Annotated in this window: 107 protein-coding genes and 3 pseudogenes (1 of these 110 cut by a window edge); 29 read left to right on the forward strand and 81 right to left on the reverse strand. The window is 66.7% G+C overall.

Annotation, left to right across the window (positions count from 1 at the left end; translation table 11 throughout):
* A partial coding sequence (locus F7O44_RS29690) for a hypothetical protein (protein ID WP_222851511.1) occupies positions 1-433 on the forward strand: 433 nt, incomplete at its 5' end.
* Between the two features lie 32 nt (positions 434-465).
* On the opposite strand, the gene F7O44_RS19440 is transcribed toward F7O44_RS29690, so the two are convergent.
* On the reverse strand, positions 466-1,368 hold the full coding sequence (locus F7O44_RS19440; protein WP_162451951.1) for a glycoside hydrolase family 16 protein: 903 nt from the start codon (positions 1,366-1,368) through the stop codon (positions 466-468).
* Between the two features lie 221 nt (positions 1,369-1,589).
* Here F7O44_RS19440 and F7O44_RS19445 point away from each other — a divergent pair, with 221 nt between their 5' ends.
* Positions 1,590-2,669 carry a LacI family DNA-binding transcriptional regulator gene (locus F7O44_RS19445; RefSeq protein WP_162451952.1) on the forward strand — a complete coding sequence of 360 codons (1,080 nt, stop codon included), beginning with the start codon at positions 1,590-1,592 and terminating at the stop codon, positions 2,667-2,669.
* A gap of 289 nt (positions 2,670-2,958) precedes the next feature.
* On the opposite strand, the gene F7O44_RS19450 is transcribed toward F7O44_RS19445, so the two are convergent.
* The 4 genes and pseudogenes from F7O44_RS19450 to pgsA all read right to left on the reverse strand — a co-directional run bounded on the left by F7O44_RS19450 (position 2,959) and on the right by pgsA (position 5,373).
* Positions 2,959-3,555: a flavin reductase family protein gene (locus F7O44_RS19450; RefSeq protein WP_162451953.1), complete on the reverse strand. Its 597-nt coding sequence runs from the start codon at positions 3,553-3,555 to the stop codon at positions 2,959-2,961.
* A 145-nt stretch (positions 3,556-3,700) separates the two neighbouring features.
* A pseudogene (locus F7O44_RS31245) lies at positions 3,701-3,970 on the reverse strand (helix-turn-helix domain-containing protein); the annotation flags it as partial.
* 280 nt (positions 3,971-4,250) lie between these two features.
* Positions 4,251-4,742 carry a CinA family protein gene (locus F7O44_RS19460; RefSeq protein ID WP_162451955.1) on the reverse strand — a complete coding sequence of 164 codons (492 nt, stop codon included), beginning with the start codon at positions 4,740-4,742 and terminating at the stop codon, positions 4,251-4,253.
* A gap of 46 nt (positions 4,743-4,788) precedes the next feature.
* Entirely contained in the window at positions 4,789-5,373 is a 585-nt protein-coding gene (pgsA, locus tag F7O44_RS19465; protein ID WP_162451956.1) for a CDP-diacylglycerol--glycerol-3-phosphate 3-phosphatidyltransferase, read from the reverse strand.
* A gap of 158 nt (positions 5,374-5,531) precedes the next feature.
* On the opposite strand from pgsA, the gene F7O44_RS19470 reads away from it, so the two are divergent.
* The 3 genes from F7O44_RS19470 to F7O44_RS19480 all read left to right on the forward strand — a co-directional run bounded on the left by F7O44_RS19470 (position 5,532) and on the right by F7O44_RS19480 (position 8,341).
* The gene (locus F7O44_RS19470) at positions 5,532-6,284 is read left to right on the forward strand and encodes an ATP-binding cassette domain-containing protein (protein ID WP_187361491.1); all 753 of its coding nucleotides are present in this window, start codon (positions 5,532-5,534) and stop codon (positions 6,282-6,284) included.
* Positions 6,260-7,942 carry a hypothetical protein gene (locus tag F7O44_RS19475; protein WP_162451958.1) on the forward strand — a complete coding sequence of 561 codons (1,683 nt, stop codon included), beginning with the start codon at positions 6,260-6,262 and terminating at the stop codon, positions 7,940-7,942. Before F7O44_RS19470 ends, F7O44_RS19475 begins: the two co-directional genes overlap by 25 nt.
* 198 nt (positions 7,943-8,140) lie before the next feature.
* Positions 8,141-8,341: a hypothetical protein gene (locus tag F7O44_RS19480; protein ID WP_162451887.1), complete on the forward strand. Its 201-nt coding sequence runs from the start codon at positions 8,141-8,143 to the stop codon at positions 8,339-8,341.
* Positions 8,342-8,492: 151 nt separating this feature from the next.
* Here the strand turns inward: F7O44_RS19480 and rimO are convergent, their stop codons facing one another.
* The 5 genes and pseudogenes from rimO to F7O44_RS19500 all read right to left on the reverse strand — a co-directional run bounded on the left by rimO (position 8,493) and on the right by F7O44_RS19500 (position 14,430).
* Entirely contained in the window at positions 8,493-9,929 is a 1,437-nt protein-coding gene (rimO, locus tag F7O44_RS19485) for a 30S ribosomal protein S12 methylthiotransferase RimO (RefSeq protein WP_162451959.1), read from the reverse strand.
* A gap of 115 nt (positions 9,930-10,044) precedes the next feature.
* Positions 10,045-10,887 (reverse strand): hypothetical protein, encoded by an 843-nt coding sequence (locus F7O44_RS19490; RefSeq protein WP_246221251.1) that lies wholly within the window; start codon positions 10,885-10,887, stop codon positions 10,045-10,047.
* 3 nt (positions 10,888-10,890) lie between these two features.
* A pseudogene (locus F7O44_RS32345) lies at positions 10,891-11,079 on the reverse strand (type IV toxin-antitoxin system AbiEi family antitoxin domain-containing protein); the annotation flags it as partial.
* A gap of 127 nt (positions 11,080-11,206) precedes the next feature.
* Positions 11,207-11,815, reverse strand: a complete 609-nt coding sequence (locus tag F7O44_RS19495) for a DUF7711 family protein (protein WP_162451961.1) — start codon at positions 11,813-11,815, stop codon at positions 11,207-11,209.
* Between the two features lie 89 nt (positions 11,816-11,904).
* Entirely contained in the window at positions 11,905-14,430 is a 2,526-nt protein-coding gene (locus F7O44_RS19500) for an FtsK/SpoIIIE family DNA translocase (protein ID WP_162451962.1), read from the reverse strand.
* 231 nt (positions 14,431-14,661) lie between these two features.
* Between F7O44_RS19500 and F7O44_RS19505 the strand changes: the two genes are divergently transcribed.
* Complete coding sequence (locus F7O44_RS19505; protein WP_162451963.1) at positions 14,662-15,528, forward strand: alpha/beta fold hydrolase; 867 nt, start codon at positions 14,662-14,664, stop codon at positions 15,526-15,528.
* Positions 15,529-15,578: 50 nt separating this feature from the next.
* On the opposite strand, the gene F7O44_RS19510 is transcribed toward F7O44_RS19505, so the two are convergent.
* Both F7O44_RS19510 and dapA read right to left on the reverse strand, forming a co-directional pair.
* A complete protein-coding gene (locus F7O44_RS19510) occupies positions 15,579-17,267 on the reverse strand; it encodes an RNase J family beta-CASP ribonuclease (RefSeq protein ID WP_162451964.1) in 1,689 nt (562 codons plus the stop codon).
* Entirely contained in the window at positions 17,264-18,196 is a 933-nt protein-coding gene (dapA, locus tag F7O44_RS19515; RefSeq protein WP_246221252.1) for a 4-hydroxy-tetrahydrodipicolinate synthase, read from the reverse strand. The genes F7O44_RS19510 and dapA overlap by 4 nt, the downstream gene beginning before the upstream one ends.
* A gap of 102 nt (positions 18,197-18,298) precedes the next feature.
* Between dapA and F7O44_RS19520 the strand changes: the two genes are divergently transcribed.
* Both F7O44_RS19520 and F7O44_RS19525 read left to right on the forward strand, forming a co-directional pair.
* Complete coding sequence (locus F7O44_RS19520) at positions 18,299-19,093, forward strand: thymidylate synthase (RefSeq protein ID WP_162451965.1); 795 nt, start codon at positions 18,299-18,301, stop codon at positions 19,091-19,093.
* Positions 19,090-19,590, forward strand: coding sequence for a dihydrofolate reductase (locus F7O44_RS19525; RefSeq protein ID WP_162451966.1), 501 nt, complete (start codon positions 19,090-19,092; stop codon positions 19,588-19,590). The genes F7O44_RS19520 and F7O44_RS19525 overlap by 4 nt, the downstream gene beginning before the upstream one ends.
* 62 nt (positions 19,591-19,652) lie before the next feature.
* On the opposite strand, the gene F7O44_RS19530 is transcribed toward F7O44_RS19525, so the two are convergent.
* From F7O44_RS19530 to F7O44_RS19555, 6 genes are all read right to left on the reverse strand, one after another.
* On the reverse strand, positions 19,653-20,660 hold the full coding sequence (locus tag F7O44_RS19530) for an ABC transporter ATP-binding protein (RefSeq protein WP_162451967.1): 1,008 nt from the start codon (positions 20,658-20,660) through the stop codon (positions 19,653-19,655).
* On the reverse strand, positions 20,660-21,679 hold the full coding sequence (locus tag F7O44_RS19535; protein ID WP_162451968.1) for an ABC transporter ATP-binding protein: 1,020 nt from the start codon (positions 21,677-21,679) through the stop codon (positions 20,660-20,662). Before F7O44_RS19535 ends, F7O44_RS19530 begins: the two co-directional genes overlap by 1 nt.
* Positions 21,680-21,692: 13 nt before the next feature.
* Positions 21,693-22,607: an ABC transporter permease gene (locus F7O44_RS19540; RefSeq protein WP_162451969.1), complete on the reverse strand. Its 915-nt coding sequence runs from the start codon at positions 22,605-22,607 to the stop codon at positions 21,693-21,695.
* Complete coding sequence (locus F7O44_RS19545) at positions 22,600-23,523, reverse strand: ABC transporter permease (protein ID WP_162451970.1); 924 nt, start codon at positions 23,521-23,523, stop codon at positions 22,600-22,602. The genes F7O44_RS19540 and F7O44_RS19545 overlap by 8 nt, the downstream gene beginning before the upstream one ends.
* A 70-nt stretch (positions 23,524-23,593) precedes the next feature.
* On the reverse strand, positions 23,594-25,201 hold the full coding sequence (locus F7O44_RS19550) for a peptide ABC transporter substrate-binding protein (RefSeq protein WP_162451971.1): 1,608 nt from the start codon (positions 25,199-25,201) through the stop codon (positions 23,594-23,596).
* Between the two features lie 177 nt (positions 25,202-25,378).
* On the reverse strand, positions 25,379-26,521 hold the full coding sequence (locus F7O44_RS19555) for a PrsW family intramembrane metalloprotease (RefSeq protein ID WP_222851513.1): 1,143 nt from the start codon (positions 26,519-26,521) through the stop codon (positions 25,379-25,381).
* Between the two features lie 310 nt (positions 26,522-26,831).
* Between F7O44_RS19555 and F7O44_RS19560 the strand changes: the two genes are divergently transcribed.
* Both F7O44_RS19560 and F7O44_RS19565 read left to right on the forward strand, forming a co-directional pair.
* Positions 26,832-28,058 (forward strand): nitric oxide synthase oxygenase, encoded by a 1,227-nt coding sequence (locus F7O44_RS19560; RefSeq protein WP_222851514.1) that lies wholly within the window; start codon positions 26,832-26,834, stop codon positions 28,056-28,058.
* Positions 28,059-28,106: 48 nt separating this feature from the next.
* A complete protein-coding gene (locus tag F7O44_RS19565; RefSeq protein WP_222851515.1) occupies positions 28,107-28,664 on the forward strand; it encodes a GNAT family N-acetyltransferase in 558 nt (185 codons plus the stop codon).
* Between the two features lie 53 nt (positions 28,665-28,717).
* Here F7O44_RS19565 and F7O44_RS19570 read toward each other — a convergent pair whose 3' ends face one another.
* The gene (locus F7O44_RS19570; RefSeq protein ID WP_162451973.1) at positions 28,718-29,314 is read right to left on the reverse strand and encodes an ASCH domain-containing protein; all 597 of its coding nucleotides are present in this window, start codon (positions 29,312-29,314) and stop codon (positions 28,718-28,720) included.
* 147 nt (positions 29,315-29,461) lie between these two features.
* Here F7O44_RS19570 and F7O44_RS19575 point away from each other — a divergent pair, with 147 nt between their 5' ends.
* Positions 29,462-29,788, forward strand: a complete 327-nt coding sequence (locus F7O44_RS19575; RefSeq protein WP_162451974.1) for an iron-sulfur cluster assembly accessory protein — start codon at positions 29,462-29,464, stop codon at positions 29,786-29,788.
* Between the two features lie 113 nt (positions 29,789-29,901).
* Here F7O44_RS19575 and F7O44_RS19580 read toward each other — a convergent pair whose 3' ends face one another.
* From F7O44_RS19580 to F7O44_RS19590, 3 genes are all read right to left on the reverse strand, one after another.
* Positions 29,902-30,378 (reverse strand): hypothetical protein, encoded by a 477-nt coding sequence (locus F7O44_RS19580; protein WP_222851516.1) that lies wholly within the window; start codon positions 30,376-30,378, stop codon positions 29,902-29,904.
* Positions 30,375-31,115: a 4-hydroxy-tetrahydrodipicolinate reductase gene (gene dapB, locus F7O44_RS19585; RefSeq protein ID WP_174255960.1), complete on the reverse strand. Its 741-nt coding sequence runs from the start codon at positions 31,113-31,115 to the stop codon at positions 30,375-30,377. The genes F7O44_RS19580 and dapB overlap by 4 nt, the downstream gene beginning before the upstream one ends.
* Before the next feature lie 216 nt (positions 31,116-31,331).
* Positions 31,332-32,339 carry a serine hydrolase domain-containing protein gene (locus F7O44_RS19590; RefSeq protein ID WP_162451975.1) on the reverse strand — a complete coding sequence of 336 codons (1,008 nt, stop codon included), beginning with the start codon at positions 32,337-32,339 and terminating at the stop codon, positions 31,332-31,334.
* A gap of 110 nt (positions 32,340-32,449) precedes the next feature.
* Between F7O44_RS19590 and F7O44_RS19595 the strand changes: the two genes are divergently transcribed.
* The 3 genes from F7O44_RS19595 to F7O44_RS19605 all read left to right on the forward strand — a co-directional run bounded on the left by F7O44_RS19595 (position 32,450) and on the right by F7O44_RS19605 (position 34,247).
* Positions 32,450-32,911: a TrmH family RNA methyltransferase gene (locus F7O44_RS19595; RefSeq protein ID WP_162451976.1), complete on the forward strand. Its 462-nt coding sequence runs from the start codon at positions 32,450-32,452 to the stop codon at positions 32,909-32,911.
* A 144-nt stretch (positions 32,912-33,055) separates the two neighbouring features.
* Positions 33,056-33,454, forward strand: a complete 399-nt coding sequence (locus F7O44_RS19600; protein ID WP_162451977.1) for a nitroreductase family deazaflavin-dependent oxidoreductase — start codon at positions 33,056-33,058, stop codon at positions 33,452-33,454.
* Positions 33,455-33,515: 61 nt separating this feature from the next.
* Complete coding sequence (locus F7O44_RS19605; RefSeq protein WP_162451978.1) at positions 33,516-34,247, forward strand: dienelactone hydrolase family protein; 732 nt, start codon at positions 33,516-33,518, stop codon at positions 34,245-34,247.
* 25 nt (positions 34,248-34,272) lie between these two features.
* Here F7O44_RS19605 and F7O44_RS19610 read toward each other — a convergent pair whose 3' ends face one another.
* The 13 genes from F7O44_RS19610 to rimP all read right to left on the reverse strand — a co-directional run bounded on the left by F7O44_RS19610 (position 34,273) and on the right by rimP (position 47,432).
* A complete protein-coding gene (locus tag F7O44_RS19610) occupies positions 34,273-35,592 on the reverse strand; it encodes an insulinase family protein (RefSeq protein WP_162451979.1) in 1,320 nt (439 codons plus the stop codon).
* A complete protein-coding gene (locus tag F7O44_RS19615) occupies positions 35,589-37,799 on the reverse strand; it encodes a polyribonucleotide nucleotidyltransferase (protein WP_343073898.1) in 2,211 nt (736 codons plus the stop codon). Before F7O44_RS19615 ends, F7O44_RS19610 begins: the two co-directional genes overlap by 4 nt.
* 248 nt (positions 37,800-38,047) lie before the next feature.
* The gene (rpsO, locus tag F7O44_RS19620; protein ID WP_162451980.1) at positions 38,048-38,317 is read right to left on the reverse strand and encodes a 30S ribosomal protein S15; all 270 of its coding nucleotides are present in this window, start codon (positions 38,315-38,317) and stop codon (positions 38,048-38,050) included.
* A 155-nt stretch (positions 38,318-38,472) separates the two neighbouring features.
* Entirely contained in the window at positions 38,473-39,408 is a 936-nt protein-coding gene (locus F7O44_RS19625) for a bifunctional riboflavin kinase/FAD synthetase (RefSeq protein WP_162451981.1), read from the reverse strand.
* Positions 39,409-39,545: 137 nt separating this feature from the next.
* Positions 39,546-39,764, reverse strand: a complete 219-nt coding sequence (locus F7O44_RS19630; protein WP_162451982.1) for a hypothetical protein — start codon at positions 39,762-39,764, stop codon at positions 39,546-39,548.
* Positions 39,765-39,819: 55 nt separating this feature from the next.
* Positions 39,820-40,302 carry a MarR family winged helix-turn-helix transcriptional regulator gene (locus F7O44_RS19635; protein WP_162451983.1) on the reverse strand — a complete coding sequence of 161 codons (483 nt, stop codon included), beginning with the start codon at positions 40,300-40,302 and terminating at the stop codon, positions 39,820-39,822.
* A gap of 13 nt (positions 40,303-40,315) precedes the next feature.
* Positions 40,316-41,194: a tRNA pseudouridine(55) synthase TruB gene (gene truB / locus F7O44_RS19640; protein ID WP_162451984.1), complete on the reverse strand. Its 879-nt coding sequence runs from the start codon at positions 41,192-41,194 to the stop codon at positions 40,316-40,318.
* 141 nt (positions 41,195-41,335) lie between these two features.
* Positions 41,336-41,788, reverse strand: a complete 453-nt coding sequence (gene rbfA / locus F7O44_RS19645; RefSeq protein ID WP_162451985.1) for a 30S ribosome-binding factor RbfA — start codon at positions 41,786-41,788, stop codon at positions 41,336-41,338.
* A gap of 117 nt (positions 41,789-41,905) precedes the next feature.
* Positions 41,906-42,220: a DUF503 family protein gene (locus tag F7O44_RS19650; protein WP_162451986.1), complete on the reverse strand. Its 315-nt coding sequence runs from the start codon at positions 42,218-42,220 to the stop codon at positions 41,906-41,908.
* 169 nt (positions 42,221-42,389) lie between these two features.
* Positions 42,390-45,407, reverse strand: coding sequence for a translation initiation factor IF-2 (gene infB / locus F7O44_RS19655; protein ID WP_162451987.1), 3,018 nt, complete (start codon positions 45,405-45,407; stop codon positions 42,390-42,392).
* An 89-nt stretch (positions 45,408-45,496) separates the two neighbouring features.
* Positions 45,497-45,862, reverse strand: a complete 366-nt coding sequence (locus tag F7O44_RS19660) for a YlxR family protein (protein ID WP_162451988.1) — start codon at positions 45,860-45,862, stop codon at positions 45,497-45,499.
* Positions 45,863-45,934: 72 nt separating this feature from the next.
* Positions 45,935-46,942, reverse strand: a complete 1,008-nt coding sequence (nusA, locus tag F7O44_RS19665; protein ID WP_162451989.1) for a transcription termination factor NusA — start codon at positions 46,940-46,942, stop codon at positions 45,935-45,937.
* Positions 46,943-46,949: 7 nt separating this feature from the next.
* Positions 46,950-47,432, reverse strand: coding sequence for a ribosome maturation factor RimP (gene rimP / locus F7O44_RS19670; protein WP_222851517.1), 483 nt, complete (start codon positions 47,430-47,432; stop codon positions 46,950-46,952).
* Between the two features lie 197 nt (positions 47,433-47,629).
* On the opposite strand from rimP, the gene F7O44_RS19675 reads away from it, so the two are divergent.
* Positions 47,630-48,199: a hypothetical protein gene (locus F7O44_RS19675; RefSeq protein WP_162451991.1), complete on the forward strand. Its 570-nt coding sequence runs from the start codon at positions 47,630-47,632 to the stop codon at positions 48,197-48,199.
* On the forward strand, positions 48,196-48,690 hold the full coding sequence (locus F7O44_RS19680; RefSeq protein ID WP_162451992.1) for a ferritin-like domain-containing protein: 495 nt from the start codon (positions 48,196-48,198) through the stop codon (positions 48,688-48,690). Before F7O44_RS19675 ends, F7O44_RS19680 begins: the two co-directional genes overlap by 4 nt.
* Here the strand turns inward: F7O44_RS19680 and F7O44_RS19685 are convergent.
* The 8 genes from F7O44_RS19685 to F7O44_RS19720 all read right to left on the reverse strand — a co-directional run bounded on the left by F7O44_RS19685 (position 48,681) and on the right by F7O44_RS19720 (position 59,697).
* Positions 48,681-49,649 (reverse strand): DMT family transporter, encoded by a 969-nt coding sequence (locus tag F7O44_RS19685; protein WP_162451993.1) that lies wholly within the window; start codon positions 49,647-49,649, stop codon positions 48,681-48,683. The genes F7O44_RS19680 and F7O44_RS19685 overlap by 10 nt on opposite strands.
* A gap of 319 nt (positions 49,650-49,968) precedes the next feature.
* Entirely contained in the window at positions 49,969-51,729 is a 1,761-nt protein-coding gene (locus tag F7O44_RS19690; protein ID WP_162451994.1) for a proline--tRNA ligase, read from the reverse strand.
* A gap of 105 nt (positions 51,730-51,834) precedes the next feature.
* Entirely contained in the window at positions 51,835-53,055 is a 1,221-nt protein-coding gene (locus F7O44_RS19695; protein WP_162451995.1) for a CapA family protein, read from the reverse strand.
* A gap of 50 nt (positions 53,056-53,105) precedes the next feature.
* Entirely contained in the window at positions 53,106-53,930 is an 825-nt protein-coding gene (locus F7O44_RS19700; protein WP_425501409.1) for a GNAT family N-acetyltransferase, read from the reverse strand.
* Positions 53,931-54,127: 197 nt separating this feature from the next.
* Entirely contained in the window at positions 54,128-55,282 is a 1,155-nt protein-coding gene (gene ispG, locus F7O44_RS19705) for a flavodoxin-dependent (E)-4-hydroxy-3-methylbut-2-enyl-diphosphate synthase (RefSeq protein WP_162451996.1), read from the reverse strand.
* Between the two features lie 327 nt (positions 55,283-55,609).
* On the reverse strand, positions 55,610-56,926 hold the full coding sequence (locus tag F7O44_RS19710) for a M50 family metallopeptidase (protein WP_222851520.1): 1,317 nt from the start codon (positions 56,924-56,926) through the stop codon (positions 55,610-55,612).
* Positions 56,927-56,985: 59 nt separating this feature from the next.
* The gene (dxr, locus tag F7O44_RS19715) at positions 56,986-58,179 is read right to left on the reverse strand and encodes a 1-deoxy-D-xylulose-5-phosphate reductoisomerase (protein WP_174255963.1); all 1,194 of its coding nucleotides are present in this window, start codon (positions 58,177-58,179) and stop codon (positions 56,986-56,988) included.
* Between the two features lie 171 nt (positions 58,180-58,350).
* The gene (locus F7O44_RS19720; RefSeq protein ID WP_187361472.1) at positions 58,351-59,697 is read right to left on the reverse strand and encodes a Bcr/CflA family multidrug efflux MFS transporter; all 1,347 of its coding nucleotides are present in this window, start codon (positions 59,695-59,697) and stop codon (positions 58,351-58,353) included.
* A 515-nt stretch (positions 59,698-60,212) separates the two neighbouring features.
* Between F7O44_RS19720 and F7O44_RS19725 the strand changes: the two genes are divergently transcribed.
* From F7O44_RS19725 to F7O44_RS19745, 5 genes are read left to right on the forward strand one after another with little or no spacing between them, the layout of a single operon-like run.
* On the forward strand, positions 60,213-62,102 hold the full coding sequence (locus F7O44_RS19725) for an ABC transporter substrate-binding protein (protein ID WP_162451998.1): 1,890 nt from the start codon (positions 60,213-60,215) through the stop codon (positions 62,100-62,102).
* A 33-nt stretch (positions 62,103-62,135) separates the two neighbouring features.
* On the forward strand, positions 62,136-63,224 hold the full coding sequence (locus F7O44_RS19730) for an ABC transporter permease (RefSeq protein ID WP_162451999.1): 1,089 nt from the start codon (positions 62,136-62,138) through the stop codon (positions 63,222-63,224).
* On the forward strand, positions 63,221-64,159 hold the full coding sequence (locus tag F7O44_RS19735) for an ABC transporter permease (RefSeq protein WP_162452000.1): 939 nt from the start codon (positions 63,221-63,223) through the stop codon (positions 64,157-64,159). Before F7O44_RS19730 ends, F7O44_RS19735 begins: the two co-directional genes overlap by 4 nt.
* 13 nt (positions 64,160-64,172) lie before the next feature.
* Complete coding sequence (locus F7O44_RS19740; protein WP_162452001.1) at positions 64,173-65,177, forward strand: ABC transporter ATP-binding protein; 1,005 nt, start codon at positions 64,173-64,175, stop codon at positions 65,175-65,177.
* The gene (locus F7O44_RS19745; RefSeq protein ID WP_162452002.1) at positions 65,174-66,196 is read left to right on the forward strand and encodes an ABC transporter ATP-binding protein; all 1,023 of its coding nucleotides are present in this window, start codon (positions 65,174-65,176) and stop codon (positions 66,194-66,196) included. Before F7O44_RS19740 ends, F7O44_RS19745 begins: the two co-directional genes overlap by 4 nt.
* 66 nt (positions 66,197-66,262) lie before the next feature.
* Here the strand turns inward: F7O44_RS19745 and F7O44_RS19750 are convergent, their stop codons facing one another.
* Entirely contained in the window at positions 66,263-67,885 is a 1,623-nt protein-coding gene (locus F7O44_RS19750; protein WP_162452003.1) for an FAD-dependent oxidoreductase, read from the reverse strand.
* A gap of 24 nt (positions 67,886-67,909) precedes the next feature.
* Between F7O44_RS19750 and F7O44_RS19755 the strand changes: the two genes are divergently transcribed.
* Complete coding sequence (locus tag F7O44_RS19755; protein WP_162452004.1) at positions 67,910-68,536, forward strand: helix-turn-helix domain-containing protein; 627 nt, start codon at positions 67,910-67,912, stop codon at positions 68,534-68,536.
* A gap of 98 nt (positions 68,537-68,634) precedes the next feature.
* Here the strand turns inward: F7O44_RS19755 and F7O44_RS19760 are convergent, their stop codons facing one another.
* The 4 genes from F7O44_RS19760 to F7O44_RS19775 all read right to left on the reverse strand — a co-directional run bounded on the left by F7O44_RS19760 (position 68,635) and on the right by F7O44_RS19775 (position 73,755).
* A complete protein-coding gene (locus tag F7O44_RS19760; protein ID WP_162452005.1) occupies positions 68,635-69,402 on the reverse strand; it encodes a metallophosphoesterase family protein in 768 nt (255 codons plus the stop codon).
* A 223-nt stretch (positions 69,403-69,625) separates the two neighbouring features.
* A complete protein-coding gene (locus F7O44_RS19765; protein ID WP_162452006.1) occupies positions 69,626-71,842 on the reverse strand; it encodes an MMPL family transporter in 2,217 nt (738 codons plus the stop codon).
* 80 nt (positions 71,843-71,922) lie between these two features.
* Positions 71,923-72,552: a TetR/AcrR family transcriptional regulator gene (locus tag F7O44_RS19770; protein WP_246221274.1), complete on the reverse strand. Its 630-nt coding sequence runs from the start codon at positions 72,550-72,552 to the stop codon at positions 71,923-71,925.
* A gap of 333 nt (positions 72,553-72,885) precedes the next feature.
* Positions 72,886-73,755 (reverse strand): N-acyl homoserine lactonase family protein, encoded by an 870-nt coding sequence (locus F7O44_RS19775; protein ID WP_162452008.1) that lies wholly within the window; start codon positions 73,753-73,755, stop codon positions 72,886-72,888.
* 69 nt (positions 73,756-73,824) lie between these two features.
* On the opposite strand from F7O44_RS19775, the gene F7O44_RS19780 reads away from it, so the two are divergent.
* The 3 genes from F7O44_RS19780 to sppA are packed head-to-tail and all read left to right on the forward strand — an operon-like array spanning position 73,825 to position 77,286.
* Positions 73,825-74,637 carry an alpha/beta fold hydrolase gene (locus F7O44_RS19780; RefSeq protein ID WP_222851522.1) on the forward strand — a complete coding sequence of 271 codons (813 nt, stop codon included), beginning with the start codon at positions 73,825-73,827 and terminating at the stop codon, positions 74,635-74,637.
* Entirely contained in the window at positions 74,634-75,575 is a 942-nt protein-coding gene (locus F7O44_RS19785; RefSeq protein ID WP_162452009.1) for an ornithine cyclodeaminase family protein, read from the forward strand. The genes F7O44_RS19780 and F7O44_RS19785 overlap by 4 nt, the downstream gene beginning before the upstream one ends.
* Before the next feature lie 28 nt (positions 75,576-75,603).
* Complete coding sequence (sppA, locus tag F7O44_RS19790; protein WP_162452010.1) at positions 75,604-77,286, forward strand: signal peptide peptidase SppA; 1,683 nt, start codon at positions 75,604-75,606, stop codon at positions 77,284-77,286.
* Positions 77,287-77,627: 341 nt separating this feature from the next.
* Here the strand turns inward: sppA and F7O44_RS19795 are convergent, their stop codons facing one another.
* From F7O44_RS19795 to F7O44_RS19875, 17 genes and pseudogenes are all read right to left on the reverse strand, one after another.
* Positions 77,628-78,026: a GNAT family N-acetyltransferase gene (locus F7O44_RS19795; protein WP_162452011.1), complete on the reverse strand. Its 399-nt coding sequence runs from the start codon at positions 78,024-78,026 to the stop codon at positions 77,628-77,630.
* Positions 78,027-78,107: 81 nt separating this feature from the next.
* A complete protein-coding gene (locus tag F7O44_RS19800; RefSeq protein WP_162452012.1) occupies positions 78,108-79,052 on the reverse strand; it encodes a S66 peptidase family protein in 945 nt (314 codons plus the stop codon).
* Positions 79,053-79,206: 154 nt separating this feature from the next.
* Positions 79,207-81,210: a S9 family peptidase gene (locus F7O44_RS19805; RefSeq protein WP_162452013.1), complete on the reverse strand. Its 2,004-nt coding sequence runs from the start codon at positions 81,208-81,210 to the stop codon at positions 79,207-79,209.
* Positions 81,211-81,281: 71 nt separating this feature from the next.
* Positions 81,282-82,586, reverse strand: coding sequence for a M20/M25/M40 family metallo-hydrolase (locus F7O44_RS19810; protein ID WP_162452014.1), 1,305 nt, complete (start codon positions 82,584-82,586; stop codon positions 81,282-81,284).
* Positions 82,579-83,412 carry a M55 family metallopeptidase gene (locus tag F7O44_RS19815; protein WP_162452015.1) on the reverse strand — a complete coding sequence of 278 codons (834 nt, stop codon included), beginning with the start codon at positions 83,410-83,412 and terminating at the stop codon, positions 82,579-82,581. The genes F7O44_RS19810 and F7O44_RS19815 overlap by 8 nt, the downstream gene beginning before the upstream one ends.
* Positions 83,413-83,485: 73 nt before the next feature.
* Positions 83,486-84,499 carry a DivIVA domain-containing protein gene (locus tag F7O44_RS19820; RefSeq protein WP_162452016.1) on the reverse strand — a complete coding sequence of 338 codons (1,014 nt, stop codon included), beginning with the start codon at positions 84,497-84,499 and terminating at the stop codon, positions 83,486-83,488.
* 168 nt (positions 84,500-84,667) lie between these two features.
* Positions 84,668-85,807, reverse strand: coding sequence for a dual-specificity RNA methyltransferase RlmN (gene rlmN, locus F7O44_RS19825; protein ID WP_162452017.1), 1,140 nt, complete (start codon positions 85,805-85,807; stop codon positions 84,668-84,670).
* Positions 85,808-85,909: 102 nt separating this feature from the next.
* Positions 85,910-86,779, reverse strand: a complete 870-nt coding sequence (locus F7O44_RS19830) for a phosphatidate cytidylyltransferase (RefSeq protein ID WP_162452018.1) — start codon at positions 86,777-86,779, stop codon at positions 85,910-85,912.
* An 18-nt stretch (positions 86,780-86,797) separates the two neighbouring features.
* Positions 86,798-87,355, reverse strand: coding sequence for a ribosome recycling factor (gene frr / locus F7O44_RS19835; protein ID WP_162452019.1), 558 nt, complete (start codon positions 87,353-87,355; stop codon positions 86,798-86,800).
* Between the two features lie 72 nt (positions 87,356-87,427).
* The gene (pyrH, locus tag F7O44_RS19840; RefSeq protein WP_162452221.1) at positions 87,428-88,219 is read right to left on the reverse strand and encodes a UMP kinase; all 792 of its coding nucleotides are present in this window, start codon (positions 88,217-88,219) and stop codon (positions 87,428-87,430) included.
* A 145-nt stretch (positions 88,220-88,364) separates the two neighbouring features.
* Complete coding sequence (tsf, locus tag F7O44_RS19845) at positions 88,365-89,183, reverse strand: translation elongation factor Ts (protein ID WP_162452020.1); 819 nt, start codon at positions 89,181-89,183, stop codon at positions 88,365-88,367.
* Positions 89,184-89,363: 180 nt separating this feature from the next.
* The gene (gene rpsB, locus F7O44_RS19850; protein ID WP_162452021.1) at positions 89,364-90,287 is read right to left on the reverse strand and encodes a 30S ribosomal protein S2; all 924 of its coding nucleotides are present in this window, start codon (positions 90,285-90,287) and stop codon (positions 89,364-89,366) included.
* A 670-nt stretch (positions 90,288-90,957) separates the two neighbouring features.
* Positions 90,958-91,905 (reverse strand): annotated as a pseudogene (locus F7O44_RS19855) (ABC transporter ATP-binding protein); the annotation flags it as partial.
* Between the two features lies 1 nt (position 91,906).
* Positions 91,907-92,908, reverse strand: a complete 1,002-nt coding sequence (locus tag F7O44_RS19860; RefSeq protein WP_162452023.1) for an ABC transporter ATP-binding protein — start codon at positions 92,906-92,908, stop codon at positions 91,907-91,909.
* The gene (locus F7O44_RS19865) at positions 92,905-93,825 is read right to left on the reverse strand and encodes an ABC transporter permease (RefSeq protein WP_162452024.1); all 921 of its coding nucleotides are present in this window, start codon (positions 93,823-93,825) and stop codon (positions 92,905-92,907) included. Before F7O44_RS19865 ends, F7O44_RS19860 begins: the two co-directional genes overlap by 4 nt.
* On the reverse strand, positions 93,822-94,778 hold the full coding sequence (locus F7O44_RS19870) for an ABC transporter permease subunit (protein ID WP_162452025.1): 957 nt from the start codon (positions 94,776-94,778) through the stop codon (positions 93,822-93,824). Before F7O44_RS19870 ends, F7O44_RS19865 begins: the two co-directional genes overlap by 4 nt.
* A gap of 118 nt (positions 94,779-94,896) precedes the next feature.
* Positions 94,897-96,465, reverse strand: a complete 1,569-nt coding sequence (locus tag F7O44_RS19875) for an ABC transporter substrate-binding protein (RefSeq protein WP_425501402.1) — start codon at positions 96,463-96,465, stop codon at positions 94,897-94,899.
* 327 nt (positions 96,466-96,792) lie between these two features.
* Here F7O44_RS19875 and F7O44_RS19880 point away from each other — a divergent pair, with 327 nt between their 5' ends.
* From F7O44_RS19880 to F7O44_RS19895, 4 genes are all read left to right on the forward strand, one after another.
* Entirely contained in the window at positions 96,793-97,755 is a 963-nt protein-coding gene (locus F7O44_RS19880; protein WP_162452027.1) for a peptidoglycan DD-metalloendopeptidase family protein, read from the forward strand.
* A 186-nt stretch (positions 97,756-97,941) separates the two neighbouring features.
* The gene (locus F7O44_RS19885) at positions 97,942-98,688 is read left to right on the forward strand and encodes an SDR family oxidoreductase (protein ID WP_162452028.1); all 747 of its coding nucleotides are present in this window, start codon (positions 97,942-97,944) and stop codon (positions 98,686-98,688) included.
* A gap of 52 nt (positions 98,689-98,740) precedes the next feature.
* Positions 98,741-99,238: a 2,4'-dihydroxyacetophenone dioxygenase family protein gene (locus tag F7O44_RS19890; protein WP_162452029.1), complete on the forward strand. Its 498-nt coding sequence runs from the start codon at positions 98,741-98,743 to the stop codon at positions 99,236-99,238.
* Between the two features lie 132 nt (positions 99,239-99,370).
* Complete coding sequence (locus F7O44_RS19895; RefSeq protein ID WP_162452030.1) at positions 99,371-100,306, forward strand: LysR substrate-binding domain-containing protein; 936 nt, start codon at positions 99,371-99,373, stop codon at positions 100,304-100,306.
* 75 nt (positions 100,307-100,381) lie between these two features.
* On the opposite strand, the gene F7O44_RS19900 is transcribed toward F7O44_RS19895, so the two are convergent.
* The 16 genes from F7O44_RS19900 to F7O44_RS19975 form a co-directional block, all read right to left on the reverse strand.
* Positions 100,382-101,281, reverse strand: coding sequence for a tyrosine recombinase XerC (locus F7O44_RS19900; protein WP_162452222.1), 900 nt, complete (start codon positions 101,279-101,281; stop codon positions 100,382-100,384).
* Between the two features lie 165 nt (positions 101,282-101,446).
* On the reverse strand, positions 101,447-104,332 hold the full coding sequence (locus tag F7O44_RS19905) for an FAD-binding and (Fe-S)-binding domain-containing protein (protein ID WP_162452031.1): 2,886 nt from the start codon (positions 104,330-104,332) through the stop codon (positions 101,447-101,449).
* Positions 104,329-104,715: an FmdB family zinc ribbon protein gene (locus F7O44_RS19910; protein ID WP_162452032.1), complete on the reverse strand. Its 387-nt coding sequence runs from the start codon at positions 104,713-104,715 to the stop codon at positions 104,329-104,331. The genes F7O44_RS19905 and F7O44_RS19910 overlap by 4 nt, the downstream gene beginning before the upstream one ends.
* A gap of 10 nt (positions 104,716-104,725) precedes the next feature.
* The gene (locus F7O44_RS19915; RefSeq protein ID WP_162452033.1) at positions 104,726-106,003 is read right to left on the reverse strand and encodes an iron-containing alcohol dehydrogenase; all 1,278 of its coding nucleotides are present in this window, start codon (positions 106,001-106,003) and stop codon (positions 104,726-104,728) included.
* A gap of 10 nt (positions 106,004-106,013) precedes the next feature.
* Entirely contained in the window at positions 106,014-106,820 is an 807-nt protein-coding gene (locus F7O44_RS19920; RefSeq protein ID WP_162452034.1) for an N-acyl homoserine lactonase family protein, read from the reverse strand.
* A gap of 341 nt (positions 106,821-107,161) precedes the next feature.
* On the reverse strand, positions 107,162-107,869 hold the full coding sequence (locus F7O44_RS19925; protein WP_162452035.1) for a GntR family transcriptional regulator: 708 nt from the start codon (positions 107,867-107,869) through the stop codon (positions 107,162-107,164).
* Between the two features lie 52 nt (positions 107,870-107,921).
* Positions 107,922-109,070 (reverse strand): DNA-processing protein DprA, encoded by a 1,149-nt coding sequence (dprA, locus tag F7O44_RS19930; RefSeq protein WP_222851524.1) that lies wholly within the window; start codon positions 109,068-109,070, stop codon positions 107,922-107,924.
* Positions 109,067-110,596: a YifB family Mg chelatase-like AAA ATPase gene (locus tag F7O44_RS19935; RefSeq protein WP_162452036.1), complete on the reverse strand. Its 1,530-nt coding sequence runs from the start codon at positions 110,594-110,596 to the stop codon at positions 109,067-109,069. Before F7O44_RS19935 ends, dprA begins: the two co-directional genes overlap by 4 nt.
* Positions 110,596-110,952: a YraN family protein gene (locus tag F7O44_RS19940; protein ID WP_162452037.1), complete on the reverse strand. Its 357-nt coding sequence runs from the start codon at positions 110,950-110,952 to the stop codon at positions 110,596-110,598. Before F7O44_RS19940 ends, F7O44_RS19935 begins: the two co-directional genes overlap by 1 nt.
* Positions 110,953-111,350: 398 nt before the next feature.
* A complete protein-coding gene (locus F7O44_RS19945) occupies positions 111,351-111,662 on the reverse strand; it encodes a DUF2469 domain-containing protein (protein WP_162452038.1) in 312 nt (103 codons plus the stop codon).
* Complete coding sequence (locus tag F7O44_RS19950) at positions 111,652-112,407, reverse strand: ribonuclease HII (protein ID WP_162452039.1); 756 nt, start codon at positions 112,405-112,407, stop codon at positions 111,652-111,654. Before F7O44_RS19950 ends, F7O44_RS19945 begins: the two co-directional genes overlap by 11 nt.
* Before the next feature lie 71 nt (positions 112,408-112,478).
* Complete coding sequence (gene lepB / locus F7O44_RS19955; protein ID WP_162452040.1) at positions 112,479-113,198, reverse strand: signal peptidase I; 720 nt, start codon at positions 113,196-113,198, stop codon at positions 112,479-112,481.
* Between the two features lie 21 nt (positions 113,199-113,219).
* The gene (gene rplS, locus F7O44_RS19960; RefSeq protein ID WP_162452224.1) at positions 113,220-113,570 is read right to left on the reverse strand and encodes a 50S ribosomal protein L19; all 351 of its coding nucleotides are present in this window, start codon (positions 113,568-113,570) and stop codon (positions 113,220-113,222) included.
* Positions 113,571-113,780: 210 nt separating this feature from the next.
* Positions 113,781-114,542, reverse strand: coding sequence for a tRNA (guanosine(37)-N1)-methyltransferase TrmD (trmD, locus tag F7O44_RS19965; RefSeq protein ID WP_162452041.1), 762 nt, complete (start codon positions 114,540-114,542; stop codon positions 113,781-113,783).
* The gene (rimM, locus tag F7O44_RS19970; protein ID WP_162452042.1) at positions 114,539-115,087 is read right to left on the reverse strand and encodes a ribosome maturation factor RimM; all 549 of its coding nucleotides are present in this window, start codon (positions 115,085-115,087) and stop codon (positions 114,539-114,541) included. The genes trmD and rimM overlap by 4 nt, the downstream gene beginning before the upstream one ends.
* 253 nt (positions 115,088-115,340) lie before the next feature.
* Positions 115,341-115,343 carry the end of an RNA-binding protein gene (locus F7O44_RS19975; protein WP_162452043.1) on the reverse strand. The gene runs 231 nt beyond the window's last position, so the window shows 3 of its 234 coding nt (coding positions 232-234); the start codon falls outside the window, past its right edge; the stop codon is at positions 115,341-115,343.

Raw genomic sequence — 115,343 nt, forward strand, 5'->3', positions numbered from 1 at the left:
CCGGCCCCGCAGGGACCCCCCGACCACGGCGGGGGCGGGGTCCCAGGACGACGGCGCCGTCGTCCTCGCCGCGACCGACCCCGCCAACCCTTATGGTGCGGCGCTACCCTGGCCCGATCGCGAAGCCCTCGGGCCCGCGACCGAGACCGGGCACCGTCCCGGCCGCAAGGCCGGTGCCATGGTGGTTCTCGTCGACGGCGAACTCACGCTGTACGTGGAGCGAGGTGGTCGCACCCTGCTGTCCTGGACCGAGGAGCCGCGGTCTCTGAAGCTCGCCGCCGAGGCGCTGGCCGGCACGGTCCAGCGCGGCGGCCTCGGCGGTCTGCGGGTGGAGCGCGCCGACGGCGAGAACATCACCTCCACCCCTCTCGGTGATGCCCTGACCAACGCCGGCTTCTATGCAACCCCACGTGGGCTCCGGCTGCGCGCCTGACCCGGCATCGCCCGTTTCCCGGCGAGAACACCTCATGGTTCGGGTAGAGCCCAGTAGCGTACATAGTCAATGAGGAAGTCGGCCGGCATAACCGAGTGAGGGTTCCCCGGCACCGGATCAGGTGTCCAGTACGGATCGCCCATTGCCAGGTTCAGCCGCATGTACCACGGGCTGTCGAAGGTCTCGCCCCACACCCATGGCAGCGCGGTCGTGCCATCGGCGCCGTCGGGCGTGGCATGCGCCACCAGCACGCCGTCGAAGAACGCTTTGAACTCAGCAGGCGTGTACTCGATGGTCCATGTGTGGAATCCGGAGGCGGTCGTGTAAGGCGCGGACAGCTCAGCGACGCCGTGCTCATACGTCCAGGCCGCACGCTCACCGTGCGGCGCGACGGTGCGCTCGTGCAGCGTCAAGGTGGACGTCTCGGTGAGGTCAGGGCTTCGGGGGCGCTGTGGCGGGTCTCCCCAGGACTCCAAGATGTCGATCTCGCCGAGCGCGGGCGCGTTCCGGAGCCAGAATGCCGGCCACACACCACTGCTGTCACCTGCGGTCGTGGGGATCTTCGCACGGATCTCCCAGCGACCCCAGCGCTCGTTGTGGGTGGCCTGGGTGTCCAACGCTCCGGTGCGCCACCCGCGCTCCCGCCCACCCGAGTAGACCGGCGTGTCCAACTGGCTCAACCGGATGCGCAACATCCCGTCCTGAACCGATACCGCCTGCTCAGATAGGTCGCCCCAGTCGAACGAGAAGTTGCCGTGGGTGGATCGATCCCACACGGTCCACTTCTCCGGGTCGACAGAGTCGCCCGAGAACTCGTCGCGCCAGGCCGGTAGGCCCCAGCCAGGAACGTCAGCGGGATCGTCATGAGGCGCCGACGCGGGCACCGTCAACAGGGCGAACAACATTGCCGCCACCGCTATCACGGCACTCTTCATGTGCCACGCCCCCGAGTCGTCGCTGCAACTGACCATATCCCAGCGTGGTACCGATCACGGAACACATCCGGACAACCCGATGATGAACCAGGTTCACGCCGGGCCGCGGAACTCTTGACGACAGCCGAAATCTGCCGTTAATGTGATGCGAACTTCATTTCATACGTATTAATACTCCGTTCTTCTTCTCGGCTCGCCCACCGATCGACGGGACCTCCAACATGACTCCTGCACGCCGGCGTCGCCCCACCCAGGTGGACATCGCACGCCGGGCCGGCGTCTCTCAGGCGACGGTCTCCCTGGTCATCAGCGGTGGCGCCGCCAGCGAGCACGTGGCCGAATCGACGCGGCAGGCGGTGCTCGGTGCCGCCGCCGAGCTCGGCTATTCGGCCAACGCGGCGGCACGCAGCCTCAAGGGCGGACGCAACCACCTGCTCGGCCTTTACACGTTCGAGCCGGTGTTTCCCGTGGACCAGCGCGACTTCTACTTTCCGTTCCTCCTCGGCGTCGAGGAGGAGACCGCGGCCCAGGGCTACGATCTGCTCCTCTTCAGCTCCGCCGGGTCCGGAGGCGACCGCCGGATCTATGCCCGCGGGGCCAACCGGTTGAAAGTGGCGGACGGATGTGTGCTTCTCGGCCGTCACCTGCATCGCGAAGATCTCGCGCACCTGGTGCAAGAAGACTTCCCATTCGTCTTCATCGGACGGCGTGAGGTGCCCGGCGCGGAACTGTCGTATGTGGCCGTGGACTACACCGCGGCGACCCGCGACATCGTGACGACTCTGATCGGCCTCGGACACCGCAAGATGCTCTATCTGCAGGTGACCGACGGCGAAGAACCCACCCGCGATCGCGCTGCCGGGTATCGTCAAGGTCTGGCCGAGGCCGGGATCCCGATAGACGAGTCACTCATCCACCTGGTTCACGATCCGGACGACATCACCCCCGCGATGCTTCAGCGGTGGGTTGCCAGCGGGATCACCGCTCTGCTGGTCGAGCCCACTGAGGACGACGCCACCATCACCGCGGTCGAAACAGCCGCCAGCCGGGCCGGCCTGCGGGTGCCGGGCGACTGCTCGGTAGCGCTGCTTGGTGATCCGGCCCTGGTGCACGCCTCCGGCCGCGACTGGACGCGGTTCACACTCCCCCGGACTCACATGGGCCGCCAAGCCGTACGGGTGCTGCTCGACCTCCTCGACGACCAGACCGGGCAACCCCGCCAGATCTCCCTGCCCGCCACGTTCGTCCCCGGCGACACCATCGCTCAACCACCGCCGGTCGGCTCCGGACGGTCGGCATGACACAGATGATCGCCCGGCGCCTTGCCCTCGGTGTGTTCGTGATGTGGGGCTGCGTCACGCTGATCTTCGTCATCGTCGGGCGCACGTGCCGGCATTCACATCGGGCAGCAGCCGGACGGGGCCGATCCGTTCAATGGCGCGGTCGACGAGATACTTCCCTAGCGAGCTGAGCACCGGATCAGACGGACAGCGCACGCTGGACGTCAGTGGTTCATCCTTGGCGAGGGGCCGGTGGCCTGGGCCGCACGTGGAGTGCAGGCTTGTAGGCTCCGGCCCCGTGGGAGCGGGGCTATGCCAGTGGGGTACCAGGCGCGAAGTAAGCGCGATCGCCATGGATCAGCGGTGTCTCACCGGTCATGTGCTCCGGAATGTGCACTACCCGGCCGATGGCAACGCTGTGGTCGCCGGCATCGACCATCTCGTGCGGCACACAGGTGACGGCGGCCATTCCACCGGTCAGGATCAGCTCACCCGAATCGGCTCTGCTGGTGCGCCACGGGCTGAAGTCGTCCCGGTCGCCCGGGTATCGGTGCCGGGCGAAGTAATGAGCCGCGTCGAGTTGGTCGGCGGCCAGGAATGTGATCGACCAGCCGTCGGCCACGAACAGCGCGTCGTGGATGAAGCCGTCCTTCTTCACGCAGACCAGCACCAGCGGCGGCTCGAGTGACACCGACGAAACCGCCGTGACTGTGAGCCCACATGCCCGCCCGATCGGATCCAGGGTGCTGAGCACGCCCACACCTGCGGCTAGGCGGGCCATGGCGTTGCGGAACTCGCGCTCGACATCCGGCCTGGGGTCGTTGCCGGGGTCGTCGCCGCGCATCGCTACGGCATGCAGCCTCGACCGCGCCGGGCGTTCATCGTCCGGAACCGGATGAGTACTCATACTGATGTAGCACCACTGGGGAACCACGCATTCCCTGAGCCAGGGCCGCGGGCATGTATCGGCACGCTAGTTGAACCGGGTAGTTCTGTCCCGCGCACCTCAATCAGCCGACGGCGACTACATCGCGCTTGCGGGCGTCGGTACGTGGGCGAAGCTCGGTGAGCGCTCCCACTGCCGCCGCCTCGACCCGCATCATCTCGTCACTGACCTCGCGGAGAATCTCCGACATCGGCAAGTCGAGTGCCTGGCATATCGCGGCAAGAAGCTCCGACGAAGCTTCTTTGCGGCCACGCTCCACTTCCGACAGATAACCGAGACTGACTCGTGCGGCTGCTGAGATCTCGCGCAGGGTACGGCCCTGAGCGACCCGACGGCGTCGGATAACGTCACCGATGAGGCGCCTGACGAGTACCATGGGCCACCCCTTTCAAGGTCGGTCTCGACACTTGCTTTGTACCACCGTACCTCCCGATCGTAAGAACGCATCCCGGAGGCATGTTCACGAGAACATAACGTGTCGCAGCTCTCCTGCATTCCCGCATTTGCCACCTCGCCGATCCGTCGAGGGGAAACGCCGATCGCTCCCCGTCACCCGGACTGCTAGCCCTCACCTAAATGATCATGTTTGGTGGGTTTTCCCGTGCGTCACCATGGCTACAGACCTGTCGACGCACGAGAAAACCCACCAAACATGATCATTTAGGTGAGGCACGAAGCGCGGCGGAAAGTAGCATCTCCAGCGCCACGGACACAGTGCGCTCCCGCACGGCCGCGCGATCACCACGCAAGCACTCGCCACCGGTGAACGACCGCACGTCCGTGCCATCAGGCGCCGCCGCGGCGACGTGCACGGTGCCAGGGGGATGCCCGTCCTGCTCCGTGGGACCAGCTACACCGGTGGTGGCCAGCGAAATCCCCGCCCCCAGCAGTTCCCGCACCCCTTGAGCCATGGCGGCGGCGGTCTCCGCCGCCACCGGCCCGTGCTCGGCCAGGACGGCATGATCGACACCGGCGATGCGCTCTTTGGCTTCGTTCGCGTAAGCCACGACCCCGCCGACGACCACCACTGATGCTCCGGGTACGGCGGTCAGCCGGGCGCACACGAGACCGCCGGTCAGCGACTCAGCCGTGGCCACCGTCAGCCCCCGCTCGCGCAGCGCCTCGACCACGCCTTCCGCGCTTGCCATGATCATGAACCTTTCCCCTGACTGTCACCCGGGCAGGTGTTCATGATCACGTGCGGTTCTTGCCGCGGAGCCGGATGGCCTGCAAGACGTAATCGGCCCCCGTGATCAGCGTCACAGCTACGGCCAAGGCCATCGCGGCCATTTGCAGCGGCTCGAACGCCGCGGCCAGCGGCAGCACGTACAACCCAAGAGCGACGGCCTGTAGAGCGGTCTTCACCTTGCCGCCCCGCCCCGCCGGCATCACGCCATAGCGGATCACGACGAAGCGCATGGCGGTAATCCCCCACTCCCGCAGGAGCACCAACCCCGTGACCCACCAGGGCAGCTCGCCAAGAATGGACAAGCCGACGAAGGCCATGCCGGTAAGCGCCTTGTCCGCGATCGGATCAGCGATCTTCCCGAAATCGGTGATGAGCCCACGCCGGCGGGCAAGCTCGCCGTCGGCTCGGTCCGTGGCCATCGCCAGCACGAACGTCACGAAGGCGGCGATCCGGGAGGCGTCGTCGGCGCCGCCCGCGCGGAGCAACAGCCAGCCGAAGAGCGGAACCAGCAGGAACCGAACAACCGTGACCGCGTTCGCCAGATTCCACACGCTGGGTGGCTGCGGCTTAGGACGGTGAAGTTCGGGCACGCCGCCAGCCTAGTGCCTCGTCGTCCCGGTTCCGGCGATCGGTGTTCGCGCCACGTTCGCGGCAGAATAGTGTGATCTGGGTGAACACCGATTCGGCTCCAGGCACACAGCACGCCAAACGCCCGGACGCATCTGCCGGGACAGCCGGCCCACCGGCACTGGCGCTACGCGGTCTGGTCAAGCGGTTCGACCAGACCGTCGCCGTGGCCGGCTTGGATCTCGATGTTCCCACCGGCTCGTTCTTCGGCCTGGTAGGTCCGAACGGTGCAGGCAAGACCACGACCCTGTCGATGGCCACCGGGTTGATGCGCCCGGACGCGGGCACCGCATTCGTTCTGGGGCACGACGTCTGGTCCGATCCAGTCGCAGCCAAGCGGCTGCTCGGCGTGCTGCCCGACGGCCTCGCCCTGTTCGACCGGCTCACCGGGGCTCAGCTGCTGGAGTACATCGGCAGGCTGCACAGTCTCGACCGGGAGCTGGCCCAGCAACGCGCCGCCGAACTGCTCGACGTCCTCGACCTGGCCGACGCGGGTGACACGCTCGTCGTCGACTACAGCGCCGGTATGACCAAGAAGATCGGGCTCGCCTGTGCGCTCATCCACGGGCCGCGCATCCTGACTCTGGACGAGCCGTTCGAGTCGGTGGACCCAGTCTCGGCCGCCACCATCCGCAGTATCCTGCGCTCGTTCGCCGCGAACGGCGGCACCGTCGTCGTGTCGAGTCACGTCATGGCGCTCGTCGAGCAACTGTGCGATCACGTCGCCATCATCGCCGGCGGTCAGGTTCTTTCCTCCGGCGCCCTGGACGACGTGCGCGGCACGGGGTCGCTCGAGGACAGATTCGTCAGCCTCGTCGGCGGACACCGAGAGCTCGGAGAAGGTCTGGCATGGCTGCGCCAATCGCCGGGCTGACAGCTGGCCGTCCCGCGCACAGCAGCGGCCCAGCCGGTACGGCCGCCGTCGTAGCACTATTCGTCGGACTCAAACTGCGCCTGATCGGCAACAGCCTCAAAGGCTCCAATGCCCGGCTCATCGCCGGCCTCATCGGCAGCGCGGCCGGCATCGGCATAACGGTCACCGGTGGTTACCTCGTCGCGCAGCTACGCAACGCCGCGGCAGCCGATGCTTATTTGGTACTCGTCTGTGGCGGCAGCATCGTCCTGATCGGCTGGGTGCTTCTGCCGGTGCTCATCTTCGGCATCGACGAATCGATCGACCCACTGCGCTTCACTCTGCTACCGCTGTCCCGGAAGAAGCTGCTGGCCGGCATGCTCGCGGCCGGCTTCATCGGCATCCCGGCCGCGGCTACCTTGCTCGTCTCTACCGCGACCGTCGTCACCTGGTCCCGGGGCGTGCTTCCCGTGCTCTACGCGGCTGCAGGCGCACTCCTGGCCACCGTCTTCTGCGTGGTCGTCAGCCGGGCGGTCACCACCGCGCTGTCGGGAGTGTTCCGGTCGCGGCGGGTACGCGATCTCGTGTCGATGGCAGGCATGCTTCTGGTCGGCTCTGTCGTGCTGCTCCAGTTCGGGCTCCCCTCCATGGCACAGCTGGCCACCCGCGAGGTCGTCGAGCAGATTGCCGGTGTGCTCGCGTGGACCCCGCTGGGAGCCGCCTGGGCAGCGCCGCACGACGCAGTCGAGGGCTCTGCCGGCCTTGGCTTCATCCGGCTGCTGATCATGGCGGCCGCGGTCGTCATCCTGCTGGTTGCGTGGAACGAAGCGATGCGTCGCTCGCTCGAAAGCGGTGGCGCCGCGGCCGGTTCAGGTACCCGGAGGCCGCATGGAAAGGAACCGGGCAGCAACCGGCTGACGCCGGCGTGGGCACGCTGGTTCTTGCCACCGACGGTCACCGGCGCCGTAGCGGAGCGCATCCTGCGTCTGTGGTGGCGAGACCCTCGCCAGCGAGTGAGCTTGCTGATCATCCCGGTGATCCTGGCCGGCGTCGTGGCCGGGCCGTCGATCGCCGGTTTCCGGGACGAGGTTCTGGTGATGGCCGGGCCCGGTGTCGGCACGCTCATCGGACTGATGATGCTCAATCACACCGCCTACGACGGCAGTGCCCTGTGGACCCATCTCGCCGTATCACTGCCCGGACAGGTGGACCGCGCGGGCCGGGCACTCGGCACGGCGGTGTGGGCGCTGCCGGTCGTCGGGCTTGCCGCAGGCGCCACCTGCATGGTGGTTCAGCGCCCTGACCTGTTCCCCGCGGCTTTCGGCGCGTCGGTGGCAACGGTTCTCGTCGGTCTTGCCTTTGCCTCCGTGACCAGCGTCGTCATCGCGTTTCCGGCCCCGCCGGCCAGCGCGAATCCGTTCATCACGCCAGGTGGCGGGAACGTCGTCGTGGTCATGCAGCAATTCGTCGGCGGACTGACCGTGGGACTGTTGTCCCTGCCGGTCTACTTGCTGTTGGGCTTCGCACTGTGGTGGCGCGCAGAGTTCGGTTGGGCGCTGTTGATCGCCGGCCCGGTGTACGGACTGTTGTTGCTCCGGCTCGGCTGCCGAATCGGCGGCAAGTACCTCGACGAGCACGGCCCAGAACTGCTGCGCCGGATCACACCGACACGAACCTGAGGCCGAACAGGTACGGACCACCCCGCCACGCAAGTCGGCCTTCAGCCTGCTTCGCGGAACGGGTGGCAACGGCGTGCGCACGTTTGACCAGGATGAATCACCGCGAAACGGACCCCGATGATCGGCCAGAAACTATTGGCCACTCACCCGATGCCGTTCGTAGTGCGCGCCCGGCGCGGCGACCCTAGTGTTGGCCCCGTGAACGCCCAACCCGCTCAATCGCTTCCGCCGGTGTCCTGCTCGAGCTGTGGCCGGATCATGAACGACGACTCCCCGTCCGAGGCCCTGGCGTGGGCCGCAGAGCTTCGGGCCGGGCGCCGGATTTGGCTCTGCCCCAGCTGCGCACGCGCTCATGTGCGCGACATCGAGAGCAAGCTGCCCGCCGAGCACTGGATGTAGCCCACACCACCCAGCCCACCGCGCTCCCTAGATGATCATGTTTGGTGGGTTTTCTCGGGCCCCAATAGGGCTCCAGGCATGGTGACGCACGGGATAACCTACCGAACATGATCATCTAGGCGGAGTGAGAAGTACAGCGCGCCCGCCCGCTTCATCCCGTGACGGGGGCGGCGGTCAAATCGGCGCCGCTGCTGCCCGTGACGACGGCCCGCACGATGTCACCCACCTGCGCGCTGATACCTGTCAGAGTTGTCGAGCCATCGACCTCTGGCCCCTGGTGCGCGGCTCGGCCCTCCACGATCTCCCCGTCGACCGACTCGACAAGGACGTCGACGGTGGTGCCGACCCGATCCTCGGCGCGCTGGGCCACAAGATCGTCGATCAGGGCGCTGACCCGTTCCACCCGGGCCGCGACCTCGTCCTCGTCGACCTTTCCGTCCAGCCCAGCCGCTTCCGTTCCGTCCTCGTCCGAGTAGCCGAACACCCCGACTACATCGAGCCGAGCCCGCGAGAGGAAGTCCTCCAGCTCGGCGACATCGTCCTCGGTCTCACCGGGGAAACCGACGATGACGTTCGAGCGGATTCCCGCTTCGGGAACTATCTGACGGATCGACTCGATCAGCTCGAGGAATGGCTCGGTGGATCCGAAACGTCGCATTCGGCGTAGCACCGAGGAGCTGGCGTGCTGGAAAGACAGATCGAAGTACGGCGCCACACCGACCGTCGTCGCCATGGCCTCGATGAGCGTCGGACGCATCTCGGCCGGTTGCAAGTAGGAAACCCGGACCAGTTCGATCCCGTCGACGGCAGCCAGCTCCGGCAGTAACGTCTCCAGCAACCGGATGTCGCCGAGGTCCTTGCCGTACGACGTCGAGTTCTCGCTGACGAGGAACAGTTCCTTGGCCCCCTGAGCAGCCAGCCAGCGAGCCTCGTCCAGCAGGTCGGTCGGGCGTCGTGACAAGAACGACCCGCGGAACATCGGGATGGCGCAGAAAGAGCAGACCCGGTCACAGCCACTGGCCAGTTTCAGCGGCGCCATCGGCCCGTCGCCCAGGCGCCGCCGCACCGCCCGTGGACCGGATGCGGGCGCGACGTCGTCCGGAAGGTCCGGGGCCGCCACCGCCGTGCCATGCCCCGGCACCGAGCCTGCCGCGTCTTGCCGCTCAACCGGGGCGACCGGCAGCAACTTGCGGCGGTCCCGGGGAGCATGGGGCACGTGCTGGTTGCCGTCGAGGATGCCGCGCAGGCGCTCCCCGATCTGTGTGTAGTCGTCGAATCCGAGAACGGCGTCGGCCTCGGGCAGCTCATCGGCGAGTTCCTTGCCGTAGCGCTCGGCCATGCAGCCAACGGCGACGACAGCCTTGGTAGCTGCTTCGCCCTTCAGATCGGCGGCCGCCAACAGAGAATCGACCGAGTCCTTCTTCGCCTGCTCCACGAAGCCGCAGGTGTTGACCAGCACGGTTTCGGCTTCGGCGGGATCGTCGACGAGGGTGAAACCACCGGCGTCGAGGCGACCAGCCAGCTCCTCGGAGTCGACCTCGTTACGAGTGCAGCCCAAAGTGACGATTGCGACAGAGTGTTCGCTCATTTGGCACCAAGGCTACCCGAGGGCTATTCACAGGGAGCATGGCACGCTGAATACACGTTGGAAAGCGCAATCCGGCCTGGAACAACGTGTTCTCAACGTGCCATCCCGCCCGGCTTCACGGCATTGAGATGCAAGGGACCCCGAACATCCGCGCCGCGATCGTGGACTGCCGCACGATGCGGTGGAGCACGGCACCGGGCTCGTTCACCGCTTCCGCCGGTGTCCATCGCACGACGACGAACCCCGCCTCCTCGATGCGCATCTGGCGCTTCTTCTCATCGAGCAACACTCGCTCCGGCGGGCCCCACAGCGGGTCGCGATACTTGAGATGTCCGTCCACTTCGCCAACGAGGCGGTGCCGTCGCCACAGAAAATCCGACCGCACGCCCCCGTGTCCCTCACCGACGACCCACGCGTTGCATTCCGGAAGCGGAAACTCGGCGATCACGAAGACGGCGTACGAGAAAGACTCGCCGGGCGACTCACGCGTGCGCGATGCGTGCTCTGCCACCAGCCTCATCTGACTGCTTTTGCGCCATCCCTTCATGCCCTCGACCATCTCGTCGAGCTCCCCCGGCCGGACAACGTCGTTGCGAAGCGCCGCGTCAGCGACGATGAGACCAGCGGGAAAGCCGTGGTTGCGGGTGATGTCCAATGAAGTACGGGCCGGCACCGTCATCGGAACGCCCCGAAGGACGAACACGTCCCCCTTCGCTACGGACGCGGTCCGCACTCGCATTCCGCGGTAGCCGCGCCGGCCGTGGAAGCGTTGTGGCAAGGAGATCTCGACGCCCTCAGGCTGGCCCTTGGGCACCGGAAGCCCGAGGAGCAAGGCCGCGGAGTAGCCGCTAGCCCACCCCCGCCTGCCCAGCGCCAGTATCGCCGCCCATACCTCGATCGCATGGCGGAGCGCTGACGACGACGCACTCGCCTCCCATGCCGCGCGCTCGCAGTACACACCGCGTCGAACCCTAACGATCCGCCCCGTGCGGCACGCGTGCTCAATGGCGCTTCTCGACATGCCGCGCGAATACAGGTCCGCGACCGTATGGACCCCTGGCACCCCCGTCATGCGAGCCGATCTTTCCCTGGAGGCTGTCGGCTGGCAAACCGCTGCCCACAGCTTTTCCACAAGCCAGCCGGCCGACATGGCACGCTGAATACACGTTGGAAAGCGCAATCCGGCCTAAAGCAACGTGTACTCGGCGTGCCATCCCCCAAGGCTGAGTACCCGGCGACGCACCCGTACCTCGCATCGGTGGGCCGCTCGTCGCCTGTCACTCAGCCCGCTGGCCACCGTCCACGGCATCGAGCAGATCGAAATAGCCATCCACGGCGTTCCACATATGGTGTTCCGGGTACGTGCCCCTGCCTTTGTGCTGGGAACGCCATTCCCTGCCCCAGTAGTGCTCTCGCACGTGACGAAGGTGAGCCCGGCTTGCCGCCAGTTCTTCGTGAAGCTGTTCGGCTTCGGCTTCCGGCGATGGCGCGGGGAGCCGATAGGCTTCGGCATCGCCGCCGGCGAGGGCGTCCAACGCCTCGGACTCGGCACCGTCGATCGACCATATACGCAATGGACGTTTGATGTAGTGGTTCCACACCGGCCACACCGAGGGCCGCCAGAACCATGCGACCGACGTCTTGTGCAGTTCGAGCATGTGCTCTAGCCAGCCATAGGACTGCGGCCTCGAGCACCAGGTCAGCTCTCCCGCGGGGGCGTCGAGCACGAACGCCATCCGGAGGAAATCCACATCCGACGACGTGTCCAGGAGTTCTCCGAAGACGTACGCACCGATCAACACCGGCTCGTCGTCCGGAAAGCGGTTGACGTTGTCACAATGCTCAGCGATGGTCCGTAGGCGACGAACCGCGGTCTTCCGATGCACGGCACCATCCTGCACCAACCGCTCCAGCGAGTATTCCGCCGGGCGCGTGAGCCCAAGGGGCCGAGGCCCCCAACGCGGGCGGAACGTATTTACTCGCCCCGGAGCGTGCCCAGCACCTCTTCGAGGTCGTCCGGCTTGATCAGCACGTCACGGGCCTTCGATCCTTCCGAGGGCCCGACGATGCCGCGGCTCTCCATCAGGTCCATCAGCCGGCCCGCCTTGGCAAATCCCACCCGCAGCTTGCGCTGCAACATCGAGGTCGAGCCGAATTGCGTGTTGATGACCAGTTCCGCCGCCTGGCACAGCAGATCGAGATCGTCACCGATGTCTTCGTCGATCTCCCGCTTGGCAGTGGCCGGTGCCGTCACGTCTTCGCGGTAGGTCGGCTGCAACTGCTCCTTGCAGTGGTTGACGACTGCCGCGACTTCGCTCTCGGTGACCCACGAGCCCTGGACCCGGATCGGCTTGCTCGCGCCCATCGGAAGGAACAGCCCATCGCCCTGTCCGACCAGCTTTTCCGCACCCGGCTGGTCGAGGATGACGCGCGAATCGGCGAGCGACGACGTCGCAAACGCCAGCCGCGACGGCACGTTAGCCTTGATCAACCCGGTCACCACGTCCACCGACGGGCGCTGGGTGGCCAGCACTAGATGGATTCCGGCCGCACGCGCCAGCTGGGTGATCCGCACCACGGAGTCTTCGACGTCACGCGGCGCCACCATCATCAAATCGGCCAACTCGTCAACGATCACCAGCAGGTACGGGTACGGCGTGAGCACCCGTTCGCTGCCCTCGGGCACCTTGACCTTGCCCGCCCGAACGGCCTTGTTGAAGTCGTCGACGTGCCGGAACCCGAACTCGGCGAGGTCGTCGTAGCGCATGTCCATCTCACGGACGACCCACTGCAGCGCCTCTGCCGCCTTCTTCGGGTTGGTGATGATCTGCGTGATCAGATGTGGAACGCCCTCATAAGCGGAGAGCTCCACCCGCTTGGGGTCTACCATGATCAACCGGACCTCGTCCGGGGTGGCGCGCATCAGCACCGACGTGATCATGGAGTTGATGAAGCTCGACTTACCGGACCCGGTCGCTCCGGCCACCAGCAGGTGAGGCATCTTCGCGAGGTTCGCCACGACGAACCCACCCTCGACGTCCTTGCCCAGGCCAGCCACCATCGGATGGTGATCTTTACGGGCGACCGCCGAGCGCAGGACATCGCCCAGGCTGACGATCTCTTTGTCGCTGTTCGGGATCTCGATGCCGATCGCCGACTTCCCCGGGATCGGCGACAGAATACGGACGTCAGCGCTGGCCACGGCGTAGGAGATGTTCTTCGACAGCGCGGTGACCTTCTCGACCTTGACCGCCGACCCGAGCTCCACTTCGTAGCGGGTGACGGTGGGGCCGCGCGTGTAGCCGGTGACCTCGGCATCGATGTTGAACTGCTCGAAGACCCCCATGAGTGAATCGACCACCGCGTCCGAGGCGGGTGTGCGCGCCTTGTGTGTACTGCCTTGCCGCAATACATCGCCGGAGGGCAGCGTGTAGGTGATGTCCCCGGACAGAGCGAGCTGTTCGACGCGCTGCGGAACCGGAGAGTGCGGGGGTGGTTCCTCGATCGCCGTTTCCGTCGTGGCTTCGGTGGTGGTCTCTTCGTCGGTCGTGGGCGGCGGCGGAACCGGCTGTGTCTCCGCGTCGTTGGCCTTCTTCAGCCCTTTCCTGGTCTTCGGCTTCTCACGGATCACCGGGGAGTCGTACGGCTCGTCGTCGGTGGGCTCTAGACCGGCTTCCTTACGACGACGCGGGCTGATCGGGCGGGCCTCGTCTTCGCCTTCGAGCCTGCGGAAGCCGAGTACGACCGAGACCCGGTCCCACACCGCCATGGCGTATCCGGGTACCTCGTACAGAGGAATTCCGGTGACGACGAGCACGCCGAACAAGGTCAGCAGAATGAGCAACGGAACGGCGACCCACACCGTCAGCAAGTCGGCCAGAACCGTGGAGGCGATATACCCGACCGCGCCACCAGATCTCTGCAGTGCCTCGGCGCCGTCCACCGGCCTGGGCATTCCGCCGGCGATATGCGCGAGCCCAAGTGCCCCCAAGGACAGGAACGTCCAGCCGACCACCTGCTGGCTGGTGGGGCGGTTCGCATCGGGTCGACGGAGCAGCCGCCAGGCTGCCATGACCAACAGCACGGGGACGACGTGGCCGGCCGTACCCACTGCCCCGGTGACCACGTCGTGAATGATCCCGACGATCATGCCGTCAACGGACCACCACATGACGGCGGCGATCACCACGGCCACACCGATCAGCGCCAGCCCGGCGCCGTCGCGGCGTTGTTCGGTCGGGATCTCGCGGGCGGTCGAGCCGACCTTCCTCGCGGATCCACCGATCAGGTGTGCGAGCCCCATCCAGATCGCGCCGATCGCCCGGCCGATGGCGCGGAACAAGCGGATTCCCGCGCCTGGGCGGGCCGGCTTGCGGGGCGGGCGGCGGGCAGGCTGACGCCGGGTGGAGCCGCGTGCTGCCGCGGGGCGCTTTTTCGGGGCGCCCGACGTGCTACGCGACCGCGACGAGGCAGCAGGAGCGTTGGTCGTGCGGGTCACCATGAAGATCAGGCTACACGCGACACACTCGCATCTTCAGTCACACACGCCCCGGCGTGCCCCTTTTTCCGCCGTCTCCGAATGATCATGTTTGGTAGGTCTTCTCGCGCGTCACCATGCCTACAGCCCTGTTGACGCGCGAGAAGACCTACCAAACATGATCATTCGGCAGGGGTGCGCAGCTGAGCGCGAACATCCGGAGCCTGCGCCGTGCGGAGAACCTAAAGTCTCAACATGGCGAGTATCGAGATCAACGGAAGCCACCTGGCCTACGACGAGGCCGGGGCCGGCTCTACGGTCATCTTCATTCATGCCGGCGTCGCCGACCGCCGGATGTGGGACCACCAGTTCACGGCGCTGTCGGCGACGCATCACGTCATCCGCTACGACTGGCGCGGCTACGGTGAATCCGGCGAGCCTCACGGAGAGGTCGCCCACCACGAGGACGTGCTGGCGCAGATGGACGCGCTCGGTATCGAGCAGGCCGCCCTGGTGGGCTCCTCCTACGGCGGGGCGTACGCCGTAGACACCGCGCTGGCCGCCCCCGACAGGATCACTGCCCTGACGCTGATCTGCGCGGGTTTGTCCGGCCACGTCTGGCCACAGGGAATGCTCGAACTGGCTCGCCAGCGCGTGCACAACGCGGTGCCCGCCGACCGGCTAGAACGCTACCAAGCCGGTACGGCAGCACATGTGGATCCGGCGGACGTCCAGGCGATGGCCGAAGCTCAGGTCGACTTCATGGTGGTGGGACCCGACCGAGACGTCCGCGACTTCCCGGCACGAACCCGCGAGAAGGCGATCGAGATGTGCCGTGGCGTCTTTCTGCGGACCTGGAGTCGCAGTGTTCCCCTCGCCCAGCGTTGGATTGACCCTCCGGCCATCACGCGACTGGCCGAGATCAGCGCACCCACGCTCGTGGTCAACGGCCTCGCCGACGTCAGCTACATCCAGGCAGTCTCGGACCTACTCGCCGACGGAATCACCGGCTCCACGCGCGTCGACCTGCCCGATACCGGCCATTTGCCGCCGCTCGAACGCCCGGCCGAGGTGACCCGCCTGCTCATCGAGCACCTTGAGCGACCACTTCGCCTCCCATGATCATGAACGATCGTTGACGAATATGGTCAAGAAGTGTTCATGATCATGGGTCAGGATTCGACGACCACCGGGATGATCATCGGGCGACGACGCAGCCTGCCGCCAACCCACCGGCCGATCGTGCGCCGGATGGTCTGCTGCAGCTGGTAAGTGTCGGCGTTGCCGCCCACGGCAGCCTGCTCCACGGCCTTGACGAGTTCCGGCCGGATCTCGTCGAAGACGCTGTCGTCTTCGGCGAACCCGCGCGCGTGGATCTCCGGGCCTCCGGTCACCTTGCCGGTCACCGAGTCGACGACCACAACAACCGAGATGAAGCCTTCTTCACCGAGAATCCGTCGATCCTTCAGCGACGCCTCGGCCACCCCGCCGACGTTGGATCCGTCGACGTACACGTAGCCGCACGGCACCGCGCCGACCACCCGGGCTTTGCCCTCGATGAGGTCGACGACGACGCCGTCCTCGGCCAGCGCTACCCGCTCTCGGGGTACCCCGGAGCGGATGGCGACCTCGGCGTTGGCGGTCAGGTGGCGTGCCTCCCCGTGAATCGGCATCACGTTGCGCGGCTTGACGATGTTGTACGCGTAGAGGAGCTCGCCCGCGGCAGCGTGCCCTGAGGTGTGCACCATGGCATTGCCCTTGTGGACCACGGTGGCTCCGGCGCGGGTCAGGCCGTTGATGACGCGGGACACCGCGTTCTCGTTGCCCGGGATCAGGGACGAGGCGAGGATGACGACGTCGTCCTGTGCGATGCGGATGGCAGGGTGGTCGCGATTGGCTATGCGCGACAGCGCGGCCATCGGCTCCCCCTGTGAACCGGTGGACATCAGGACGATCTCATTCGGCGGGATGTCGCCGATGCTCTTGAGATCGACGAGCGTGCCGCCGGGCACCGTCAGATAGCCAAGATCGCGGGCGATACCCATGTTGCGCACCATGGACCGTCCGACGAAAGCAACCTTCCGTCCGTGCTGGACCGCGACATCCAGCACCTGCTGCACCCGATGAACGTGGCTGGCGAACGATGCGACGATGATCCGGCCCGGCGACGCCGCGAAGGTGCGGTCGAGCACGGCGGCGATATCGCGCTCGTAGGGTGTGAATCCCGGCACCTCGGCGTTGGTGGAGTCGACAAGAAAGAGGTCGACCCCGGCATCACCCAGGCGGGCGAAGCCGTTGAGGTCGGTCAGCCGGCCGTCGAGAGGCAACTGATCCATCTTGAAGTCGCCGGTGTGCAGCACCACGCCGGCCGGAGTTCGGATCGCCATCGCCAGGCCGTCCGGAATGGAGTGGTTGACAGCGAGAAACTCGACATCGAACGGGCCGAACTGCTCCTGCTGCCCCTCCTTGACTTCGAGCTGGTAGGCGTTGATCCGGTGCTCCTTGAGCTTCGCCTCCACCAGGGCGAGCGTCAGACGGGAGCCGACCACCGGTATGTCGGCCTTCTCCCGCAGCAGGAATGGCACGGCACCGATGTGGTCCTCATGGCCGTGCGTGAGCAGGATGGCCTCGACGTCGTCGAGGCGGTCCCGGATGTAGTCGAAGTCCGGCAGGATGAGATCCACGCCCGGCTGGTGGTCTTCAGGGAACAGGACCCCGCAATCCACGATCAGCAACCGGCCGGCATGCTCGAACACCATCATGTTCCGGCCGACTTCGCCGAGGCCGCCCAACGGGACAAGCCTCAGCGCATTCGGTGCTAGAGGATGTGGTTCGGGTAGTTCGGGATGCGGATGGCTCACAGCACTCCCGCCTCGGAGAGGTCAGCACGCAACTGCTCGACCTGCTCGTCGGTGGCGGGGAGAAGGGGCGAGCGCATCTGGCGGCTCGGGATGACCCCGAGTGCCTGGACAGCCGCTTTGGCCATTATTGCTCCTTGTGTTCGGGTCATGATGGCGCGCACCGCCGGTATGAGCTGCCGATGCAGCCGGAGTGCCCGGGCGAGGTCACCGGAGTCGACGGCGCGGGTCATCTGTGCGTATTCGCGGGCGGCGACGTGGGCGACTACGCTCACCACACCCACCGCCCCGTGGGTGAGCAGTGCCAGATTGAGTGCGTCCTCGCCTGAGTAATACGCCAAGCCGGTCCGGGCCATGACCTCGGAGGAGGCGAAAATGTCACCCTTGGCGTCCTTGACGGCGACGATGCGGTCGTGTTCGGCCAGCCGGTAAAGAGTCTCGTTGGCGATCTCGACACCTGATCTGCCCGGGATGTCGTAGAGCATGACCGGCAGGCCGGTGGCGTCTGCTACGGCGCTGAAATGCCGCACCAAGCCCTCTTGCGGCGGCTTGTTGTAATAAGGCGTGACGACGAGCAGGCCGTCGGCCCCGGCTTTCTCGGCCGAGCGCGCCAGATCGACCGAGTGGTGGGTGTCGTAGGTGCCCACGCCGGCGACGACCTTGATCCGGCCCTTGGCGGTATCGACCACCGCGCGCAACAGCGCGTCCTTCTCCGCGTCGGAGGTGGTGGGACTCTCGCCAGTGGTACCGCTGAGCACCAGACCGTCGCAGCCGCGCTCGATCAGATGCTCGGTCAGTGCCGCGGCACCATCGAGGTCGAGACCGCCGTCGTCGTCGAACGGGGTGACCATCGCCGTCGTGACGCGACCGAACGGCGCCGACGCAGGCATGCCGGTGGTCGCCGCAGCGAGGGTGAAGAGCTCGTCGGCCATGCACCGAAGGTTACCGCGTCACCGGCCCGGACTTGCATTCCGGCATGCCAATTACGGCACGGCGGCCGCTGACGGTTGGCCGGGCGGTGCTAAATTGCCACGGTGCGGCAATACCTCGACCTTCTCGACCACGTGATGTCCCACGGCACCAGCAAGTCTGACCGCACGGGCACCGGCACCCTCAGCGTGTTCGGTCACCAGATGCGCTTCGACCTCAACGCCGGATTCCCGGCTGTCACGACGAAGAAGCTGCACATGAAGTCCGTGGTCCTGGAACTGCTCTGGTTCCTGCGCGGCTCCACCAGCGCATCCTGGTTGCAGGAGCGCGGCGTGACCATCTGGGACGAATGGGCGGGCCCCGACGGTGACCTCGGTCCCGTCTACGGCTACCAATGGCGTTCGTGGCCGGCGCCGGACGGCCGGCACATCGACCAGATCGCCCAGGTCATCGAGGCGATCCGGACCAATCCGGACTCCCGTCGGCACATCGTCAGCGCATGGAACGTCGCTGACATCGACGACATGGCGTTGCCGCCCTGCCACACCTTGTTTCAGTTCTACGTGGCCGACGGACGGCTGTCCTGCCAGCTGTACCAGCGCTCGGCCGACATCTTCCTCGGTGTCCCGTTCAACATCGCCTCGTACGCGCTCTTGACGCACATGATCGCCCAGGTGTGTGATCTCGAACCCGGCGACTTCGTCCACACTCTCGGAGACGCCCATATCTACCGCAATCACCTCGACCAAGCCCGCACGCAGCTCGAACGCGAGCCCCGCAGGTTGCCGACATTGCAGCTGAACCCGGCCCGGCGCTCGATCGACGAGTTCACTTACGACGACGTCGAGTTGGTCGGCTACGACCCGCATCCCTCGATCAAGGCGCCCATCGCGGTATGAACACATCGGTGCCGTCCGGCCGTGCCACAGTGACGCTGCTCGCGGCCGTCGCCCGCAACGGCGTCATTGGCGTCGACGGCGGTCTGCCGTGGCGGCTGCCCGGTGACCTGCCCAGGGTCAAGGCGCTCACGACCGGGCATGTGCTGGTCATGGGGCGCAAGACCTTCGACTCCATCGGCCGCGCGCTTCCGGGCCGCACAACCGTGGTGGTGACCCGACAAGCGGGATGGTCGGCCGCCGATGTTCAGGTAGCCTCGTCGGTCGCTGCGGCACTGGAGCTAGCCGCCGCCGTCGACGACCACATTTTCGTGTTCGGCGGCGCCGAAATCTACGCGCAAACTCTTGCGCGGGCCGATCGCCTGGAACTCACCGAAGTGCACGCCGAGCCGGCCGGTGACACCTACTTCCCCGCCGTTGACTGGTCCGAATGGGTGGAAGTAGCCCGGGAACGCAAGGACGGCTTCGACTTCGTCACCTACGAGCGCGCGGCTCGGTAAGCCCAGGGAGCGGGCCGGACGCGCCCGCAGATCCGGACGCGTCCTCAGATTCGCATGCGCCGTCAGATGGCGGCCTGGCGCACCTCTGCGTAGTGACACGCGGACGGGTGACCGTGGTTGAACCGGTCGAGCAGATCCGGGTCTTCCTCGGCACAACGCTCGTCGGCCTTCCAGCACCGAGTACGGAAGTTGCACCCTGACGGCGGATTGACCGGGCTCGGGACATCGCCCTCCAGGACGATGCGGTTGGCCTTCGACGCGGCGGACTCGTCCGGATCCGGGTTGGGCACCGCCGACAGCAACGCCTGGGTGTACGGGTGGGTGGCGTTTTCGTAGATGGAGTCCTCGTTGCCGAGCTCGACGATCCGGCCGAGATACATGACGCCCACCCGGTCGGAGATATGTCGGACCACGGACAGGTCGTGGGCGATGAAGATGTAGGAGAGCCCGAAATCGTCCTGGATCTCCTCGAGCAGGTTCATCACCTGTGCCTGGACGGAGACGTCGAGCGCGGAGACCGGCTCGTCGCAGATGATGATCTTCGGTTGGAGAGTCAGGGCCCGGGCGATGCCGACCCGCTGCCGCTGACCGCCGGAGAACTGGTGCGGATAGCGATTCACCATCCCCGGATCCAGGCCCACCCGTTCCAGCAGGTCCTGTGCGCGCTTCTTGCGCTCACGGCGGGTGACGACGTCGCGGTGGATCTCCCACGCCTCGGTGATGATGTCGCCGACCGTCATCCGCGGATTCAGTGAGCCGTAGGGATCCTGGAAGATGATCTGGACCTCACGGCGCAGCTTGCGCATCCGCTTGGCGGACATCGAGAAGATGTCCTCACCTTCGAACATGGCGGTGCCGGCGGTGGGTTCCTCGAGCCGGACGAGTGTCTTGGCCACCGTGGACTTGCCACATCCGGACTCACCGACGATACCGAGGGTCTCCCCACGCGCCAGGTCGAACGACACGCCGTCGACGGCTTTCACGGTGTCGATGGACCCTGCCCCCAGCAGTTTCCGGCCGATGGGGAACTGCTTCACCAAGCCCTCGACCTTGAGCAGCGGCTCGCTCATCACGAAAGCACCTCCTCGGCGAAGTGGCACGCACTCCGGCGGCCCGGAAGCACCGGCCGCAGCGGCGGCGGATCCACGTCGCAGGTACCGGGCCGCATGTACGGGCACCGCGGATGGAACGGACAACCAGCTGGAATGCGCGACAGGCTGGGCGGAGCGCCCTTGATGGGAATCAGCTGCTGGCCCTTCTGGGTCACCCGCGGCATCGACGTCATGAGGCCCTCGGTGTACGGGTGGGCCGGGTTCTTGAAGACGCTGGCGACGTCACCTTGTTCGATGACCCGCCCGGCGTACATGACCGCCACCCGATGCGCCACATCAGTGACCACGCCGAGGTCATGGGTGATCAGGATCAGGGCCATACCCAAATCCCGCTGCAGTTCCTCCAGCAGATCCATCACCTGCGCCTGGACCGTCACGTCCAGCGCGGTGGTGGGCTCGTCGGCGATGAGAATCTCCGGATCGAGCGCCAGTGCCATGGCGATCATCGCCCGCTGCCGCATCCCGCCCGAGAACTGGTGAGGGTAGTCGTCCACCCTGGCCGCCGAGTTGGGGATCTTGACCAGGTCCATCAGCTCGATAGCCCGGGCCCGGCTCTCACGGCGGGACATCTTCCGATGCACCCGAAGCTGTTCGGCGATCTGCCAGCCGACGGTGAACACCGGGTTCAGCGCCGAGAGCGCGTCCTGGAAGATCATCGTCATCGACTGGCCGCGTACCCGTTTCTGGAGTTGCTGGTCGGCCAGCAGATCGGCACCGTGAAACCGGATCTCGCCACCGGTCACGAACCCCGGTGGGCTGTCGATGATCCCCATCAGCGCCTGCGCGGTGACACTCTTGCCCGAGCCTGATTCACCCAGAATCGCCAGCGTCTCGCCGCGGCCGAGCGTGAAGCTCACCCCGTTGACGGCGTTGACGACTCCGTGGGTGGTCCTGAACTCCACGGAAAGGTCACGCACCTCGAGCAGCTCACTCTCCGGCGCGAGCACCACGTCAGGCTCCACCGCGGGTCCGGTCATAAAGGTTCGATCCTTACCGTAGCTTGGGGTCGAGTGCGTCGCGCAGCGCGTCGCCCATGAGGACGAACGCGAACACCGTCAGCGCGACGAAGACGCCTGGGAAGAACAACAGATGCGGGTCGGTCATGATCCTGGCCCGAGCTCCGGCCAGCTGGAGCCCCCAGGAGATGGACGGCAGCTGCAATCCTACGCCCAGGAACGTCAATGACGCCTCGGCGGCGATGATCAAGCCGACGAACACCGTGGAGTAGACCACCAACGGCGCCAGCGAGTTGGGCAGGATGTGTTTACGCATGATCCGGTAGTCACTGCCGCCGAGCACCTTTGCCGCCGAAACGTAGTCGGCGTTCTTCGCCGACATCACCGAGGAACGCATGATCCTGGTCATGATCGGCCAGCTGAACACAATCAGTACACCGGCCACCTGGGGAATCGCTCGACGCTCGATCACCGACAGGAAGACGATCGCACCCAGCAGGAACGGCAACGCGAACACCAGATCGGCGAAGCGCGAGATGATCGCGTCCTGGACCTTCCCGTAGTAACCGGCCACCAACCCGAGCACGACGGCGACGAAGGCTGACAGGAACATCACGGCCAGACCGATCGCGATCGACGCACGGGCACCGTAGATCACCCGGGCGTAGTAGTCACAGCCCTGCAGATCGAATCCGAACCAATGGTCGGCGCTCGGCCGCTCCAGCGACCGGGAAAGGTCGCATGAGCGTGGATCCGTACCGGTGAACAGCTGTGGGGCGATCGCCATCACGACGAACAGAACGACCAGCAAGGCCGAGATCACGAAGAACGGGTTGCGCCGCAACTGCTTCCAGGCGTCACCCCAGAGGCTGGCCGAGTCGATGTGGCCGCCACCGGTCTGCGCCGTTTCCTGCGAGGCGGCCCGGTCTTGGCTTTGCGCCTCAGTCATATCGAATCCGTGGGTCTAGATAGGCGTACAGGACGTCGACGATCAGGCTGAGCGTCACGAAGATCAGTACGAACAATGTCACGATTCCGACGACGACGGTGCCCTCCTGGGCGCCGATCGCCCGGAACACCTCGCCGCCCAATCCTGGCAAGTTGAAGATGCCCTCGATGATGACGGTGCCGCTCAACATCGCTCCAAGGTCGGCGCCGAGGAACGTCACCACCGGAATCATTGAGTTGCGCAGGGCATGCCGACCGACCACCCGTGATCGGCTCAGCCCCTTGGCTGTCGCAGTGCGCACGTAGTCGGCCCGCAGATTCTCCAGTAATGACGTCCGGAGCAGCCGCGCGATCAGCGCCATCGATGTGGAGGCAAGCATGGCGCCCGGCAAGACATAGCTGTACCAGCCTTGTCCTGTCCCGGCGATGGGAAACCAGCCGAGGTGTAAGCCGAACACCACTTGGCCGATCATGGCCAGGACCAGAGTCGGGATCGCGACCAGGACGGTGGTGGACACCTGCACCAGGGAGTCGAGGAAACCCTGCCGGCGCAATGCCGCCAGGATGCCCGCGATGCCGCCGATGACGGCCTGGATGACAAACGCCGTCAGCGCCAGCTGCGCCGTCACTGGCGCCCGTTGACCGATAATGTCGCTGACCGGCCGCCCGGTGAAGGTCATCCCGAAGTCCCCCTGAACCAGAGCCAGCATGTATTTGCCGTACTGGATCAGGAGCGGGTCGTCGAGGTTGTAGCGGTCGCGCAGAGTCGCCTGCACGGCCTCGCTCATCGGCCGATCCCCGGACAGGGCCCGGATCGGATCGCCTGGAATGGCGAAGACCAGAGCGAAGATGATGAACGTCGCCCCGATGACCACCGGGATGAACTGCAGCAACCGCCGAATCAGGTAACCCCTCATCGCGCGCTACCACCACTCTCGCGAAGGGCCGCCCAGACGTGCTGGGCGGCCCTTACTGGCGATATCTGGGTCACTCCGTGACCTGAACCTGCTCGACTCGGGGGAAGGTCCGCGGGTCGATCTCGACGTTGCTCACGCGGTCGCTGAACACGACAGTACGGGTCTCGTACCACATCGGGATCACCGGCATGTCCTCCAGCAGGATGTCTTCAGCCTGCTGATAAAGGGCATCGGCTTCCTCCGGCGACGGCGCGCCGTTGGCCTCCCGGATCAGGTTGTCGAACTCGTCGTTCGCATAACCCGTGTAGTTCGAGCTCTGTCCGGTCGTGTAGATCGGCTCCATCGCGTACTGCGGGCTCGGGTACGAGAGCACCCAGCCGAGCCGGAACGGGCCGGTGACCTCTTCGTTGTCGTGCAGGTCGAGGTACTGGGCGAACTCGAGGCTCTCGAACGTGACGTCGGTGACGCCCAGGTTCTGCTGCCATTGGTTGGCGACAGCCTCGGTCCAGTCTTCGTGCCCCGCACCAGAGTTGAAGTAGACCGTCAGCTCTTCAGGACCACCGGCTGCCTCGTACATGTCGGCGGCGGTGTCGGGGTCGTACTGGCAGTAGTTGCAGGCGTCTTCCCGGTGCTGGGCCAGCACCGGCGGGATGACGGCTGTGGCCGGGGTGCGCGCACCGCTGAAGATGGCGTCGATGATCGCCTGGCGGTCGATCGCCATCGACATCGCGTGCCGGATGTCCGGGTCCTGGAACTCGTCCTGGTACAGCGGCAGACCCATGTAGGTGAACGACGACGTGTCCGCCCGGAAGATGTTGTCACCGAAGTCGGATTCCACCGTCGTTTCCCGCTCCGGCGGGATGCTGTAGAGAACGTCCAGGTTTCCGGCCTGCACATCCAGGTACGCGGTGTTGATGTCGTCGTAGATGCGCCACACGATGCGGTCCGCGAGGCCCGGGTTGTCGGCCGGCCAGTCCTCGTACCGGTCCATGGCGATCTGGACGTCGTGCTCCCAGGAGCCGTCGATCTCGTACCGGCCGTTGCCGACGGGAGCCTGCTCGAAGGCTTCGATGTCCTCGTAGGCCTCGTCCGGCAGCGGGTAGAAGGCGGTGTAGCTCAGCATGATGGGCAGCGGGGAGAACGGCACCGTGAGCTCGATCTCGAGCGTGGTGTCGTCGATGACCCGGACGCCCTCCATCTCATCGGCGTTGCCTTCGACGACGTCCGCATAACCCACGAAGTTGTCGAAGAAGTTGGAGTTCTGCTGGGCGTTGTCCGGGTCGACGACCCAGTTCCAGGTGTCAGCGAACGTCTGCGCCGTCACCGGGTCACCATTGTGGAAGGTGAAGTCGTCACGCAGGTTGAACGTCCAGGTGACGTTGTCGTCGGTGTCCCAGTCGGTGGCGACGACGCCATAGGCCTCGCTCGTCTCATAGTTGACCGCGGTGAGCCCGCTGAACAGCTGCTCCAGCACCATACTTCCACACACCTCGGTGGAGTTGCCAGGTACCAGGAACTGGGGCTCACAGGTATAGGCGGTGAACTCGCCGCCAGCCTCTGCGGCTTCGTCCGGCGCGTCGGCGCCGGGTTCACCGTCGTCATCACTGCCACATGCGGCAGCCAAGAGCGCCACAGCCGCGGCGAGGGCTGCAACTCTCGTTGCGTGTTGCTTGATCATCACTGCGAATACTCCTCATAGGTGGAGCAGGGGTGCTGGAGGCTCCGAACATACCCACGAAAGGCCAACCAGATCAAAATGAGAGACGGGTAATGCGCAGGTGTTACATATCTGATATGTTCGCGCGCCGCACATCGGCACGACCTCACCGGCAGCAGGGAAGGATCACCCCCAGCTTCACGAGCGGACCGGCCGCGGCGCATTGGCGCTGAACGCACGCGAGCGCGCGTCGGCCAGTTCGTGCATCACCTCAGCATGCCAACGAGGCGCGTCGTGACCCACCAGGCCACGGACGATCCTGTCGGACAAGAACGCGAGTTCGGTGATCACCGTTTGATATTCGGCGACGGCACGCGCCGCCTTCGAACCACCCGAACGGGCCGCTGTGCGCCGCCACCGCCGTCGGGCCCGCATCGACGTCAGCCACGGGACTTCGTCCTTCCCGATCCAGCCGGCGGCGGCGAACCTGGGCAACTGCTCGGCGATGATGCGGCGTTCGCGCCTGCGTTGCCAGAGCGCGAGACCTGCCATCCCGGCGAAGAGTGGCACCATCACCATCAAGTAGACGGAGAAGAACGCGCTTCCGTCGTTCCACACGGCCGCACCGTTCCAGAGCGCATGTAGAGCGACAGCCACGACATAACCCAACGCGGGAAGCAGCAGCCGGGCGCCAACACGGCGCCGCCGGGCCGCCAGGCCCACCGCCACCCCGATGAAGACCGTGAACAGCGGATGGGCGAACGGCGTCACCACCCCGCGCAAGACGAAGGTCAGCCACCCTTCGGACATATCGATGTCGAAGGCCCGGCCCAAGTACAGGATGTTCTCGACGAAGGCGAAGCCGGCCGCCGTCATTCCCGCGTAGACCACGCCGTCGACGACACCGTCCAGTTGCCTCCGGTTGAAGAACAACATGCCTAGCAGAAACAGCCCCTTGAGGGCTTCTTCCACCACAGGCGCCGAGATCACGGCAGAGGCGTTGGGACCGTAGGTCACCCCGACTGCCGAGTTGATCAGCAGCGCGCCGAGAGTGGCCACACCCGCGCCCCAGAGAAAGGCGAACAGCAGATTGTGGCCGGGTTCAGGCTCCCATCGGTCAAGCCACAGGAAAGTGCTCACCAGCACCATCACCGGCAGCAGCGCGAGAACCGCAGCCACGATGACCGCCTCGCGAGACACCTCCGTCACCGCGATCCCGATGACAGCAACGCAGCAGACAGCGGCAAGAACAGCACCCAGAACCGGCCACAGCACCCAGCGCCGCTGTTGCACGACGAACGGCTGGTGATGCGGCTGAAGAACTACCCCCGAATCAACCACCCGCTGAGCGTATAGGAATCACCCGATCCTCGTGACCAGGGCTTCGGCATGATCCACGGGCCGGCACCGCATCCTGCCCACGCGCACCGGCCGCCCGGCTTGTCGCGTCGTGCCGGACACGCGACATGACGCCCGCAACGTATTTCAACCCACATTAGGTGCGGATTACTCATCCGTTTACCCGATGGGACTCCGGTTACGGATCTGGATAATTCGTGGCATAGTGATCATGGGCGGAGGGGAGAGTCGCTTCCGGGGGTTCTATTCAGACTCGACCTTCACTGTGCGCGCGCTGCGAAGGGAGAGCCCTGTGACAACAGACGGCCGACAACGCGGACTTCCCGTCCCACCTGATCAACCGGTCGATCTCGACGAAGCAGAAGCGTTCTTCCAGCTCAGGGCCGCTGAGGATCCCTCAGCTCCGGACCCATTCACCCGACTCGCCGCAGCCGTACGAGAACACAACGAACGTGGAGTATTCACCCACACAACCGCGGAACTCGAGTTCGGTGCCCGAGTCGCATGGAGAAATGCGAATCGATGCATTGGACGGTTGTACTGGCGGAGCCTGGTAGTCCGTGACCGCCGTCACGTGCGCTATCCCGATTCCATCGCCAATGAGTGCATCGAGCATCTCCGGCTGGCCACCAACGGCGGCCGGATTCGACCGGTCATCACCATTTTCGCGCCGGACGAGCCTGGGCGCGCGGCGCCCCGTATCCGCAACGAGCAGCTCGTGCGCTACGCCGGATATCGCAAGGGCGACGTGATCATGGGTGACCCACATTTCGAATCGTTCACCCGTTGGGTCGAAAGCCTCGGCTGGGCCGGGAAGGGCACCGCCTTCGATGTGCTGCCGCTGGTGATTGAGACCGCCAAAGAGGGCGTGACCTTGTTCGACATTCCCGAGGACGCCATCCTCGAAGTCGAGCTCAGCCATCCGGATCTACCCTGGTTCGCCGACCTCGGGCTGAAATGGCACGCGGTGCCCGCCATCTCGGCGATGCCACTTCGCGTTGGCGGGGTGACATATCCGACGGCCCCCTTCAACGGCTGGTACATGGGCACCGAGATCGGCTCTCGCAATCTCGTCGACCCCGACCGCTACGACATGCTCGAGACCGTCGGCCGTCGGCTGGGATTCGACGTCAGCGACACCCGTTCCCTGTGGAAGGACCGCGCACTGGTGGAGATCAACCGGGCGGTGATTTCTTCGTTCGACCAAGCCGGTGTGAAGCTCGCCGACCACCACGCCGAATCCGAACGTTTCATGGCGTTCGTGGCGAAGGAGCAGAAGGCCGGCCGCACACCCACCGCCGAATGGTCCTGGGTGGTACCGCCTATGTCCGGCGCGTCGTTGCCGATCTATCACCAGTACTACGACGAGTCGCTTCACCTCCCCGGATTCCTGCCTTCGGTCGAATGGTCGCCACCATCCACCGACTGGGGTGGTGGCTGCCCGCACAAGCCGGACCCGTCGAGCGCCGCCGGCACGGGTGGGCCGTCCGGCCCGGCGCAGCCCGCCGGCACCAGTTGACCGGGCCCGCCGTTCTCCGGTGCCGACGGCCTCTCTAGGGTTGGAGGCGTGGCTGACTCCGAGCATCCCGTCGCCGACAAGAGCGTGCGCATCGCCTGGGCGGCGGACGCCGAGGCGATCGGCCGCGTACAAGCCCGCGCGTGGATGCGTTCCTACGCCGAACTGCTTCCCCAGGCGGTGCTGAACCAGATCGACGCATCGACGTTCGGTGAATCCTGGCGGCACGCCGTCACTCGCCCCCCGTCGGCCCGGCACCGGGTGCTGGTCGCCCTCGACCATGGCGACGTTTCCGGATTCGCCGCCACCGCGCCGTCGGAGGATCCGGACGCCGCGCCTGACGACGGCGAGATCGTCGCCTTTCACGTCGATCCTGACGCGCAGCGCTCGGGCCACGGGTCACGGTTGATCGCCGCGGCTGCCGACACCTTGCGGGCCGATGGGTTCCACCGGGCTCACATGTGGCTCGTGGTGGGCGACGACGGCCTGCGCACCTTCCTGGAGTCGGCCGGCTGGGCACCCGACTCCGCACACCGCACACTCGATCTCACCGGCGACGGCAGCGCCACACTCCGCCAGATTCGGCTGCACACCGATCTGGGAACCTGACCGCTCGTCGTGAGTGGTTGAGGGATAGGTGTAGCTGGGGCGACACCTATCCCTCAACCATTCTCGCCGCTGCCAGCCCTGGCGAGATACGCCATCCCACGCGGTGAAAGGCGGTAGCCCACGGACAAGCTCTCCGTCAGCCCGAGATTCTTCAGCTTGCGTACGTCTAGCTTGAAGTCCGCCCGCTCGCGGTTCATCATCTCCGCCAGGTCACCCGCGCGTCGTTCCGGATGCTGGGCGATCAGCCGCATGGTCGGGCGAGTCCACGCCCCATGTTTGGACGCTCGATCCAGCCGGTCGAGCCGGCGATCGATCTCGGCGACATCTGATTCGTCGAGTTCGGCGTCGGCAGCGAGCTCGGCCCGGGGATCTGGTCGCTCGGCCAGCCGGAACCGGATCCGGTACACCGGCTGGCCGGCTTCGCCCCTGAGATCGGCGACGAGGGCCGCGGCATCCGGGTAACCCGCGGCGACGGCGTCGTCGTCACTGATCGAGGTGGTGTCGACGACATCAACGGCGACGACGTCGAGCATCCCAGCCGCGGACCGGTATGACCGCCCCGCCAACACCTGCGCCCGCTTCCAGCGGCGGAACGTCACGGTGACAGATCCGTCGGCTATTCCGGCCCAGAACCGTTTCTCGAACAGCATGCCCTGAGCGTAGTGGCCAGCCGCGGGCCCCGGCCCCTCACGCAAATTGACCGTGGGCGAATCCGTGTCGGTGTTGCAACATCCGGCTATGGCCGACACGGTGGATGTAGTGGTGACACTCACCGTGAGATCGAGCGTCCCACAGACATGGATAGCAAGACGACGCCCTGGGGGCAACGTATGTTGGCACTGACCGAGCAAGCCGCAACCGCGATCCGGAACCTGAGCACACAAGCCGGCGACACCGAGGAAATGGGGCTGCGGATCGCGGCGACCACCACCGACGACGGCAGCCGGACGTTCGCGTTGTCGATGACTGACCAGCCGGAGGCTCAGGATCAGGTCATCGAGGCAGGCGGCGCCCGGGTCATCATGGACGCTGGAGCGGCGCAGGAACTGAACGACAAAGCGCTGGACGCCGAGATCGGCCAGCAAGGCGAGGTGCAGTTCGTCCTCGCCGAACAAAGCGCCTGATCTATCTTGCCGTGAAGGACTGTCGGTCCTGGCCAGCCAGTACAGACAGTCCTTCACCGGTAGGACACCGAGCGGGTAGTGGTTGAGTCTGGCTGAGGGCCAGACCCGATGCCTCACTGGCGCCGGTAGAGCGTTATGGCAGTGCGCGCCGCGTCGCGCGCACGTGATCGGTCGCCGGCGTCGTCGTAGGCCAGCGAGAGCCGGAACCACGTCCGCCAGTCGTCCGGTTCCGCTTCTGTCTCCGCGCGACGCTCAGCGAACATGGCGTCCGCAGCGTCGCGCTCAGCTCGTCCGCTGGGCCGTCGCGGGAGCTCGTCCACCGGCAGGCCACCCTCGGATTCGAGCTGGCGAGCCAGTCGCTGGGTCCACCAGCCGAACATCAGGGAGCGCCACAGCACCCAGGCGCCGATCAGCACAAGAACCATGACGGCCAGCCCGATCCCCACCCCAGCGGCTGTTCCGGTCTGGATCAGCAGGACTCCCCGCCACAACACCAGCACCAAGAACGCGGCGACCAGCGCGGACATGGTGATGGCCCATACCCTGTCCCGGCCCGGCGTTGGGCGGTGGCGCGGGGTTTCGTCGCTCACAGGTCCAGGAAATGCTCGAGACCGACAGTGAGCCCGGGGTGCCCGACCACGTTGCGCACTCCGATCAGCACCCCCGGCATGAACGACACCCGGTCGAAGGAGTCGTGCCGGATGGTGAGTGTCTCGCCCACTGAGCCGAGCAGCACTTCCTCATGCGCGACCAAACCGCGCAACCGGACCGCATGCACCGGCACGCCTTCCACGTCGGCGCCACGTGCACCTGGGAGTGAACTCGTGGTCGCGTCCGGCGCCTCGGGTAGGCCGGCCGCACGCCGCGCCTCGGCCATCAGCTGGGCGGTGCGCACCGCCGTGCCGCTGGGGGCATCGACCTTGTCGGGGTGGTGCAGCTCGACGACCTCGGCGGACTCGTAGAACCGAGCGGCCTCGGCGGCGAACTTCATGGTCAGGACGGCTCCAAGGGCGAAGTTGGGCGCGATCAGCACTCCGGTGGCCGGGGAGCCGCCGAGCGCGTCGCCGACCGCTGCCAGCCGCTCGTCGCTCCAGCCGGTGGTGCCGACGACGGCGTGCACGCCTCGCTCGACCGCGTGCAGCACGTTCCCGAGGGTTGCGTCCGGCACGGTGAAATCGACGGCGACTTGGGCGCCTGCGAGGTCACCGAGGTCGTCGCCGACGTCGTACCGGCCGGCCAGCTCCAGGTCCCCGGCGGCCTCCACCGCCCGGCAGACCTCGCTGCCCATCCGGCCTGCCGCACCGATCACCGCCACGCGAATAGTCATGCGCACCAGTGTCGCCGACGTCGGCAGCGCCTCGTCGCCCGCCCCCACCCCAGGGTGATCGTCAGTATGTTGTGGCTGCGATACCACGACCGCGACGCACTGACGATCACCTCATAGCAGCCACAACGTACTGATGATCACCAGGAGGCAGCGAGATGGCGCCCCGCCCTCGGCGGGTTGGGTGAGGGTTGGGGGTGTGGGTGTGGGTTGGGGCGGTCAGGGCCAGAGCTGCTCGTTGAGGTACTCCGCCAGCGGCCAGACGCCGTCGCTGGTGTTGGAGATGACGGTGAAGGTGAGCATCGACGATGGATCGTGTGCGCTCTGGAACGAGACACCCGCGTCGCACCCTTCCAAGATCACGACATCCTTCGACTCATGCAGCCAGAAGCCGAGGCCGTAGCGCTTTGACTCCTCAGGAACGTCGCTTCGCGGTCGAACCATCTCGGCGACCCACTCCGGCGACACGATGTCTCCTGCCACAAACGCGGGCCAGAACGATCGGAAATCCGCGACGGTGGAGAACACCCCGCCGTCACCAGAGCCACGAACCGGAAGATGAAAAATGTTGGTGCGGGACACGTCCTCGAATGGCAAGTAGCCAACCGCTACTCGACCGGGCAGCTCGTCGCTGCGGAGGAACTCGGTATCGCGCATTCCGGCCGGCGCGCAGACGAGTTCCCGCACCAGCTGGTGGAAGGGGCGGCCGCCGACTCGCTGGGCGATCAGGGCCAGCACGACGTAGCCGCTGTTGCAGTAGGCGAAGCGTGCTCCCGGAGAGAATTTGGCCGGGAAGCCGTCCAGCACCGCGAGGTAATCCTCAGTGTCCACGAGCCGGTGTACCGGTATCGGAAGCACGTAGTCCGTGATCTCGAGATCGGACTCCTCGTCCACGTAGTCGCCGATGCCCGAGTGGTGTGCCAGCAGGTGTTCGACGGTGACCGCGTCGTCGATCAGCGGGAGGTCCGTACCGAGCACCGAGCGAGCGGAGGTAGTCAGGTCGAGCGATCCCTGTTCGATCAGCTTGACCACCGTCAGGGCGGTCAGGCCCTTGGTGCCACTCGCTATGCCGAACCTGGTGTCCATCGTGTTCGGGATCGCATATCCGCGGTGAGCGAGTCCGTAGGCGTTCTCGAAACGGCTGTCATCACCTTGGTGTACCGCCACGACGCCGGAGAAACCGGTGTTATGCGCCATTGCGTCGAGTTCACGCTCCCAGGAGGACATCGGCCAACCCTACTGGAGCACCGTGCCAGCGGGCTTCGGAGCGGAGCCAACACAGGGCAGCGTAAGGTGCATCTCATCAACTTGCCGTCCGACATGGAAGTAGCACCGCGGTGTTCAACATCGTCTTCTACGAGCCGAGAATCCCGCCGAACACGGGCAACGCCATCCGCATGGTGGCTGCCACCGGCGCTCATCTGCATTTGATCGAACCGCTCGGCTTCGACCTGGACGATGCCAAACTACGCCGTGCCGGTCTGGACTATCACGACCTCGCCAACGTCACCGTCCATGCCGACCTGGCGACGGCGTGGAAAACGCTCCTGCCGGCCAACGTCTACGCGTTCACCACCGACGGGTCTACTCGTTTCACCGACATCGCCTACGCGGCAGGCGACGTCCTGCTGTTCGGACCGGAACCAACGGGTCTGCCCGCCGATGTGCTCACCGATCCGGTGATCACCGCTCGAGCACGCATCCCGATGCTGCCCGGCCGCCGGTCGCTCAACCTGTCCAACACGGCCGCCGTCGCCGCCTACGAGGCATGGCGCCAGCATGGATACGCCGGCTCCTGAACGCGGTCTGCGCTCCCCTATGTGGTGTGCGCCACGCCTCGCCTGAGCTTCGTGGCCTCATGTAACGTCAAGCGCGGTTCCAGGCGGCTCAAGCGTTACGTGAGGCCACGAAGCCCTGGATGCCAGCTGTGAGATGATCAGCCGGTGCACATCAGGCTTCCGCAATGGTTGGCGCGGTTCAATCGGGTCGGCACCAACCGCGTCATGGGCCTGTGGGCTCCGTACTTGCCGCCATGGGCGGTGATCGGCCACCGCGGCCGGCGATCCGGGAAGGCGTATCGCACCGTCGTGTTCGCTTTCGTCCGCGGACGTACCGTCGTGATCGCGATGACCTACGGGCCCGCCGACTGGCAGCGCAATCTTGAATCCGCCGGCCACGGCGAGATCACCCGGCTCGGCACGACGCGGCCCATGACCAATCCGCGCGTCGTTGCCGGTGACGCCGCCGCGGAGCTTCCGCGGGGAACCCGGTGGACCGCACGCGTCTTCGGATCGGCGTTCGTCGCCGACCTCACGGGCCCTCAAGCCGAACCCGGCGAATGAACTGTGGGCACCGATATGCCGAGTTCGCCCTCCAGAAGGCTCCCCGAAAGGCCTCGACACTATGCGCTTCACTTCTGAAGAGTCATCCGCCGGTGTCTGCGAACAGCTCTTTACCCTTGACGAGATTCCCGGCGTGCTGTGGACGCCCGAAGGCGCTGCGGGTACTCGCCCCCTGATCTTGATGGGACACGGCGGCGGTGAGCACAAGAAGGCGCCCGGCATCGTCTCCCACGCACACCGATTCGTAGCCGAATATGGTTTCGCGGTGGCAGCGGTCGACGTGCCCGGTCATGGCGACCGGCCAACGGAAGAGGAGTACAACCGAATCGCGGCGGAAAACCGGGCTCGGGTCGAGGCCGGAGAAGAGTTGGCTCCCCTGGTCGCCGGTTTCCAGGCGCTCGTCGCGCGTCAGACCGTCCCGGAATGGCAGGCGGTGCTGGACGCCATCCAGCGACTCGAACATGTCGGCGCCGGCCCGGTGGGGTACTGGGGTGTCTCGCTGGGCTGCGGACTGGGCGTCCCGTTCGTTGCCACGGAACGCCGGGTCCGCGCCGCGGTGCTGGGTCTGGGCGGGGCACTGGCATCGGCGAGCGCCGCGGCGAAGATCAGCGTTCCGGTGGAATTCTTGCTCCAGTGGGACGATGAACGGGTGCCGCGTGCCCAGGGCTTGGCGCTGTTCGACGCCATCGCTTCAGCCGAGAAGACGCTCCATGCCAATCCCGGCAAGCATGACGAGATCCCGGCGTTCGAGATCGACAGCACGCTGCGATTCTTCGCCCGTCATCTGAGCTGATGCCGCCACTTGCCGTGGGTGCGGTTCAGCTGAGCGCGGCCTCGAAACGTCCGGCGTCGTCGAACGGCCCGACGACGGCCAGCGCCGGCGCACCCGTCAGCACCTGAGCGGCCAACTGCCGCACGTCGTCCATGGTGACCGACTCGATGTGAGCCAAGAGCTCGTCGACGCTCAGCAACTCGCCGTAGACGAGCTCAGCTTTCGCCAATCGGCTCATCCGGGCGCTCGTGTCTTCGAGCCCCAGCACCAGGCCACCACGCGCCTGGCCTTTACCGCGCGCCAGTTCCTCGTCGGTGATACCCGATGACGCCACCTCCGCCAGCACCGAACGAGTCAGCTCCAGCACCTGGTCAGCCTTCTTCGGCTGGCAGCCCACGTACACGCCGAACATGCCGGCGGGCGCGTGCTGGGCGGCGAAGGAATAGACCGCGTAGGCCAAGCCACGCGACTCCCGGATCTCCTGGAACAGCCGCGAGGACATCCCGCCGCCCAAGGCGGCGTTCAGCACGCCCAGGGCGAACCGGCGTTCGTCGTTCCTGGTCAGCCCGGGGACGCAGAGCAGCAGATTGGCTTGTTCGGTGGGCCGGTGTAGTAACGCCACACCGGTATCGGTGGGTGGCGGTGAACCCCCGATGCGCGGCGGCGCCGGAGGGTCGTCGCCCGTCAGCACATCACCCACAGAGAACGCGTCGGAGACGAGTTTGACCACGTGATCGTGCTGGATGTTTCCGGCCACCGATACGACGATGTTAGGCGCCCGGTAATGCCGGCGGTAGTAGCTGTGCACGGTGTCACGCTGCATTCCGCTGATGCTCTCGACCGTGCCGAGGATCGAGCGCCCCAGCGGCGTGTCACCCCACATCCGCGCCGCCACGAGGTCGTGGACAGCGTCCGAAGGGTCGTCGTCGCGCATCGCGATCTCATCGAGGACGACGTCTCGTTCGTTGTCGACTTCGGCCGGCTCGACCAGCGACGACGTCACCATGTCCGCCAGCACGTCAACGGCCAGCGGCAGGTCAGAGTCGAGCACCCGCGCGTAGTAGCAGGTGAACTCCTTGGCCGTGAACGCGTTGATGTCACCGCCGACGGACTCGATCGCCGAGGAAATGTCCAGCGCGTTGCGCCGAAGAGTCCCCTTGAACAGCAGGTGCTCCAGATAGTGCGTGGAGCCGGCTTCGTCGGGCAACTCGTCGACAGACCCGATGCCCACCCAGATGCCCACGGCCGCAGAGCGAACCGTAGGCACCGCCTCGGTCACTACACGCAAACCGCCGGAGAGGACACTGCGACGCACTAGCGCGCCGGTGTCCTCCCCCAGCAGGGTCTGAACGGTTCCCGAGCTCACTCCGCTCCCGGTGCCGCCTCGGCTGCTTCCTCCACCACCGGCGAGAGGGACAGCTTGCCGCGGTCGTCGATCTCGGTGATCTCGACCTGGAGTTTCTGGCCGACCTCGACGACATCGTCGACGCTCTCGACCCGCTTGCCACCGGCAAGCGAGCGCAGCTTCGAGATGTGGACGAGTCCGTCCTTGCCAGGCAGCAGCGAGACGAACGCACCGAAGCTCGTCGTCTTGACGACGGTACCCAGGTAGCGCTCGCCGACCTCCGGCATGGTCGGGTTGGCGATGTCGTTGATCGCCTTGCGGGCGGCCTCGGCTGCCGGGCCGTCGGCCGCGCCGATGAAGATCGTGCCGTCGTCCTCGATGGCGATCTCGGCACCGGTGTCGTCCTGGATCTGATTGATGATCTTGCCCTTGGGGCCGATCACGGCACCGATCTGGTCGACCGGGATGTTGACCGTGATGATGCGCGGCGCGTACGGGCTCATCTCGTCCGGATCGGCGATCGCCTCGGCCATCACATCGAGAATGGTCAACCGGGCGTCGCGAGCCTGGTCCAGCGCGCTGACCAGGACCGAGGCGGGGATGCCGTCGAGTTTGGTGTCGAGCTGCAGCGCCGTGACGAACTCCCGGGTGCCGGCCACCTTGAAGTCCATGTCACCGAAGGCGTCTTCGGCACCGAGGATGTCGGTCAGCGTGACGTAACGGGTCTCGCCGTCGACCTCGCCGGAGATGAGGCCCATGGCGATACCCGCCACCGGCGCCCGCAGCGGCACACCGGCGTTGAGCAACGACATCGTCGACGCACAGACCGAGCCCATGGAGGTGGAGCCATTGGAACCCAGCGCCTCCGACACCTGCCGGATGGCGTACGGGAATTCCTCGCGGCTGGGCAGCACGGGAAGGATCGCCCGCTCAGCCAGCGCGCCGTGCCCGATCTCGCGGCGCTTCGGGGTGCCGACGCGCCCGGTCTCACCGGTCGAATACGGCGGGAAGTTGTAGTTGTGCATGTACCGCTTGGACTTCTCCGGCGCGAGCGTGTCCAGCTTCTGTTCGAGGCTGAGCATGTTCAGCGTGCTGACGCCCAGGATCTGGGTCTCGCCACGCTCGAAGAGCGCGGAGCCGTGCGCCCGCGGGATGGGGCCGACTTCGGCGGACAGGGTCCGGATGTCGGTGAGCCCGCGACCGTCGATGCGCACCTGGTCCCGCAGCACGCGGTCCCGGACGACGCTCTTGGTCAGTGATCTGAAGGCAGCGCTGATTTCCTTCTCGCGTCCTTCGAACTGCTCCGCCAGCGACGCTTTGAGCTCACCCTTGATGGTGTCGAGGCGGGCCTCGCGCTCGGCCTTGGAGACGATCGATAGCGCCTCGCCCAGCTGGCTGCGAGCCGCCGATTCGACAGCGGCGAAGACGTCGTCGGAGTAGTCGAGGAAGATCGGGAACTCGCCGGTCTCCTTGGCCGCCTGCTTCGCGAGGTTCTGCTGGGCGGTGATCAGCGACATGATGAACGGCTTCGACGCCTCGAGGCCTGCGGCGACGATCTCCTCGGTCGGGGCGGTGCGCCCGTTCTGGACGTGCTGCCAGGTGTCAGCCGTTGCCTCGGCCTCGACCATCATGATGGCGACGTCGCCGTCAGGCAGCGCCCGGCCGGCCACAACCATGTCGAATACGGCTTCCGACAGCTGCGAGTGCTGCGGGAATGCCACCCACTGGTCGTCGATGAGGGCCACCCGGACCGCACCGATGGGACCGGAGAACGGCAATCCGGCCAGCTGAGTGGACGCCGACGCCGCGTTGATGGCCACGACGTCGTACAGGTGGTCCGGGTGCAGCGACATCACCGTGATGACGACCTGGACCTCGTTGCGCAAACCGTGCGCGAACGTGGGTCGCAGCGGCCGGTCGGTCAACCGGCAGGTGAGGATGGCTTCCTCACTCGGCCGGCCCTCCCGGCGGAAGAACGAGCCCGGAATCCGGCCGGCAGCGTACATGCGCTCTTCGACGTCCACCGTGAGCGGGAAGAAGTCGAGGTGTTCCTTCGGCTGGCTCGAGGCCGTGGTGGCCGACAGCAGCATGGTTTCCTCGTCGAGGTACGCGGCGACCGAACCGGCTGCCAGCCGGGCCAGACTGCCCGTCTCGAAACGGACTGTGCGAGTGCCGAAGCGGCCGTTGTCGATCACTGCTTCGGTGGAATGAATCTGTGGACCCGTCACGGGTCTCCTCCTGTGGATCACGGGAAGCCGTGTCCGCGGCCGGCGGCGTCCGCGTCACTTCGCCGGTCTTCGATGGAGGCGCCCGGCCACACGTGTGCCCGAGAGCCACAACCGAGGACCGGCCCTACGTGCGACGGCACGTCCGTGCCTGAACCGGCGACCCTGAAGTTGGGACTGCGGTATTCAGTTGTGTTCAGAAACAGCAAAGGAGCGGCTCCCCGTGGGATACCGCTCCCATGCGTATCAGTTCATCGCCGCAAACCGAGCTTTTCGATCAGTGCTCGGTAGCGGGAGATGTCCGACTTGCTCAGGTAGTTGAGCAACCGGCGACGCTGCCCAACAAGCAGCAGCAATCCACGCCGGCTGTGGTGGTCGTGTTTGTGGACCTTCACGTGCTCGGTCAGGTGGTTGATCCGGTGCGTCAGCAGCGCGACCTGGACCTCAGGCGAGCCGGTGTCGCCCTCGCTACGCGCGTGTTCGGAGATGATCTTCTGCTTCGTGGCAGTGTCTGTCGACACGTGACTCCCTCTCGTCAGGTCGTTGCGCGGCGCATCCGGGCTTGTCCACCGGAGCACTCTTGATCCGCGGCCGTTCATACGGCAGGGCCAAGAGTACCAGCGAGTGGCTGTCCAGGACTAATCTCGCGCTTCCACTCCCTCGGATGCGCGGCGCGCTAACTGTTCAAGCGCTCGCGCACCGCGGCCACGTCGGCGTTCATGGCGGTGATGAGGTCGTCCACCGACTCGAACCGCTTCTGGCCGCGGATCCGGTCGGTGAACTGGACACTCACCTCGGTGCCGTAGAGATCCAGGTCGGTGCGGTCGAGCACGTAGGCCTCGACCCGGTGGCTCACACCGTCGAACGTCGGGTTACTGCCGACCGAGATGGCCGCGGGCAGCTTCGGCGCGCCGGGCGCCTCGAGCCAGCCCGCGTACACACCGTCGGCAGGAACGGCCAGGCCGTCCGGTGTGGGCACGTTGGCCGTGGGAAACCCCAGCTCCCGGCCTCGCTGATCGCCACGGACGACGATGCCAGTCACCGCCCACTCCCGGCCAAGAGCCTCAGCCACACCGCTGACGTCGCCCTGCGCGAGCATCGCCCGCACAGCCGTCGACGACCATCGTTGAGTGGCGTCATCTCCCATCGGGGGCAACGCCTCGACCTCGAACCCGCGTGCGGCGCCCAGGTCTCGCAGCAGCGGCACGTCGCCCTTGGCGCGGTAGCCGAACCGGAAATCCTCACCGACGATGACAGCCCGCGCACCCAGCACGGACACGAGAACGTCGTCGACGAAATCTTCGGCCCATTGCTCGGAACGGTCCCTGGTGAACGGGAGTACGAGTATGTGGTCGGCGCCCGCTTCGGACAGCAGCCGGGCGCGGTCCGCAATCACGGTGAGTGGCGCCGGCGCGTGATCCGGGCGGATCACCGCGATTGGCATGGGATCGAAGGTCACCACCACAACCGGCAAACCCAGGCGGGCGCCGTGCCGGACCGCGGCGGCGATCACTGCCTGATGGCCCCTGTGTACGGCGTCGAACACGCCGATAGTGACCACGCTGCCGCCGAGGTCACCCGGGACCTCGCTTGGTGAAAACCAGACGGCCACCGCCGATTCCTCTCTTCCGGTTCGCTCCTGTCGTGCACGCTCGATGGTACGTTCCCGTCGGTCAGCGTGCTCAGCGTGTGCGCCCACAAGGTCCTCGGCCTGCCCCTGCCGGATTCATGGCCCTGTCGCACGGGACACTAGCCGGTCGAGCTTCTCGGATCTGGCGAATCGGTACCGCGAACACGTCCGGGCAGTAGCAGATTGAGCGAGACGGCAAGAAGGCCGGCCGGCACGATCCCGGTCTCCAGCAAGACCCGCAACTGCTCCGGCGCCCCGGCAACCAGTTCCGGCACCCCCGCCATTCCCGGGCCTACGCCCAACGCGACAGCGACGATCAGCAGGTCGCGGCGGTCCAAGCTGGCCCCGGCCAGCAGCCCGACGCCTGCGGCGGACAGGCCCGTTCCCGGACTCTTATCCGGCGGGCGGACCGGCGCGGTGTTTGGCTAGTTCGGCCCCGAGTGAGGCGTTCAGCTGTGCGAGGAGATCCCCGAGCCGGTCCACGTCACCGGCGGACCACGGCTGCAGTGCCGCCATGATCCAGCGGGCCCGGGCCGCGCGTAAGCGATTGACCCGCTCGCGGCCGGTCTCGGTGATTCGGATCAGCCGGGCACGTTTGTCCGCAGGATCGGTCACCCGCTCTACCAAACCGAGGCTCTCCAGCTGGGCGACCTGACGACTCACCGTGGATTTGTCAAGGCCGAACTGCTCAGCGAGATCGCCCGCGCGCACGTCGCCGGCGTCGAGAAAGGCGCCGAGCAGTCCGTACGTGGCGGCCTCCAGGCTGTCGTCGATCTGGCGGGTCAGCACGATAGCCATGCTGCGCAGCCGTCGCCATAGAACGATGAGCTCGGACTCAAGCCGTTCGTGAACCAGCTGACGATCCGACTCCGTCATCTTCCCCCGTCCCTCAACCGACGAAAACGGCCAGGTACTTGGCTCTTGGTCCGCGGTCCTCAACCAGCGAGAGCAGCGTACCGTCCGGGCCGAACAATGCCACCGGGCCAGGCCCGGCGCCAGTACGCGGCAATGGTGCTCCATGGGCGACGTGGCGAGCGGTATCGGCGTCGACGTCGAGCCGCGGAAATACCGCCGCGGCGGCTACGTCCAGCGGCGTCAGCTCGAATTTCTCCTGCAGCTCTTCCAGCGTGCGGGCTTGGTCGGCGGTGTACGGGCCGACCCGGGTGCGGCGCAACGCCGTGAGATGCCCACCCACGCCAAGCGCGGCACCAACATCGCGAGCGAGCGCCCGGATGTAGGTCCCGGAAGAACACTCCACCACAACGTCGACGTCAATAAAGGTTCCCGCCGGGCGCACATCCAGGGCGTCGAAGCGACTGACGGTCACCTCTCGAGCCTTGAGTTCGACTTCCTCACCTGAGCGGACCCGATGATACGACCGGACGCCGTCCACCTTGATCGCTGACACAGCACTCGGCACCTGCCGGATCTCACCGGTCAGCGCCGCCATCTCACCTCGAATCGACGCCTCGTCGACATTCGAGGCGTCCGCTTGACTGGTCACCTCGCCCTCCGAATCGTCGGTGACCGTGCTGGCGCCCAGCCGGATCGTGGCTTCGTAGACCTTCTCGGTCAACGCAAGATGGCCGAGAAGTCGCGTCGCACGCCCGACCCCGACAACGAGCACGCCGGTGGCGAGAGGATCGAGAGTGCCGGCGTGTCCAACTCGCCGGGTACCGGCCAGCCGCCGGATACGCCCGACGACGCCGTGTGACGTCATACCCGCCGGTTTGTCGGCGATCACCAAGCCGTCACCGTGTCCAGACATACCTCACGCCTGACCTCCTTGTGTTGCTCCGCCCGGAGCCACCAACACCGTTCATCCGCCGGATCCGGCAATGCGAACGCTATCCGCTACCGAACGCTACCGGTTACCGGCGGATGAACGCAGCACACAGCCCCAACAGTGTCACACCGACGGGCGCGGCTCGTCGTCCTCGTCTTCGTCGTCGGCACGGTACGGATCGGGGTCGCCGGCGTACTGAGCCCCCGCCGCTGCCTGGGCCACCTGTTGGTCAGACTCGCGGGCAGTTCGGAGCAGGTCCTCGATGTGCGCGGCGTTCTCCGGGATGGCATCGGCGACGAAGTCGATCGTCGGGGTGAACCTCACGCCGGTCTGCCGACCGACCTCGGAGCGCACCAGGCCTTTGGCCTTCTCCAATGCGGTGGCCGTGGCGGCACGTTCGGTTTCGTCGCCGTAGACCGTGTAGAAGACCGTGGCCTCGCGAAGGTCACCGGTGATGCGCGCGTCCGTGACCGTGACGAATCCCAGGCGCGGGTCCTTCACCCGGCGCTCGAGTGTCTCGGCAGCGATCTCGCGAATCCGGTCGGCCAGCTTGCGCGCACGTGCCGGGTCAGCCATCTCGTCCTCCTTGTTTTCTTCTTACTCTCCCCTTGATGATCAAGGCAGTGTTGCCGTCGCAACGCGGGCTGGCACGCGTCATGATCATTCAAGGCACAACAGTGATCTGCGCACCGGTCACCGCGCTGAGGGCAGTGAATCGTCCTCGTCCGAACGCAACCGATGGCGCGCGGACAGCACATCGATCTCCGGGCGGGCCACGACGAGGCGTTCAACAGCCTCGAGCACCAACCGGCAGTGACCAGCGTCGGCGGAAACCACCGCCACGCCGATCTCAGCCCGGCGGTAGAGGTCAAGATGGCCGACCTCGGCCACGGCGACCTCGTGCCGCCGCCGGACCTCGGCCAGAATCGGCCGGACGACGCTGCGCTTTTGCTTCAGGGAGCGGACGTCACCGAGGAGCAGATCCAGATTCAATGTCCCGATGAACACCAGGGCTTGTCTCCTTAGTGGCCCGGAGTTTGGGCCTTCCTAGTGGCCACCGCTTGGTGATTGCGCGACGACGGATCAGGCCGTCCCTGACGGAGCCACAATCCCCGTCGCGCAATCACAGTAGCTGTCGAGCGTGGGCCCCGCCAGCCAGAGCTGGCGGGGATCACCTCTAGCCGCGCGGCTTCTCCTTCATCTCGAAGGTCTCGATGACGTCGCCGACATGGATGTCGTTGTAAGACCCGAGGCTGATACCGCACTCGAACCCGTCACGGACCTCGGTGACGTCGTCCTTGACCCGCCGGAGCGAATCGATGGACAGCTTCTCCGCCACGACGACGCCGTCCCGGATAAGCCGAGCCGAGGCGTTGCGGCGCATGATACCGCTGGTCACCATGCAACCAGCGATGCTTCCGACGCGCGAAGAGCGGAACACTTCCCGGATCTCCGCGGTGCCGAGCTGCGATTCCTCGTACTCCGGACGCAGCATGCCCTTGAGCGCTGCCTCGATCTCCTCGATGGCCGAGTAGATGACCGAGTAGTACCTGATGTCGACGCCTTCGCGGTCGGCCAGGTCTTCGACCATCCGGTTCTGCGGCCGGACGTTGAAGCCGATGATGATGCCCTCGTCGATAGAGGCGAGGTTGACGTCGTTGGCCGTGATCGCACCAACCCCCCGGTGGATGATCCGGAGGTTGACCTCGTCGCCGACATCGATCTTGGACATCGCGTCCTCGAGCGCCTCGACCGAACCGGACACATCACCCTTCAGGATCAGGTTGAGTGTCTGGACCTTGCTCTCAGCCAGGAAGCTCTCCAACGTGACGCGCTTGCGTGCCTTCGCCAGCGCGGCGTTGCGTTCCATGGCTTCACGCTTCTCAGCGATCTGGCGGGCCGTGCGATCGTCGTCGGCGACCAGGAACTTGTCTCCTGCGCCTGGCACCGCCGTCAGACCGAGGACCAGCACCGGACGCGACGGACCGGCTTCCTCGACCTGCTGGCCGTACTCGTCCAGCATGGCGCGCACCCGGCCGTACGACTGACCGGTGACGATGGCGTCACCGGGCCTTAGCGTGCCGCGCTGCACCAAAACGGTGGCAACCGGGCCCCGACCCTTGTCCAGGTGTCCTTCAATAGCCACACCGCGTGCGGCCATCTCGGGATTGGCCTGGAGCTCGAGCGCGGCATCCGCGGTCAGCAGGACGGCTTCGAGCAGCTTGTCGATGCCCTCGCGCTTCAGCGCCGAGATGTTGACGAACATGGTCTCGCCGCCGTACTCCTCGGCCACGAGGTTGTACTCGGTCAGCTGCTGCCGGATCTTGTCCGGGTTGGCGCCTTCCTTGTCGACCTTGTTGACCGCGACCACGATCGGGACGTTGGCCGCTTGAGCGTGGTTGAGCGCCTCGATGGTTTGCGGCATGACGCCGTCGTCGGCAGCCACCACGAGGATGGCGATGTCGGTCACCTGAGCACCGCGGGCACGCATGGCGGTGAAGGCCTCGTGACCCGGGGTGTCGATGAACGTGATGGCCCGGTCGACGTCGTCGTGTTGGACGTGTGCCTGGTAGGCACCGATGTGCTGGGTGATACCACCGGACTCGCCGCTGACGACGTTGGCGTTGCGGATCGCGTCGAGCAGCTTCGTCTTTCCGTGGTCGACGTGACCCATGACGGTGACAACCGGCGGCCGTGGTGTGTGGACGCTGTCGTCGCCTTCGTCGGCGAAGTCGATGTCGAACGACTCGAGCAGCTCGCGGTCCTCGTCCTCAGGCGAGACCAGCTGGATGTCGAAACCGAGCTCGCCACCGAGAAGCTGGAAGGTGTCCTCGTCGACGGACTGGGTCGCCGTGACCATCTCACCGAGGCCGAAGAGCACCTGGACGAGCTGCGCGGGATCGACGTCGATCCGCTCGGCGAAGTCCGCCAGCGACGCGCCACGGGGTAGCCGGATGACCTGGCCGTTTCCGCGGGGCAGCCGCACACCACCGATGGTGGGCGCCTGCATGTTGTCGAGTTCTTGACGCTTCTGGCGCTTGCTCTTCCGGCTCCTGGCGGGCTTGCCACCCGGACGGCCGAACGCACCAGCCGTACCGCCGCGGCCACGACCGCCGGGGCCTGGACGTCCTCCGGGACCGCCTGGGCCGCCACCGGGACGACCACCGCCGCCACCGAAACCGCCACCAGGACGACCCGCGCCGGGAGCACCGCCGCCGCCGCCACCGGGACGACCGCCACCGCCGCCACCGCCACCGGGACGACCGCCACCGCCGCCACCGCCACCGGGACGACCGCCACCGCCGCCGCCACCACCGGGACGACCGCCACCGCCGCCGCCACCACCGGGCGTGCGGGTAGGCCGGGTGGGCATCATGCCCGGGTTAGGACGGGGTCCCCCACTGCCAGGACCCGGACGGGGGCCGCCGGGGCCAGGACCACCGGAGCCGCCGGAGCCACCCGAGCCGCCGCTGTCTCGGCGCCCGCTGGGCCGCTGCTGCATTCCGGTGGAGCCACCCGATGTGTAGGGGTTGTTCCCGGGACGCGGGCCGGACTGGGGACGCTGGGGGCCCGGACGCTGTCCCATGCCGGTGCTCTCGCCACCGAACGGGTTGTTGCCAGGACGTGGCCCGGTCTGCCGGGGCGCCGCCGGGCCTGGTTTCGGACCGCTGGTGCCGGCCGAGCCGCTTGGCTTGCCCGCCGGGGAATCCGGCTTGCTCTTCGGACGTTCCTTGCCGGGAGCGGGCGTCGGACGGGCTGCCGGGCCCGGCTTCGGGGCGGGACCAGGCCGCGGCCCGGGCCTCGGCCCAGCCGGCCGCTCAGCAGTGTCCGGCGTACCGGCCTCGGCTGGGGGCTCTGCCACTGGGGCCGCCGCTTCTGCGGCTGCCGATTCTTGTTTGACCTCTGGCTCAGCCGCCGGTTTGGCAACCGGGGTGGGTGCCGCGTCCGCGGGCGTGGGAGCCGCCGAAGCGCTCTCCGCCTTCTTCGCGGGACTGGCCCCACTAGATTTGCCGGCCGCCTTGTTTCCGGCCGCCGGCTGACTGTCGAACGACTCTCTCAGCTTACGTACAACCGGTGCCTCAACCGTCGAGGATGCCGACTTGACGTATTCGCCGAGGGCGCTCAGCTTACCGAGGACTTCTTTACTCGAAACGCCGAGCTCCTTGGCAAGCTCGTGTACCCGGACCTTTGCCACTGCTCTCCTTCTCGGTCCGGGCGCCAGGCTCGGACCGGCTAGCTGGGTTGCGTGCTCATCGTTGCGTGCTCATCGAACGCTCGTGAGAGTCACGTCGTGTCTCCTTCTTCCTGGCCAATCAGCCGGGGCCGACGGGTGTCGGTCCGACCGGGAGAGGCCCCGTTCGGGGTCTCGCTTTCGAGCCACCGACGCACCACACTAGCGTCAAGCGGTCCGGCACGGCGAAATGCCCGTGCGAACGCCCGACGCCGGACGGCGACGTCCAGGCACCCTGGGTTGACGTGAATGTACGCGCCTCGCCCTGGGAGCAGGCCGTCGGGGTCAGGCACCAGCTCCGAAACCGGACCCGGGCCGTCGGCGACGACACGCAGCAGCTCGTTCTTTTCCGCACGGGAACGGCAACCTACACAGGTTCGGATAGGCACCCGCCCGGCCGTACGGCCTTGCGACACCATAGTTTACCGTCTCTTTCGCCCTTGACCCGAATGACGAGTGGTCCGGCACGTTTACCGGCGTGCCGCGCGGCACTAGCCGGCGTCGCCTGGGCGAACTGCCGTGACCGATTCCTCGGGCTGGGTGTCCGGGCGGATGTCGATTCGCCAGCCGGTCAGGCGGGCCGCCAGCCGCGCGTTCTGCCCCTCGCGGCCGATGGCCAGCGACAGCTGGAAGTCCGGCACGATGACCCGAGCGGCCCTGGCCACGGGGTCGACGACTTCAACGCTTTGAACCCGCGCGGGAGAAAGCGCGTGCGCGACGAGTTCGGCAGGGTCCTCCGACCAATCGACGATGTCGATCTTCTCACCGTTCAACTCGGTCATCACGGCTCGCACTCGGGAGCCCATCGGACCGATGCACGCGCCCTTGGCATTCACACCCGCGACGGTGGAATGGACCGCGATCTTGGTGCGGTGTCCGGCCTCACGGGCGATCGCGGCGATTTCGACGGTGCCGTCGGCGATCTCGGGCACCTCGAGTGAGAACAGCTTCTTCACCAGGTTGGGGTGGCTGCGTGACAACGTGACGACCGGGCCACGGAGTCCTTTGCGGACTTGAACGACGTAACAACGGATTCGGCTGCCGTGCTCGTAGCGTTCGCCCGGCACCTGCTCAGCACTGGGCAAGGTCGCCTCGATCCGGCCGAGGTCGACCTGAACCGAGCGGGGGTCGCTGCCCTGCTGGATGGTGCCGGAGACGATGTCGCCTTCCTTGCCGAGAAACTCACCGAAGTTGGCTTCGTCTTCGGCATCGCGGAAGCGCTGCAGGATCTCCTGCTTGGCAGTGGTGGCCGCAATTCGCCCGAATCCAGCCGGGGTGTCGTCCCATTCCCGGACAACGGCTCCGTCTTCGCCGGTTTCTTGAGCCCAGACCGTCACGTGGCCGGTCTTGCGATCGAGTACGACCCGGGCCTGCGGCTGCGCGACCTCGGAGCGCTGATAAGCGAGCAGCAAGGCTCGCTCGATGGCCTCGACGACGCGGTCGAACGGGATGTCTTTCTCCCGCTCCAGAGCCCGAAGAAGGGCTAGGTCAATGTCCACGTCAAGCTCACCCCGTTTCGGCGTCGGTGTCGGCGACGCGGTTGAACTCGACCTGCACGCGTGCTTTGGTCACTTCACCGTACATGATTTTCCGGGTGGAACCCTCGATATCCAGCACGGCAGCCGCGTCGTCCGCCGCCTCCACTCGCCCCGTGACATCGCTTCCGTCGGCGAGTTCGACCCGTACCAGCCGCCCGGTGGCGCGGGACCAGTGTCGCGGCTGCGTGAGCGGGCGCGAGATGCCCGGCGAACTCACCTCGAGGGTGTACGGGGCCTCGCCCATGGCGTTGGTCTCGTCGAGCACCCGGGAGATCTCCCGGGACACTTCGGCGCAGCGGTCGAGGTCGACGCCGCCGTCGGCATCGACGATGATCTGAAGCCGGCTCCGGCGCCCCGCTTGGGACACCTTGAGGTCTTCGAGATCCAGCCCTTCGCCTTCGACGACCGGCCCGACAATCTTGTGCAGGAGGTCACGATCAGCCGGACTCACACGTACCCTCCTCACTGTCGAGTTGTCCGGCGCAACCCAGCCGGTCATGGACTCCACCTTAGCGGACGGCAAGCACGCGGAGCGCACGCAGCGCCAGTGTCGCGGACCACCTCGGCCACACTCGAGCACCGCTTCGCGGTGGTCCGCGCCCTCCAGGGCAGATGCCGTCCACGATCGCGGGCAGATACTGTTACTCGGTGAACGACAGGCCAGCGGTAGACGCGCAGCGAAGACGCCTTCTCCTGGCGTTGGTCGGAACTCCGGCACTGGGGATGAGCCTCGCCGCCTGCACGCAGGGCCCGTCGTCCAAACATGCTCCACCGGGCGTCGCACCCGATGCCGACACCCGGGTGCGATGGCGGGCGGTCCGGGCCGAACAGGAGCTGTTGATCCGGCATGCCGCGACTCTCGACCAGCATGCCGAACTCAGCGACCACCTCGCCCCGCTCACATCTCACCATTGGCAGCACCTGGCGGCGCTGCTCGACGAAGGCCCGCTCCCCCGGCTGGCCACCCTGAGCGTGGAGCTGCCGTCCGGCGCGGAATCCGGTGGCGACGCTTCGGCCATCGACCTCGACCTTGTCGATGCACCCGAGATTCCGGACGACGCCGACGCCGCGCTGGAGGCACTCAGGGAGGCCGAACGTGACGCCGCGGAGGCACAAACGGCCGAATCCCTGCGCGCCGCCGCTCCCCGGCTGGCCACCCTGCTGGCATCGATCGCCGCAGCCGAGGCCGTACATCACGCCAGCCTGGAGGACACATGAGTGCCGCCCCGGCCACCTCCGGCGCGGTCTCGTCCGATGCGGTGATCGACGCGCTCCAGTCCGCACTCGCCGGCGAGCATGCCTGCGTGTACGGGTATGGAGTGGTCGGCTCGTATCTGAGCGACGATGCCCAAGCAGGTGCCCGCCGTGCCCTTGAGATCCACGAGCGCCGGCGAGACGACCTGCGTGCTCGCCTGCTGGCGCTCGACGCGGAACCGGTCGCCGCTCTAGCCGCGTACACCCTGCCGTTTGCCGTGGACGACGGTAGCTCCGCCCGTGAGCTGGCCGGCGTGCTCGAGGAGCGCCTTGGCGCTTTGTACGCCGATCTGATCGGCGTCGGCGCCGAAGGTGACCTACGCGAGTTCGCCACCGGCGCCATGGCTGACACTGCCGTGCGGGCCGTTCGATGGGGCGCCGAGCCGACGGCATTTCCCGGCTTACAAGGCCGGCCGGGAATGCCGGTGCCGGAAGACGAATCCGGTCAGGACTGACGTCTCGCCGCGGCGACCCGCCGGCGTCGCGTGCGCCCGCTCGTCGTGGACTCGCCATTGGACACAAGAATCACGGCCACCCCTACCAGCACAGCTCCGCTGATACCCACCGGCCCCAGCCGGTCACCGAGCACGAGAGCACCCAGTACCGCGGCGGTCAGCGGTTCGAGCAACGCGATCAGCGAAGCCACACCGGTCGGCACGCTGCGCAGACCGGCGAAGTACAGGGTGTAGGCCAGCGCGGTGGGAACCAGGCCGAGGTACACGAGCAACGCGATATTCACCGGCTGGAGTTCGACAGCCGCGTTGCCGGCTACGATTCCGGCCGGCAGCACTACCAGGCCGCCGAGACAGAACGCCAAGCCGGTCATCGGCAGGACCGGCAGCCCGGCCACCGGCCGGGCAGCGAGCATCGTCATCACCGCGAAACCGCCGCCCGACACCAAGGCGAGCGCGGCGCCGGCCGCAACGCTGCCCGAGGACGTGTCACCCGGACCTCCCACGAGCAAGGTGAGTCCAGCCAGCGCGACGCCAGCTGCCGCCGTCATCCGGCCCGCGGGCCGCCGCCGGCCGATCATGCTCTCGCCGACGATGACAAGCAGTGGTGCCGAGCCGAGCGTGACCAGGGTGGCCAGGCTGACCGAGATCAGCTCGACCGCCGCGAAATAGCAGGCTTGGAACACCGCGGCGACCACGCCGATCACCAGCAGGCGGCGGCGTCCGGCTGGGCCCGTCCGCAGCGCCCGGAGCCCACCGCTGAAGACCAGCCAGGCGGTGATCAGCCCACCGCCGATCAGCAGCCGGTATCCGGCCACTGCCAGCGCTTCGATACCGGACCGCTCGGCCAGCAACGCGCCAGCCAGCCCGCCGGTCCCCCAGAACAGCCCGGCGGCCATGACGCTGAGTAGGCCTACCCGAGCCGAGCTGGGCGCGGTCACGTGCACGTGATTGTTTTCCATGAAGAAGCTCCTGCGAATGACAGACGAATGAAGGACGATTCGCTGGAGCGGGGACGCCGGAAGGTGCCGGAGCACACGACGGCTCAGCCGTACGGCGTCGCTGACCTTCCGGCCGGCGACACTAGATCAAGAACGCACAAATACCGGCCACCCTAAGGATGGCCGGCGCGGCTCGGGCGCGCCCCGCTCAGAGAGCGTGGGGCGGCGGGGTGATCGGAAAGCACCGGTGCATATGACGATGATACGCATGCGGATGGTTGAGGGATAAGTGCAGCCCTGGCAGCACCTATCCCTCAACCATCGGCGCGACGGAGAAGTGTCAGGAGCGCAGAAGCGAGCGAAGGTGGGCGACCGCGTCGGACAGAGGGACCTCGGTACGCTCGCCACTGCGGCGATCCTTCACCTCGATGAGTCCGTCGACCAGGCCGCGGCCGACAACAACGATGGTGGGCACCCCCACCAGCTCGGAGTCCTTGAACTTCACCCCCGGGCTGACGCCCCGGCGATCGTCGTACAGCACACTGACGCCCGAAGCTTCGAGATCCGCGGCGAGCTGGCCCGCGGCGTCGAACACGGCGTCGTCCTTGCCGGTGGCGACCAGGTGGATGTCGGCCGGCGACACCTCGCGAGGCCAGATGATCCCGGCGTCGTCGTGCGAGTTCTCCACGATCGCCGCCACGGCACGGGAGACCCCCACGCCATATGAGCCCATGGTCACCGTGACGAGTTTGCCGTTCTCGTCCAGCACCTGCAGCCCCAGCGCTTCGGAGTACTTGCGGCCGAGCTGGAAGATGTGCCCCATCTCGATCCCCCGGGCCAGTTCCAGCGGGCCGGAACCGTCCGGCGCGGGGTCGCCCTCCCGGACCTCTGCGGCCTCGATGGTGCCGTCCGGGGTGAAATCGCGCCCGGCCACCAGGTCGAGCACGTGTTTGCCGGGCGCGTCGGCACCGGTGACCCACCGGGTACCTTCAACCACGCGTGGATCGACCAGGAACCGGATGCCCGAAGCGTTCTTCTCGCCCAGTACACCCGGACCGATGTAACCCTTGGCCAGCGTCGGGTATGCCGCGAAATCGTCCTCGGTGAACACATCCAGAGCAGCCGGTTCCACCTGCGCGCCGAGGCGTTTCTCGTCGACGTCGCGGTCGCCGGGTACCCCGATGGCCAACGGTTCGCGGCTGCCGTCGGGATGCTTGAGCATGACCAGGACGTTCTTCAGCGTATCGGCAGCCGACCAGGGCCGATCGGTGCGCGGGAAACGCTCGTTCAGGTGATCGACCAGCGTCTCGATGGTCGGTGTGTCCGGGGTGTCCTCGACATGTGCGGCGGGCGCGTCGTCGTATGGCACCGGCGGCGGCACCACCGTGTGAACCGCCTCCACGTTGGCGGCGTAACCACCGGGCGAGCGCACATAGGTGTCCTCGCCACTGGCCGCGTTGGCCAGGAACTCTTCGCTGGCCGAGCCGCCCATGGCACCCGACATCGCGTCGACGATGACGTAATCCAGCCCGAGCCGGTCGAAGATCTTGATGTAGGCCTCGCGATGCGCCTGATAGGAGCGCATGAACGACTCGTCGCTGACGTCGAACGAGTAAGAGTCCTTCATAACGAACTCGCGCCCGCGCAGAATCCCCGCCCGGGGACGCGCCTCGTCGCGGTATTTGGTCTGGATCTGGTACAGCGACAGCGGCAGGTCCTTGTACGACGAGTACAGGTCCTTGACCAGCAGGGTGAACATTTCCTCGTGCGTGGGGCCGAGGAGGTAATCCGCCTTCTTGCGGTCCTGAAGCCGGAAGACGCTGTCTCCGTACTCCTCCCACCGGTTGCTGGCCTCGTACGGCTCCTTCGGCAGCAGCGCCGGGAAATGCACTTCCTGAGCGCCGATGGCGTCCATCTCTTCGCGGACGATCGCCTCCACGTTGCGCAGCACCCGATAACCCAGCGGCAGCCAGCTGTAGATCCCCGGAGCGGCGCGCCGGACGTACCCCGCACGGACGAGAAGTTTGTGGCTGACCACCTCAGCGTCGACAGGGTCTTCCCGCAGGGTCCGCAGGAACAGGGTCGACATGCGCATGACCACGGGCGTACTCCCAGTAGGCGTTGTGTCTGTACAGATAGTGCGGGACGACGACGAGAATAGCCGTCCTCGTGCCCGCCGCGACAACCGATATCGGCCGAAGCCGTCTCAGTCGGCGTCGATCATGGTCAGACCGCGGTCCGCACCGTCCCGGCTCTCGACCACGGACACGGTCCGCTCGAGGGCCTCCTCGAGTCGCGCCTCGCCGGCGGTGCCGTAGTCGCCGCTGGCCAGCGCACCAGGCACATGCAAAACCTCTACTGGAGGCTCGTACGTCTGGTACAGGGGCAGGTACTCGGCCGCCGAGGTCTCGAATCCGCCGTCCTCGAGATTCTCGGTGAAAGTCAACCTTGCCAGCAGGCCCTCTGATCGGGGCCCTTCCGGCTGCGCGTGGTTGGCCATCAGATTGCCCAAGCCGTACACGACCCACTGGCCGTCGAAACTCTCCATCGGCTGGACGACGTGCGCGTGGTGCCCCAGGATCAAGTCGACGTCCGGGGATTCGATCAGCGACGGTGCGAGCTCGAGTTGCTGAGCGTTGGGCTCGTGCACATACTCGTCACCCCAGTGCATCGACACGACGACGACCTCAGCGCCTTCGTCCCGCGCGGCTTCGGCATCGGCGAGGATTTCGTCCTCGTCGATCAGGTTGCTTCGCCACTCCTCACCGTTCGGATAAGGGATGCCGTTGAACCCGTACGTGTACGAGATCAGCCCGACGTCGACGGGGCCTTCCTCGGTCTCCACCGAAATGATGGTCTGCTCCTCGGCTTCTTCCTCAGTGCGCGCTGATCCGGCGTGCGCGAGACCGGCGTCGTCGAGGGCGTCGAGGGTGCGATCGACGCCACCGGCACCCTGATCGAAGGTGTGGTTCGACGCGGTGGTACAGGCGTCGTATCCCGTCTCGGCCAGGGCCGGCACGATCTGCGGTGGGCCCGAGAACGTCGGGTATCCCTCGAACGGGCCGTCTTCCGGGGCGATCGGCACTTCGAGGTGGCAAATCGCGAGATCAGCCCCGCTGACGACCGGCTCCACATGCCGGAGCTGCGGCGCGAAGTTCCACGTTCCGTCCGGATCGGCGTCTCGCCGCGCCTGGCTCCATAGCCGTTCGTGCAGGAGGACATCACCGGTGCCCACCACACTGAATTCCCGCGGGTTCGGCTCAGGTGTGGGTGTCGGGGTGGGTGTGGGCGACGTTTCCTCAGGCGCGGTTGTCCTGGCCGGAGGGCTCGCTTCGGCGGCGTCGGGCTGCTCACCGCCGTCGCAGCCTGCCAGGAACACCGCTGCGCCGCCAAGTATGACCACCAGGGAAGTTCGCGCAAAGTTCACGCCGCCAGTCTGCACGTGATCAACGGCACGTTTCCACCAGCACGATGACACTAGAACATTACGGTTGCGAAACACCCGACCTCGCGGAAACCGACTCGCCGGTACGTCCCCAGGGCGGCATGGTTGTAGTCGTTCACGTAGAGCGACACGGCGGGGGCGATGTCGCGAAGCGCATGAGCCACGACGGCGGCCATTCCGCCGGCGGCGAGTCCGCGCCCGCGCCGGTCGGGCCGCACCCATACCCCTTGTACCTGACAAGCGCGAGGAGTGACGGCCCCGATCTCGGCCTTGAACACGACCTCGCCGTCCTCGAACCGGGCGAACGAACGCCCGGCGCGGATCAGCTCTACCAACCGGGCCCGGTAGTAGGCACCACCGTCGCTGCCGTTGGGCGAGATCCCGACCTCTTCGGTGAACATCGCCACCGCCGCTGGGTGCAGCACGTCGATCTCGTCCGGCTCGACGCGCCGGACCTCTGGGTCGGGCGGGACGTCTGGTCCGCTAGTCAGAGCCATCACCGGCTGAGACGCCCGGACTTCTCGAGCAGGCCCCCACTCCGGACGCAGCAGATCCCACATGGTCATGACGGCATCGGCCGGTCCAACCAGCGATGAACAGCGCCGCCCACGGCGCGCGGCCATGTCCGCGAAGGTCCGCGCCGCCGCGGGCGTGGCCTGCACCGGCACGAGATTGGCGCCGGCGTAACACGCCGACACCAGCTCGGCGCGCTCGTAGAATCCCCACAGCTCGCCACCAAGGCGCCCCGAGGCCAGCTTGGACGCGTGGACTCGTGCGCCGACGAAGACATCCACCACTGGGTCTCGGTCGAGCAACCCGGCCACGGCCGGAAAATCTTGCGGGCTGAGCACCCGCATCGAGGTCAAACTGCCCAGCACGGCGCCGACCTCCTTCCCCCCGACTCCCCTGGGCCACTCAGGTCATGAGCTGCTCTTCTCAAGTCAAGCAGGTAAGGACCGTTCTTGCACGGCATGCGCGGCACGAAGTCCGGTTTCCGCCCAAATGGATGATGCTCCGCACTAACACCGCAAGTGCCCCCGCGAGCACGCGAGCGCTAACCGACGGTGACGGTTGGTTCACCGGACGGCACGGCGTCGGACTCCATCGACTCCGCGATCCGCATGGCCTCTTCGATCAGCGTCTCGACGATCTGCGACTCAGGCACGGTCTTGATGACCTCACCTTTGACGAAGATCTGCCCTTTGCCGTTGCCTGAGGCCACCCCCAGGTCGGCTTCCCGGGCCTCACCCGGCCCATTGACCACGCAGCCCATGACGGCTACCCGGAGCGGCACCTCCATGCCTTCCAGCCCGGCGGTGACCCGGTCTGCGAGCGTGTAGACGTCGACCTGCGCCCGGCCGCACGACGGGCACGAGACGATCTCCAGCTTCCGCTCACGCAGGTTCAGCGACTGCAGGATCTGCAGCCCGACCTTCACTTCCTCAACCGGAGGCGCGGACAGCGAGACCCGGATCGTGTCGCCGATGCCGCGCGACAGCAATGCGCCGAAGGCCACCGAAGACTTGATGGTGCCTTGGAAAGCCGGCCCGGCCTCGGTGACGCCGAGATGCAGCGGCCAGTCGCCACGCTCGGCCAACAGCTCGTAGGCACGCACCATCACGACGGGATCGTTGTGCTTCACCGATATCTTGAAGTCGTGGAAGTCGTGCTCCTCGAACAGCGACGCTTCCCAGACCGCGGACTCCACCAGCGCCTCAGCGGTCGGCTTACCGTACTTCTCCAGCAGCCGCGGGTCGAGGGAGCCGGCGTTGACACCAATACGCAACGAGACGCCGGCGTCCTTGGCCGCCTTGGCGATCTCGCCGACCTTGTCATCGAACTTCTTGATGTTGCCCGGGTTGACCCGCACCGCCGCACAGCCCGCGTCGATAGCGGCGAAGACATACTTCGGCTGGAAATGGATGTCCGCGATCACCGGGATCTGTGACTTCTTGGCGATGGCCGGGAGCGCTTCGGCGTCGTCGGCGCTCGGCACCGCTACCCGGACGATGTCGCAGCCCGAAGCGGTGAGCTCCGCGATCTGCTGCAGAGTCGCATTGATGTCCGTGGTGGGCGTCGTCGTCATCGACTGCACGCTGACCGGCGCGTCGCCGCCGACGTCGACCTTGCCTACCTTGATCCGCCGCGACTTCCGCCGCTCGGCCAGGACCGGGGCGGGCATCCCGGGCATCCCCAACGCAACACTCATACCCTCATCTTCCCCTACATCGTCTCCGTCAGCGAAACCGTTCCGTTACCTGCCGGCCCGCCGTTGCGTGAACGCACCCAAGGGCCACCCGCACGGCACGGGCGACCGAGGCGGTGCGGAGAATCTCCAGCCGGGTTCGGACGGGCATCGGCGAGCGAGGCACGAGCGAGTCCGCCGGCGCGGCACGGCGACCGAGGCGGTGCGGAGAATCTCCATCCGGGTTCGGACGGGCATCGGCGAGCGAGGCACGAGCGAGTCCGCGGGCGGGGATGGAGATTCTCCGCACCGCCGTCCGCCCCCAATCGGGCCTCGCACGCCTGAGCCGGCTCAACCGAACAACCGGATCGGGTTGACGATGTCGGCGTAGATGAGCAGCACCGCCATGCCGATCAGCACGAACGCCACGCCATAGGCGATCGGTAAGCCTTTCGCGACGTCGACCGGCCGGGGCGCCGGCCGCCTTGCCACCCGCGCGAACCCGCGCTTGATCCCTTCCCAGATCGCTCCGGCGGCGTGGCCTCCGTCGAGCGGCAGCAGCGGGATCAGGTTGAAGATGGCGATCGCCATGTTGAACGTCGCCAGCAGCATGATGAACGTCACGACACGATGCGCGCCTTCGAGCTCGGAGACGATCTCGCCGCCGATCCGGCCGGCACCGACAATGCTCACCGGCGTGTCCGGGTCGCGCTCGGCGCCACCGAACGACGCGTCCCAGACGTTGCCCATCCGCTCGGGGATACCGGCCATCGCCTCGCCTACGCGGACGATGAAGTTGCCGCTCCAAGCCAGGACTCCGCCGACGTCTTCCTTCTCGTAACCGCTGACGATCGGCATCACGCCGAGGAATCCGACCTCGCTGTACTGGGGGTCGTCAACCGTGCTGTCCAAAGTGGGCCGCTCGGCGAGGGCGAGGTCCGGGGTGAGGGTGATCTGTTGACCGTCGCGTTCGACGCCGACGCGCGCGGTGCCTGCCCCGGCGGCGCGGATCTCGGCCGAGACCTGTTCCCATGAGGTGACCGGCTGGCCGTTGAACGAGACGATTTGGTCGCCCGGCTGGAATCCGGCTTCGGCGGCGGGTGCTGGAACGTCTGTCGGCTCACACGTTGCCCGCTCTTCGGACGCGGGGATCACACATTCGCTGACCTGGCTGACCGTTGGCGCCAGCACCGGCCGCTCCGGGTTGCCGAACGTCATCAGCACCCCGGCGGCCAGCATCAAGGCCAGGATGACGTTCATCGCCGGGCCACCGAGCATCACGATCAGCTTCTTCCACCACGCTTTGCGGTAGAAGACGCGACCTTCGTCGCCGGGCTGGATCTCCTCGCTCGCGGCGCGCCGGGCATCTTCGACGAGAGCCTGAATGGGCCCGGTGCTGGCCTTGCGCAGCCGATTCGGGTCGCCGCCGGGTTCCGGTGGGAACATGCCGATCATCCGGATGAAACCACCGAGTGGCACCGCCTTGATGCCGTACTCGGTGTCTCCGCGCCGGCGCGACCAGACGGTGCGCCCGAAGCCCACCATGTATTGGGTGACCTTGATGCCGAACAGCTTCGCGGGCACCAAGTGACCGATCTCGTGGAGCGCGATGGACAGCATCAGGCCCACGAAGAACAGCAGGATCCCGACGACGACGAGCCAGTCCACCTAGCGTCCTTCTTTCACAGTCCGATTACCCAGCGGCTCGACGCGACGCTCGCGGCCCACTAGTGTCCTTCTTCCGATGCGATGATTTCGCGGGCGCGTGTCCGGGCCCATCCTTCCGCCGCTAGAACGTCTTCGACACTCGTGGCGTTCCCACCAGGATACTCTCCGAGCACCTGTCCGATGATGTCCACGATGCCGGTGAAGGAAAGCCGGTGGTCGTGAAAGGCGTCCACGCATTCCTCGTTGGCGGCGTTGTACACAGCGGGGGCGGTGCCGCCCCGTTGCCCTGCCTCCCGGGCCAGCGACACCGATGGGAACGCGTCGTTGTCGAGCGGAAAAAACTCCCAGTTCGACGCCTTGGTCCAGTCGCACGCAGGCGCGACGTCGGGTACGCGGTCCGGCCAGGCCAGAGCTAGTGCGATCGCCAGGCGCATGTCCGGCGGGCTGGCCTTGGCCAGGGTGGAGCCGTCGACGAACTCGACCATCGAGTGCACGATCGATTGCGGATGTACCACGACCTCGATGTCGTCGAACGGGATGTCGAACAGCAGATGCGCTTCGACGACTTCGAGCCCCTTGTTGACCAGCGTCGCCGAATTGGTGGTGACCACTCGTCCCATGTCCCAGGTGGGGTGCGCCAGCGCTTGCTCCGGTGTCACCCCCGCGAGTTCGTCACGAGCGCGGCCACGGAACGGCCCGCCACTCGCGGTCACGATCAGCCGGCGGACCTCATCGGCACTGCCGCCGCGCAGACACTGGGCGAGCGCGCTGTGTTCGCTGTCGACGGGGACGATCTGACCAGGAGCCGCGGCGGCCTTCACCAACGGCCCGCCCGCGATGAGCGACTCTTTGTTGGCCAATGCCAATGTGCGGCCCGCGTGCAGCGCGGCGAGTGTGGGCGCGAGTCCGATGGAACCGGTGATGCCGTTGAGCACGACATCACACTGCCGCGCCGCTAGCTCGGCGACAGCGTCCGGACCCGCGAGAATCTTCGGCAGCGCGTACTCCCCGGCGCTGTAGCCGTGCTCGCGGGCCTGGGCGTAGAAGGCCAGCAGGATGTCTTCCGCGGCACCGGAGCGTGCCACGGCGACGGTGTCTACGCCGAGTTCCAGCGCCTGCGCCGCGAGCGTGGCCGGGTCCGAGCCGCCCGCCGCCAGGCCAGACACCCGGAACCGGTCCGGGTTGCGCTTGATCACATCGATCGCCTGCGTGCCGATGGAGCCGGTGGAGCCGAGGATGATCACGTCGCGCATGGAGGTCACGTGCCCATTCTCCACCGCTGCTTCTCCCGCCCGTCGCCGCCGTCACCGCTGCGCGCGCCCGACGCGCGGCACCACCCCGGTGATCATCAGTACGTTCTGGTCGCCCTGAGGTGATCAACAGTGGGTTGTGGCTGCCATGCTACGACCACAACCCACTGACGATCACCGGGAAACGGCCGGAACGGACGTCTCACTGGTGGTCTCGCCGGGTGTGGGGGCGGCTGGTGTGGGGTCGGCCGGGGTTGGGGTCTCTCCGGAGGCCGGGCCGGCTGGTGTGGGGGCGGCTGGTGTGAACCGGCGGGGCCGGACGACGGCGAAGACCGCCACCACGGCCAGCGCCGTCGTCCCCGCCATGACGCCGGCCATCGGCACAGCGGTGTTCGTCCCGAACGCGCCCACGAGCGGAGCCACCGCCGCGCCGACCGCGAAGTTCATGGCGCCGAGCAACGACGCTGCCGTACCGGCGGACGTGCCGTGTTCGGCCAGCGCCAGAGCGGGGACGTTCGGCAACGTGAAGCCGATGGTGGACAGCATGAAGAACAGTGGCACGGCGAGGCCGTACATACCGAAGGCGCCGGTCACCGCCATCACGAGCATCACCAGACAGGTCAGCGCGGCAGCCACCACCGCGACGCTGAGCACCCAGTGGGCACCGTAGCGGCGCACCACCTTGGGGTTGATCTGAGTCGCGATGATCAACCCGGCCGAATTGATGCCGAACATCAGCGCGTACTGCTGTTCGGATAACCCGTACATGCCCTGGAAGACGAAGGACGATCCGGCGATGTAGCCGAACAGGCCGGCCATCATCAGGCCGCCGGTGAACATCAGGCCGACGAATCTGCGGTCTTTGAGAATCGGCCGGTAGGCGCGCAGAGTCTCGCCGATCCCTCCCGTTCTGCGGTTCTCAGGCGGCAGCGTCTCCCGCAGCCCGGACACAACGACGACGACGAGGGCCGCACCAAGCAGTGCCAACACCCAGAAGACACCGCGCCAGTCGGTGAATCTCAGGACCTGCCCACCGAGGGTCGGGGCGAGAATCGGCGCCACGCCGGTCACCAGCATCAGCCGTGAGAGCAGCCTGACCGCGGGTAATCCGGTGTACATGTCCCGGACCACAGCCATGGAGACGACCGCGCCAGCGGCGGCGGTCATACCCTGCAGGACTCGGAACGCGCCGAGGGTGGCGATGTTCGGCGCCAGGGCACACAACACCGATGCCAGCACGTGAACTACCACGGCCACGATCAGCGGCCGGCGCCGGCCGAGGCGATCGGACATCGGCCCGATGATGAGCTGCCCCAGGGCGATGCCGAACAACGTGCCGGTCAAGGTGAGCTGGACCAGCGACTCCGCTGCCCGCAGGTCCTCGGAGATCGCCGGAAATGCCGGCAGATACATATCGATGGTGAGCGGGCCCAGCGCTGTCAGAGAGCCGAGGACGAGCACGGTGCGGATCATGGAGCGGCGGTCGGGCGTCGAGACCGATCCGCGGGCCGATGATGGCATGAAAGCTGCCCTTCCTTACACGGTGAGCGGCGCAACCTCAGGAGTACGCGAACCGAGACGATCAGTTCGGAGTCCGTGACGGCGCTGACACGGTCCGCATTTTCAACGACCGGGGAGGCCTCCGCATTCCCTGACCCAAGGAAGAACGATGCTCGGGCGGAGCACTCAGCAACGGCGTCCGCACGCCGCTCTCAATCAGTGCGAACTGAACTCGATCATGGCCGGCATTCGGCACATGCACCCTTTGCCAGGAGATCGTCCTCCGGTATGCATTTGTTACAGAAATATTTCCGTGATTATCTCGATTTGGTATAGACCACTGGGAGTTCAAGCTACCACGGGGGCTGCGGCATTGACGCACCGTCACCACGGTGGTAGACCAACCGGTCAACAGGTCCACACAATGGCCCTGCGCCAGACCTAGCCGCACTCCGACCGGGAGCCCAAAAAATATTACCGGGAGGGAGGCGGCCCCGCATGTGTTCTCGACTGGATTGCGAGGTACTCGCATCATCATGACAACCACAACCAACATGCGGCGGCCGATGCGGCTCGCCGCCGTCACGGTGGCCCTAGCGCTTCCCGCGAGCGCGGTCGCTGCACCCGCCGCCCAGGCCGCCGACGACGAATCCCACACCCTGATCGTGGGCACCTCCGGGCTCGACAACATCCCCCACATGAACCCGCTGGACTCCGGCTGGCTGATCCAGGGCGAGCTCAACAACCTCATGTACGATCCGTTGATCCGCTGGAGCCAGGACGACTACAGTCCGTCGCCCGGCCTCGCCACGGATTGGGAGGTCTCGGACGACGAGCTCACCTGGACCTACTACATGAACCCGGACGCCACCTGGTCCGACGGCGAGCCAATCACCGCACACGACGCCGCGTTCACCTTCAACCTGCTCATCGAGAACCCGGTCTTCAACGGCCGCCACGGTGAGCTGGTCAACAACTTCACCTCCGTCGAGGCGACCGACGACCACACGCTCGTCATCGAGATCGAAGAGCCGAGCGCGCTGATGGCGCACCTCAACGGCGTGTCGATCATGATCATGCCGGAGCATGTGTGGGGCGACATCGAGAACCCCGACGAATATCACGGTGAGCCGGGCCAGCCCACATCCGGCGCCTTCGAGCTCGCCGAGTGGCGCGAGGGCGAGCAGGTCCGCTTGACCGCCGTCGAAGACTACTGGGCCGGACCCGTCGCCTACGACGAGTTCATCCTGCAGAACTTCCAGACCCCCGAGGCGATGGTGCAGGCCCTGCAGGCCGGCGAGGTGGACCTCATCGGCGGGCTCAACCCGCAACAGTACGAGGCGCTGGAGGCGGCCGACCACATCACCACGAGCACCGGGCCCGGCCGACGGCTGCAGTCGCTCAACTTCAACACCGGCGCGCAGACCCAGGACGGCGAGGAGATCGGCGACGGCCACCCGGCCCTGCGCGATCCGGCGGTCCGGCAAGCCATCCATCACGTCATCGACAAGGAGCAGCTGATCCAGGTCGCCATGGACGGGCACGCCATCGCCGGCGTGAGCCTGGTGCCGCCGATCTTCAGCGACTACTACTGGGAGCCGGGCGACGAGCTCGTCGAGGTCAGCGCTGACATCGGTAACCAGATCCTGGACGACGCCGGCTACGACGAGCGCGACGAGAACGGTGTGCGGATCGACCCGGAGAGTGGCGAATCTCTCGTCTTCCGGCTGCACTACCACTCCGACCGCCCCACCTACGCGATCATCAAGGACTTCATCGTCGACTGGGTCGCGGAGCTCGACATCGTCCTCGAAGACATCGCGATGGACACCACACCGCTCAACGAGGAAGGCGACGCCGGCCGGTACGACATCGAGTTCGGCACCTGGAACCCCGGCCCGGAGGCCACCGGCACACTCGTCTACCACACGTGTGATCGCCTTCCGGCGGAACCGGAGCCGACCGACCTGACCTTCGCGTTCTACTGCAACGAGGAGTATGACGCCTTGTTCGAGGCCCAACTGGCCGAGTCGGACCTCGAAGCCCGCTCCGAGATCCTCCGGGAGATGCAGCAGCTGCTGTACCTGGAGGCGCCCAGCATCCAGATGTACTACGAGAACCAGCTCGAGGCATACAATTCGGACCGCTGGGGCAACTTCGGCACCCAGCCCTCCGCGGGCGGGATGATCCGGGAGCAGCAAGGGGCATTCGGCTACGAAGCCGCCCTCCCGGCCGGTGCGGCAGACGAGGCCGGCGGCGATGACGACGGTGCGGCCGGCGATGAGGGCGACACCGAGGCTGCCGCAGCTGACGACGACGGCGCGGGAGCCACGCCGTGGATCATCGCGGCCGTCGTCATCCTCGTGGTCGCCGCCGCGGTGGTGCTGCTGATGCGCCGGCGCAGCGCAGCCGACAATCGGGAGTAGACGAACCGGGAGTTAGGAACACACGGGCCACCTATGGGAATCAACCCCAGCGCCCACGTGCCGGCGGCACCCTCTGGTGCCGCCGGCCCGTCCGGCGCCGACCAACACCACGCCGACCAGGACAATCTCGGCAACACCGCACGCACCGACTTCTGGCGCTTCCTCGGTATCAAGGTGTCCGGCGCCGCCGTGTCCCTCGTGCTGGTGCTGTTCAGTGCCTTCTTCATCTTCCGCATCATCGGCGGCGACCCCGTACGGGCCATCGGCGGCGACGGTGCGATGACGCCGGAACAACGTGCTGAGATCGAGGAACGGCTGGGTCTCAACGAGCCACTCACGGTTCAGTTCTGGGAATACGTCAGATCGTTGTTCAGCCTCGACTGGGGCACGTCCTACGTCAACAACCAGCAGGTCACGACCCTGATGTGGGATCGGCTGCCCAACACGCTGCTGCTGACCGGCACAGCGCTCGTGCTGGCCGCCGGTTTCGGCGTCTGGGCCGGTGCGCGTGCCGGCTGGAAGCCGGGCAGCCTCTTCGAGAAGAGCCAGGTCGGCATCTCGCTGGCGCTCTGGTCGGCGCCGACGTTCTGGCTGGGCATGATCGTCATCATCGTGTTCTCCGTACAGCTGGGGCTCTTCCCGGTGAACGGCATGCGCTCCGGGCGCGGTGTCGGGGACGGATTCGTACCCCAGTTCCTGGACGTGGCTCACCACCTCGTCCTACCCGCGTTCACCATGGCAGCGGTGATCTACGCCCAATACGTGCTGATCATGCGCTCTTCGATCCTGGAAGAACGCGGCAACGACTACCTGATGGTCGCCAAGGCCAAAGGGCTGCGCGATGACCTGGTCCGGCGCCGGCACGCGGTACCCAATGCCATGCTGCCCACCGTCACTCTCATCGCGCTGCAGTTCGGCGCGATCTTCAACGGCGCGCTGCTCACCGAGACGATATTCAGCTGGCCGGGCCTCGGACTGCTCTTCTATCAGGCGATCCGGGTACCCGACATCCCATTGCTGCAACTGCTGTTCGTCTTCTTCGCGGGAACGACGATTCTCGCCAACCTCTTCGCCGACATCATCTACCGGTTCCTCGACCCGAGAGTCCGAGGTACATCATGAGTAGCGATGTGAAGAACGAGTCCAACGGCGCACGCGCCACCCTGACATCGGCCCGGGCCATCGCCTGGGCGCGGCGCCGGGCAGCGCTGGCGAACTTCGTGCGGCTTTACAGCAAGCAGCGAGCTGGCGTAGTCGGCTTGGTCATTCTGCTCGTGATCGCGGCGGCCACCCTGTTGGCCCCGTTCTACACCGACGAATCCGAACTACGTTCGGTGAATGCACCTGGTGAGCGCCTCGAGTCTCCGAACAGCACGTTCTGGTTCGGCACCGACGAGGTCGGTCGGTCGATCTTGTTGCAGGTCATCTGGGGCGCGCGGGTCTCTTTGCAGATCGGCATCGTGGCGGCCGTGCTGGCGGTGGGCCTCGGCACCCTGATCGGCATGACAGCCGCCCATTTCGGTGGGTGGGCGTCATGGTTCCTGATGCGGCTGACCGACTGGTTCATCGTGCTGCCCAACCTGGTCTTGGCGATCGCGCTCGTCGTCGCTCTGGGCGCCAGCCGCTGGACCATCATCATCGCCATCGCCCTCACGTCGTGGGCGGGCACCGCACGACTCGTGCGGGCACAGACGATGGCCATCGAAGGCCGGCCGTACCTGGAACGGGCCAAGGCGCTCGGCGCCGGGCATTGGCACCAGATGTCGCGTCATGTGTTGCCGAACCTGATGCCGCTCATCCTGGCGGCCGCGACCTTGCAGGTCTCCAGTGCGATCCTGTCCGAGGCGGCGTTGTCCTTCCTCGGACTCGGCGACCCGAGCCAGATCTCCTGGGGAACTCTGCTGGAACGGGCCTTCCACGCCGGTGCCATTTCGTACGGCGCGTGGTGGTACATGCTTCCGCCGGGGCTGGCGATCCTGTGTGTGGTCCTCGCCTTCACGTTGTGCGGCCGGGCCATGGAGTCGGTCTTGAACCCGCGACTGCGGAGCAGCAAATGAAGGGGGCCTTGTGATGCCGGCACTGGAGATCGACGACCTCCGGGTGACCTACCGCGGCTCACGTGGGGACATTCCCGCGGTCCGCGGCATCTCGTTCAGCCTCGAACCCGGAGACACGCTAGGCCTGGCCGGGGAGTCCGGATGCGGCAAATCCACCGTGGCAGCCGCCGTACTGCGCTTGCTGCCTGCCGACACCGAGGTCACCGGCCGTATCCTGGTGGACGGCGAGGACATCCTGACGATGTCCTTCGGCAAACTTCGGGCGGTGCGCTGGGCCGGCGCGTCCATCGTGTTCCAGGGAGCGATGCATTCGCTCAATCCGGTGCATCGGATCGGCCGGCAAATCGCCGAACCGATCGTGCTGCATGAGAACGTGACAGCCGAGGCCGCAGAGAAGCGCGCCGTCGAACTGATGTCACAGGTCGGGCTGCCGGCCTGGCGAGCCCGCAGCTACCCGCACGAACTGTCCGGTGGCCAACGGCAACGGGTCATGATCGCGATGGCCCTCGCGTGTGCGCCTCAGTTGATCATCGCCGACGAGGCGACCACGGCTCTGGACGTCATGATCCAGGCGCAAGTCCTCAAGCTCCTCAAAGGACTGGTCTCCGAACGCGGCATCGCCCTCGTCATGATCAGCCACGACCTATCGGTCCTGGCCGATACCTGCGAACAGCTCGCGGTGATGTACGCGGGCAAGCTCGTGGAACAGGGGCCGTCGAAGGAAGTCTTCGCTGCCGCGAAACACCCCTACGCCGCAGCTTTGTCCGCGGCCTTTCCCACCGTCGGCGATCCGGCCGAACGCCGCAATCCACACGGCCTTGCTGGTGACCCCCCTGACCCGAGCGCGCTGCCGACGGGATGCCCGTTTCATCCGAGGTGTCCGGTGGTCATGGATGAGTGCAGTTCGGCCACGGTGGAGCTGCGCCACGCCCGGCCCGACTGGAGAGCGGCATGCCTGCGGGTCGAGGACCGCGCCGCGACCACCACCACGACCGCGATGGCCCTGGGAGAAGCATGACCGAAGCGACAACCGAGCCGATCCTGCAGGCACGAGACCTGAAGGTGCGGTTCAACGCTCCGGGCGGCCGGCTCGCCCGGGCCGTCGACGGCGTGAACCTGGACCTGCGCGCGGGCGAAATCCTCGCGCTGGCCGGCGAGTCGGGCTGTGGCAAGACCACGCTGGCCCGCACGCTGCTCGGGCTGGAACGACCCACGGAGGGCACGGTGTCCTACCAGGGAACGCCGTTGCGCTATTCGACCAAGGCGCTGAAAGCACACCGCAGCGCGGTCCAGCTCGTGCTGCAGGACCCCACCGGCGCGTTGAACCCCCGCCACACGGTGTACGACGCCGTGGCCGAAGGGCTGCGTATCCACGGCATCGCCGGCAACGAACGAGACCGGGTCGCCGAGGCGCTCTCGCGGGCCGGACTCCGGCCACCGGAGAAGTTCTTCCTGACCTATCCGCACGAGCTTTCCGGCGGGCAACGGCAACGGGTGGTCATCGCCGGCGCATTGGTGCTGAATCCTCAGGTCATCATCGCCGACGAGCCCGTCGCTTCACTCGATGCGTCCGTACGCGGCGAGATCCTCGCTCTGCTCCTGCGATTGCGGGACGAGCTCGGATTGTCGGCGGTCGTCGTCACCCACGATCTCGGCCTGGCCTGGAACATCGCTGACCGGATCGCCGTCATGTACCTCGGGCGAGTAGTGGAGGACGGACCGGTGGACGAGGTCCTCATCGATCCGCAACACCCTTACACCCGTGCCCTGGTCTCCGTTCTACCCAACTCGACTATCGGCGAGCCGATCGTGCTAGCCGGTGAGCCACCGGACGCCACCCGAGTGCCGCACGGCTGCCGGTTCCATCCTCGATGCCACATCCTGGCCCAGGGAGCCGCCGAAGACGCGGGGGTCGCCGACGGCTGCCGCCACACCGACCTACCGATTCTCGACTCGCACGCACAGCGCCAGGTGGCGTGTCACTACGTACATGCCCGTGCCGGCGAGAAACACCCCATCGAGCCCGCCGCCTCGTAGTGGCCGGGTGCGTCTGGTGTCGCGGACCGGGAGTCCGCGACACCAGATATCCGGGCGGCCGGCGCGTCAAGCCAGGCGCCGGACCCGGATGACGTGGTCGGTGCGGGTACCCGGCGACTCTCCTGGCCGGTGCACAGTCACCGCGCGCTTCTCCGCCTTTTCCACCGTCCATCCGTCGAGATCCAGTGCGGCGAGAACGTCGTCGGTTGTTGGAAACTCCACCTCCGGCGGCGGTTCGGTCCAAGACGGCATGCCTTCGTGTCCCAAGATGAGCAACAGCCCGCCCGGTGCGACGGCCGCTGCCGCCCGGCGGAGGATATCGTCGCGCCGCAGAGCGACCGGTGAGTGCAGGTATGCGACGTTGACCAGATCCCACGTGCCGTCGGGGAAGCCGGCATCGAGGTCGTCACGCATCCACTGGATGCGATCGCCGACGCCGGCAGCCTCGGCGGCGGTGCTGGCTTCATCAAGGGCGGCCTTGGAGATGTCCACTGCCGTGACACTCCACCCTTGGCCGGCTAGCCAGATCGCGTCGGCACCCGTGCCGCAGCCCACGTCCAGCGCGGAATCGCCGGAACCGGCAGGGCGTTCGGTGAGTTCACTCACCAGCAGCTCATTGGGGGCTCCGCTCCACCGCCCGTCCGCGGCGTAGAAATCCTCCCAGAACTCAGCCGGTGTCCGGTGGTCATCGCCCAGGTGTCCGTGGTGGTTGGGCACTGAGTGCGATTCACCCGCTCCCCCGGAACGGTTGTTCTCGACGGCCCGGTTGACGTTCTCCATCACCAGGTCGCCGTTGATATGCGCCCCCGCCATGGCGCCGGCTGCGGCGGACGCCCCCACCTGCGCCATGGGCTCGGCCACGTTCCCGGCGACCCAAACCCCGGGCACATCCGTCCGGCCGGTGTGATCGCACGGTATCTGGGTTCCCATCCCGCTGGGGTGTTCGACCGCTTCCAATCCCAGGCCGACGAGGAAGCCGGCACGCGCCTCCATACGCGGCGCGATGGCAAGGGCGGCACGGGCGACCACCCGGCCGTCGCTCATCCGCACACCCACCAAGCGGTCGTCCGCGATCTCCAGTGCGGCGACGTCTGCCTCGTTCACCTCGATGCCGACTGCCGCCAGCTGTCCGGCCTGTTCGGCTGGTAGCTCAGTGCCGTTCCTGAAGTACACGACGTCGTCGCTCAATTGCCGGAACATCAACGCCTGATGCACCGATATGGGTCCACTCGCCAGCACACCGATGGCCTGATCGCGGACTTCCCAGCCGTGGCAGTACGGGCAGTGCAGCACATCGCGCCCCCAGCGCTCCCGCACCCCCGGAACGTCCGGCAGAACGTCGACGACGCCGCTGGCGACCAGGAGCCGGCGGGCCTGAACCGACCGGCCGCCGGCAATGGTGATCACAAAGCGGTCACCATCGCGTGCGGCGTCGACGACCTCGCCGTCAACGACCTGACCGCCGTAGCGGCGCACTTCTCCTCGTCCCTTCGCCAGCAGTTCAGCCGGCGGCGTGCCCTCGTGTCCCAGCAGCCCGTGCACTGCATTGGCCGGAGCGTTACGTGGTTCACCAGCGTCCAGCACCAGAACGGAACGCCGGCTACGAGCCAGCATCAATGCGCCGTTCAGGCCGGCCGCACCGCCGCCCAGCACCACGGCGTCATAGGTCTCTTGTAGTTCATCGGTCACGTTCGACCACCTCCCACTCGAAGCATGCATAAACGCGACCCGACAAAGCAAAGGACATTGCCACTATGGCAAAATCGAGACGTGGACCTCGAGCGGACTCTGAGCAGTATCGGTCCCCGGCTCCGCGCGTTGCGCCGGGACCGCGAGCTGACGCTGACGGAGTTGTCCCGCCAGACCGGCGTCTCGGTCAGCACCCTGTCCCGTCTGGAATCCGGAGAGCGGCGAGCCACGCTGGAGTTGCTGCTGCCGCTCGCGCGGGCCTATGACGTCACGCTCGACGAGTTGGTCGACGCGCCGCCCACCGGCGACCCCAGGGTTCACCTGCGCCCGGTTACCAGCAACGGGATGACGATGCTGCCCCTGACCCGGCGCCCCGGCGGCATCCAGGCCTACAAGATCGTCCTCCCAGCCGACCGCCGCGAGCCCGACCCGAGAACTCACGAGGGGTACGAGTGGCTCTACGTCCTCAGCGGACGCCTCCGGCTCACCCTCGGTGAGCACGATCTAGTGCTCGATCCTGGCGAGGCCGCCGAGTTCGACACCCGGGTACCGCATTGGTTCGGTGCAGCGGACGACGAGCCCGTCGAGTTTCTCAGCCTCTTCGGCAAACAGGGCGAGCGCGCCCATTTCCGCGCCCGCCCGAAGCGGTGAGCGAGCAAGCGACCCGCGAGGCGGTCTTCGCGCCGTGCGCGTGCCCGGTCGCATCGTCATCTGGACACCGGACAAGTGTGTCGCCGGAGTCGCGCTCGTCACTCACCTAGCGATGGCCGGCCGTCACGAGGCCCGAACACCCGGATAGCTTCAGCATCGGAGGCAGGCTGGCGGATGAAGAAGTCGGCCCACTGCGCCGCGTCGGGGTAGCCGCTGCCTTTGACCACGTCATCGGCGATGACGTCCAGGTCCACCGCAGTGGTCCGCAACTGCACCACGCCATCTCGCAGCAGTGCCCAGTGCGGCCCCGGGCGCCCGTACGGCATTCCGACGCTGCCCGGATTGATCACCAGGCGGCGGTCGACAAGCCGCTGGAATGGCATATGGGTGTGACCACACACCACAGTTCGCGCTTCCTCGTCAAGGGTCGAGAAGACCTCGGCCCAGCGTTCGAGGGAGCTGTCAACCAGGACAACCTCTTCGTCGTCTCGGGGAGTTGCGTGACAGAACACGGTGGGACCGAATCCGTCGATGTCGAGCCGGACCGTAGCCGCCAGCTGTGCAATGAGCTCGACCTGGTCGGGCCGCAACTGGGCGGCCGCCCACGGAGCGATGGGATCAGGGATGTCGGTTCCGCCCCCGCGGGCGAGGCTCACCAGCTCGCGCTCCGCGTTGCCATGGACCCACAGGGCCCAATCGCCCAGGTCCGTCAGCCGGTCGAGGGTCTCGACGGGCATCGGGCCGGCCGCGACGTCACCGGTCAGCACGATTCGATCAGCGGAACGTACGTCTGGCTCCTCCAGGACCGCATCGAGTGCGGGCAGGACGCCGTGGATATCGGACAGAATCGCAACCGTGGAGACCATCTCGCCAATCTTGCCACCTTGACGGTGAACGTCGACCGAGCGTGTGGCCTGTGAAAGTCCCGCACGGCTCGGGTGAACTCTGATGGCGTTGCGGGCGCCGAGCTGGATGGCGTCCGGATGCCACCTGGGTTTACCAGGGCGTCTCGTGCCTCACCATGCCTGTAGGCATGGTGAGGCACGAGAGAACCCACCAAACATGATCATCTAGGTGGGACTGGCCCCGTCAGTTGCCGACGGAGGCCGGTTGCCGCTCGTCGACGCGGTCCCGCTCTTCGAGGTACCGGGCCAGCTTGTCGCCTTCCACGTCCACGTTGGGCAGCAGCCGGTCCAGCCACTTCGGCAGCCACCAGGCCTTTGCGCCGACCAAGGCCAGCACGGCCGGCACGATGGTCATGCGTACGACGAACGCGTCGAAGGCAATGGCCGCCGCCAGCGCCACACCCACCTGGGTGATGACGTCGTCGTCGCCCAGCACGAAGCCGAAGAACACACTGATCATGATCAACGCGGCCGCGGCGACCACCCTCGAGCCGTGCTGGAATCCGACGGTAATGGCCTTCGTGGCGTTCGCGCCGTGGACAAATTCCTCCCGCATCCGGGTCACCAGGAAGACCTGATAATCCATGGCCAGACCGAAGATGACACCGATGATGAAGATGGGCAGCATGCTGATGATCGGGCCGGTCTGGTCCAAGCCGAAGATGTCCTTCAGCCAGCCCCACTGGAACACCGCCACGATGCTGCCGAACGTCGCAGCCATGGTCAGCAGGAAGCCGACCGCGGCCTTGATGGGGACGATCACGGAACGGAACACCAGCATCAGCAGGATGATCGACAACCCGACCACCACCGACAGGTAGGGCAGCATGGCATCGCCCATCTTGTCGGAGAAGTCGATGAACACCGCCGTGTTTCCGGTGACCGCCACGGCCGCGCCGTCCTGTTCAGCGATAGCTGCGAGCTCGGTGCGCAATGACTCCACGAGCTCTTCGGTCTGCTCGTCCGTGGGACCGGTGAGCGGCACCACACCGATCACGGCCGTGTCGCCGGCCTCGTTGAACGCCGGCGGCGCGGCGAAGGCCACCCCCTCGGTCTCGTTCAGCACGCCCGTGATGGTCTCGGCCGCACCCTGGGGGTTGCTGCTCTCCAAGCCGTCTACGACCACCATCAGCTGGCCGTTGTAGCCAGGCCCGAAGCCTTCGGCGACGAGATCGTAAGCCTTGCGCTGAGTGGTCTCCTCGGACAGGTTGCCGTCGTCGGGAAGGCCCAGACGCAGGTCCAGCGCCGGGAGCGCCAGCACACCCATGCCGACGATCGCCACGGCCAGCACCGCGACCGGGCGGCGGGTGATCATTCCGACATACCGCTTGCTCAGCGACTGCTTGCCGCCGTTCTCGGCCTCGGGGTCGTGGATCTTCAGGCCAGGGAACTTCCACCGCAGGACCCGGTCTCCGGCGAAGCCGAGCAGCACCGGGAGCAGGGTCAACGCGACCAGAACGGCCAGGCCGACGGTCACCGCGGCGGCCAGGCCCATTTCGGTGAGCATCGGAATGTTCACGACGGTGAGACCGACCAGAGCGATCATGACCGTGAGACCAGCGAAGACAACTGCCGAGCCAGCGGTACCGATGGCCCTACCGACGGCTTCCGGGCCCGGCCGGCCAGACATGAGCTCATGGCGGTACCGCGAGACGATGAACAGTGCGTAGTCGATACCCACGGCCAGACCGAGCATGGTGGCCAGGATGGGTGTAGTCTCCCCGATCTCGAGGAACCCGGTGGCGATGGAGATACCGGCGATGCCGACCATCACGCCGGTGATGCCGGTGATCAGCGGCATTCCGGCGGCCGCAAGCGATCCGAAGGTGATGATCAGGACGACGGCGGCGATGAGGATACCCACCATCTCACTGCCACCCTCGAAGTCTTCCTCCATGGTGGCGTCGCCGCCCGCCTCGATGGTCAACCCGGCGTCGCGCCCGTGGTCAACCGCCTCGAACAGGGCTTCGCGGGTGGCTTCGTCGAGTTCGAAGAAGTCGACGGCGTACGACACTTGCGCCAAGGCCGTGCTGCCGTCCTCGGAGATGAGTTCGCTCTCGAAGGGGTTCATCACGTCGGCGATCTGCGGCCCCGCCTCGATCTCGGCGAGCACCGATTCGACGGTTGAGGCGTTCCCCGGATCGGTGATGGACTCACCCTCAGGGGCGACGAACACCACCCGCGCCTCGGCGCCGTCCATGGAGGCGCCCGGGAAACGCTCTTCGAGCAGGTCGAATGCTTCTTGGGACTCCGTTCCCGGGATGGAGAACGAGTCTGATGTAGGGCCGGACAGGGTGGCGGCGCCGACCCCGACTCCGACGATAACCGCCAGCCATATCAGGCCGACGAGCCGGCGGCTCTGATACGCGAACCGGCCGAGCCGATAAAGAAACGTTGCCACTGAACACTCCACTCAATTCAACAAGAAGCCACCCGAACAACACCACGAAGTGGCTGTGAGCAGCCTGAGAAGTCTGGGTCTTACCGGTGAACGTCGTCGTTCGCCGGTCTGTGCGATCCCGGCTCGGGCAGGCCGGCGCGTACCTGTGCGAATGCCTGCCTGGTCAGCTCCGCCGGACTGGCGCCGCGTGGATCCGCGAGCCAGCGGTCGACCGCGACCATGGCGCACATACAGGCGGTCTGAGCCTGAAGATTCGGATACAAGTCGGCGTCCGCGTCCGTACCGGAACGCAGCGCCACCAATCCGGCCAGCTCATGCATCATTTCCTGCAGAGCGGCAAGTTCTCTGGCCATCAGCGGCGCGTTCTCACGGATGAAGACGAGCCGCGCGATTTGCTCGTCGTCGGTCTGGTCCGGCGTTTCGAACAGCCCGACCAGCGCGTTCTCGAGGGCGTCCCACACCGGCTCTTCCGGTGGCCTGGCACGGAACGCCTCGATCATCTCACCAGCGTTGTCAGCGACGACAGCGACGATCGCCTCCTCTTTGCTCGAGAAGTAGTTGTGGAACGTGCGCGGGGAGACGTCGGCGGCGTCCGCGATGGACTCCGCGGTGATGTTCCCCACACCGTGCCGCATGGCCAGCTCCATGGCGGCTTCGCTCAACGCTTTGCGGGTGGCCGCCTTCTTCCGCTCACGTAGCCCTGGTTCCATATGCACGCCCCCGACCTTATCACGTTTCTGACAGTCACTTGCAGTATGCAGTTTCAGCATTTTTACCTATTCAGCATTTTGAAAGTGACTTGCATCACGTGATCGGCATCTGTCCACGGTGGCCGATTCACCTACCATGCTTCCGCGCTCATGCGCCTCCGGCGTCGCGCAGGGGAAGGGTCTTGCCGCTACTGTGCGAGGAGGACAAACCGGACTGGCTACTCCTCCAGAGGTATCGGTCGACCCTTACGCGGCCCAGCGTCGAAGCGGCCCGAAGACCGGCACCTCAAGCCAACTGCCAGCCTCTACCTGCACGAACGTCGACACTGGCCCCTAGAGGTCGCAGCCAGAGTCCGCCGCCAGCCGAGCCGCCGCGCTTGGGTCGTGCGCGGGCAGCACGATCAGTTCCGGCTCGGCTCGCCGCAGCTCGTTCACCTGACGGATCGACGCGCGCATTCGCTTGCGATTTCCCATCCCGGACAGCTGACAGGCACCCAGCAGGTCCGCGTCGTACGTGAGGTCGCCGACCAGCAGAAGCGATGCCTGGCCGGAACGCCTGACCAGCATCGAAACCGAACCCGGTGTGTGACCGGGGGTCGGCAGGACGATCATGCTGGCGTCACCGAAGAGGTCGTGTCCCTTCGAGAACGACGCCGGCGCATGCGCGCCGAGCAGCTCCGGCGTCACCTGTTGCCATCGCAATCCAGGCAGGTCGATATGGGAGCGGTAGAGCCCGCGCGACTCCGGCAGCCGAGCCGACAACGTGGCCCATTCATCGCCGCTGACCACGATCTTGGCGCCTCGCAACGCAGGCAGCCCGCCGATATGGTCGGGGTGCAGGTGTGACAACACCACCACATCGATGTCGTCGGGACGATATCCGAATCGGGCGAGCCCTGCCTGAAGGGTGTCCTCCGGCCCTGCGACGAACCTTCCCATCCGGGCATTGACCAGCTTGTTGATCCGGCCTGGGAAATAGTCTGGATCCAGCAAGGACGCGCGGTCCTGCCCGGTGTCGAACAGCACCAGACCCGCCTTGTGCTCGATCAGGAATGCGTTGATCGGCCGCGGGCCGGTCCACCGCTTCGAGGTGAAGAGCCAGAGCGGCATCGGTTTCCAGGTCGGCCCGACATGTTCCGGCCGCATGTGCACAGTGCCGGTGCTGACAACCCTGACCCCGCTCACAGGGCTCGCCGAGTTCATCGCGTGCCTCCCGACTGCCACCGACGTGGCATCTGCCGATGATCCCAGGCATCACGTAAGATCAACAAGGTGTCGGCGCAGGCGATCGAACGCTCTGAGGGGTATTTCCAGACCCCGGACGGCGACAGCATCTGGTTCGAGGCCGCCGGAAGCGGCCCGCCGCTGGTCCTGGCACACGGGCTCGGCGGCAACGGCCTCGTATGGTTTCAACAGCTTCCGCACTTCGCCGGACGGTTCCGGGTCATCACGTGGGATCAACGCGGCTTCGGCCGTTCATCCAATCTCGCCGGGCAAGCGGGTCCCCGAACCTCCGTGACCGACCAGTTGGCACTGCTCGACCACCTCGGCGTGGAAAACGCACATTTCATCGGTCAGTCACTGGGCGGCTGGGTGGTTCTCGGCGTCGCGCTCGCCGCTCCGGACCGAGTCCGCTCACTGGTCTTGTCCAGCAGCACCGGCGGTATCCCCCAGCTGCGGCTGCCGGCATTCGACACCGGCCCGGTACGCGCCGATCACGGCGTCCGCCCGCTGGGTGTCCACCCCGCCGTCGGAGACCGGCTGCCTGCCGCCGACCGTGCCCGCGCATATCTCTACCAGGCTCTGAGTACTTTCGGGCGACGTCCGAGCGACGCCGAGTTCGCCACGATGCTGGCGAGTTTCACCCACCAGCCGGACCTCTTCGAGCACTTCGACATTCCCACCTTGTTCATCTGCGGGTCTCGCGACCCCGTCATGACACCCGCGCACGTGCGAGATGCCGCCAGCCGGATCGGCGCGGCACGCGTGGTGGAGCTCGATCTGAGTCATTCGACATATTTCGAAGACCCGGCCACGTGGAACGCCGTCGTCGACGAATTCCTGGCTAACGTGTCGACACCATGAGCCGCACTCTTCTCCTCGACCACGACGAGACCCGCCAAGCGCTCACACTCGACGCGCTCCTGCCGGCGATCCGCACTGCGCTCATCGCGACGAGCCGGCGCGAAACGTCCACGCCGCCGCGGGTCGCCGCGGTGGCGCCGGCCGGGTTTCTCGGCGCGATGCCGGGGTATGTTCCCGGGCTCGGGCTCGCGGGCAAGTTCGTCACCATCTTTCCCGGTGTGGGCCCCGGCGGCCGTAGCGCACACCAAGGCATCGTCGTGCTGTTCGACGAAGCCCGCGGCCACCCCCTGGCCTTGATGAACGGCGAGGCGATCACCGCCGTGCGAACGGCGGCAAGCGCCACCGTCGCCGTCGAGACCTTGGTCTCCCCCAGCATCCGGCGGATCGCGGTGATCGGCGCCGGCACCCAGGCACGTGCGCAACTCGAGATCCTCGATCATCTCGGCCTTTCCACCAAGGTGATCGTGGCTTCCCGTCGCCCGGAGCCGGCCGCGGCCGTGGCTCGGCTGCACACCGTCGAGTCGGCCCGCACGGTCAGCGAGGCGGTATCGGATGCCGACGTGATCTTCTGCTGCACCGACGCTACCGAGCCCGTGATCGATTACCGCTGGCTGCGCCCCGGCGCACACGTCAGCTCGGTTGGTGGTTCCAGGGGCTGGGAGCTCGACCATTCCACCGTGTCCCAGGGAACGCTCTTCGTCGAGTGGCCCGGTGCCATATCGGCACCGCCCCCGGCTGGCGCGCACGAGCTGCAAGACCTTCCGGATGAGCACGCCACCCTGATCGGCTCGGTGCTCTGCGGCGACGAACCGGCGCCTGCCGCGGATGTCCTGACCGTCTACAAGTCCACCGGATACGCCGCCCTCGACGTCGCTGCCGCGGCGGCGGCGTACGACGTCGCCCTGCAAGCCGGCCTCGGCACCTGGGTCGAGTTGTAACAGCCCGGTGCGGCGTAGTCTGGATCGCATGGCCGTCGTTCCACTTGTTCTCGAACTCGATCTCCTCACGCCCATGGCCACCACTCCGCCGCAGGACCCGCTCTCGGCGCTTCGCGCCCGGAACCGCACCCATCTCACCGACGTCATCGAAGGGCTTCGCCGCGGCGCCCGCGACCAGCATGTGGGCGGGCTGATCGCCCAGTGCGACGGCGCGGCATACTCCCCCGCCACCGCGCAGGAACTGCGTGAAGCGGTCCGAGAGTTTCGCCGCTCCGGCAAGCCGGCCGTGGCGTGGGCGCAGAGCTTCGGTGAGCTCGCGCCCGGCACCGTCGGCTACTTCCTGGCCACCGCCTTCGACGAGATATGGCTTCAACCGTCGGGCGACATCGGCCTGACCGGCCTCAATGCCCGGGCGGTTTTCTTGCGCGAGGCACTGGACCGGCTGGGCTTACACCCAGAACTCGGCCAGCGCTACGAATACAAGAACGCCGCCGACACGTTCACCCAGGCCGAGTTCACCGAGGCACACCGGGAATCGCTGGGCCGGATCGTGGAGTCCACCGGCGATCAGCTGCTCGAGGCCGTGTGCAAGTCGCGGGGTATCGCCATCGAACGGGTACGTGAGCTGATCAACAGCGGCATCATCGGCGCCGCGGCCGCGAAGTCGGCGGGCCTCATCGACCACGTCGGCTATCGCGACGAAGCGTATACATCAATGGCGCGGCGGGTAGGTGGCCGGATGCGACTGCGCTACGTCGGACGGTACAACCAGTCCGCCGTCAAGAGCCGCGCCATGCTGGCGCCCGTCACCCGCAAACGTGGCTGCGTCGCGCTGATCTACGGACACGGCCCGGTCACCGTAGGCCGCAGCTCGGCGAGTCCGATGAGCGGCGGATCAATGGGCTCGGAAACGATCAGCGCCAGCCTCCGCGCGGCCGCGCGGGACGAGTCGGTGAAGTCGATCGTCTTCCGCGTGGACAGCCCCGGCGGCTCTTACGTGGCGTCGGACACGATCCGCCGCGAGGTGTTACAGGCCCGCCGGGCCAAGCCGGTGATCGCCTCCATGGGAGCTGTCGCGGGGTCCGGAGGCTACTTCGTCTCGATGGGCGCCGACGTCGTCGTCGCGGCTCCTGCGACCATCACCGGATCCATCGGGGTGCTCGCCGGCAAGATGGTCATCAAGAAGCTGCTGACGCGCTTGGGTGTTCGTATGGACAGCGTCAGTGTCGGTGAGCAGGCCGGGATGTTCTCCCCCAGCGAGCCGTTCACCGACGCGCAATGGGAGATCATCGATCGATGGCTGGACGGCGTGTACGACGACTTCGTCGCGAAGGTCGCCCACGATCGCGGCATGGCGCGGGACGACGTCCACAGCGTCGCCAAAGGCCGGATCTGGACCGGAGCTGACGCGCATCGCCACGGGCTGGTCGATCAGCTCGGCGGACTGGTCACCGCCGTGGGTCTCGCGCGGATCCGGGGCGGACTGCCGGCCCGCAACGATCTGTCCGACGTTCGCACCTTCCCGAAGGTGTCACTGCTCGACCGCATGCGCCCGGCCGAATCAAGCCAGTCTCCGGCCGCCACGTCGGTGGTGATGCGGGCATGGGGGCCGATGACGCACCTCGCCGCGGCGCTCGGACTACCTGCTGCCGGCCCGCTGACCATGCCGTTCTCGCTGAATACGGCCAAATCTCTCGGCGAGTGGAAGTAGCGGCGGCACGAGCCGCCGGGCTCGCGGAGTTCCCGGCAAGGCCACAATTGCCCGGGAATCTAAGGACTTAAGACCCTAAATCCCCACGATCGCACCCCGTATACATAGGGGGGCGAGCATGAAGAAGCGGAGGATGCTCGCAGGGTGAGTGCTTCGGCACCACCGAAACTGCGGGACCGGCCCCAGGGGGATGGGCCGGTCCCGCGCTTCGTCGGCGCACATCTGCAGCCGTCGCATCGCTGCATACGGCCGATGTGAGTGAACCACCCTTGGTTTGCCACCTTGGCGGCGCCAACGTCAGTCAAGATTATCCTGACATAGCGCCAATTTCACTTGAAAGATCACTCTCCGGTGATCCGAGGTGCCCGCCACATCGCCCACAGGGTCGGCCCGCCCTCCGAGAGCCGGAGGCTTTCGCTGACCTCGAAGCCGAGACGTTGGTAGAACGCGAGATTCTCCGTGTTGGTCGTCTCCAAGTGGACGCCTAGACCGGCGCGCTCCGCGCGGCGCAGGCCGGGCACGATCACTTTCCTGCCAAGCCCACGACGCTGCAGGCCAGGATCAACGGCCAGGAAATGGAGATAGGCGTGCGGCACCCGTGGAGTCACCTCTCTGATGCGCGCCAGGCCCTTCCCGATCGCCGCCGTGCGCCCGTCGCCCACCAGGGCGGTGAGCAGGCCGGAAGCCCGGGCAAGTAGCGTGCGCAGTTCCCGTGCCGTATGGACCGATAGCGCACTCATCTGTTCACGTATTCCATGGGTCGGAAAGGGCCCGTGCTCGCCGGAGCGTGGCACGTCCACGACACTACGGCCTCCCGCGTCTCATGCGAGGGCTGGGACGTCCAAGCTCAGCGTGGCGGTCTTGGCGTCGAGCGTCGCGGCCACACCGAACGGGATGGTCAGCGTCTGCGCGCCGTGCCCGAATCCGAACTGGGAGATGATCGGCACGCCGAAATGCTCGAAGCGGTCGGCCAAGAGGTCTTCGATCGGGTCGCAATCGCGGGAAGAACCGAGCACGACGGCGGCTACCCCGTCCAGCCAACCGGTGCGCAGCATGTGGGTGAGGTAGCGGTCGATGCGATATGCCTCTTCGCCCACCTCCTCGATCATGAGGATCCCGCCGGCGACGTTCGGACGACCGGTAGGAGTCGCCAGCTCAGCCGCCAGCAGGCTGATGCAGCCGCCTACTGTCACGCCTAGGACGCGGGCATCTGCGCCGTCGAGACTGCCCAGGGTGACGACCTGGGCCTGCTCGGAGGTGAGCGTTTGCACCGACTCCGGCTCGAATAGAGTTTGCCGCAAGTGCTCCGCGGTGCCGGCGTCTCCGATGAACGAATCTGCGGCCGCCATGGGCGCATGCAACGTGGCCACCCCGAGGCAGTTGGCGAACGCTTCGTGCAGAGCGGTGATGTCACTGAATCCGACTAAGGCCTTGGGCTCTGCCTGCGCCATCGCCGACCAGTCGAGGAGGTCGACCATACGCTGTGCACCGTAACCGCCGCGAGCGCAGACGACCGCGGCCACCGAAGGGTCGCACCAGGCCGCTTGCAGATCAGCGGCGCGGTCGGCGTCAGCGCCGGCTAGGTAATCGAAGCGCTCGTGGCGGTCTGTGACGTGAGGCGCGATGCTCACATCAAGCCCCCAGCCGCGCAGAATATCGCAGCCAGCGTCCAGCCGGTCTTTCGGCACCGGACCGCTCGGCGCCACGACGACCACTCGATCGCCTGTCGTCAGTCTGCGTGGCCGGGTCAACGGTTGCAGGTTCATGGCGTCATCCTGGAATCTGTCGTGGGGTCACCGAGGGGAATGCCACGGCTCGTCAGCGGCAGGCACGTTACCGTACCACCGGCGCCGCGCGCGAGCACGCGACACGGCGATTCTCGCCCCACCTTTTCCGCCCTGCCGCGCCGCACGGTTCCCCTTAGGTGGTCAGCTGGAGGCGGGGAACGTCTCCGGCAGGCTCGAAGCCGAACGTCTGTGCGTACAAGGACAATTCGGCTTCCAGCGCAGTGACGATTGTCTCTTTCTGCCGGAACCCGTGCTGTTCGCCCTCGAAGGTCAGGTAGGCGTGCGGGATTCCACGCCCAGCCATCGCCGCGACGAAACGCTCGGCCTGCACCGGCGGGCAGATCTCATCCTCGAGCCCTTGCAGGAGAAGAAACGGCACCGCGATCTGATCGAGGTGGTTGCTTGGCGATCGATCACGATACCGCTGAGCCGTCGCGGGCCAGGCGCCGATCAGGCTCTCCAGATACTGCGACTCGAAATCATGGGTCTCCCCCGTCCGCCAACCGGCCAGGTCGAGGATCGGGAACATGATGACCCCGCATCGGAACACATCGGTGAAGGCGAGCGCGGCCGCAGTGGTCCAACCTCCCGCGCTCCCGCCACGGATCGCCAGCCGGGCCGGATCCGCCAGGCCGTCGTCGACGAGTGCCTGCGCCACCGCAGCGCAGTCCTCCACGTCGACCACACCCCAGCTCTCCCGGAGCCGGTTTCGGTAGGCGCGGCCGTGGCCGGTCGAGCCGCCGTAGTTGACTTCCACGACACCGATCCCGCGGCTGGTGAAGTAGGCGACCTCAAGGTCGTACACCATCGGTGCCCGGCTGGTGGGCCCGCCGTGCACGAAGACAACGTACGGCGGCAGCTCACCGTCGGGAGCCGCGACGTACTCATTGCGCGGCGGATACACACTGGCGTGGATCTCGCGGCCGTCCTTGCCCGAGAACGTCCGCGCCGACGGATGCGGCAGCAGCGCCTCGTCGACCGGCGCGAGCGCCTCCGGCTCGTGGCTGAGCGTCTGAAGCCCCACGACGTCGGCGGCGGTCACCTGGTACGGGCGGTCATGGCTGGCCGCGACCCCGTAGACAGTGGCTCCGGACCCGGCGAGCGTCGCCGCCCACTCGGTGTGGTCGCCCGCCACGTCCGTCAGATCCCCCGTGGCGGTGTCGAGCACGCCGAGGCGGGTCGACGACCGGCCGTGTACAACGGCGACCCGGCCGTCGCTCAGGGGCTGGAACCACTGCATGCCCAGTACCCACAACGCTCCGCCGAACTCTTCCTCGCGGCGGCACAGATTGACCGCGTCGCCGACCGGGCGCCCGGCATCGTTCAGCTGGACCCGGTGCAGGTTCCACCAGCCGTCAGGGTCGGAGACGTAAAGCAACGTGTCCGGCAACTCCCACTCGGCCTGAACGACGGCCTCGTCCGGGCCTCCTGCCACGGTACCGGGCGGGCCGACGACGCCGTCGGCGCCGATGGTGGCTACCCGCAGCTCGGTCGAGTCCCAGGGCATGGCGGGATGGCCCCAGCCGATCCAGGAAAGCTGCCGGCCGTCCGGCGAACGACGGGGACACGCGAGAAAGTGGCGGTCCGTGACGAGCACCCGCACGCCTGCCGGGTCGGCCGCTGCCGATCCGTCGAGCGGCACCGCCACTATCGCCCGCGTCACGTCGGTGGGCGCCGGGCCGGTGTGCTCCTCACGAATGCACCAGATCTCACTGGCACCGGGTCCGACGATCGGTTCGACATAGCGGTAACCCGCATGGCGGGCGGGGGCAGGGGTCAGCGGTTGCGGCGCGGCGTCGGCCCCGGGCCGGTACCGGTACAGGCGTTGATCGGAGAACTCGGCGAAGACGACCTCTGGACCTACTCCGCCGGAGGGGACCACGACGTACGGGCGCCCGCCGTACTCATGCACCCGGCTACGTACATTCCACGGAGCCGGCAACACGACGTCTCGGCGCGAATCACCCGCGACAGATCCCCGCACCAATGCAACCCGGCCTCCTTCGGCCGGCACTGGTTCGACCCACCAGAGGTGTGAATCGGCAACGCTCACCCAGCCCGGCTTGCCGTGAATCCCGGTGACCGTCGGAGCGTCGATTGGCGACGGCCACGCACCGTGCGGGACGACTTCAGACATCGGTGTCGGTTTCCCTTCCGCTTGTTTTTTCGTCGGTCGCCGGCGGCTGCCTCGACCGCCGAGATGGGCGCTCAGCCGACGTCGGCCAGGAAACGGTCGAGAACCCTGGCGCCGAACTCGAGTGCCTGCACCGGAACACGCTCGTCCACACCGTGGAACAGGGCACCGTAGTCGAACTCCGGCGGCAGCTTGAGCGGGGCGAATCCGTAACCGGCGATACCCAGCCGGGAGAACTGCTTGGCATCGGTACCGCCACCCATGCAGTAGGGCACCACATAGCCGTCAGGGTCCTCGGCCAGTAAGGAGTCGACCATGGCCGCAAACGTGGGTGAGTCGACGGGGGCCGACAGCGGAACCTCGCGGTGATAGTAGTCCCAGTCCACCCGCGGACCCGTGAGTTCCTCTATCGTCTTCTCGAACTCGTCTTCGGTCCCCGGGAGCACACGTCCGTCCACGTGCCCGGTCGCCACACCGGGAATCACGTTGACCTTGTAGCCGGCCTCCAGCATGGTCGGGTTGGTGCTATTTCGGACCGTCGACTCGACCAGCCGCCGAGCCGGGCCTAGCTGCTCGATGACGGCATCAACGTCGAACCCGGCGTCGTCCGGTTCGACCTTCACCCCAAGGGCGGCCCCGATCTGCACAAGGGCTTCTCGGACAGTAGGGGTCAGCCGCACCGGCCACTGGTACTCATTGATCCGGTTCATCGCGGCGGCCAGCGCCCCGACGGCGTTGTCGCGGTTGACCTTCGATCCGTGCCCGGCCGTACCGCGAGCGGTCAGCTTGAGCCAGGCAGTTCCGCGTTCGGCGGCCCCGATCGGGTACAGCCGGCACCCGTTGGCGTGGAAGGTGTACCCACCCGACTCGCTGATGCCTTCGGTGCAGCCTTCGAAGAACTCCGGGTGCTTATCGGCCAGGAAGCCGGCGCCGTAGGCGCCGGTGTCTTCCTCATCCGCGGTAAAGGCCAGCACGATGTCGCGACGCGGCTGACGGCCGGCCGTGGACCAGGAACGCACCACGCTGAGGGTCATGGCGACCATGTTCTTCATGTCTACCGCTCCGCGGCCCCAGAGGACGCCGTCGCGGACCTCGCCGGAGAACGGGTGGACGCTCCAGTCCGCCGCGTCGGCCGGAACGACGTCCAGATGGCCGTGTACCAACAGACCCGGAAGCTCAGGTTCCGAGCCGGGGATCCGGGCGACGACGTTGGTCCGGCCGGGGGCAGACTCCAGCAGGGTCGCGCTGACGCCCACCTCTTCGAGACGTTGCGCGACGTATTCGGCAGCAGGGCGTTCCACGCAGTCACCGCCGCCGCGGTTGGTGGTGTCGATTCGGATCAGGTCGGAAGCGAGCGCAACGACATCGAGTTCAGCCATAGTCCTGTTCTATCGCGTTGGAAATCAGCGTGGTCACCGCTTTGAAGCAACGGATCATCTCGTAGGCCGACGTCGCCTCGTAGCCCACACGGCGTGGGCCTGTCCGGCCCACGGTCGGGACCATGCAGGCGAAGTCAGCCAGTTGGGTCGCGTCGACCTCGACCTCGACGCGGAACCGGCGTGGCCCGGGTGGATCGTGCCGCCCGGCGAGTGCGGTGGCCGCTTTGGCAGCCGACCGGATGTCGGCGAAAGTACGTGCCAGCGGCCGGCAGCGTGCGGCATAGCGGGATACGTAGTCCTTCACCGCCACGGTCTGGGCTTGCGGCGCATAGGACGCGGCGTCCGCGCACGCTTGGTCGTCGCCCGTCACCAGTACCACGGGTGCACCGTACTCCGCTGTCACCAGCGAGTTGAGGTAGCCCTCACTCGCGGGCCGGTCGTCTACCCAGACACCGGTGATGGAGTTCGCGAGATAGGTGTGGGCCAGGACGCCCTCGGTTCCGGCACCGGCGTGGTACCCGAGGAAAACGACGCCGTCAATGTCACCCTGCTGCACGCCTTCGACCATGGTCAGAGCTTTGTGCCGACCGGTGATCATCTCCGCACGGTGATCAAGTTCTTCGAGTAGCAAGTTGCGCATGGTGGCGTGTGCCTCATTGACCAGGACCTCCCGGGCGCCACCGTCGAAGAGCCCCGCGATCGCCGCGTTCACGTCTGAGGTGAACATCGGCCGGCACCGCTGCCAGGCCGCCGTTCCCGGCTCGACATCAGCCGGCCATGTGACGCCCGTGGCCCCTTCCATGTCCGCTGATACCAAATACTTCACAAATCGCTACCGTACGCGACTCGTCTTGCGGACAGAAGAGGGGTTTGCCGAATCTTTTCCTCCCAGGCAGCCGCTATGGCGTAGCGACCTCCACTTCGAAGCCTTCTTCGTTCTCGAAATAGGCGGCGTAATGGTGCGGCCCACCCGCATAAGGGTGCTGGTCAGCGAACATCAGCCGCCAGCCGTAGGTGGGCGCCTCGGACACGATCCGGTCGACCATCCACCGCTCCGGCACCGCGAGCGCCAGGTGATTCAGCCCAGGTGCCTTGCGGTTGTACGGCGTCCAGGCGATATCCGGCGACTGCTCGATCACGACGTACGGACCGCCACCCGGCGACTGCCACGACCGGCCGTTGTCCCATACCTGGAACAACGTCCAGCCCAGACGCTCGAACAGCCACCCGAACGAGCGGGTGGCCAGCTCGATGTCCCGGGTCCAGATCTCGACGTGGTGCAGTCCCGTGGAGGGCGTCTGAACATCGGACAGCGAGGGGTCGTCCGAAGGAGAGTCATAGCCGTTCACCGCCGGCTGTTGGTGAGTGCGCTGAACCGGCTGAGTGTAGGACGGGTCGAGTGCACGCAGGGCAGGATCGAGTTCGTTGACCGCGGAGTCGGTCAGCGGGTCGGCGTCGGCCGCCGGCTCACCGAAGCCCGTATACGGCGCCGCCGCGGCTGGCGGCGGGTAGACCGGCGGGCTCACCGGGGGCGGGACCCCCGGAGCCATGGGCGGCGCGGCATGCCCAGGAGGCTCGGGCGCACCCCAGCCGGCGTCCGGTGCACGTTGCATCTGCGGCGCGTGCTGGGTGGGCGGCCCGTATTGGTGGGTTTGCGGCGCCTGCTGGGCCTGGCGCATCTTGCGCAGCTCCGCGGCAGCGGCATCCAGCCAATCGTCGACGTCGTCCATCGAGTAGCCCTCGCGCATGCGGACGACCTTGAACTCTTCGGACTCGATCCTCTCGGGTGTGATGCCCTTACCCGCCGGACGGCCGTCGAGCGCATCGATGACCTGGTCCACGAAATCATCGACGGCGTCGAGGTCGTACCCCTCCCGCATCCGTACCGTACGGAACTCAGGTTCGCGACTCACAGCCACTGCATCGTCACACTCCTTATGAAACGAGAACAGCCGGCCACGGCAGGGCGGCATTCAACGGCGAGAGCCCTAGGACTCCCGCCTTGAAAGCCGTGTCCCCCGTGACCGGCTCCTCCAAGCAGAACGTAGTCTAGACGCACCACTCGCGAGTGGTTAGGAATCTTAGACGCCCGAGGTTGCGAGCTGTCCACAGGCCCCATCTATGTCACGTCCACGTGTGTCACGTACCGTAACAGGTAAGCCGAAGCTCTCAAGTGTCCGGACAAATGTCCGCTCCACTTCAGGGTCCGACGCGGTCCACTTCGAGCCAGGCGTGGGGTTGAGCGGAATCGGGTTCACATGAACCCATCCACGGCCGCGTTCGGTCAGCAGCCGGCCCAGCATCTCGGCCCGCCAGGCGTGATCATTGATGTCTCTGATCAGGGCATATTCTATTGACACCCGCCGTCCGGTACGGTCGAAGTAGCGCCGGGCGGCGTCCAGCGCCTCGGCCACTTTCCATCGCGTGTTGACCGGCACCAGTTCGTCGCGCAGCTCGTCGTCGGGCGCGTGTAAGGACAGGGCAAGTGTGACCGAAAGGCCCTCGTCGGCCAGCCGATCGATCGCCGGCACCAGTCCAACGGTTGAGATAGTGACACCACGCTGGCCGATGCCGAGGCCGGCCGGGGCCGGATCGGTCATCCGCCGGGTAGCGGACACAACGGCCTTGTAGTTGGCCATCGGCTCGCCCATACCCATGAACACGACATTGGTGATCCGGCCCGGTCCCCCAGGGATCTCGCCGTCGGCCATCATGCGGGCCCCGGCGACTACCTGTTCGACGATCTCCGCAGTAGACATGTTCCGAGTGAGTCCCTGCTGGCCGGTGGCGCAGAAGGGGCAGTTCATGCCACACCCCGCCTGGCTCGACACACAGATGGTGACTCGCTCGCGAGCACCGCTGTAGCGCATCAGCACACTCTCGACCAGGGAGCCGTCGAACAGCCGCCACAGGGTCTTGCGGGTCGAACCACCGTCGGTCTCCATGTGCCGCACCGGAGTGACCAACGACGGCAGCAGCGACCCGCTGAGCTGATCTCGGGTGCTCGCGGGGATGTCGGTCATCTGTTCCGGATCCGCCGTCAAGCGGCCGAAGTAGTGCCGGGAGAGCTGGTCAGCCCGGAAGGGCTGTTCCCCTTGCTCGGCGACGGCTTGCCGCCGCCCGGCTACGTCGAGGTCGGCCAGATGGCGTGGAGGCTTGCCGCGACGCACCGGCGTCAGCTGGAGTTCTCCTGGTTTGAGGGCAGAGCTGTCAGTAGCCATAACGACGACGATTCTCCCACGAAACTCGGCGGCGGAAGAATTAGCAGCCTGTCGACCAGGTCTTCTTACCCGTCCTCGGCGTAGAACCTGGTCAACTGGACACTAGAAGACGTACGTGAGCACCAGCCAAACCAGTGGCGCGGTCGGCAGCAGCGAGTCAAGGCGATCCATCACGCCTCCATGGCCAGGCAGCAACGAACTCATGTCCTTGACACCGAGATCACGTTTGATCATCGACTCACCGAGATCGCCGACGGTGGCGCCGACGACGCCGACGATTCCCAGCACGACGCCGGCCCACCATGGCGCGTCGAAGGCCAGCACGGCCACGGCGATGCCGGCACCTGTTCCGAGCAGCAGCGAGCCGCTGAAGCCCTCCCACGTCTTCTTGGGGCTGACGGTGCGGGCCATGGGATGCTTGCCGATCAGGATGCCGGTGAAGTATCCGCCGGTGTCCGAAGCCACCACAACCAGCAGCAGAGCCATGACCTGCCAGTGGCCGTCGTCGGCGCGCATCATCAGCATCGCGAAGCCGGCCAGGAACGGCACGTACACCGCCGTGAATACGCCGGCGCTGACGTCACGGACGTAACCCGTGGCGGGGTCGCCGAGGCGCCACACACAGATGGCGACAACGGTCAGCCCGAGCCCGACCACGAGCGGCGACGTGCCCGCGACGAATGTGCCGATCAGCATCAGCGCCGTGCCGATCAGAATAGGCACCAGCGGAATGGCGACGCCACGCGACAGGAAAGCCTGAGACAGCTCCCAGACCGCCAGGATCATGACGACGACCACGAGGCCGGCGAAGGCAGGCGGGTAGAGGAAGAGCGTGCTGATGACCAGGGCGCCCAGCCCCACACCCACGGCTGTCGCGGCACGAAGGTCTCGGCCGGCCCGTGGCGCTTGCCGCTCACTGGGCGTGGACGTGGGTTCCGGCTCCTCGTCAGAACCGCTCGAAGTCCCTGTCATAACCAGGCCTGACACGCGCTAGACCTCAAGCAGCTCGGCTTCTTTGTGTTTCAGCAACTCGTCGACCTGATCGACGTGGTTCTTGGTCAGCGTTTCCAGCTGCTTCTCGGCGCGCCCGGCTTCGTCCTCGCCCACCTCGCCGTCGTGGACGAGCTTCTCGAGCGTCTCCTTCGCGTGCCGGCGGATGTTACGGATGGAAACCCGGATCCCTTCCGCCTTCTCGCGGGCCAGCTTGATGTACTCCTTGCGGCGCTCCTCGGTCAGCTGCGGCAGCACCACACGGATGACCTGGCCGTCGTTGGAGGGGTTGACACCGAGGTCGGAGTCCCGGATGGCTCGTTCGACGGCCGCCATCGAGCTCTTGTCATAGGGATGCACGGTGATCATCCTGGCGTCGGCCACATGGAATGACGCCACCTGGTTGATGGGTGTCGGCGCCCCGTAATAGTCGACGAGGATCTTGTTGAAGAGAGAAGGATGAGCCCGTCCGGTCCGGATCGAGGCGAAGTCCTCCTTGCCGACCGATACCGCCTTTTCCATCTTCTCTTCGGCCTCGAAGAGTGTTTCCTCGATCACCGCTGCTCCTTTGCCCTAGTGTGCACCCACCGACGCTCACGCCGAGAGATCGAAGTGTCTCGTATCAGCACGTCAGCTGTCGAGGACCTGGCCCGTTTCGGCATTGCCAGCAAACACAGTATCCACGTCGGAGGCTACGACCGTACCGATGGGTTCGCCGCGAATGGCGCGGGCGATGCCGTAGTCCTCCCCCAGCCCGAAGACGACGATAGGAAGTTTGTTGTCCGCGCAAAGACTGAAGGCGGCCGGATCGGCCACCGCGAGCCGCCGCCGCATGACTTCCCGGTAGGTGATGCTGAGGTACTTGCGGGCCTTCGGGTCCTCGCGAGGATCGGCCTCATATACCCCGTCGACGCCGTTCTTCGCCATCAGCAACCGGTCGCAGCCGATCTCCAGCGCACGTTGAGCCGCCACCGTGTCGGTAGTGAAGTACGGCATCCCGGCGCCCGCCCCGAAAATGACCACCCGCCCCTTCTCGAGGTGCCGGGCAGCTCGGCGCGGGATGTACGGCTCGGCCACCTGCCCCATGGTGATGGCCGTCTGGACCCGGGTATCAACCCCGCGTTGCTCGAGGAAGTCCTGCAGGGCCAGGCAATTCATCACGGTTCCGAGCATGCCCATGTAGTCGCCACGAGCCCGGTCCATGCCGTTGTTCTGGAGTTCGGCGCCGCGGAAGAAGTTCCCGCCCCCAACCACGATGGCGACCTGAACACCTTCATCGACCACGCTCGCGATCTGAGCGGCGATCTGTTTGACGACGTCGGGATCAACGCCGACCTTGCCGCCGCCGAACACCTCACCCGAGAGCTTCAGCAGTACTCTCCTGCCGTGCGCCCGGCCGTCGCCCGTCGTCAAAGCTGACATCTCGTCAGCTGTCTGCTCCACCATGGCGCCAGCCTCCTCATGCTCCCGGCGTACCTCACCACGCCCCATGATCATCGATGATCGCCAGCGGCGGGCTGCCGCAACGATCAACGATGATCATGAGTACCACGTCCGTCTCCGATTCTCAGGCGCCGACGTCGAACCGGGCGAACCGTTTGACGGTCACTCCGGCCTCGTCGAGCATGGCACCGACCGTCTTCTTGGAGTCCTTGACCGACGCCTGGTCGACCAGGACGTTCTCCTTGAAGAAGCCGTTGACCCGGCCCTCCACGATCTTCGGCAGCGCCTGCTCGGGCTTACCTTCCTCGACGGCCGTGGCCTCGGCGATGCGCCGTTCGTTGGCCACGACGTCGGCCGGCACGTCGTCCCGCGACACGTACTGCGGACGCATCGCCGCCACCTGCATGGCAGCGTCCCGGGCTGCGTCCGCGTTGTCTCCGGAGTACTCGACGATCACACCCACCTGGGGCGGAAGGTCGGCCGAGCGGCGGTGCAGGTACGTGGCGACCGCGCCGTCGAAGACCGCGACCTGGCGGATCTCCAGCTTCTCACCGATGACGGCCGAGGCCGCCGCTACAGCGTCGCCCACGGTACGGCCGTCGGACAGCGTCACCGCGGACAGCGCGGCGACGTCGGCCGGCTTGCTCGCCGCGGCCGCGGAGACGATCTCGGCTGCCAGCTCCTGGAAATCAGCGTTCTTCGCCACGAAGTCGGTCTCGCACGCGAGCTCGATCATCGCCGCGCCCTCCGCGGCGATCAGACCGTTGGCCGTGGTGCGCTCGGCGCTGCGCTTCGCGGCCTTGGCCGCACCTTTGATCCGCAGCACCTCGACCGCTTGGTCGAAGTCGCCGTCGCTCTCCTCGAGGGCCTTCTTGGCATCCATCATTCCCGCGCCGGTGGCGTCGCGCAGTTTCTTGACATCCGCCGCTGTGAAGTTCGGCATCTCTTACGCTTCTCTCTCCGTTATCGTGGCTCGTCGGGGATTTGTTGCCGGGCCGGACCAACGGTCTGCCGTGCTACCAGCGGCTGCTCGCCGAGTGGTCGACGGCCCTTCGTCTCGTCAATCACGTACGACGGCAGCGGCGTTCCTCGAAGCCGGGAACGCCGCTGCCGTTGAACAGGCTCAGGCCTGAGAACTCGCGGTCTGGGCGAGGTCGGCCTCTGCCTCGGTCGTCGGCTCTTGCGCAGCCGGTGCCGACTCGTCGGCCGCAGCAGCTGTGGCAGCCTGCTCTTCGGTCGCGGGGGCGGCCTCCTTGTTCGCGCCACCCTCGGCGCCCACGAGCAGTTCTTTCTCCCACTCGGCCAACGGCTCGTCAGCGGCGACCTCGGCAGCAGCCTCGTCCCCGGGGCGCTGCCCATGGCGCGCGATCAGACCGTCGGCAACGCCGTCGGCGACAACCCGGGTCAGCAGGTTGACCGCACGGATCGCGTCGTCGTTACCCGGGATCGGGAAGTCGACCTCGTCCGGATCACAGTTGGTGTCCAGAATGGCGACCACCGGGATGCCGAGCTTGCGGGCCTCGTCGACAGCGAGGTGCTCCTTCTTGGTGTCGACGATCCATACCGCGCTGGGAACCTTCCCCATGGTGCGTACACCACCGAGCGTCCGGTCCAGCTTGTCCCGCTCACGCTTACGCATGAGCAGCTCTTTCTTCGTCAGCCCCGACGCGGCGACGTCGTCGAAGTCGAGCTCTTCGAGCTCCTTCAACCGCTGAAGCCGCTTGTTGACCGTCTGGAAGTTGGTCAGCATGCCACCGAGCCAGCGCTCGGTGACGTAGGGCATGTTCACCCGGGTCGCCTGCTCACGGACGGCTTCCTGCGCCTGCTTCTTGGTGCCGACGAACAGGATGGTGCCGCCGTGGGCGACCGTCTCCTTGATGAACTCGTATGCGCGGTCGATGTAGGACAACGACTGCTGCAGGTCGATGATGTAGATGCCATTGCGCTCAGTGAAGATGAACCGCTTCATCTTCGGGTTCCAGCGCCGAGTCTGGTGCCCGAAGTGTACGCCGCTCTCCAGGAGCTGCTTCATGGTGACGACGGCCATAGCCGCGCCTACCTCCCTCTCGCGCCTACACTCCGGGAGGCGCGTCGTTGTGGTTGTCTCGCGGACAGCCCGGTTACTGCCGCGCCTGGTGCCCGAAAGTCCTACCGCCAACCCTGGCAGCGCCAGGGACCACGACAGCGGACCGATACAACGGACACGCGAATTTTTGGCCCAGTCAAACTGAACCAACCGCCAGTGTACGGCACACCCGGCCGCCTCACCACCCGCCCACCACACGCGCTGCACCCCACCTTTCCGGTGATCGTCAGTGGGTTGTGGTCGCTCGTGGGTGATCGTCAGTGGGATGTGGTGGCGGTTCAGCGACCACAACCCACTGACGATCACCGGAGAAGGGTCAGCCCGTCACGCCGTGGAGGTGGCAGGCGGCTAGATGCTGGGCTGGGAGATGCTGGCCATCGTCGGCGGCCCCCTCCGCGCTCACCCCGGGCTCCTCCGCGCTCACCCCGGGCTCCTCCGCGCTCGCACCGCTGACCCCTGGCTCCTCCGCGCTCGCACCGCTCACCCCGGGCTCCTCCGCGCTCGCACCGCTCACCCCGGGCTCCTCCGCGCTCGCACCGCTCACCCCGGGCTCCTCCGCGCTCGCACCGCTCACCCCGGGCTCCTCCGCGCTCGCACCATTCACACCGGTCGCACCGGTCGCACCGGTCGCGCCGACGGACTGCAGCACAGGGTCGTGGTGCGGGCACGGCTCGAACACCTTCGGGCACCGGGTCCGGAACCTGCAGCCCGACGGCGGATCGGCCGGGCTCGGCACGTCACCGTGAAGCACTATGCGCCGGCGCTCCCTTTCGCGTTCCGGCACCGGTACGGGCACCGCTGACACCAGCGCCTCGGTGTATGGGTGCTCCGGTGTGCTCACCAGCGACGTCGCGGGGCCCACTTCGACGACGCGCCCGAGGTACATCACCGCGATCCGGTCCGCGATCTGCCGGACCGCCGCGAGGTCGTGGGAGACGAACAGATAGGTCAAGCCGAACTCACGCTGCAGACGGACGAGCAGGTTGACCACCTGCGCTTGCACCGAGACATCCAGAGAGGCGATCGGCTCGTCGCAGACGATGAACTCGGGCTCACCCGCCAGTGCGCGGGCGATACCGACCCGTTGCCGTTGCCCGCCGGAGAACTCGTGCGGATAACGCCCACGCAGGTCCGGGTCCAACCCCACGACCTCCATCAGCTCCCCGACCCTGGCCGCCTGGGCAGCACGCCCGCGGCGCAACCGGTGAATCAGCAGTGGTTCACCGATCGAGTCGCCTACGGTCCGTCGGGGATCCAGCGACGCGAAAGGGTCCTGGAAGATCATCGCCATCCGCCGCCGGAGCGATCTGAGCTGCGAGGCCGGCAGCGCCGTGACGTCGACGCCGTCGAACTCGATCCGCCCGGCTGTCGGTTCCACCAGTCGTAAGAGCGCGTTGCCAAGCGTGGATTTCCCGCATCCGGATTCCCCGACGAGGCCGAGTGTCTCGCCGCGGCGAACCTGCAGGTCCACGCCGTCCACGGCTCGCACGTGGCCGGTGACACCGCGGAAGGGCGCCGTCGAACGGATCGGGAAATGAACCTCCACCCCCGCAGCCGTGACCAGAATGTCGTCGCTCACGTCAGGGCCCTTCCGGCGAGTAGAACGTCGCCGCTCGATGCCGGCGACCACCGGCGACCTGCGTCAGCGGCGGCACCTCATGGCTGCACCGGTCGTCGGCGCGGATCGGGCATCGGGGAAAGAACGCACACCCGGGCGGCAGCGCGACGGGATCGGGTGGCAGCCCTGGCATGGTCAGCAGCGGATCCCGGTCACGAGCTGCGCGGGGATCGTCCACGACCGGCATGGAGCCGAGCAACCCCCGCGTGTACGGATGAACCGGGCGGTCGAACAGCTCGTCCGCGCTTCCTTCTTCCACCGTGCGGCCCGCGTACATCACCAGGACGTGATGGGCAATACCCGCAACCACACCAAGATCGTGCGTAATCCACACCACGCCGGTGCGGTGTTCGGCCTGAAGTCGCTGGATCAGCTCGAGGATCTGCGCCTGAACAGTGACGTCCAGCGCCGTCGTCGCCTCGTCGGCGATCAACACCCGCGGCTCACCGGCCAGCGCTATGGCGATCATCACCCGCTGCCGCATCCCGCCGGACAGCTGGTGAGGATACGCGTCCAGCCGAGACCTCGGGTCCGGTATGCCCACCTCTGCCAGCAGTTCCTCCGCCCGTTTGCGAGCGACGTCCTTCGCGGTGGATCGGTGCGCGCGGATCGCCTCGACGATTTGCCGCCCGACCGTCAGCACCGGGTTGAGCGACGTCATCGGATCTTGGAAGACCATGCCGATACCCGCACCCCGGATCGCCCGCAAGTACTCTTCCGGCCGCCCGATGAGCTCTTCGCCGCCGAAGATGGCACTTCCCTGGACCCGCGCGACGCCCGTGGGCAACAGTCCGAGCAACGCCAGCGTGCTGACGCTCTTACCCGAGCCCGACTCGCCCACGATCGCCAATGTCCGCCCCGCCTCGACGTCGTACGTCACGCCGTTGACGACGCGCGCCAAGCCACGCCGCGTGCGAAACGCCACATGCAGATCGCGCACCGACAGCACCGCCTCGCTCGTCATCTGCCCCCTCCCTTTCCGGTCAGCACGGAACGCTGGCGTGGGTCCAGCACGTCGCGCAATGCGTCACCGAAGACGTTGAACGCGAGCACGACGAGGAAGATCGCCAAGCCGGGGAACAGCGCTATCCACCACGCCTGTTCGATGAATCCACGCCCTTCGGCGAGCATGAGGCCCCAGGACGGATTCGGTGGCTGCGTGCCCAGGCCCACAAAACTCAGTGCGGCCTCGGACAGAATCGCGAAGGCCAGGCTGATCGTCGTCTGGACGATGATGGGCGGCGCGGCGTTGGGCAGCACATGGCGGAAGATGATCCGCAGGTCGCCGGCGCCGCTGGCTCTCGACGCGCGGATGAACACCTCTTCGCGGACGCTCAAGACGCTGGCGCGGGTGACTCTGGCGAAAATCGGCGTGTAGACGATACCGATGGCGATCATCGCGTTCGTCTCACCCCGGCCCAGGATGGCCAGCACCGCGATCGCCATCAACAACGCCGGGAAGGCGAACAGCATGTCCATGAATCGCATCAGCGCGTCGTCGACCCACCGGCCGAAATACCCGGCGAACAGGCCGATCAGCACACCGGCCACCAGCGAGATACCGACCGCCACCGCCCCCACGCGCAGCGACACCTCCGCCCCCATCAGCACCCGCGAGAACACGTCCCGCCCGAACTGATCGGTGCCGAACCAATGTGCACCCGACGGCGACTCGAGCTGATCTCCGACGAATTGCTCGTTGTACCCGTACGGCGCGAGCCACTCTCCGAATATCCCGATGAACACCAAAACCAGCAGGACCACACCGGCCACGACAGCCATCGGGTTGCGCAGGAGGAGCGTGATGGTCTCCGCCCACCGCGGGCGATGTTTCTCAGGCCTGGCGACGTGGTCGCCGCTGGTGACGTCGTCGCTGGTCATGACGCCGCCTTCTGATAGCTGATCCGCGGATCCAGTTTCGCGTACACCAGATCGACGACGAGATTCACCACGAGGAAGATCACCGCGAACAGCAGTACCGCTCCCTGTAGCAGCGAGTAGTCCCGGCCTTCGACTGCCTGCAGCGCCATCTGCCCGAGCCCTGGCCACGCGAAGACGATCTCGACGATCACGACGCCGGAGAGCAAGTAGGCCAGTTGCACGCCGCCGACGGTCACCAACGGCACCAGCGCGTTGCGCAGCACGTGCCAGGTGAGGACATCACGTGCACGCATGCCCTTGGCCCGGGCGGCGCGGACATGATCCTGCCCCAGCGCCTCCAGCACCGACGAGCGGACGAACCGGGTCAGGATCGAGCCGCTGGCCACCCCGGCTGTGATGGCCGGCATGATCAGGTGCCGGGCCCATTGGAGCGGATCGTCGGTCAGCCCGACGTACCCGCCGGAAGGCAACCATCCCAGGGTGCCGGCGAAGATCAGGATGAACATGATCCCCATCCAGAAGTCCGGGATGCTCAAGCCGGCTTGACTGCCGACGGTCGCAAACCAGTCCACCGGCGAGCGCGGCTTCAACGCCGAGATAGTGCCCAGTGGTATCGCGATCAACAACGCGACCATGATCGCCGCTATCGCGAGCGACACGGTGGCCGGAACACGTTCCATGATCAGCTCGGACACCGGCCGTCCGCTGCGAAAGCTCACCCCGAGATCGCCGGTCACGGCCGATCCGATCCAGTTGAAGTACTGGATCAGGAGGGGGTCGTCCAGGCCCGCGCGCTCGCGCATGGCGAGGTACGTCGCTTCCGTCCCGCGAGTGCCCAGCGCTTGCCGGATCGGGTCGCCGGGCACGAGATGAATGATCGCGAAGACGAGAATACTGACGCCGATCAGCACGATCACCGACTGGAGCAGCCGGCGCAGCACGTACCCGCTCACGGACCACCGCCGTGAGCCGGCGCCGTAGCCACACGACCATGATCATTGTCCGGTTGTGGGCGCACTGGCACCCACAACCGGACAATGATCAAGCCACCAAGGCCTATCTGCGAAGCTGTCACTCCGGCAGCGTCACGTTCTCGAAGTTGATCGCCCGGTCCGGGCGGATCTCGTAACCCCCGACACCTTCGGCCCACGCTTGAACCACGTCGGGGTTGTACAGGTAGATGTAGCTGGCGTCGCCGACGATCATCTCGGCGGCTTGGTCGTACAGCGCCTTTCGCGCATCTTGATCGAGTTCGGCGGCGGCTTGGTCGAGCAGGCTGTCGACCTCGTCGTTCGAGTATCCCTGCGCGTTGAATCCGCCGTCGCTGTGGTGCTGAGCGTGGTAGAAGTCGAACGGGTCGAGATTGCCGAGCCAGGACCACATGAACGCGTCGAACTCACCCTCGGCCTGGCGGTCCAGCCACGTGCTGTCCGGCTCCTGTTCGATGGTGACATCGATGCCGATCTCGGACAGGTTGGCCTCCATCGCCTGAGCGGCCTGCACACCCTCGGTGTCCTGAACCACCATGATCGCCAGCGACTGGCCCTCGTCGACGCCGGCAGCGTCCAGCAGCGAGCGGGCCTCGTCCGGGTCGTGCTCGAACGGCGCGTAGTCGTGGAACCAGAAACTGTCCGCCGGGATGGCTGTCTGGTTCACCGTGGCCGCGCCGAACTGAGCGACGTCCACGACCTGGTCGCGGTTGATGCCCGTCGCCACCGCCTGCCGCGCCTCGACCTGGTCCCACGGCTCCACTTCCTGGTTCAACGCCACGTACCAGTAGTCGACGCTCGGCGAGATGCCGACCTCGATACCGGCTTCTCCCTGCAGCGTGTCGATGTCCTGCGGCGGGATGTTGTCGGTCCAGTGGATCTCGCCGTTTCGCAGCGACGTCAAAGCCGTGGTGGCCTCACCGACGTAGCGGAACTCGACCGCTTCGACGGTGGGCGTGCCGCCCCAGTAGTCGTCGAACGCGGTGATCGTCATACCGCCGGCACCGGGCGAGCCGAGCTCGAACGGCCCGGTCCCGACCGCTTCGGTGGACAGATCGTGCTCGTCCGCCGCGCCCTCGGGGATGATCGCCATGCCTTTGAAGCCGCCGACGTTGGCGAGCAGGTTAGGGGCCGGCTCGCTCAGTTCCATGACGACGGTGTGCGGGTCGGGCGCGGAGATCTCATCCACCGACGCGAAGCGGAAGGCGTTCGCCATCTCGTCATCGATGATCCGGTTGAACGAGTAGACCACATCGTCCGAGCTGAACTCGCTGCCATCATGGAACGTGACATCGTCACGGAGGGTGAACGTCCAGGTCAGGCCGTCTTCGCTCGTGTCCCACTCGGAGGCGAGACTCGGCTGGAACTCGCCCTCGGCGTCGGGCACGACGAGGGTGTCGTACACGTTCTCGAGCACCTGGAAGCTCGCGTATGCCGAGGTTGCATGCGGGTCGAACTGGTCCGGCTCGCCGGAGATGGCGGCTATCAGGGTGCCGCCGGCCGGTGCGCCGTCGGCGTCCTCGCCGTTGTCGGCTGGTGTGTCGTCGATCGGCACGCCCTCGTCGTCGCCACCACACGACGCCAGCACCAGCGCAGTGCCGAAAGCCAGCGCGCCCATCGTCCGGAGTCCTCTTCGTCTCGTTCGCGCCATTGCTCTCGTCTCCCTCTGGCCAAGCCTTCGTATCGAATCCACGACTCGGTCGCGACCACCGGCGGGCGTTCGCCGCGGATCTCGTCGCCTCACGTTAGTCACACATCTATACCCACGTTCGAGCCTTTCGAGTTACCCCCGGCGCACGTCCACTTAATAGCCACCTTCGACCACCTTCGTTATCGTTTCGTGACATCGGTGTGACCGAAATGCTCGGCGTGTCCGTTGAACGTTGTCCAAAGGACGGCGGCCGGTCGGCCGGAAGTTGTCCACATTCGCCGAAGTCCGTCCTGACGTCGGTGGGTCCGGGCGGCAAGGCTCGGACCCATGAACCCGATCATCGCGTTGTTCAAGATCATGGCTATCGTCTCCATGCTGGCCGTTGCCGAGCCGGCCGATGCGACCGGCCGCTGGGTTTACCCGGTCGGACCGCCCCATGGCCCGGCCGATGTGGCTCGCGGCTTCGATCCGCCTGAGCAGCCATGGGGCGCCGGCCATCGCGGGGTCGACCTGCGGGCGCCCGAGGGCTCCGAGGTCAGGGCGGGCGGCTCCGGCCGGATCACCTACGCGGGCATGCTGGCAGGGCGCGGTGTCGTGGTGATCGACCATGGCACGCTGCGAACCACATACGAGCCGGTTGACGCCAGCGTGCGGGTCGGTGCCCGGATCACAGCCGGCGAGCCCATCGGCAGCTTGTCCGCCCGCGGCAGCCATTGCGCTCCGGCGTCGTGTCTTCATTGGGGCGCGATCCGGGGCAATACCTACGTCGATCCGCTCGATCTGATCAGCGTCCGGGGCACCCGCCTGCTACCCCTCGGCCAACGCGCCATAACGGAGAAGCCACCTCCACCTCCGGATCCGCCGCCGGTCAGCGGCGAGCTCGGCTGGCCGGTACGTAATCCGTACGTCACCTCGCCGTATGGCCTGCGGACCCACCCGATCACCGGTGAGCGCAAGCTGCACGACGGAACCGACTTCCGCGCCCGGTGCGGTACCCCGATCCTGGCCTCGGCCTCCGGCCGGGTGACCGGCGCCGGGCCGCGAGGTGCTTACGGGTTGCAGGTGAGCCTCGATCACGGACGGATCGGAGACATCACCATGGCGACGTCGTACAGCCACCTGTCCCGCTTCGCGGTGAGACAGGGCCAAAGCGTGCGGTCCGGCGAGGTGATCGGCTGGTCCGGCAACACCGGGTTGTCTACCGGGTGCCATCTACATTTCATGGTCTACGCCGGCGGTTCGCTGAGTGATCCGATGACGTGGCTGCCAGCCCGCACGCAAGAGAGGTGACCACCCGGGGCCCGCTCCGATTCGGATAAGGGCCATTCCAGTGCCGAATAGCCACTGCCGCGGGCAGGCCCGGCTTGGCACACTAAGAACTCGCGCGAACTGGCGCCCCTATTCGCGCGGGTTCTAAGTACTCCTCGGACGAGCGCTGGGCCCCGTATCCGCTGCACTACCGTCAGGAGACCACGCGTGAGCGAACCCCGGACACCTGGCAGAGAATACGAACCTGCTGTTGCCAGCCGGCAGGTCCTGGTGATCGGCGGCACCAGCGGAATCGGCGCTGCCGTGGCCGAACGGTTCGCCCGCGACGGTGCCGAGGTCACGGTAGCCGGCCTGGACAGCTCGTCGGTCCCGGAGACGCTCGCCACCAAGGTAGACCTCGCCGAGCTGGACATTCGCGACAACGGCGCCGTCGAGACCTTGATCTCGCGATTCAGCACACTCGACGTTCTGGTCAACGCCGCGGGCATACTCCAGCGTGATGAGGAATTCCGGCCGGAGGTGTTCAGCGACATCCTGGCGGTCAACCTCACCGGCACCATGCGCGCCAGCACCGCCGCCCACCCCCTGCTCGCGCAATCGTCCGGCTGCATAGTGAACATCGCGTCCATGCTCAGCTACTTCGGCGGGCCACGGGTACCTGCCTATTCCGCGAGCAAGGGTGGGATCGTGCAGCTCACGAAATCCTTCGCCGTCGCCTGGGCGGCTGACGGCGTCCGGGTCAATGCGGTGGCACCCGGCTGGATCCGGACGAACATGACACGCGAACTCCAAGAGTCACCTGAGGCAGCCGAGCAGATCATCAGACGCACCCCCATGGGTACGTGGGGTGAGGCGGCCGACGTCGCCGCGGCGGTGGCCTTCCTCGCCGGACCGGACGCCGCCTTCATCACCGGTGCGGTGCTGCCAGTCGACGGCGGGTACCTCGCAACTTGACACCTTCCGGCAGAGCCGCGCGCACGCTGCATAGAAGCTACAGGAGGCAACCATGACAACCGCTCCGCACATCCCATTGTCCAGCGACTATCCCGACGAGATCGCCGTAGCGGCGCTGCCGGAGGACCCACGGGTGTGGGTCCCACAAGCACCCAACGTGTGGTTCCGCCCGCTCATGCTGAACACGGTGACCGGACAGTGGTGCAACCTGCTCAAGGTCACCGCCTCGGGAATCGTCTCGCGCCACCGTCACCCCGGCGCGGTCTTCGGCTACGTCCTGAAAGGCCGCTGGCACTACTACGAGCACGAGTGGGTCGCCGAGGCCGGCCACTTCGTGTACGAGCCTCCTGGCGAGATCCACACTCTCGCGGTGCCGGAAGACTGCGACGAAATGATCACGTTCTTCAACATCCTCGGCGCGATGGTCTATGTCGACGAAGACGGTCATCAGATCGGCTACGAGGACACTTTCACCAAGATCGACATGTGCCGCGCGCACTACGCTAGTGTCGGCCTCGGGTCGGACTACGTGGACCAGTTCATCCGCTGAGTCGAGCATTAGTGCTCGCCGAACTCCGGTGCGACTGATGGCGTAGCCCGTCCGGGTACCACGCAGCAGGCCATCGATCCGCGGGAATGTGCCTGTGCGACCTCTTCGAGGAAGGGACGGAGCACTAAACACGTGGATTTCACCAATGCGGACAGCTACCGTCTCGACTGGATCGTCAGCTTCGTAGCGGTCGTCCACCAGGGCGGATTCTCCGCTGCCGCCAAAGCGCAGTACCGGTCTCAGCCGCGGGTCAGCAGTCATATCGGCGACCTCGAACGCGTCGTAGGCGCCAAGCTCTTCGACCGCTCGGTCCATCCACCCGCGCTGACCCCAGAGGGCCGGGCGCTGCTGCCACACGCCGAGGAGATCCTCAACCGTCTGCAGATCTTCGGCGAGATCGCCGGTGCCGGGACCGAGACGGTTCGCGGCGAGGTCCGGGTCGGCATGTATCCGAGCGTGGCTGTTGTGCTCTATCCGCCGCTGGTCCAGCAACTGCGCCGGAGCGCTCCGGGGGTGACCACACTGCTCCGCGAGGGCGACACTCTGGCCCTCGAGACCCTGCTGATCGACGGCGACGTCGACCTTGTGGTGCGCCCAGTGCTGCCGCCCGCTCGCGAGGACCGGCTGGCCTACCGGCAGCTTTGGCGCGAACCGCTGGTCGCGGTGGTGCCCACCGGTCATCCCCTCTCCCGCGAACCCGCCGTGTCGCTCTCCCAAGTCGCCTCCTTCCCGCTGGTGACCATCGGCGAGCCGACCAGCGGGGTGCGCCAGTTCGAGACCAACCTCGCCTTCGCCCAGGCCGGCCTGCAGCCGGCTATCGCCTTCCAGACCAACCAGCCGCAGACCCTGGCAGCGCTGGTGCGCTCCGATCTCGGCATCGGTGTGACCAACTGGCTGGCCATGGCGACCACCGATTGCCACGGCGTCGAGCTCGTCCCGATCACATCGAATGCCGTGGAGCGCCAGGTTGCGGTGTGGTGGCACAACGCGCGGGTGACCTCCGCGGCGACCTTTCTGGTCCGTGATGCCATCGCTGAACTCCAGCCGCCGCGGCTTCCCTCGGCCTGAGCCGTCGGCCGCGCATCCGACAGCCCGCCCGCCGCTTGCTCGCGCGAACCGTCGTGCGCCGCCGCCGAGCGCGAGTCAAGCGCGAGGGTGAGCCTGCCGGTACGCCTTACGCAAGCGGTCCACCGACACGTGGGTGTACACCTGGGTGGTCCCCAGCGACGCGTGCCCGAGGAGCTCCTGCACCATTCTCAGATCCGCACCACCTTCGAGCACATGGGTGGCGGCGCTGTGCCGCAGCCCGTGCGGCCCCAGGTCCGGAGCGTCCGGCACCGCTCGCAGACGTTCATGCACAACCGTGCGCACCGCCCGCTGATCGATCCTGCGGCCCCGGACGCCGACGAACAACGCCGGCCCGGCTCCCGGCGCCGCCAGTTGCGGGCGGCCTCTGGCGATCCAGTCCCGAAGCGCGCGCTCCGCGGGCACTCCGTACGGGACCACCCGTTCCCGGCCACCCTTACCGAAGACCCGCACCACCCGCCGGCCGTCGTCGATGTCGTCGAGGTCGAGCCCGACGAGCTCTCCTACCCGGACCCCGGTCGCATACAGCGTCTCCAGCATGGCGAGGTCCCGCATCGCCACCGGATCTCCCTCGGCGGTGCCGGCCGCGACGCTCTCGAGCAAGGCACGCGCCTCGGCCGGCCGCAACACCTCGGGCAGGTCTCGCTGTGCTTTCGGTGACGCCAGCCGCACACCTACGTCCGCGTCGAGCCGGCCGGTCCGGTAGGCCCACTCGGTGAACACTCGAACCGCCGAAGCCCGGCGCGCGAGCGTGGCCCGGGCTTTGCCCCGCGCGTGCAACGACGCCAGCCAGCTGCGCAGGACCGTGACATCGATCTCTGCCACTTCGGTGCATCCCATACGCACGGCGTGCCGCAGCATCCCCGCGATGTCGCCGGTGTAAGCCCGCAGCGTATGTTCGGACCGGCCCCGCTCCGAGCCAAGATGACGGACGAACTCGTCGAGCACGTCGGCCATCGGGGCCGGAAGCTCGTCGGAGCCGGCCTCGGAACCCGCCGGTTGTTCGCGCCGGTCACTCACGTCTACACGGTGTGCCTTTCGTCGCGCCGGGTCAAGGACCGCCACACCTGCCCCATGATCATTGGCTTTTATCCCCATGATTACCGGGCGAAAAGCCAATGATCATGGCAGGGAGCGGGCGATTACCTCGGCCAGGTGCAGTGCTCGCCGGCCCGTCAAGTCCTCGATCTGGGTGCGGCAGCTGAAACCGTCGGCCAGCACCAAGGTTTCCGGTGAAGCCGCCTCGATAGCCGGCACCAGAACCCTGTTGGCCGCGGCCACGGAGACGTCGTAGTGCCCTCGCTCCATCCCGAAGTTGCCGGCCAGACCGCAGCATCCCGAATCGAGCGTCTGGTTGTCGACGCCGAGTCGGTCCAGCAACCGTTCGTCATCGGCATGGCCGAACACGGCATGCTGGTGACAGTGCTGTTGTGTGACAGCCGCCGCCTCGACCGTGGGAAACCGCACGTCCGGTGCGTGTTCGGCGAGGAACCCGGCCAGTGTGTGCACTCGTTGCGGCAATCCGGCCAGCTCGTCGTCGTCGAGCAGTTCCCGGGAATCATGCCGCAACGTCGCCAGACAGCTGGGCTCGAGACCCACGATCGGCGTGCCCGCTCGCAGCTCCGGGCCGAGCGTGCGCAGCGTGCGCCGGAGGATCCGGCGCGCCACACCCAGCTGCCCGGTGGAGACCCAGGTCAGCCCGCAGCACACCGGCGCCCTGGGCAGTCTCACGTCGAATCCCGCGTACTCGAGGACGCGCACGGCGGCAACGCCGATCTCCGGGGCGAAATGGTTGGTGAATGTGTCCGGCCACAACACAACGGCTGGGCGGGAGTCATCAGGTGAGCGTCCCGATGTGCGACGGGTCGCGCGGCGAAGTGCCGCCCGCAACGTGCGCCGGGCAAACCGGGGCACCTGACGCTCCGGCGCGATCCCGCCCAGCTTCTTGACCAGGCCGCCCACACCGGGCGCGGCGAGCAGTGCGTTGGCCGGTCCCGGCGCCAGCGCCGCCAGCCTGGCCAGCAGCGGGAGGAAACCCAGGGTGTAATGACTGGCCGGGCGTAGCCGGCCGGCATAGTGGTGATGCAGGAACTCCGCCTTGTACGACGCCATGTCGACGTGCACCGGGCAGTCCGACAGGCAACCTTTGCAGGCCAGGCATAAGTCCAGCGCGTCACGGACCTCCTCGGAGCGCCAGCCGTCGGTGACGGTCTCGCCCCGCATCATCTCGGACAACAGCCGCGCCCGGCCCCTGGTGGAATGCTCTTCGCGGCCGGTGACCATATAGCTTGGGCACATGACGCCCGAGGAGGTGTCGATGCACTTTCCCACGCCGACGCATCGACGGGTCGCCGTGGCGAAATCGCCGCCATCGTGCGGGTATTTCAAGGTGATCGGCAGCTGACGCGTCGGGCCGTCGAAGCGGAGGTCGGCATCGAGCGGCCGCGGCCGCACCAAGTTGCCCGGGTTCAGGACGTCGCCGGGATCCCAGATCGCCTTGAATTGTTCGAACAGAGCGATCAACTCCGGCGAGTACATTCGCGGCAGCAGCTCGGCCCTGGCCTGGCCGTCGCCGTGTTCACCGGAAAGCGAACCGCCGTAGGCGACGACGAGGTCGGCCACCTCTTCCATGAACGAACGAAACCCCCGCCGGCCGGCCGGTTCGGTCAGACCGAAGTCGATCCTCACGTGCACGCAGCCCTCGCCGAAGTGCCCGTAAGGAATGCCCCGTAACCCGTGTGACCGCAGAAGCTCGCGGAAGTCCCGGAGGTACGGACCCAGCCGGTGCGGGGGCACCGCGGCGTCTTCCCACCCCGGCCAAGCCTCGGAGCCGTCGGCCATCCTCGTCGCGATGCCCGCGGCCGCCTCCCGGATCGACCACAGGCCACGCTGGTCGGCCGGATCGCTCGCGACGACAGTGTTCGCGTCGGTCGAGTGGCGCAGGGCCTCGGCCATCTGCTCGCCCCGCTCCAGCGCATCGGCAGCGGTGTCACCGCCGACCTCCACGAACAGCCAGCCACCTCCACGGGGAAGCAGGTCCACGGCGGCCGGGCGCCGGCCACGTGCCAGCAGCGCGGCGACCAGATCGGCTCCCATGCCCTCGACGGTGAGCGGTCGCAACGGGAGTACCCGCGAAACCGCGTCCGCCGCGGCGATGTCGTCGATGTAACCGGCGACCACGAGAGTCCGCGCGGCCGGTGCTCGTACGAGCCGAAGCGTCGCCTCCGCGACCACCGCGCAGGTGCCTTCCGTTCCGACCAGTGCGCGGGCGAGATTGCCCTCGTTCTCCGGCAACAACTGATCCAGGGCGTAGCCCGAGACGCGGCGGGGCAAGTCAGGGTAGCCCTGCCGGAGCAGAGCGAGGTTGGATGCGACCAGTTCCTGGATTCGCCGATGAATCTCCCCGGCCCGGCCCGGCTCAGCGGCCTGCCGGAAGCGTTGCTCGGCGGTTGTCGGCCCGGCGTGCAGCCGTGCTCCGTCGGCGGTCAGCACGTCGAGCGAGATGACATTGTCGGCGGTGCGGCCCCACGCCACCGAATGCGACCCGCACGCGTCGTTGCCGATCATGCCGCCGATGGTGCACCGGCTGTGGGTGGAAGGGTCGGGGCCGAAAACAAGCGAATGCTCGGCCGCGGCGGACTGAAGCGTGTCGAGGACCACTCCGGGCTGTACGCGCGCTGTCTTGGCGTCGGGATCGATCTCGAGCACGCGATTCAGGTAACGGCTGAAGTCGACGACCACACCACGCCCGAGCGCTTGGCCGCCGATGCTGGTGCCCGCCCCCCGTGCGGTCACCGGCACGCCGTGCTCGCGGCTCAGCCGGAGCACGGCGTCGAGGTCTTCCGGATCTTTCGGAAACACCACGGCCAGCGGCACGTGCCGGTAGTTCGAAGCGTCCATGCTGTACGTGGCCCGGGCGGTCACGCCGTCGTCGACATCACCAGCGGTCTTTTCTCGCAGAGCGACGACGAACCGGCGGGTGTCGCCGGGGGAAGCAACTTCGCTCATGCGTTGGCTGCCCCGCCGTCTCCCTTCGTCGGCAGAATGTCCCCGGCTCGAAGCGGCGCGCCTGCGAATCTTCCCTCATGGGCCAGTACCGGACGGCGGTCACCAGCCAGCTCCGGGTACTTCTCCTCGAGCTTCTCACGCTGCGACAGCTGACGATGCCAATGACGCAACGTCTCCCGGTCGCCCTGACGGGTGCCTAGCCAGCTCTTGGGCGCATCGTCGCGGCTTCGCCCGGCGCTGGCGGTCCCGCCGAGCCGGACCGCCGATGGACGGCGCCGGGTGGGGCCGCCGCAGCCGGGGCAGTCCGGCGACGGGCCGTCGGCAGACCGGACGAGCATCTCGAAGCGGTTTCCACACTCGCAGGTGTAGTCGTAGATCGGCATGAGCGCCCTCTCACCAGTTTTCGATCGACTCATGGAAGATGGCGGCCACGTGTTCATCCTGCACCTCACGGGGCGCGACCGCCAGCAGCCGCTGCTGCTTCATGGTGCCATCCACCAGGTCCGGGATATCAGCCTCGGTGTACCCCACCTCGCCGATACCGTTCGGGAACCCGATGTCTCGCATCAACGACGACAGCGCGGCGGGTAGTTGATCTCGGGGGTCGGTGCCGGTGCCGGTCCCAGGATCAAGCAATCGAGCCGCTCGCAGATGCTTGCCAGGGTCGGTGGGGAAGGTGAACCGGAAGGTGGCCGGCGCGGTCAACGCCACCGACTCGCCGTGCGGAACCATAGCCTCGTCCTGGGGATAGTTTCGCGGGCGATACTCACGGACCCGTCCCGCGATGGGATAGGCACAGGCATGCGGGATGTGTACGCCGGCGTTACCGAAGCCCATACCGGCATACGTCGCAGCCAGCATCATGTCGGTGCGGGCGTCGAGGTCGCCGCCGTTGAGCACCGCCTTCCGGAACGACCGGGCGAGCAGCACCAACGCCTGCTCGGTCCACGCGTCGGAGATCGGATTGGACCCGCAATAGGCGACCCTCGTTTCGGGACGGTGCCGCGCGAAGGAATGGAAAGGGCGTGCGGTGAACGACTCGAGCGCGTGGCAGGTCACGTCCATCCCGCTCGCGGCGGTGACCTCCGGTGGCATGCTCAGCGTGAGCAACGGGTCCACGACGGCCATCGTGGGACGCAGCCTCGGATGGCTGATACCGGACTTCACCTTCAGCTCCAGGAAGTCCATGATGCAGACCGGCGTGGTCTCCGATCCGGTTCCCGCCGTGGTGGGCACCGCGACCAGCGGTTTCAATGGGCCAGGCGGTGCCAGCCCGCGCCCGATGGGTTTGTTGACGTAGTCCAGCAGATCGGCCGGATAGGTGGTCAGTAGGTTGATGGCCTTGGCGGTGTCGATGGCCGACCCGCCGCCCACCGCGATGAACCCATCCCACGTGCTGCCCCGCACCGCCTGTACAGCGGCGACGATGCTCGCGTCGGTGGGCTCCACATGCACGTCGTCGTAGACCTCCACGCTGAGCCCGCCGGCCGTGGCGGCGTCGGCAACACGTTGCGGCACCCCGCTGGCGGCGACGCCGGCGTCGGTCACGATCAACACCCGGCTCGCCCCGAGCTGGGCCAGGTCCCAGCCGATTTCGTCGACCGCGCCCACTCCGAACTTCAGCGGCGTGCCACCCCACGTGAACACGGTCTCGTGCAGGTACTCGGTCACGGCGCCGCCCTCACGAGTAATGGCCGGCGGGCGCGAACGGCAGCGTCGCGGCCTGGTCGGGATCGTGCCCGAAGATCACTTCGGCGTTCGTCTCCTCGACGATGCGTCGCAGTTTCTCCACCGACTCCAGCCACTTGAGGTTGTCCCAGACGATCGCCGCCCCCACAGCGGGTGGGCCCCAGCTCTCCGCAAGATAGACCGCGTCAGAGGTGAAGATTTTGGTACCGGAGTCCGGGCAGTCCACCCGCAATGACATGGTGCCCCAGGTGTGACCCGGGGTTTCGATCACTCCGACACCCGGAACTATCTCGACGTCGCCCTCCACGAGGTGATAGTCGATGCCCTCGTAGTCCACTTTCAAGTGAGCGCCCTTGAACGGCCCGTCGATGCCCAGAGCGCCCTCGTGTTCTTTGCGGTTGACCATGATCCGCGTTTTGCCGTTGTCGAAGAGCTTCGCGTTGGCGGCATGGTCGAAGTGCAGGTGACTGAGGATGAGCGTGTCGATATCCTCCGGCGCGAGCTCCAGCGCCGCCAGGGAGTCCTGGAGGTAACTGGTGCCCTGCTGAACCGGGAAGAACTCCTGCAGGCCGGTGGGTGCCCATCTCGATTCCCAGTCCTGGGGAACCCCGGTATCCCACAGGATGCGTCCGTCCGGATGCTCGATCAGCACGGCGTGGGTGGGACAGGTCGTCCAAGGCGCTGGTTGGGCGGTGTGGCTGCGGTCGGTGATGGTGCTACCAGGTTTGAGCAACAGCCAGGTCTTGTCACACTCCATCACTCCGGTTTGCAGCAGGTGAACCTTGCTCGGTGCCGTCATGTGCGCCTCCTTGCGCATTGGGCCGGAAAGCTGACGACCAGAGTGGCATGTAACATGCTACTCGTCAATCACTTGGCTGCAGGTTGTCCTAGCGTTGCTGTTCAGATCACAGATCGAGATGGAGCCGGGTGGACAGAAGCGACTTAGAAGCCGCGCGAATAGGGGCGCCGGATAGGGAGCGGGGTCGGGCGCCTGGGTAGCAAGGCCGAGGCAGGAGTCGCACTGGGTTTGTGCGTCGACTGACGATGAACGCTGGTAGTTCCGGAAACTGGCATGCCCGGGCCCGCGAGCCCGGCGACTCCCTATTCGCGCGGGTTCTTAAGCACGCGAGCCGCCCGGGCTCAGCGTGGGTACCTGGTCCACTCCAGCGAGACCTGCGGCACCGGATCCCCCCGCTCGGCGGCCTCCTGACCGATCAGTAGGCGAGCGGTGTTCAGCAGGTGACTGCGCATCGCTTCGGCGGCCTCTTCCGCCTTGCCGGCCTCGACGAGTTCGAACACGTGCTCGTGCTCCACGAGTATGTCGTGCAGGCTCCGGGAACGGTCAACGGTCGAGGTGCCCCGCAACAACACCATGTCGCGCAGTGAGTCCACATACCGGGCCAGCCGCACGTTTCCGGACGCCTCATTGATGATCTCGTGGAAACGCCGATCCGCCGCCATGAACTCGTTCTCGTCATGCTCGTCAGCGGCGGCGCGCATGGCGTCCAGCTGGGCACGCAGATCACGGACGAATTCGGGAGCTCGCTGGCTCACTGCCCGGAACGTCGCGGGCACTTCCAGGAGCAGCCGGACCGCGAACACCTCTTCGAGATCGTGAAGCGACGTCTGCAAGATCCGCACCCCGCGATTGCGCTCGAACCGCACCATCCCCAGAGCTGCGAGCTGGATCAGCGCCTCACGGACGGGCGTGCGCGAGACGCCGAGGCGCTCGGCAAGCTCCTGCACCGAGTACAGCCGGCGCGGCACGAGCTCACCATTGACAATGGCGGTTCGCAGCTCTTCGAGGATCTTCCCGCCGAGGTTGGGGGTGTCGTCGATCCGCCGCATCCGGTCATTCTTACACGCAACTCCCCGGCGCCAGGACATCTCGTTGGTGGTCTCACACAGCAAGCGGCACCCGCGCCCAGCCGTCGTCGTGCTCCGCCACCAGCCCTCCCCCAGCGAGCTTGCGCAACGAAGCCTCGACGAAGGGCACCGAATAGCCACTGCACTCGGCCAACTCCGATACCGTCACCGGCGCATAGGCCGGCATTCGCTCATAGACATCACGCTCCTCGGGGCGGAACCGGTCGAGCGGGCGGTTCTCCCCGACCGGCGCCGACACTGCGTCGACGCCCAACCGGCCCGCGGCATCGACCACCTCCGCCGCGTCAGTGACCAGCGTGGCGCCCTTGTTGCGGGCCCATTCATGGCAACCGGCCGACTGCTGGGACGTCACCGGCCCCGGCACCACCATCACCTCCCGGCCGAGCTTCACCGCCCAGTGGGCCGTGCTCAGCGCTCCGGACCGTAGTGCCGCCTCCACCACGACCGTTCCCGACGTGAGCCCCGCGATGATCCGGTTACGTGCAATGAACCGGGAACGCATCGGCTTCATCCCCGGTGGCAGTTCACTGATCACCACACCGCAGCCGGCGATGCGTTCGAGCAGCTCGGCGTGTGCGCGAGGATACGCGATGTCCAGGCCACATGCCAGCACCGCATGGGTCGGGCCGGCCATGGCCATGGCTCCGCGATGTGCCGCCGCGTCAATGCCATACGCAGCCCCGGACACGACCGTCCAGCCCAGCGTCGCCAGGTCAGCCGCGAGGTCCGCGGCTACCCGCACGCCGTAAGACGTCGCGGCCCGAGCCCCGACCACGGCAACCGCCTGTGGGCCGATCCCCGCCGGAGAGCCACGGCCGCGAACCCACAATCCGAAGGGCGGCGGCACCGCTTCCGCGCCCGCGTCGAGGGTCGCGGGCATGGTGTCCAGTACTGTCGGCCAGTCCGCATCGCCGGGGCACACGAACCGGATCTCAAGTTCGGCCGCCCGCGACAGAACTCCGGCACCGTCGACGCCCTCGGCCCGGCGCCCCAGGACGCCGTCTCGGTCGAAACGGGCGTCGCCCTGGATGATCGCGTTCCACGTCGCCTCCGCGCCACCGTTTGCCACCCGTTGAGCCACCTTCAACGAGCCCGGCTCGGCCACTGCCGACAGTGCCGCGCGCGCCGCCCGATCAGCCGAGGTGGAGCGCTGACTGCTCATGCGGCCTCCCCGAGGCGAAGGCTCACTGCGTTGCTGACGTCGGCGCGTTGTGGGCGGTCATGTCCCGCGAGGTCGGCGATGGTCCACGCCAGCCGCAGGATGCGGTCCATACCACGTGCGGTGACGTTGCCCTTGCGCAGTTGCTCATAGGCAGGAGTCACCACCTCGGCCGGCAACGGGAACTCCCGGCGCAAGAACGCCATGGGCACCTCGCCGTTGACCCGCCACGGGGTGCCGGCCAACCGCTTCGCCTGCCGCTCCCGGGCCGTAGCCACTCGTTCCGCCACGGCTTTGCTGGTCTCGGCTGTGCGCAGACCAGCGTCGATCTCGGTGACGGAAGGAGGGGCAACATGCTGGTAGAGGTCGATCCGGTCACGTACCGGTCCAGAAATCCGCTGCTGGTATCGGCGAATCGAATGGGGTGGGCATTCACATTCGCGGTGCCGGCTGCCATGGTTACCACATGCACATGGGTTCTGAGCGATGGCCAGCAAAAAGGATGCCGGGAAGACGGCCGTCGAGTTGGCACGGGACACCACGATCTTGCCGTTTTCCAACGGCTCCCGCAGCGAGTCGAGGACCTGGCGGGAAAACTCCGGGGCCTCGTCCAGGAACAGCACACCGCGATGCGCGAGGCTGGCCATCCCTGGCCGCACGATGGTGCCACCGCCCACGATCGCGGCCGTCGATGCCGAGTGATGCGGATCGGTGAACGGCGGACGCACCACAAGTGGGCGATCCGGCGGTAGCACGCCGGCCACCGAGTGAATTGCGGTCACGTCGAGCGACTCCTCCGTCGACAGGTCCGGCAGCAATCCGGGCAGCCGACGGGCCAGCATGGTCTTGCCAGCACCTGGTGGACCTTCCAGCCGGATGTGATGATGGCCGGCGGCGGCGATCTCGATCGCGGTTTTCGCCTTGCTCTGTCCGGCGACGTCGGCCAGATCAAGCCCCGGGTCCTGCGGCACCGCTGTCAGTGGCGGCACCTGCTCCTCCGGCTCGTCGTCGGGAACGTCCACTCCACGCAGGACGGCGAGCGTCTGACGCAACGAACGCGTACCCACTACCGAGACACCCGGCACCTGCCTGGCCTCGCCCACATTGCGTTCCGGGACGACGACGCGCCGCACCCCTGCCTTCGACGCCGCGAGCACGGCTGGCAAGACACCGGGCACCGACCGCAGCCGCCCGTCCAGGGCCAGCTCGCCGAAGAAGACGACACCCAGCGTGGCCGACTCGGGGACTTCGTCGGCCGCCGCCAGGATGGCCACGGCGACACCCAAATCGAAGTGACTGCCACGTTTCGGCAACGCGGCCGGGGACAAGCTGACCGTGATCTTCTGCAGGGGCCACGACTCGCCACTGGACAACACCGCCGCCCGGACCCGGTCCCGGGCCTCGTACAGCGAAGCGTCCGGCAAACCGACCAGGGTGAAGCCCGGCATGCCCCCGATATGCACGTCGATGTCGACAACCGTGCCCTGTACGCCGACGAGAGCGACGCTTCGGCACCGGCCCAGCCGCATCAGAACGCACCTCGCACGTGCTCGATGTGAGGCGCCCCGCGCCGCTGACGATGCACCGCCACCACGTCGACTCGAACCGGTGCGTTGTGGCGCCCGTTGGCCTCCCGCCACGTCAGCGCCAGCCGCCGTAGCCTGGAGCGTTTCTCCCAGGTGACGGCTTCGAGGCCGGATCCGTATCCCGTCCCGCTACGAGTCTTCACCTCGCACACGACCACGGTCTGACCGTCCAGGGCCACGATGTCGATCTCGCCCTCGGCACACCGCCAGTTCCGGCAGAGAATCTCCATCCCCTGCTGTTCCAGATGCCGTACAGCGACCTCCTCGCCGTACGCTCCGACACCGTCTTTGACCCGCACCGGCCTCACCTCCGGATGACGAGCCTGTCCGCCGGACACGCAACATAGAAGGGGCTACTCACGAGTTGTGGACAACTCAGCCCGATGCGCGGCCCCAGCCTGTGGACAACCCCGCCTCACCTGCCCCACGTCCGTCCACTAAATGATCATGTTTGGTTGGTTTCCTCGTGCTTTGACAGGGCTTCAGGCCCGGTGAGGCATGAGAAGTCCCGGTAATGCCCGGCCGCGGGCTCGACGCACCTGTAACGAATGCCCTGTCAGCGACACCATCCGCCCCGGGGCAGCCCCGCACACGACAAGGACTTCTCGTGCCTCACCATGCATTCAGGCATGGTGACGCACGAGAGAACCCACCAAACATGATCATTTAGGCGAGCGTCAGCGAGCGGGAGGTGGGGTCAGTCGGTCTTGGGAATCTCGAGATCGCTCTTGGCGAGTTCCTCGACGTTGACGTCCTTGAACGTGACGACCTTGACGTTCTTCACAAATCGAGCCGGCCGGTACATGTCCCAAACCCAGGCGTCGCTCATGGTCACCTCGAAGTACACATCTGCGCCCTCGCCGCGCACTTGAAGGTCGACGTTGTTGGTGAGGTAGAAGCGTCGTTCGGTCTCCACCACGTACGAAAACAATCCCACGACATCCCGGTACTCGCGATAAAGCGAGAGCTCCATGTCGGATTCGTACTTCTCGAGATCCTCAGCACTCATGGTCAAGCAACCCTTCTCGCTCCAGTCCGGCGATCATGGTGTCAGGCGCTGCACTCTCGGTGTCACAGACCTGCCGGTTCTCCTCTTCAGGGGACATCACGCGGGCAACGTTCACGTACGAGCGGCGGTGCACCGGACTCGCCCCCAGGCGCTCCAGCGCACGCTGATGATCACCCGTCACATATCCCTTGTGTTCGTCGAACCCGTATCCAGGCCACCGCTTGGCGGCTTCGACCATCATGCGGTCCCTGGTCACCTTGGCGATGACCGACGCTGCCGCGATGCAGGCGGCGACCTGGTCGCCCTTCCACATCGCCAGCCCCGGAACGCCCAAACCCGCCACCGGAAAGCCGTCGGTGAGCACGTAGCCGGGCGCCACGTCGAGCCGCGCCAGCGCGCGGCGCATGGCTTCGATGTTGGTGCGGTGCAGGCCGATGCGGTCGATCTCCGACGGCTCGACCACCACGACCGACCAGGCTGCCGCCCGGTCCAGGACCTCGCCGTAGGCGCGCTCACGGGCCGCCGGGGTCAGCAGTTTGGAGTCGGCGAGCCCTGGGATCCGGCCCCGCTTGCCGTCGGCCAGTACAGCCGCCGCCACGACCAGCGGTCCGGCGCACGCTCCCCGTCCGGCCTCATCAGCACCGGCAACCGGAGCGAAACCAGCACGAGCCAGGACGCGTTCGTAGGCGTAGATGCCGGCGTCGCGCCGGACCGAGACCGGAGGGCGATCAACTAGGACGGTCATGATGAGCCAAGCTTACGGAGCAACGTCACGACTTCGACACCCAACACACGGCTTCCTGCCCAGCAACGCCACTATTCGGGGTCGGGAACGTGGTCGAAGGCGTCGCCCGCGGAGACCGTCGACCATCTGTTGACCGGCCATACGACGGCGAACGCCCGCCCCACCACAAGGTCTTCAGAGAATGACCCGTTCAAGCGGGAATCGCCGGAGTTCGACCGGTGGTCGCCCAGCACGAACAGCTCGCCGTCGGGCACCACTTCGCTGAACTCGTTCAGCGAAGGATCGTCTCCCGGAAACAAATGCCCGGCCTCGTCGATCGGCACGCCGTTGACGCTCAACAGGCCGTCGTCGTCGCAGCACTCCACCGTGTCACCACCAAGACCGATGACCCGCTTGATCAGGTGACCTTCGGAGTCGTCGGGCAGAATGCCGACGAACTGGAAGAACCCCTTGATCGCACCGCCGACGCCGTCGGACGCCTCCGGCTGCGGCCCGAGCCACCCGTTCGGGTCGGCGAACACGACGACGTCTCCACGCTCGATATCGCCGAATCGGAGACTGATCTTCGACACCATGACGCGGTCGCCCACGCGCAGCGTGTCTTGCATCGATTCGGACGGGATCAGGAACGCTTGAAAGAGAAATATCCGGACGACGGTGGCGATGATCAGAGACAGCGCCACCACAATCGCGGTTTCTTTGAGAATCGCCAGTCCGCGCCCGCGGCGCGGCATGTGTTGTGGCTCTTCGGACTGATCCTCGTCGCCCGGAGGCACGCTCTCCTCGATCACGCCCACCCCAACGGGAGTTCGTCAGGCCGTTTCGCGCTTCTCGCGGATCCTTGCCGCCTTGCCACGACGGGTGCGCAGGTAGTAGAGCTTGGCGCGACGCACGTCACCACGCGTCACGACCTCGATCTTTTCGATGATGGGGGTGTGCACCGGGAACGTACGCTCAACTCCCACACCGAAGCTGACCTTGCGGACGGTGAAGGTCTCTCGCACGCCGGAGCCCTGGCGGCGAATCACGACACCCTGGAACACCTGGATACGGGACCGGTTACCTTCGACGACCTTCACGTGAACCTTCACGGTGTCGCCGGCACGGAAGCCGGGGATGTCGTCGCGCAGTTGCGCGGCATCTACAACGTCAAGCGTATGCATCGCGATTTTCGCTTCCTTGCAGGCGCCACGGGTCACCCGCAGTATGGGGAGTTACCTTGATCCCGGCGTTCGCAAACGGTGCTCCCCCCGTGGCAGGGGCGGCCAGCGTGCCGGGCACGGACGCTCTAGTCTGCCACACCAGCCCGCGTCAGCGGAAACCGGCACTGCCCTTCCCCATGATCATGAACACCTTGTGACCATATTGGTCACTTAGTCTTCATGATCATCGGCCAGGCCGGTCAGAACCTCGCGATCGTGGTCGTCGAGCGTGGCCGGATCGAGCCGCGCGAGCAGGTCCGGCCGGCGGCGAGCGGTCAGCCGCAGCGCCTCGTCACGACGCCACCGGGCCACTCGGGCGTGGTGGCCGGACAGCAACACGTCAGGAACGTCCATCCCCCGCCACGACGGCGGTTTGGTGTACACCGGGTACTCGAGGAGACCGTCGGCGCCATGCGACTCCTCCGTCAGCGACTCCGGGTTCCCGACGACGCCCGGCAGCAGCCGGCCCACAGCTTCGACCACCACGAGCGCGGCGACTTCCCCGCCGTTGAGGACGTAGTCGCCGATGGACACCTCGCTGACCCGCATCCGTGTCCGCGCGTCAGCCACGACACGAGCGTCGATACCTTCGTAGCGGCCGCAGGCAAAGATCAGCCACGGCTCGGCCGCCAGGTCATTGGCCGTGCGCTGGGTGAACGGGTGTCCAGCGGGCGTCGGAACGATCAAGTGTGGCGGCATATCGCCCTGGGAGACGACGTCGTCGATCGCCTGACCCCACACGTCCGGGCGCATCACCATCCCGGCGCCACCCCCATACGGAGTGTCGTCCACCGTCCGGTGCCGGTCGGTGGCCCACTCTCGCAGATCATGAATCCGAAGATCGAGCAATCCGGACTCCCGGGCCTTGCCCACCAGCGAGAGCCCAAGCGGGGCCAGGTAGTCCGGGAAGATCGTGATGATGTCGATCCTCACGACGACGCCCCGGGAGAGGTTCCGAGATCCAGCAGGCCAGGTGGCGGGTCGACGACGACCCGACCGGCGTCTACGTCGACCTCTGGCACGATCTGCGCGACGAACGGGACAAGCACCTGCGCACCGTCGGGCGTGGTCACCGTGAGCATGTCCTGGCCCGGACCGTGCCGGACGTGACTGACCTCGCCCACGTCCGTGCCGTCGGGCGTCACCACCCGCAAGCCGAGCAGTTGGTGGTCGAAGTACTCGTCGGGGTCGTCCGGGGTGACGTCGTCGTCGATCTCCACCTGAAGACTCAGACCGCGCAAAGTCTCCGCCTCCGAGCGGTCGGTGATGCCGTCGAACTCGACGAGCAACCGGCCCTGGTGCCAGCGCACCTTGCGCACTATCAGGGAGCGCTCCAGGCGCGGTCCCGAGCGGGGGGCAGACGTCTGCAGGACCGCTCCGGCGGCAAAACGCTCATCCGGCACGTCCGTGCGGACGTCGACAGTCACCTCTCCGCGCACACCGTGCGCGCGGCCGATGACTCCCACCGTGACGATCACCGGGCCTCCTCTCCCTCACAACACAAGCGGGCGGCGGGTCCGCGGCGCTTCGAAGCAGAAGCTATCGCATGCCCGGCCAGCGTCCAGCGCAGGACACGAGGACAACGAGCGTCCTGAGTTCGATGCCTCAGGCCCCGGCACAAGAAAGCGCCCGCGCCAGGGTCTCCCTCTGCTGGCGCGGGCGCTCATGTCGGGCGCCGGCTTCCCGCGCTGGCTTCAGCGCGTTCGGCGTTGGCTCAACGTGCCCGGCTTGTCA

Origin of the sequence: Phytoactinopolyspora mesophila (assembly GCF_010122465.1) — a bacterium.
Classification (GTDB): Bacteria; Actinomycetota; Actinomycetes; order Jiangellales; family Jiangellaceae; genus Phytoactinopolyspora; species Phytoactinopolyspora mesophila.

Excerpts from the sequence above, each read along its gene's own strand:
- F7O44_RS19460 (WP_162451955.1), bottom strand. The coding sequence starts at position 4,742 with ATGGCAAGCGCGGAAGGCGTGGTCGAGGCGCTGCGCGAGCGGGGGCTG.
- F7O44_RS19575 (WP_162451974.1), top strand. The coding sequence starts at position 29,462 with ATGGATAGCAAGACGACGCCCTGGGGGCAACGTATGTTGGCACTGACC.
- F7O44_RS19760 (WP_162452005.1), bottom strand. The coding sequence starts at position 69,402 with ATGGTCTCCACGGTTGCGATTCTGTCCGATATCCACGGCGTCCTGCCC.
- F7O44_RS19450 (WP_162451953.1), bottom strand. The coding sequence starts at position 3,555 with ATGAGTACTCATCCGGTTCCGGACGATGAACGCCCGGCGCGGTCGAGG.
- F7O44_RS19440 (WP_162451951.1), bottom strand. The coding sequence starts at position 1,368 with ATGAAGAGTGCCGTGATAGCGGTGGCGGCAATGTTGTTCGCCCTGTTG.
- F7O44_RS19905 (WP_162452031.1), bottom strand. The coding sequence starts at position 104,332 with ATGAGCGAAGTTGCTTCCCCCGGCGACACCCGCCGGTTCGTCGTCGCT.
- F7O44_RS19775 (WP_162452008.1), bottom strand. The coding sequence starts at position 73,755 with ATGAACTCGGCGAGCCCTGTGAGCGGGGTCAGGGTTGTCAGCACCGGC.
- F7O44_RS19500 (WP_162451962.1), bottom strand. The coding sequence starts at position 14,430 with ATGGTGACCCGCACGACCAACGCTCCTGCTGCCTCGTCGCGGTCGCGT.
- rplS (WP_162452224.1), bottom strand. The coding sequence starts at position 113,570 with ATGCATACGCTTGACGTTGTAGATGCCGCGCAACTGCGCGACGACATC.
- F7O44_RS19505 (WP_162451963.1), top strand. The coding sequence starts at position 14,662 with ATGGCGAGTATCGAGATCAACGGAAGCCACCTGGCCTACGACGAGGCC.
- pyrH (WP_162452221.1), bottom strand. The coding sequence starts at position 88,219 with ATGTCAGCTTTGACGACGGGCGACGGCCGGGCGCACGGCAGGAGAGTA.
- F7O44_RS19735 (WP_162452000.1), top strand. The coding sequence starts at position 63,221 with ATGAGTAGCGATGTGAAGAACGAGTCCAACGGCGCACGCGCCACCCTG.
- F7O44_RS19745 (WP_162452002.1), top strand. The coding sequence starts at position 65,174 with ATGACCGAAGCGACAACCGAGCCGATCCTGCAGGCACGAGACCTGAAG.
- F7O44_RS19680 (WP_162451992.1), top strand. The coding sequence starts at position 48,196 with ATGAGTGCCGCCCCGGCCACCTCCGGCGCGGTCTCGTCCGATGCGGTG.
- F7O44_RS19725 (WP_162451998.1), top strand. The coding sequence starts at position 60,213 with ATGACAACCACAACCAACATGCGGCGGCCGATGCGGCTCGCCGCCGTC.
- F7O44_RS19660 (WP_162451988.1), bottom strand. The coding sequence starts at position 45,862 with ATGGTGTCGCAAGGCCGTACGGCCGGGCGGGTGCCTATCCGAACCTGT.
- F7O44_RS19800 (WP_162452012.1), bottom strand. The coding sequence starts at position 79,052 with ATGAACCTGCAACCGTTGACCCGGCCACGCAGACTGACGACAGGCGAT.
- F7O44_RS19875 (WP_425501402.1), bottom strand. The coding sequence starts at position 96,465 with ATGGCGCGAACGAGACGAAGAGGACTCCGGACGATGGGCGCGCTGGCT.
- F7O44_RS19535 (WP_162451968.1), bottom strand. The coding sequence starts at position 21,679 with ATGACCGGACCCGCGGTGGAGCCTGACGTGGTGCTCGCGCCGGAGAGT.
- F7O44_RS19530 (WP_162451967.1), bottom strand. The coding sequence starts at position 20,660 with ATGAGCGAGCCGCTGCTCAAGGTCGAGGGCTTGGTGAAGCAGTTCCCC.
- F7O44_RS19785 (WP_162452009.1), top strand. The coding sequence starts at position 74,634 with ATGAGCCGCACTCTTCTCCTCGACCACGACGAGACCCGCCAAGCGCTC.
- truB (WP_162451984.1), bottom strand. The coding sequence starts at position 41,194 with ATGTCTGGACACGGTGACGGCTTGGTGATCGCCGACAAACCGGCGGGT.
- F7O44_RS19605 (WP_162451978.1), top strand. The coding sequence starts at position 33,516 with ATGCGCTTCACTTCTGAAGAGTCATCCGCCGGTGTCTGCGAACAGCTC.
- F7O44_RS19700 (WP_425501409.1), bottom strand. The coding sequence starts at position 53,930 with ATGCGGGTGCTCAGCCCGCAAGATTTTCCGGCCGTGGCCGGGTTGCTC.
- F7O44_RS19880 (WP_162452027.1), top strand. The coding sequence starts at position 96,793 with ATGAACCCGATCATCGCGTTGTTCAAGATCATGGCTATCGTCTCCATG.
- dapB (WP_174255960.1), bottom strand. The coding sequence starts at position 31,115 with ATGACTATTCGCGTGGCGGTGATCGGTGCGGCAGGCCGGATGGGCAGC.
- F7O44_RS19935 (WP_162452036.1), bottom strand. The coding sequence starts at position 110,596 with ATGCGGCTGGGCCGGTGCCGAAGCGTCGCTCTCGTCGGCGTACAGGGC.
- F7O44_RS19525 (WP_162451966.1), top strand. The coding sequence starts at position 19,090 with ATGAACACATCGGTGCCGTCCGGCCGTGCCACAGTGACGCTGCTCGCG.
- F7O44_RS19590 (WP_162451975.1), bottom strand. The coding sequence starts at position 32,339 with ATGTCCTCCTGGGAGCGTGAACTCGACGCAATGGCGCATAACACCGGT.
- F7O44_RS19805 (WP_162452013.1), bottom strand. The coding sequence starts at position 81,210 with ATGTCTGAAGTCGTCCCGCACGGTGCGTGGCCGTCGCCAATCGACGCT.
- rpsB (WP_162452021.1), bottom strand. The coding sequence starts at position 90,287 with ATGGCCGTCGTCACCATGAAGCAGCTCCTGGAGAGCGGCGTACACTTC.
- F7O44_RS19860 (WP_162452023.1), bottom strand. The coding sequence starts at position 92,908 with ATGACGAGCGAGGCGGTGCTGTCGGTGCGCGATCTGCATGTGGCGTTT.
- F7O44_RS19445 (WP_162451952.1), top strand. The coding sequence starts at position 1,590 with ATGACTCCTGCACGCCGGCGTCGCCCCACCCAGGTGGACATCGCACGC.
- F7O44_RS19830 (WP_162452018.1), bottom strand. The coding sequence starts at position 86,779 with ATGACAGGGACTTCGAGCGGTTCTGACGAGGAGCCGGAACCCACGTCC.
- F7O44_RS19945 (WP_162452038.1), bottom strand. The coding sequence starts at position 111,662 with ATGAGTGCTGAGGATCTCGAGAAGTACGAATCCGACATGGAGCTCTCG.
- F7O44_RS19540 (WP_162451969.1), bottom strand. The coding sequence starts at position 22,607 with ATGACTGAGGCGCAAAGCCAAGACCGGGCCGCCTCGCAGGAAACGGCG.
- F7O44_RS19920 (WP_162452034.1), bottom strand. The coding sequence starts at position 106,820 with ATGACGGCACCGAGCAAGGTTCACCTGCTGCAAACCGGAGTGATGGAG.
- F7O44_RS19755 (WP_162452004.1), top strand. The coding sequence starts at position 67,910 with ATGCATAAACGCGACCCGACAAAGCAAAGGACATTGCCACTATGGCAA.
- dxr (WP_174255963.1), bottom strand. The coding sequence starts at position 58,179 with ATGCGCGACGTGATCATCCTCGGCTCCACCGGCTCCATCGGCACGCAG.
- F7O44_RS19570 (WP_162451973.1), bottom strand. The coding sequence starts at position 29,314 with ATGCTGTTCGAGAAACGGTTCTGGGCCGGAATAGCCGACGGATCTGTC.
- sppA (WP_162452010.1), top strand. The coding sequence starts at position 75,604 with ATGGCCGTCGTTCCACTTGTTCTCGAACTCGATCTCCTCACGCCCATG.
- F7O44_RS19890 (WP_162452029.1), top strand. The coding sequence starts at position 98,741 with ATGACAACCGCTCCGCACATCCCATTGTCCAGCGACTATCCCGACGAG.
- dapA (WP_246221252.1), bottom strand. The coding sequence starts at position 18,196 with ATGGCCGACGAGCTCTTCACCCTCGCTGCGGCGACCACCGGCATGCCT.
- F7O44_RS19685 (WP_162451993.1), bottom strand. The coding sequence starts at position 49,649 with ATGGAAAACAATCACGTGCACGTGACCGCGCCCAGCTCGGCTCGGGTA.
- ispG (WP_162451996.1), bottom strand. The coding sequence starts at position 55,282 with ATGAGTGTTGCGTTGGGGATGCCCGGGATGCCCGCCCCGGTCCTGGCC.
- F7O44_RS19730 (WP_162451999.1), top strand. The coding sequence starts at position 62,136 with ATGGGAATCAACCCCAGCGCCCACGTGCCGGCGGCACCCTCTGGTGCC.
- dprA (WP_222851524.1), bottom strand. The coding sequence starts at position 109,070 with ATGAGCAGTCAGCGCTCCACCTCGGCTGATCGGGCGGCGCGCGCGGCA.
- F7O44_RS19795 (WP_162452011.1), bottom strand. The coding sequence starts at position 78,026 with ATGAGTGCGCTATCGGTCCATACGGCACGGGAACTGCGCACGCTACTT.
- rlmN (WP_162452017.1), bottom strand. The coding sequence starts at position 85,807 with ATGGCTACTGACAGCTCTGCCCTCAAACCAGGAGAACTCCAGCTGACG.
- rimO (WP_162451959.1), bottom strand. The coding sequence starts at position 9,929 with ATGAGCGAACACTCTGTCGCAATCGTCACTTTGGGCTGCACTCGTAAC.
- rbfA (WP_162451985.1), bottom strand. The coding sequence starts at position 41,788 with ATGGCTGACCCGGCACGTGCGCGCAAGCTGGCCGACCGGATTCGCGAG.
- F7O44_RS19475 (WP_162451958.1), top strand. The coding sequence starts at position 6,260 with ATGGCTGCGCCAATCGCCGGGCTGACAGCTGGCCGTCCCGCGCACAGC.
- tsf (WP_162452020.1), bottom strand. The coding sequence starts at position 89,183 with ATGCCGAACTTCACAGCGGCGGATGTCAAGAAACTGCGCGACGCCACC.
- F7O44_RS19550 (WP_162451971.1), bottom strand. The coding sequence starts at position 25,201 with ATGATCAAGCAACACGCAACGAGAGTTGCAGCCCTCGCCGCGGCTGTG.
- F7O44_RS19925 (WP_162452035.1), bottom strand. The coding sequence starts at position 107,869 with ATGCGGCGGATCGACGACACCCCCAACCTCGGCGGGAAGATCCTCGAA.
- F7O44_RS19910 (WP_162452032.1), bottom strand. The coding sequence starts at position 104,715 with ATGCCGATCTACGACTACACCTGCGAGTGTGGAAACCGCTTCGAGATG.
- F7O44_RS19635 (WP_162451983.1), bottom strand. The coding sequence starts at position 40,302 with ATGACGGAGTCGGATCGTCAGCTGGTTCACGAACGGCTTGAGTCCGAG.
- F7O44_RS19770 (WP_246221274.1), bottom strand. The coding sequence starts at position 72,552 with ATGGAACCAGGGCTACGTGAGCGGAAGAAGGCGGCCACCCGCAAAGCG.
- F7O44_RS19740 (WP_162452001.1), top strand. The coding sequence starts at position 64,173 with ATGCCGGCACTGGAGATCGACGACCTCCGGGTGACCTACCGCGGCTCA.
- F7O44_RS19865 (WP_162452024.1), bottom strand. The coding sequence starts at position 93,825 with ATGACCAGCGACGACGTCACCAGCGGCGACCACGTCGCCAGGCCTGAG.
- F7O44_RS19545 (WP_162451970.1), bottom strand. The coding sequence starts at position 23,523 with ATGAGGGGTTACCTGATTCGGCGGTTGCTGCAGTTCATCCCGGTGGTC.
- F7O44_RS19810 (WP_162452014.1), bottom strand. The coding sequence starts at position 82,586 with ATGGCTGAACTCGATGTCGTTGCGCTCGCTTCCGACCTGATCCGAATC.
- F7O44_RS19720 (WP_187361472.1), bottom strand. The coding sequence starts at position 59,697 with ATGCCATCATCGGCCCGCGGATCGGTCTCGACGCCCGACCGCCGCTCC.
- F7O44_RS19950 (WP_162452039.1), bottom strand. The coding sequence starts at position 112,407 with ATGACCGTCCTAGTTGATCGCCCTCCGGTCTCGGTCCGGCGCGACGCC.
- F7O44_RS19900 (WP_162452222.1), bottom strand. The coding sequence starts at position 101,281 with ATGGCCGACGTGCTCGACGAGTTCGTCCGTCATCTTGGCTCGGAGCGG.